General features: G+C 39.7%; 115 protein-coding genes and 5 pseudogenes (2 of these 120 cut by a window edge). 51 read left to right on the forward strand and 69 right to left on the reverse strand.

What is annotated here, in order from left to right:
• Window positions 1-256, forward strand: partial view of a CoA transferase subunit B gene (locus ACP69Y_RS07075; protein ID WP_425917380.1) — the end only. It extends 374 nt beyond the left edge of the window; 256 of the gene's 630 nt are visible here — the last part of the coding sequence; its start codon lies off the left edge, out of view; its stop codon occupies window positions 254-256.
• A gap of 201 nt (window positions 257-457) precedes the next feature.
• Here the strand turns inward: ACP69Y_RS07075 and ACP69Y_RS07080 are convergent, their stop codons facing one another.
• From ACP69Y_RS07080 to ACP69Y_RS07090, 3 genes are read right to left on the reverse strand one after another with little or no spacing between them, the layout of a single operon-like run.
• Window positions 458-1,936, reverse strand: coding sequence for a sulfite reductase subunit alpha (locus tag ACP69Y_RS07080; protein ID WP_425917382.1), 1,479 nt, complete (start codon window positions 1,934-1,936; stop codon window positions 458-460).
• Between the two features lie 13 nt (window positions 1,937-1,949).
• Window positions 1,950-2,540 (reverse strand): PepSY-associated TM helix domain-containing protein, encoded by a 591-nt coding sequence (locus ACP69Y_RS07085; RefSeq protein ID WP_425917384.1) that lies wholly within the window; start codon window positions 2,538-2,540, stop codon window positions 1,950-1,952.
• 10 nt (window positions 2,541-2,550) lie between these two features.
• The gene (locus ACP69Y_RS07090) at window positions 2,551-4,110 is read right to left on the reverse strand and encodes a DUF2271 domain-containing protein (RefSeq protein ID WP_425917386.1); all 1,560 of its coding nucleotides are present in this window, start codon (window positions 4,108-4,110) and stop codon (window positions 2,551-2,553) included.
• Between the two features lie 105 nt (window positions 4,111-4,215).
• On the opposite strand from ACP69Y_RS07090, the gene ACP69Y_RS07095 reads away from it, so the two are divergent.
• Window positions 4,216-5,106 (forward strand): DUF4198 domain-containing protein, encoded by an 891-nt coding sequence (locus ACP69Y_RS07095; RefSeq protein WP_425917388.1) that lies wholly within the window; start codon window positions 4,216-4,218, stop codon window positions 5,104-5,106.
• 90 nt (window positions 5,107-5,196) lie between these two features.
• Here the strand turns inward: ACP69Y_RS07095 and ACP69Y_RS07100 are convergent, their stop codons facing one another.
• The 3 genes from ACP69Y_RS07100 to ACP69Y_RS07110 all read right to left on the reverse strand — a co-directional run bounded on the left by ACP69Y_RS07100 (window position 5,197) and on the right by ACP69Y_RS07110 (window position 9,286).
• Window positions 5,197-6,570, reverse strand: coding sequence for a DcaP family trimeric outer membrane transporter (locus tag ACP69Y_RS07100; protein WP_425917390.1), 1,374 nt, complete (start codon window positions 6,568-6,570; stop codon window positions 5,197-5,199).
• A 106-nt stretch (window positions 6,571-6,676) separates the two neighbouring features.
• Complete coding sequence (locus tag ACP69Y_RS07105) at window positions 6,677-8,050, reverse strand: MFS transporter (RefSeq protein WP_425917391.1); 1,374 nt, start codon at window positions 8,048-8,050, stop codon at window positions 6,677-6,679.
• A gap of 321 nt (window positions 8,051-8,371) precedes the next feature.
• Window positions 8,372-9,286 carry a LysR substrate-binding domain-containing protein gene (locus ACP69Y_RS07110; RefSeq protein ID WP_425917393.1) on the reverse strand — a complete coding sequence of 305 codons (915 nt, stop codon included), beginning with the start codon at window positions 9,284-9,286 and terminating at the stop codon, window positions 8,372-8,374.
• A gap of 115 nt (window positions 9,287-9,401) precedes the next feature.
• Between ACP69Y_RS07110 and ACP69Y_RS07115 the strand changes: the two genes are divergently transcribed.
• The 14 genes from ACP69Y_RS07115 to ACP69Y_RS07180 all read left to right on the forward strand — a co-directional run bounded on the left by ACP69Y_RS07115 (window position 9,402) and on the right by ACP69Y_RS07180 (window position 22,310).
• Complete coding sequence (locus tag ACP69Y_RS07115) at window positions 9,402-10,511, forward strand: muconate/chloromuconate family cycloisomerase (protein ID WP_425917395.1); 1,110 nt, start codon at window positions 9,402-9,404, stop codon at window positions 10,509-10,511.
• A gap of 15 nt (window positions 10,512-10,526) precedes the next feature.
• Window positions 10,527-10,817, forward strand: coding sequence for a muconolactone Delta-isomerase (gene catC / locus ACP69Y_RS07120; protein ID WP_425917397.1), 291 nt, complete (start codon window positions 10,527-10,529; stop codon window positions 10,815-10,817).
• A 154-nt stretch (window positions 10,818-10,971) separates the two neighbouring features.
• Window positions 10,972-11,892: a catechol 1,2-dioxygenase gene (gene catA / locus ACP69Y_RS07125; protein ID WP_425917399.1), complete on the forward strand. Its 921-nt coding sequence runs from the start codon at window positions 10,972-10,974 to the stop codon at window positions 11,890-11,892.
• Window positions 11,893-11,973: 81 nt separating this feature from the next.
• Complete coding sequence (gene benA, locus ACP69Y_RS07130) at window positions 11,974-13,359, forward strand: benzoate 1,2-dioxygenase large subunit (RefSeq protein ID WP_425917401.1); 1,386 nt, start codon at window positions 11,974-11,976, stop codon at window positions 13,357-13,359.
• Window positions 13,356-13,847, forward strand: a complete 492-nt coding sequence (gene benB, locus ACP69Y_RS07135) for a benzoate 1,2-dioxygenase small subunit (RefSeq protein ID WP_425917403.1) — start codon at window positions 13,356-13,358, stop codon at window positions 13,845-13,847. The genes benA and benB overlap by 4 nt, the downstream gene beginning before the upstream one ends.
• A gap of 90 nt (window positions 13,848-13,937) precedes the next feature.
• On the forward strand, window positions 13,938-14,954 hold the full coding sequence (gene benC, locus ACP69Y_RS07140; protein ID WP_425917405.1) for a benzoate 1,2-dioxygenase electron transfer component BenC: 1,017 nt from the start codon (window positions 13,938-13,940) through the stop codon (window positions 14,952-14,954).
• A gap of 16 nt (window positions 14,955-14,970) precedes the next feature.
• Entirely contained in the window at window positions 14,971-15,756 is a 786-nt protein-coding gene (locus ACP69Y_RS07145) for a 1,6-dihydroxycyclohexa-2,4-diene-1-carboxylate dehydrogenase (RefSeq protein WP_425917407.1), read from the forward strand.
• A gap of 60 nt (window positions 15,757-15,816) precedes the next feature.
• Window positions 15,817-17,058 (forward strand): benzoate/H(+) symporter BenE, encoded by a 1,242-nt coding sequence (gene benE / locus ACP69Y_RS07150; protein ID WP_425917409.1) that lies wholly within the window; start codon window positions 15,817-15,819, stop codon window positions 17,056-17,058.
• Window positions 17,055-17,741 (forward strand): 3-oxoacid CoA-transferase subunit A, encoded by a 687-nt coding sequence (locus ACP69Y_RS07155; protein ID WP_425917411.1) that lies wholly within the window; start codon window positions 17,055-17,057, stop codon window positions 17,739-17,741. The genes benE and ACP69Y_RS07155 overlap by 4 nt, the downstream gene beginning before the upstream one ends.
• Before the next feature lie 18 nt (window positions 17,742-17,759).
• On the forward strand, window positions 17,760-18,413 hold the full coding sequence (locus ACP69Y_RS07160) for a 3-oxoacid CoA-transferase subunit B (protein WP_425917413.1): 654 nt from the start codon (window positions 17,760-17,762) through the stop codon (window positions 18,411-18,413).
• A gap of 159 nt (window positions 18,414-18,572) precedes the next feature.
• On the forward strand, window positions 18,573-19,778 hold the full coding sequence (gene pcaF, locus ACP69Y_RS07165; RefSeq protein WP_425917415.1) for a 3-oxoadipyl-CoA thiolase: 1,206 nt from the start codon (window positions 18,573-18,575) through the stop codon (window positions 19,776-19,778).
• A 65-nt stretch (window positions 19,779-19,843) separates the two neighbouring features.
• Window positions 19,844-20,620, forward strand: coding sequence for a 3-oxoadipate enol-lactonase (pcaD, locus tag ACP69Y_RS07170; protein WP_425917417.1), 777 nt, complete (start codon window positions 19,844-19,846; stop codon window positions 20,618-20,620).
• Between the two features lie 151 nt (window positions 20,621-20,771).
• The gene (locus ACP69Y_RS07175) at window positions 20,772-21,488 is read left to right on the forward strand and encodes an SIR2 family NAD-dependent protein deacylase (protein ID WP_425917419.1); all 717 of its coding nucleotides are present in this window, start codon (window positions 20,772-20,774) and stop codon (window positions 21,486-21,488) included.
• An 84-nt stretch (window positions 21,489-21,572) separates the two neighbouring features.
• A complete protein-coding gene (locus tag ACP69Y_RS07180) occupies window positions 21,573-22,310 on the forward strand; it encodes an HAD family hydrolase (RefSeq protein WP_425917642.1) in 738 nt (245 codons plus the stop codon).
• A gap of 65 nt (window positions 22,311-22,375) precedes the next feature.
• Here ACP69Y_RS07180 and ACP69Y_RS07185 read toward each other — a convergent pair.
• The 3 genes and pseudogenes from ACP69Y_RS07185 to ACP69Y_RS07195 all read right to left on the reverse strand — a co-directional run.
• A pseudogene (locus ACP69Y_RS07185) lies at window positions 22,376-22,519 on the reverse strand (hypothetical protein); the annotation flags it as partial.
• A 122-nt stretch (window positions 22,520-22,641) separates the two neighbouring features.
• Window positions 22,642-23,811: a thiolase family protein gene (locus ACP69Y_RS07190; RefSeq protein ID WP_425917421.1), complete on the reverse strand. Its 1,170-nt coding sequence runs from the start codon at window positions 23,809-23,811 to the stop codon at window positions 22,642-22,644.
• A 105-nt stretch (window positions 23,812-23,916) separates the two neighbouring features.
• The gene (locus tag ACP69Y_RS07195) at window positions 23,917-25,698 is read right to left on the reverse strand and encodes an acyl-CoA dehydrogenase C-terminal domain-containing protein (RefSeq protein WP_425917423.1); all 1,782 of its coding nucleotides are present in this window, start codon (window positions 25,696-25,698) and stop codon (window positions 23,917-23,919) included.
• Between the two features lie 634 nt (window positions 25,699-26,332).
• Between ACP69Y_RS07195 and ACP69Y_RS07200 the strand changes: the two genes are divergently transcribed.
• A complete protein-coding gene (locus ACP69Y_RS07200; RefSeq protein ID WP_425917425.1) occupies window positions 26,333-26,944 on the forward strand; it encodes a TetR/AcrR family transcriptional regulator in 612 nt (203 codons plus the stop codon).
• Window positions 26,945-26,963: 19 nt separating this feature from the next.
• Here ACP69Y_RS07200 and ACP69Y_RS07205 read toward each other — a convergent pair whose 3' ends face one another.
• Complete coding sequence (locus tag ACP69Y_RS07205; protein WP_425917427.1) at window positions 26,964-27,905, reverse strand: LysR substrate-binding domain-containing protein; 942 nt, start codon at window positions 27,903-27,905, stop codon at window positions 26,964-26,966.
• Between the two features lie 297 nt (window positions 27,906-28,202).
• On the opposite strand from ACP69Y_RS07205, the gene ACP69Y_RS07210 reads away from it, so the two are divergent.
• Window positions 28,203-29,810 (forward strand): GMC family oxidoreductase, encoded by a 1,608-nt coding sequence (locus ACP69Y_RS07210; protein WP_425917429.1) that lies wholly within the window; start codon window positions 28,203-28,205, stop codon window positions 29,808-29,810.
• Between the two features lie 168 nt (window positions 29,811-29,978).
• Window positions 29,979-31,433, forward strand: a complete 1,455-nt coding sequence (locus ACP69Y_RS07215) for a coniferyl aldehyde dehydrogenase (RefSeq protein WP_425917431.1) — start codon at window positions 29,979-29,981, stop codon at window positions 31,431-31,433.
• 84 nt (window positions 31,434-31,517) lie between these two features.
• Here the strand turns inward: ACP69Y_RS07215 and cysK are convergent, their stop codons facing one another.
• Window positions 31,518-32,516, reverse strand: coding sequence for a cysteine synthase A (gene cysK / locus ACP69Y_RS07220; protein WP_425917433.1), 999 nt, complete (start codon window positions 32,514-32,516; stop codon window positions 31,518-31,520).
• Between the two features lie 266 nt (window positions 32,517-32,782).
• Between cysK and plsB the strand changes: the two genes are divergently transcribed.
• From plsB to ACP69Y_RS07255, 7 genes are all read left to right on the forward strand, one after another.
• Window positions 32,783-35,284 carry a glycerol-3-phosphate 1-O-acyltransferase PlsB gene (plsB, locus tag ACP69Y_RS07225; RefSeq protein ID WP_425917435.1) on the forward strand — a complete coding sequence of 834 codons (2,502 nt, stop codon included), beginning with the start codon at window positions 32,783-32,785 and terminating at the stop codon, window positions 35,282-35,284.
• 187 nt (window positions 35,285-35,471) lie between these two features.
• On the forward strand, window positions 35,472-35,789 hold the full coding sequence (locus tag ACP69Y_RS07230) for a metalloregulator ArsR/SmtB family transcription factor (RefSeq protein ID WP_425917437.1): 318 nt from the start codon (window positions 35,472-35,474) through the stop codon (window positions 35,787-35,789).
• Between the two features lie 101 nt (window positions 35,790-35,890).
• Window positions 35,891-37,624, forward strand: a complete 1,734-nt coding sequence (locus ACP69Y_RS07235; RefSeq protein ID WP_425917439.1) for a SulP family inorganic anion transporter — start codon at window positions 35,891-35,893, stop codon at window positions 37,622-37,624.
• A 313-nt stretch (window positions 37,625-37,937) separates the two neighbouring features.
• The gene (gene sstT / locus ACP69Y_RS07240; protein WP_425917441.1) at window positions 37,938-39,131 is read left to right on the forward strand and encodes a serine/threonine transporter SstT; all 1,194 of its coding nucleotides are present in this window, start codon (window positions 37,938-37,940) and stop codon (window positions 39,129-39,131) included.
• A 32-nt stretch (window positions 39,132-39,163) separates the two neighbouring features.
• A complete protein-coding gene (locus ACP69Y_RS07245) occupies window positions 39,164-39,838 on the forward strand; it encodes a YoaK family protein (protein ID WP_425917443.1) in 675 nt (224 codons plus the stop codon).
• Window positions 39,839-39,852: 14 nt separating this feature from the next.
• Window positions 39,853-40,389: a DUF2058 domain-containing protein gene (locus ACP69Y_RS07250; protein WP_425917445.1), complete on the forward strand. Its 537-nt coding sequence runs from the start codon at window positions 39,853-39,855 to the stop codon at window positions 40,387-40,389.
• 234 nt (window positions 40,390-40,623) lie between these two features.
• Window positions 40,624-41,895, forward strand: coding sequence for a mechanosensitive ion channel family protein (locus ACP69Y_RS07255; protein WP_425917447.1), 1,272 nt, complete (start codon window positions 40,624-40,626; stop codon window positions 41,893-41,895).
• Window positions 41,896-42,805: 910 nt separating this feature from the next.
• On the opposite strand, the gene ACP69Y_RS07260 is transcribed toward ACP69Y_RS07255, so the two are convergent.
• Together ACP69Y_RS07260 and ACP69Y_RS07265 are read right to left on the reverse strand one after the other, a co-directional pair.
• The gene (locus ACP69Y_RS07260; protein ID WP_425917449.1) at window positions 42,806-43,297 is read right to left on the reverse strand and encodes a hypothetical protein; all 492 of its coding nucleotides are present in this window, start codon (window positions 43,295-43,297) and stop codon (window positions 42,806-42,808) included.
• A gap of 425 nt (window positions 43,298-43,722) precedes the next feature.
• Complete coding sequence (locus ACP69Y_RS07265; protein ID WP_425917451.1) at window positions 43,723-43,857, reverse strand: hypothetical protein; 135 nt, start codon at window positions 43,855-43,857, stop codon at window positions 43,723-43,725.
• Between the two features lie 1,049 nt (window positions 43,858-44,906).
• On the opposite strand from ACP69Y_RS07265, the gene ACP69Y_RS07270 reads away from it, so the two are divergent.
• The 5 genes from ACP69Y_RS07270 to ACP69Y_RS07290 all read left to right on the forward strand — a co-directional run bounded on the left by ACP69Y_RS07270 (window position 44,907) and on the right by ACP69Y_RS07290 (window position 50,294).
• The gene (locus ACP69Y_RS07270) at window positions 44,907-46,760 is read left to right on the forward strand and encodes an ABC transporter ATP-binding protein (protein WP_425917453.1); all 1,854 of its coding nucleotides are present in this window, start codon (window positions 44,907-44,909) and stop codon (window positions 46,758-46,760) included.
• Window positions 46,760-47,209, forward strand: a complete 450-nt coding sequence (locus ACP69Y_RS07275; RefSeq protein ID WP_425917455.1) for a MaoC family dehydratase — start codon at window positions 46,760-46,762, stop codon at window positions 47,207-47,209. The genes ACP69Y_RS07270 and ACP69Y_RS07275 overlap by 1 nt, the downstream gene beginning before the upstream one ends.
• 113 nt (window positions 47,210-47,322) lie before the next feature.
• Entirely contained in the window at window positions 47,323-48,351 is a 1,029-nt protein-coding gene (locus ACP69Y_RS07280) for a helix-turn-helix domain-containing protein (RefSeq protein ID WP_425917457.1), read from the forward strand.
• Between the two features lie 71 nt (window positions 48,352-48,422).
• Window positions 48,423-48,797, forward strand: a complete 375-nt coding sequence (gene gcvH / locus ACP69Y_RS07285; RefSeq protein WP_425917459.1) for a glycine cleavage system protein GcvH — start codon at window positions 48,423-48,425, stop codon at window positions 48,795-48,797.
• A gap of 315 nt (window positions 48,798-49,112) precedes the next feature.
• A complete protein-coding gene (locus tag ACP69Y_RS07290) occupies window positions 49,113-50,294 on the forward strand; it encodes an MFS transporter (protein ID WP_425917461.1) in 1,182 nt (393 codons plus the stop codon).
• Window positions 50,295-50,395: 101 nt separating this feature from the next.
• On the opposite strand, the gene ACP69Y_RS07295 is transcribed toward ACP69Y_RS07290, so the two are convergent.
• Complete coding sequence (locus tag ACP69Y_RS07295) at window positions 50,396-51,589, reverse strand: PilT/PilU family type 4a pilus ATPase (RefSeq protein ID WP_425917463.1); 1,194 nt, start codon at window positions 51,587-51,589, stop codon at window positions 50,396-50,398.
• Window positions 51,590-51,879: 290 nt separating this feature from the next.
• The gene (locus ACP69Y_RS07300; RefSeq protein ID WP_425917465.1) at window positions 51,880-52,941 is read right to left on the reverse strand and encodes a 3-deoxy-7-phosphoheptulonate synthase; all 1,062 of its coding nucleotides are present in this window, start codon (window positions 52,939-52,941) and stop codon (window positions 51,880-51,882) included.
• Between the two features lie 1,663 nt (window positions 52,942-54,604).
• Here ACP69Y_RS07300 and hppD point away from each other — a divergent pair.
• From hppD to ACP69Y_RS07315, 3 genes are all read left to right on the forward strand, one after another.
• Window positions 54,605-55,666 (forward strand): 4-hydroxyphenylpyruvate dioxygenase, encoded by a 1,062-nt coding sequence (gene hppD / locus ACP69Y_RS07305; RefSeq protein WP_425917467.1) that lies wholly within the window; start codon window positions 54,605-54,607, stop codon window positions 55,664-55,666.
• Window positions 55,667-55,860: 194 nt separating this feature from the next.
• Window positions 55,861-57,261, forward strand: coding sequence for an amino acid permease (locus ACP69Y_RS07310; RefSeq protein WP_425917469.1), 1,401 nt, complete (start codon window positions 55,861-55,863; stop codon window positions 57,259-57,261).
• A 32-nt stretch (window positions 57,262-57,293) separates the two neighbouring features.
• On the forward strand, window positions 57,294-58,499 hold the full coding sequence (locus tag ACP69Y_RS07315) for an aromatic amino acid transaminase (protein ID WP_425917471.1): 1,206 nt from the start codon (window positions 57,294-57,296) through the stop codon (window positions 58,497-58,499).
• 54 nt (window positions 58,500-58,553) lie between these two features.
• Here ACP69Y_RS07315 and ACP69Y_RS07320 read toward each other — a convergent pair whose 3' ends face one another.
• Window positions 58,554-59,669 (reverse strand): S-(hydroxymethyl)glutathione dehydrogenase/class III alcohol dehydrogenase, encoded by a 1,116-nt coding sequence (locus ACP69Y_RS07320; protein WP_425917473.1) that lies wholly within the window; start codon window positions 59,667-59,669, stop codon window positions 58,554-58,556.
• Between the two features lie 122 nt (window positions 59,670-59,791).
• Between ACP69Y_RS07320 and ACP69Y_RS07325 the strand changes: the two genes are divergently transcribed.
• The 3 genes and pseudogenes from ACP69Y_RS07325 (at window position 59,792) to ACP69Y_RS07335 (ending at window position 62,811) form a co-directional block, all read left to right on the forward strand.
• Window positions 59,792-61,345, forward strand: coding sequence for a phospholipase D family protein (locus tag ACP69Y_RS07325; protein ID WP_425917475.1), 1,554 nt, complete (start codon window positions 59,792-59,794; stop codon window positions 61,343-61,345).
• A 261-nt stretch (window positions 61,346-61,606) separates the two neighbouring features.
• On the forward strand, window positions 61,607-62,044 hold the full coding sequence (locus tag ACP69Y_RS07330; RefSeq protein ID WP_425917477.1) for a hypothetical protein: 438 nt from the start codon (window positions 61,607-61,609) through the stop codon (window positions 62,042-62,044).
• A gap of 254 nt (window positions 62,045-62,298) precedes the next feature.
• Window positions 62,299-62,811, forward strand: a pseudogene (locus tag ACP69Y_RS07335) (pyridoxamine 5'-phosphate oxidase family protein).
• Here ACP69Y_RS07335 and ACP69Y_RS07340 read toward each other — a convergent pair.
• Together ACP69Y_RS07340 and ACP69Y_RS07345 are read right to left on the reverse strand one after the other, a co-directional pair.
• Window positions 62,806-63,399: a uracil-DNA glycosylase family protein gene (locus tag ACP69Y_RS07340; RefSeq protein ID WP_425917479.1), complete on the reverse strand. Its 594-nt coding sequence runs from the start codon at window positions 63,397-63,399 to the stop codon at window positions 62,806-62,808. The pseudogene ACP69Y_RS07335 and the gene ACP69Y_RS07340 sit on opposite strands and share 6 nt — an antisense overlap.
• Before the next feature lie 30 nt (window positions 63,400-63,429).
• Entirely contained in the window at window positions 63,430-64,140 is a 711-nt protein-coding gene (locus ACP69Y_RS07345; RefSeq protein WP_425917481.1) for an SGNH/GDSL hydrolase family protein, read from the reverse strand.
• A 731-nt stretch (window positions 64,141-64,871) separates the two neighbouring features.
• Between ACP69Y_RS07345 and ACP69Y_RS07350 the strand changes: the two genes are divergently transcribed.
• Entirely contained in the window at window positions 64,872-65,183 is a 312-nt protein-coding gene (locus ACP69Y_RS07350; protein WP_425917483.1) for a hypothetical protein, read from the forward strand.
• Between the two features lie 161 nt (window positions 65,184-65,344).
• On the opposite strand, the gene ACP69Y_RS07355 is transcribed toward ACP69Y_RS07350, so the two are convergent.
• The 4 genes from ACP69Y_RS07355 to ACP69Y_RS07370 form a co-directional block, all read right to left on the reverse strand.
• Window positions 65,345-66,088 carry an SDR family oxidoreductase gene (locus ACP69Y_RS07355; RefSeq protein WP_425917484.1) on the reverse strand — a complete coding sequence of 248 codons (744 nt, stop codon included), beginning with the start codon at window positions 66,086-66,088 and terminating at the stop codon, window positions 65,345-65,347.
• Window positions 66,089-66,116: 28 nt separating this feature from the next.
• Window positions 66,117-66,815: a histidine phosphatase family protein gene (locus ACP69Y_RS07360; RefSeq protein ID WP_425917486.1), complete on the reverse strand. Its 699-nt coding sequence runs from the start codon at window positions 66,813-66,815 to the stop codon at window positions 66,117-66,119.
• Window positions 66,812-67,939 carry a phosphotransferase family protein gene (locus tag ACP69Y_RS07365; RefSeq protein WP_425917488.1) on the reverse strand — a complete coding sequence of 376 codons (1,128 nt, stop codon included), beginning with the start codon at window positions 67,937-67,939 and terminating at the stop codon, window positions 66,812-66,814. The genes ACP69Y_RS07360 and ACP69Y_RS07365 overlap by 4 nt, the downstream gene beginning before the upstream one ends.
• 130 nt (window positions 67,940-68,069) lie before the next feature.
• The gene (locus tag ACP69Y_RS07370) at window positions 68,070-69,308 is read right to left on the reverse strand and encodes an acyl-CoA dehydrogenase family protein (protein ID WP_425917490.1); all 1,239 of its coding nucleotides are present in this window, start codon (window positions 69,306-69,308) and stop codon (window positions 68,070-68,072) included.
• Between the two features lie 94 nt (window positions 69,309-69,402).
• Here ACP69Y_RS07370 and ACP69Y_RS07375 point away from each other — a divergent pair, with 94 nt between their 5' ends.
• Window positions 69,403-70,332, forward strand: coding sequence for a LysR family transcriptional regulator (locus ACP69Y_RS07375; protein ID WP_425917492.1), 930 nt, complete (start codon window positions 69,403-69,405; stop codon window positions 70,330-70,332).
• A 135-nt stretch (window positions 70,333-70,467) separates the two neighbouring features.
• The gene (locus tag ACP69Y_RS07380; RefSeq protein ID WP_425917494.1) at window positions 70,468-71,019 is read left to right on the forward strand and encodes a thermonuclease family protein; all 552 of its coding nucleotides are present in this window, start codon (window positions 70,468-70,470) and stop codon (window positions 71,017-71,019) included.
• Between the two features lie 85 nt (window positions 71,020-71,104).
• Here the strand turns inward: ACP69Y_RS07380 and ACP69Y_RS07385 are convergent, their stop codons facing one another.
• From ACP69Y_RS07385 to ACP69Y_RS07410, 6 genes are all read right to left on the reverse strand, one after another.
• Window positions 71,105-72,565, reverse strand: coding sequence for a PLP-dependent aminotransferase family protein (locus tag ACP69Y_RS07385; protein ID WP_425917496.1), 1,461 nt, complete (start codon window positions 72,563-72,565; stop codon window positions 71,105-71,107).
• Between the two features lie 255 nt (window positions 72,566-72,820).
• Window positions 72,821-73,642, reverse strand: coding sequence for a hypothetical protein (locus tag ACP69Y_RS07390; protein ID WP_425917498.1), 822 nt, complete (start codon window positions 73,640-73,642; stop codon window positions 72,821-72,823).
• Between the two features lie 137 nt (window positions 73,643-73,779).
• Entirely contained in the window at window positions 73,780-73,890 is a 111-nt protein-coding gene (locus ACP69Y_RS07395; RefSeq protein WP_425917500.1) for a DUF2474 domain-containing protein, read from the reverse strand.
• Window positions 73,891-73,899: 9 nt separating this feature from the next.
• Window positions 73,900-74,904: a cytochrome d ubiquinol oxidase subunit II gene (cydB, locus tag ACP69Y_RS07400; RefSeq protein ID WP_425917502.1), complete on the reverse strand. Its 1,005-nt coding sequence runs from the start codon at window positions 74,902-74,904 to the stop codon at window positions 73,900-73,902.
• Entirely contained in the window at window positions 74,901-76,340 is a 1,440-nt protein-coding gene (locus ACP69Y_RS07405) for a cytochrome ubiquinol oxidase subunit I (RefSeq protein ID WP_425917504.1), read from the reverse strand. The genes cydB and ACP69Y_RS07405 overlap by 4 nt, the downstream gene beginning before the upstream one ends.
• Window positions 76,341-76,604: 264 nt before the next feature.
• Window positions 76,605-77,039, reverse strand: a complete 435-nt coding sequence (locus ACP69Y_RS07410) for a DUF2946 domain-containing protein (RefSeq protein ID WP_425917506.1) — start codon at window positions 77,037-77,039, stop codon at window positions 76,605-76,607.
• Window positions 77,040-77,292: 253 nt separating this feature from the next.
• On the opposite strand from ACP69Y_RS07410, the gene ACP69Y_RS07415 reads away from it, so the two are divergent.
• Window positions 77,293-77,733 carry a MarR family winged helix-turn-helix transcriptional regulator gene (locus ACP69Y_RS07415; RefSeq protein ID WP_425917508.1) on the forward strand — a complete coding sequence of 147 codons (441 nt, stop codon included), beginning with the start codon at window positions 77,293-77,295 and terminating at the stop codon, window positions 77,731-77,733.
• Entirely contained in the window at window positions 77,730-78,935 is a 1,206-nt protein-coding gene (locus ACP69Y_RS07420; RefSeq protein WP_425917510.1) for an MFS transporter, read from the forward strand. The genes ACP69Y_RS07415 and ACP69Y_RS07420 overlap by 4 nt, the downstream gene beginning before the upstream one ends.
• 113 nt (window positions 78,936-79,048) lie before the next feature.
• On the opposite strand, the gene ACP69Y_RS07425 is transcribed toward ACP69Y_RS07420, so the two are convergent.
• The 4 genes from ACP69Y_RS07425 to ACP69Y_RS07440 form a co-directional block, all read right to left on the reverse strand.
• A complete protein-coding gene (locus ACP69Y_RS07425; RefSeq protein WP_425917512.1) occupies window positions 79,049-79,651 on the reverse strand; it encodes a nitroreductase family protein in 603 nt (200 codons plus the stop codon).
• Window positions 79,652-79,932: 281 nt separating this feature from the next.
• Window positions 79,933-80,424, reverse strand: coding sequence for a hypothetical protein (locus tag ACP69Y_RS07430; RefSeq protein WP_425917514.1), 492 nt, complete (start codon window positions 80,422-80,424; stop codon window positions 79,933-79,935).
• 101 nt (window positions 80,425-80,525) lie between these two features.
• Window positions 80,526-81,920, reverse strand: coding sequence for a class II fumarate hydratase (gene fumC, locus ACP69Y_RS07435; RefSeq protein WP_425917516.1), 1,395 nt, complete (start codon window positions 81,918-81,920; stop codon window positions 80,526-80,528).
• 118 nt (window positions 81,921-82,038) lie between these two features.
• The gene (locus ACP69Y_RS07440) at window positions 82,039-83,046 is read right to left on the reverse strand and encodes an SDR family NAD(P)-dependent oxidoreductase (RefSeq protein WP_425917518.1); all 1,008 of its coding nucleotides are present in this window, start codon (window positions 83,044-83,046) and stop codon (window positions 82,039-82,041) included.
• Between the two features lie 71 nt (window positions 83,047-83,117).
• Between ACP69Y_RS07440 and tusD the strand changes: the two genes are divergently transcribed.
• From tusD to ACP69Y_RS07460, 4 genes are read left to right on the forward strand one after another with little or no spacing between them, the layout of a single operon-like run.
• Window positions 83,118-83,486 carry a sulfurtransferase complex subunit TusD gene (gene tusD / locus ACP69Y_RS07445; protein ID WP_425917519.1) on the forward strand — a complete coding sequence of 123 codons (369 nt, stop codon included), beginning with the start codon at window positions 83,118-83,120 and terminating at the stop codon, window positions 83,484-83,486.
• Between the two features lie 43 nt (window positions 83,487-83,529).
• Window positions 83,530-83,880, forward strand: a complete 351-nt coding sequence (locus tag ACP69Y_RS07450) for a hypothetical protein (protein WP_425917521.1) — start codon at window positions 83,530-83,532, stop codon at window positions 83,878-83,880.
• 20 nt (window positions 83,881-83,900) lie between these two features.
• Window positions 83,901-84,185, forward strand: coding sequence for a DsrH/TusB family sulfur metabolism protein (locus tag ACP69Y_RS07455; RefSeq protein WP_425917523.1), 285 nt, complete (start codon window positions 83,901-83,903; stop codon window positions 84,183-84,185).
• Window positions 84,186-84,198: 13 nt separating this feature from the next.
• A complete protein-coding gene (locus ACP69Y_RS07460) occupies window positions 84,199-84,510 on the forward strand; it encodes a TusE/DsrC/DsvC family sulfur relay protein (protein WP_425917643.1) in 312 nt (103 codons plus the stop codon).
• Between the two features lie 17 nt (window positions 84,511-84,527).
• On the opposite strand, the gene ACP69Y_RS07465 is transcribed toward ACP69Y_RS07460, so the two are convergent.
• Together ACP69Y_RS07465 and ACP69Y_RS07470 are read right to left on the reverse strand one after the other, a co-directional pair.
• Entirely contained in the window at window positions 84,528-85,010 is a 483-nt protein-coding gene (locus ACP69Y_RS07465; protein WP_425917525.1) for a winged helix-turn-helix transcriptional regulator, read from the reverse strand.
• A gap of 186 nt (window positions 85,011-85,196) precedes the next feature.
• Window positions 85,197-86,096 carry a LysR family transcriptional regulator gene (locus tag ACP69Y_RS07470; protein ID WP_425917527.1) on the reverse strand — a complete coding sequence of 300 codons (900 nt, stop codon included), beginning with the start codon at window positions 86,094-86,096 and terminating at the stop codon, window positions 85,197-85,199.
• A gap of 96 nt (window positions 86,097-86,192) precedes the next feature.
• Here ACP69Y_RS07470 and ACP69Y_RS07475 point away from each other — a divergent pair, with 96 nt between their 5' ends.
• Entirely contained in the window at window positions 86,193-86,639 is a 447-nt protein-coding gene (locus ACP69Y_RS07475; RefSeq protein ID WP_425917529.1) for a CidA/LrgA family protein, read from the forward strand.
• Window position 86,640: 1 nt separating this feature from the next.
• Complete coding sequence (locus ACP69Y_RS07480; protein WP_425917531.1) at window positions 86,641-87,333, forward strand: LrgB family protein; 693 nt, start codon at window positions 86,641-86,643, stop codon at window positions 87,331-87,333.
• 70 nt (window positions 87,334-87,403) lie between these two features.
• On the opposite strand, the gene ACP69Y_RS07485 is transcribed toward ACP69Y_RS07480, so the two are convergent.
• The 6 genes and pseudogenes from ACP69Y_RS07485 to ACP69Y_RS07510 form a co-directional block, all read right to left on the reverse strand.
• Window positions 87,404-88,159 (reverse strand): adenosylcobinamide-GDP ribazoletransferase, encoded by a 756-nt coding sequence (locus tag ACP69Y_RS07485; RefSeq protein ID WP_425917533.1) that lies wholly within the window; start codon window positions 88,157-88,159, stop codon window positions 87,404-87,406.
• Window positions 88,160-88,164: 5 nt separating this feature from the next.
• A complete protein-coding gene (locus ACP69Y_RS07490; RefSeq protein ID WP_425917535.1) occupies window positions 88,165-88,785 on the reverse strand; it encodes a histidine phosphatase family protein in 621 nt (206 codons plus the stop codon).
• 29 nt (window positions 88,786-88,814) lie between these two features.
• Window positions 88,815-89,867 carry a nicotinate-nucleotide--dimethylbenzimidazole phosphoribosyltransferase gene (cobT, locus tag ACP69Y_RS07495; RefSeq protein ID WP_425917537.1) on the reverse strand — a complete coding sequence of 351 codons (1,053 nt, stop codon included), beginning with the start codon at window positions 89,865-89,867 and terminating at the stop codon, window positions 88,815-88,817.
• Entirely contained in the window at window positions 89,867-90,385 is a 519-nt protein-coding gene (gene cobU, locus ACP69Y_RS07500) for a bifunctional adenosylcobinamide kinase/adenosylcobinamide-phosphate guanylyltransferase (protein WP_425917539.1), read from the reverse strand. Before cobU ends, cobT begins: the two co-directional genes overlap by 1 nt.
• Window positions 90,382-91,011: a 2'-5' RNA ligase family protein gene (locus ACP69Y_RS07505; RefSeq protein ID WP_425917540.1), complete on the reverse strand. Its 630-nt coding sequence runs from the start codon at window positions 91,009-91,011 to the stop codon at window positions 90,382-90,384. Before ACP69Y_RS07505 ends, cobU begins: the two co-directional genes overlap by 4 nt.
• A 685-nt stretch (window positions 91,012-91,696) precedes the next feature.
• Window positions 91,697-92,017 (reverse strand): annotated as a pseudogene (locus tag ACP69Y_RS07510) (aminoacyl-tRNA deacylase); the annotation flags it as partial.
• A gap of 177 nt (window positions 92,018-92,194) precedes the next feature.
• On the opposite strand from ACP69Y_RS07510, the gene ACP69Y_RS07515 reads away from it, so the two are divergent.
• Complete coding sequence (locus ACP69Y_RS07515) at window positions 92,195-93,415, forward strand: tyrosine-type recombinase/integrase (protein ID WP_425917542.1); 1,221 nt, start codon at window positions 92,195-92,197, stop codon at window positions 93,413-93,415.
• Between the two features lie 281 nt (window positions 93,416-93,696).
• On the forward strand, window positions 93,697-94,458 hold the full coding sequence (locus ACP69Y_RS07520; RefSeq protein WP_425917544.1) for an outer membrane protein: 762 nt from the start codon (window positions 93,697-93,699) through the stop codon (window positions 94,456-94,458).
• A 74-nt stretch (window positions 94,459-94,532) separates the two neighbouring features.
• Here ACP69Y_RS07520 and ACP69Y_RS07525 read toward each other — a convergent pair whose 3' ends face one another.
• From ACP69Y_RS07525 to ACP69Y_RS07585, 13 genes are all read right to left on the reverse strand, one after another.
• Complete coding sequence (locus tag ACP69Y_RS07525) at window positions 94,533-95,075, reverse strand: lysozyme (protein WP_425917645.1); 543 nt, start codon at window positions 95,073-95,075, stop codon at window positions 94,533-94,535.
• A gap of 245 nt (window positions 95,076-95,320) precedes the next feature.
• On the reverse strand, window positions 95,321-95,602 hold the full coding sequence (locus ACP69Y_RS07530) for a holin (protein WP_425917546.1): 282 nt from the start codon (window positions 95,600-95,602) through the stop codon (window positions 95,321-95,323).
• 62 nt (window positions 95,603-95,664) lie between these two features.
• Complete coding sequence (locus ACP69Y_RS07535; protein ID WP_425917547.1) at window positions 95,665-96,156, reverse strand: hypothetical protein; 492 nt, start codon at window positions 96,154-96,156, stop codon at window positions 95,665-95,667.
• A 1-nt stretch (window position 96,157) separates the two neighbouring features.
• Window positions 96,158-97,273, reverse strand: a complete 1,116-nt coding sequence (locus ACP69Y_RS07540; RefSeq protein WP_425917549.1) for a gp53-like domain-containing protein — start codon at window positions 97,271-97,273, stop codon at window positions 96,158-96,160.
• 2 nt (window positions 97,274-97,275) lie between these two features.
• Window positions 97,276-97,866, reverse strand: a complete 591-nt coding sequence (locus ACP69Y_RS07545) for a DUF2612 domain-containing protein (RefSeq protein ID WP_425917551.1) — start codon at window positions 97,864-97,866, stop codon at window positions 97,276-97,278.
• The gene (locus ACP69Y_RS07550; protein ID WP_425917553.1) at window positions 97,859-99,040 is read right to left on the reverse strand and encodes a baseplate J/gp47 family protein; all 1,182 of its coding nucleotides are present in this window, start codon (window positions 99,038-99,040) and stop codon (window positions 97,859-97,861) included. The genes ACP69Y_RS07545 and ACP69Y_RS07550 overlap by 8 nt, the downstream gene beginning before the upstream one ends.
• Entirely contained in the window at window positions 99,037-99,399 is a 363-nt protein-coding gene (locus ACP69Y_RS07555) for a hypothetical protein (protein ID WP_425917555.1), read from the reverse strand. Before ACP69Y_RS07555 ends, ACP69Y_RS07550 begins: the two co-directional genes overlap by 4 nt.
• 44 nt (window positions 99,400-99,443) lie before the next feature.
• A complete protein-coding gene (locus tag ACP69Y_RS07560; protein ID WP_425917557.1) occupies window positions 99,444-100,118 on the reverse strand; it encodes a Gp138 family membrane-puncturing spike protein in 675 nt (224 codons plus the stop codon).
• Window positions 100,119-100,182: 64 nt separating this feature from the next.
• Window positions 100,183-101,088: a baseplate hub protein gene (locus ACP69Y_RS07565; protein ID WP_425917558.1), complete on the reverse strand. Its 906-nt coding sequence runs from the start codon at window positions 101,086-101,088 to the stop codon at window positions 100,183-100,185.
• 1 nt (window position 101,089) lies between these two features.
• Window positions 101,090-101,383: a phage baseplate plug family protein gene (locus tag ACP69Y_RS07570; RefSeq protein WP_425917560.1), complete on the reverse strand. Its 294-nt coding sequence runs from the start codon at window positions 101,381-101,383 to the stop codon at window positions 101,090-101,092.
• 5 nt (window positions 101,384-101,388) lie between these two features.
• Window positions 101,389-101,940 carry a phage baseplate protein gene (locus ACP69Y_RS07575; protein WP_425917562.1) on the reverse strand — a complete coding sequence of 184 codons (552 nt, stop codon included), beginning with the start codon at window positions 101,938-101,940 and terminating at the stop codon, window positions 101,389-101,391.
• 156 nt (window positions 101,941-102,096) lie between these two features.
• Complete coding sequence (locus ACP69Y_RS07580) at window positions 102,097-102,474, reverse strand: HEPN domain-containing protein (protein WP_425917564.1); 378 nt, start codon at window positions 102,472-102,474, stop codon at window positions 102,097-102,099.
• A 9-nt stretch (window positions 102,475-102,483) separates the two neighbouring features.
• Window positions 102,484-103,260: a tetratricopeptide repeat protein gene (locus ACP69Y_RS07585; protein WP_425917566.1), complete on the reverse strand. Its 777-nt coding sequence runs from the start codon at window positions 103,258-103,260 to the stop codon at window positions 102,484-102,486.
• 116 nt (window positions 103,261-103,376) lie between these two features.
• On the opposite strand from ACP69Y_RS07585, the gene ACP69Y_RS07590 reads away from it, so the two are divergent.
• Complete coding sequence (locus ACP69Y_RS07590; protein ID WP_425917568.1) at window positions 103,377-103,739, forward strand: hypothetical protein; 363 nt, start codon at window positions 103,377-103,379, stop codon at window positions 103,737-103,739.
• Here ACP69Y_RS07590 and ACP69Y_RS07595 read toward each other — a convergent pair.
• From ACP69Y_RS07595 to ybaK, 16 genes and pseudogenes are all read right to left on the reverse strand, one after another.
• A pseudogene (locus tag ACP69Y_RS07595) lies at window positions 103,736-103,939 on the reverse strand (hypothetical protein); the annotation flags it as partial. The gene ACP69Y_RS07590 and the pseudogene ACP69Y_RS07595 sit on opposite strands and share 4 nt — an antisense overlap.
• A gap of 87 nt (window positions 103,940-104,026) precedes the next feature.
• The gene (locus ACP69Y_RS07600; RefSeq protein ID WP_425917570.1) at window positions 104,027-104,413 is read right to left on the reverse strand and encodes a DUF4054 domain-containing protein; all 387 of its coding nucleotides are present in this window, start codon (window positions 104,411-104,413) and stop codon (window positions 104,027-104,029) included.
• Window positions 104,413-104,793 carry an STY1053 family phage-associated protein gene (locus ACP69Y_RS07605; RefSeq protein WP_425917572.1) on the reverse strand — a complete coding sequence of 127 codons (381 nt, stop codon included), beginning with the start codon at window positions 104,791-104,793 and terminating at the stop codon, window positions 104,413-104,415. The genes ACP69Y_RS07600 and ACP69Y_RS07605 overlap by 1 nt, the downstream gene beginning before the upstream one ends.
• A gap of 12 nt (window positions 104,794-104,805) precedes the next feature.
• Window positions 104,806-105,816: a DUF2184 domain-containing protein gene (locus tag ACP69Y_RS07610; RefSeq protein WP_425917573.1), complete on the reverse strand. Its 1,011-nt coding sequence runs from the start codon at window positions 105,814-105,816 to the stop codon at window positions 104,806-104,808.
• Window positions 105,817-105,879: 63 nt separating this feature from the next.
• On the reverse strand, window positions 105,880-106,359 hold the full coding sequence (locus tag ACP69Y_RS07615) for a structural cement protein Gp24 (protein WP_425917575.1): 480 nt from the start codon (window positions 106,357-106,359) through the stop codon (window positions 105,880-105,882).
• Between the two features lie 2 nt (window positions 106,360-106,361).
• Window positions 106,362-107,696, reverse strand: a complete 1,335-nt coding sequence (locus ACP69Y_RS07620; protein ID WP_425917577.1) for a DUF2213 domain-containing protein — start codon at window positions 107,694-107,696, stop codon at window positions 106,362-106,364.
• A gap of 2 nt (window positions 107,697-107,698) precedes the next feature.
• Complete coding sequence (locus ACP69Y_RS07625; protein WP_425917647.1) at window positions 107,699-108,295, reverse strand: phage minor head protein; 597 nt, start codon at window positions 108,293-108,295, stop codon at window positions 107,699-107,701.
• 58 nt (window positions 108,296-108,353) lie between these two features.
• Window positions 108,354-109,775 carry a DUF1073 domain-containing protein gene (locus tag ACP69Y_RS07630; protein WP_425917579.1) on the reverse strand — a complete coding sequence of 474 codons (1,422 nt, stop codon included), beginning with the start codon at window positions 109,773-109,775 and terminating at the stop codon, window positions 108,354-108,356.
• 12 nt (window positions 109,776-109,787) lie between these two features.
• A complete protein-coding gene (locus tag ACP69Y_RS07635) occupies window positions 109,788-111,443 on the reverse strand; it encodes a terminase (protein ID WP_425917581.1) in 1,656 nt (551 codons plus the stop codon).
• Window positions 111,440-111,931 carry a DUF2280 domain-containing protein gene (locus tag ACP69Y_RS07640; protein WP_425917583.1) on the reverse strand — a complete coding sequence of 164 codons (492 nt, stop codon included), beginning with the start codon at window positions 111,929-111,931 and terminating at the stop codon, window positions 111,440-111,442. Before ACP69Y_RS07640 ends, ACP69Y_RS07635 begins: the two co-directional genes overlap by 4 nt.
• A 58-nt stretch (window positions 111,932-111,989) precedes the next feature.
• Complete coding sequence (locus tag ACP69Y_RS07645) at window positions 111,990-112,631, reverse strand: putative metallopeptidase (RefSeq protein ID WP_425917584.1); 642 nt, start codon at window positions 112,629-112,631, stop codon at window positions 111,990-111,992.
• Window positions 112,600-113,067 (reverse strand): hypothetical protein, encoded by a 468-nt coding sequence (locus ACP69Y_RS07650; protein WP_425917586.1) that lies wholly within the window; start codon window positions 113,065-113,067, stop codon window positions 112,600-112,602. Before ACP69Y_RS07650 ends, ACP69Y_RS07645 begins: the two co-directional genes overlap by 32 nt.
• Before the next feature lie 314 nt (window positions 113,068-113,381).
• Window positions 113,382-113,555, reverse strand: coding sequence for a hypothetical protein (locus tag ACP69Y_RS07655; protein ID WP_425917588.1), 174 nt, complete (start codon window positions 113,553-113,555; stop codon window positions 113,382-113,384).
• 857 nt (window positions 113,556-114,412) lie between these two features.
• Entirely contained in the window at window positions 114,413-114,652 is a 240-nt protein-coding gene (locus ACP69Y_RS07660; RefSeq protein WP_425917589.1) for a hypothetical protein, read from the reverse strand.
• A gap of 159 nt (window positions 114,653-114,811) precedes the next feature.
• Window positions 114,812-115,024, reverse strand: a pseudogene (locus ACP69Y_RS07665) (hypothetical protein); the annotation flags it as partial.
• A 173-nt stretch (window positions 115,025-115,197) separates the two neighbouring features.
• Window positions 115,198-115,343: the 3' end of a Cys-tRNA(Pro) deacylase gene (gene ybaK / locus ACP69Y_RS07670; protein ID WP_425917591.1), read on the reverse strand. 322 nt of this gene lie beyond the right edge of the window; the window shows 146 of its 468 coding nt (coding positions 323-468); the start codon falls outside the window, past its right edge — the gene reads right to left on this strand; its stop codon occupies window positions 115,198-115,200.

Consider the following 115,343-nt stretch of genomic DNA (forward strand, 5'->3'; position numbering starts at 1 on the left):
CATGGGCGGTGCCATGGACCTGGTCGCGGGTGTACAAAAAGTAGTGGTCTTGATGGAACATTGCGCCAAAGATGGCACGCCAAAAATTGTAGAGCAATGTGCCCTGCCACTGACCGGTAAAGGCGTAGTCCACCGGATTATTAGTGATTTGGGTGTGCTCGATATTACCGCTGAAGGCGTCAAACTGGTGGAACTGGCGAAAGACGTCAGCTTTGAAGATATTCAAAAAGTCACTGGTGTAAAACTGCTTCAATAATGCTGTCTTGATGTGATCGTCTATTCTCCTTCTCCCCTTAAAGCTGACTAAAGTTTTAAGGGGGAATCGCTTTTGGCAGGAATACTAAGGTCGAACCCTCACCTATATACCCCCTACTTTTTAAACATAAAATATTGAATTAAGGGCATGTAAACATGCCCTTTTTTATGCTGAATTTAGCTCAATAAATAAATATCACTTTTAATAGACATCCCGCTGATAACGCCCTTCAATTCTCAGCTGCTCTAATTGTTCGGTACCTAAGATATTGAACAAGGTTTTCTCAACTTCTTGTGCCATGCCTTTTAAGCTGCCACAGACATAAATGGCGGCACCTGCTTCAATCCAATTCAAAAGTTGTTCAGATTTTTGCTGCAAGATATGCTGGACATAGATTTTTTCAGCCTGATCACGGGAAAATGCATAATCCACTTCAGGCAGAAAACCTTGCGCTTGCCACTGTTGAATCTGGTCTTTATAAAGATGGTCAAACTGCTGTTGGCGTTCACCAAAAATTAGCCAGTTTTGCGGCTCACTCCATTGCTGTCTTTGTGCCAGATGAGCGACCAAGCCTGCGATGCCTGTGCCATTGCCAATTAAAATCAACGATTTCTGGGTTGGTTTTAAATGAAAGGCAGGATTAGAGCGAATTCTTGCCACCATGTTTTGTCCCAACGTCGCATATTCAGTTAGCCAACCCGAGCCTAAACCTAAACCAGTCGCCGTTTTTTCCTGCCTAACCACCAATTCAACACGTCCTTGTTCAGTAATACTGGCGATCGAATATTCACGAATGGCTAACACATCAAAGCGTTGAACCCAATCCTCAAACGACTCATTCGGCAACTGTTCAGGAAATTGTCTTAAATTCTTAAACTGCAATGCAGCTAATAAATCTTCATTAACTGTTAGTTGCTGAGCTTGTAAAAAGGTCTGTATATCTTCAAGCCGATTGCCACATTGAACTTCTAGAATATCGCCTGATGACCAGTTAAGCCCTTTAGCAGAAGACAGCTGAATTTGATAAATCGGATTGCCTTGGCTGCCGCTATTTAAACACACCCGATTTTTCAAGTTAAACGAATGCCAGTTTTGATCTTGTTGAGCAGAAGTGAATTGTTGCTGCGTGAGCTGTTCTAAACGTTGTGTCCAGCGATTTAAATCTGCTGGCTTCAAATGATCGACACAGACCATTTTAAATAAAGCTTTCGCCTGATGCTGCTGTAAATGTTGATTTAAGACGTGTCCAAAACGACAAAAATGCGTATAGCGTTTATCCCCCAAAGCTAAAATGGCATACGACTGATGGGAAAGGTCTAAAGATGAATCGCTAAAAATATTTTTTATCGTCAGCCGTGCCGTATCAGGCGCATCGCCTTCCCCATAGGTACTCACGAACCATAAGACTTTATGGGCTGCTAGTAATTGTTCAACAGTCAAATATTGGATATCAACGATGCTCACCCTTTGCCCGATGCGTTCTAACTGCTGCGCCGTCTGCTTGGCATAATGTTCTGCCTGACCCGACTGAGTTGCAAAAACAATCAGATCATCATTTTGGCTCAATGCAGCCTTTGGTTTTTGCTTACGATTGATCAGAATCAGATAAGCGATGCATACCGCATAAAGCAACAGTAAAATGGCAAATACAATTAAAACTATAGCAACAGAATGTGTCATTAGATCAGATTACCTATACCGCAGACCAGATCAGTAAAATAATCATCGCCAGACTGACTGCTGTGAGCACCAGGTGGGTGACAAGTCTTGTTTTAATGCTTAAAAACAAAATATAGCCCGCTAATGACAACATAATATAAATAATCGCACTGATATCAATCAACCAACTCCAACCCAGACCTGAGTTTTTGCCACGGTGTAAATCATTCAGCATCGATACGGTCGAAGCCGGCTTTTGGGTAATTTCAGTTTCACCTGTATCGGTCGTCACAAAAATATCGGTTGCTCCGGCTGGGCTTTCCAGGCGAATCATCACTTCATTATCCATCACTTCACTACTTTGATAACGTCCCACCAGATTGTGCTGTTGACGGACATAATTCAAGATCGTATCGCTTGGGTTCTTGGTTTGCTTAAGCGACTTTAAAACAGAGACAGGTAAAGTCAATTTAGTCGTTTCTTCTGTTTTAGCCGGTTCAAACCATTCAGGATGATTCAGCAACAAGCCCGTCACAGAAAAAAACAGTAAAGTGATAAATGCAAAAGCTGAAAGCCAGCCATGTATGTAGCGTGCATGGCGGTAAAAATCACGACGTTGATACACGTATTTAGCCTTAGTTCACTTTTTGGAAATTAAGTTTAACTGCGCCAATTTCTTTTTGTGCAGCTAAGGTCTGGTTTGAAGCTTTGGCTTTTACATCCAGATCAAAGGTTTGATAAGAATGTTCACCATGCTCACGCGAGGTTTCAATATGAATCAGGTACTGACCTGCTGCTACCGCTTTACCGGTTTCATCTTTACCATCCCAAGCCAATTTATATTGTCCAGGTTGGCGTGAAGGTTTTGCGACTGCATCAAGGTTTGGCATTTGACGTCCATAACGGCGATACCAGACATAGTTCGAGTTAATCCACTTCTCATCTTTACCCCAAACTGCTAAGGTACGGACAATTTTTTTATTGGCATCTGTCACCCAAACAGACACATAAGGGGCACGGTAGTTTTCAACGGCAATTTTAGGAATCATCAGGTCAATAATGGCTTGATAACCCGCTGGCCATTTTGCAGAGGATTGACCCGCTGCGACAGTTTGCATTTCGACATTTTGTGGTGTTTGAACCAAGCTGTTCCAACCCGAACTTTGATAAACCTGACCATCCGTCAAAGTAACTTTAGCTTCATATCCCATCAGTGCTTCAATTAGTTCCAAACCTTCTGCTGGTGTCATTGCAGCTAAAGCTGTCGCTAAAGCATCAGCATCTGCTGTACAGGTTCCGACCACAACACATTGTTCAACTTGCTGTAAAGGCATGCCAGTTTTTGGGTCAAGTAAATGGGTTTGTCCTGCAAGACTGCGGTAACCCTGCCCACTAAAGGCTATGGCTTGATCTTTTAAGTTCAAGACTTGTTGAGGTGCGCTGTTATCCGTATGGTCAAAGGCATCTTGCACCCCAATTTTCCAGCCCTCTTTTTGTGGTGCCTCTCCCCAAACACGAATGTCACCGCCAATATCTACCAACAGACCTTCAATGCTTGGCACAGCTTGACGCGCTGCCACCAATGCGCGGTCAATAATGTAACCCTTGGCATAGGCATCAGGGGCAAATTTCACAGCTGAATCCGTCACAATGCTTTGTTGTTCTGCATCTAATTTTACGCTGTCAGTTTTTAACTGATTTAAAACTTGGGCACGGGTGGCTTCATCCAGTTTGACTACACCATGCGATTGTTCCCATAAAGTAATCAGTTGACCCAAGCGCGCATCGAAAGCCCCACAGGTTTTATCACGCCAGTTTTCACAGGCAGCAATTACTTCAAAAAGCTCAGCTGAAACCTTGCCCTGTTTATTGTTATTTAAAGCAGAGATTTCACTATCATCACGCCAAGTCGATAACACCTGATCTAACTGGCTAATTTCTTTTTGAATGGCATCTACAGCTCGTTTAGCCTCTTGTTTTGAGGCCCCTTGCACCACCACATCTAATGACGTGCCTAAAATATGGTCACGATGGAAACGATGAGTTTGTGTGGCGATTTGTTCTGATTGTTCAATTTTTTCACTTTGCTGAGCAGCATTTGCATGAAAAGGAGAAATCAGTGCCAGCGCCATAACCAGGGGTGAGAGACGGAATGCCTTATGAATCGGATAAAAATTTCTAACAGCAGTTGACATGCTGATTCTCCAGATTATTTTTAATGAATATTATTGATAATGATAGTGGTTATCAAGTAGATTACGAGCATTATATTAAATAAATATTTTCTGGAGTTCCTAACAATGAATAACTGGCTAAAAATTGCTTTACTGACGTCGCTACCTATCATTTCTCATGCACATACCATGAGCCCTTTCCTGCTTCCTGAAGTATTTGATACTAAAGCCGCACAAAGCTTGAGTTTTCAAAGTGCAATTACGGTCGAGAAGTTTTTTGTTGCGGGAAATAACTTTAAAACCAGCTATGTTATTATCGAACCTGATGGTCAACAAAAACCGATCAATGCGGCAGCAGCATTAAAACGCTTTAACATTGCAGAATTTGATTTACCGAAAGAAGGTACTTACCGTATCCGTACTCAAGATGCAGTGGGTAATGCCGGAAAATATGCCTTAGTTGATGGTCGCTGGTTACGTGTTCGTCCAGTGCGCGCCGGCATGCAAAACCCTGCACCTGCCAAACCTGCTGAAACAGCAACGACTCAAAAAGTGCCCGCGCCGACTCAGCCACCGCGTATGATTGCAGCAGACCACGTGCCTGCAAATGCAAAAACACTTGAAGTGACCAATCACCTGATTGCTGAAAGTTATGTAACTAAAGGCAAACCTTCTGCACTTCCAGCACCAAGCAAGAAAGGTTTTGAGTTCAAATTACTGACTCATCCCAACGAATTATATGCAGGTGAATCACTCAAAGCTCAGGTATTGATGAATGGGAAAGCTGTTCCAAATCTTGAAATTGATGTTTTTAAAGGCGCAGGCAGTTATGAGCCAAATGCAAAACGTGAACAGCCACATGTAAAAACCAATGCAAAAGGCGAAGTAGAAATTAAATTTGATCAGGCCGGTATTTATTTAGTTACTGCGTCTTATCCAGAAGCCAATACGGATGCGACTAAAAAACCAGCCACTGAAAACTTTACTTATGGCTTAACGGTTGAAGTCACAGAATAATGTTTATCGTTAGATAAAATCTAAAAATGATTCATATAAAAAAGCCCCTATTTTTAAATAGAGGCTTTTTTAATTAGTGGTTATAGAAGATTAAAAGTTATAGATCGCTACTGCACTAACTCGGTTGTCTTCACCGGTTCGACCAGTAATCGGAGTATTAGCACTATTCAAAACAGGGCCATACGCTTCACGCTCACCATAGACATATTCAAGACCGAAACTTAAAGGCTTGGTTGGACTATAGAAAACATTTGCCCAAGCTTGCCAAAGTTCTTTATTGGCCGCACTTTTATTGCTTAAAGCATTAATATAGTTTTGATCGTCATCAAAACTCATATAGCCATAACCCACAGTACCCCGTAATTTTTCATTAAATTGTTGGGTCAAACCTACAGTAATCGAATCAAATTCACTTTGAGCAGCAATACGGCTGTTTGCTGTAATTGCCCCATTATTAAGGTTAGTAACCGCTACACCGCTATTGCTATATGAAACAAAACTGCTATCGCCTTTGACATGATAATAATCAGCTTTTAGAGTCGTGCCCGGTACCACTTCATATTTAGCACCTAAACCTACGCCCCATGCCATTTCTTCATTGCCATTTACTCGTTTTTCATGCCCCATTGCACGTGCGCTGACATTAAAATTATCGGCAAATTTATGATTTAAACGCGCAGTTAAAGCCGGTAAGCGTTGCTGAATAGTCCCATCTTTGGGATCTTCAGCTGCCATCACGATATTGGTTTGAGGACTCAATTTTGTTGTATAACGAAGCTGAGGGGTACGTTTGACTGAACCACCAGCATATGCCAGAGCATCTATTGTTTCAGGCATATAATCCGGAACTGCAAAGTTTGACCAGGTTTGACCAATTAACCAGTTGGCATAGCTCATATAAGCATGACGGATACGCAAATTATCAAAGCCTGCCCCCCCTAAGAAGTCGACTTCAATTTTGCCTTCAAGCGCTTGATTACCTGCTGGTGCTTTAAAATCTAAACCTAAACGTGTCGCAGAAAGTGTCGATTTAAATTCATCACTACGCTCTCCGGTTCCTTCAAGGGGTACGGCATTAATCTGGTTATAAAGTCGGGATGCTGCTCCACCATTGGCCTGATAGGATGCATCTAAACGGACATTACCATACAGATTAAACTCGGCACCTTTGGCTGTTTTCAGTACAGGATTTGCTGTAGCCAAAGGCGCTGGACGTTGAACCGCTGCAATAGCAGTAGCAGTCTGCGCAGTCTGTACTTTTTGCTGTTCAACCATGTTACGCAAAGCTTGAACTTCCTGTCTGAGCTGTTCAATTTCTTTTTGCTGTTGAGTTTGGGCTTGGGCCGCTACGCTGACTCCTCCCATACTGAGGGCAATCATGCTCAGCATAAGCGTGCGCTTCATTGCTGGTTGAACTTTTTTAGACTGAAATTCAGTTGCTTGGGTTAATAGTGTCGTGTTCATCCTAAACTCGCTTGTTATTTTCCGATTAAATTCTAGCAATAGATCGCCATCGCGACGATGGCGATCTATATCATTGATGACATTATGTTTATTGAAAATTGTAGAGTTATTGAGTCGCTTTTTTAGCCAAAGGTGTATCGCTAATGCCAGACTGTGCAAGGGCTTTTGCATCGACAGACACTTTTAAATTCACCAGATAGATAGCAATCGCTGCAATAATTCCTGGAATCGCGATGGCCAAGAAGTTCATTTGATGCGGTAATTCAAAGGTGAGTAAAGTACCAGTCAAGACTGGTCCAACAATGGCACCAATTCGTCCAATTCCTGATGCCCAGCCCATCCCTGTTGAGCGAACTGCAGTTGGATAAAACTGTGCAACGAAGGTATAAAGCAGAATTTGTGAGCCAATGGTCGCTGCACCTGCAATGGCAATCAGAACATACAGCACCGCTTGTGGGCTGTTAAAACCAAGCAGAATTAAAGCAATTGCACCCACGGTAAACATAGTGGTCAGTACCGGTTTTAAATGGAATTTGTCTGCTAGAACTCCGCCACCAATTGCACCAATCATGCCGCCGATATTTAAGGCAAACAGGAACATGAGACTTGCACCCAATGAGTAGCCAGCCTGAATCATCAATTTCGGTAACCAGCTGCCTAATGCATAAACCATGAGTAAGCACATAAAGAAGGCTGCCCAAAACATTAAGGTACTGAACATACGGCCTTGCTGAAATAACGCACGTAATGGAGCTTCATCGCCAACAGTTGGTTCATTCAGAACAAACGTCGTTTCTGAACCAATTTCTTGTTCAGGTGCAATTTTTTTCACAATTGCACGGGTTTTTTCTGTTTCACCCTTTTTGGTCAAAAACATCAATGATTCTGGAAGATATTTCCAAATTAATGGCAAAGTAAATAACGGAATACTGGCGATATAGAACATGATTTTCCAGCCATAATCCGCCACTAGCCATGCACCTAACAAGGCAGACGCCATACCACCAATGGCATAACCACTAAACATAATGGCAACCAAGGTGCTGCGAATACGTTTAGGGGCATATTCCGTCATTAGTGCAACCACGTTTGGCATTACGCCACCAATTCCCAGTCCTGCCAAGAATCTTAAAATTCCAAATTCGGTCGGTGTGGTTGCAAATGCGCCCAAAAATGTAAAGCCACTAAAAATAGTAATACAGATCATGATGGTCTTTTTACGACCCAGCTTGTCTGAGAGCGTTCCGAAACTCATGGCACCAAACATCATGCCAAAGAGAGCGGTACTGGCAAGCAAACCGGCCTGTACGGTGGTAAGTGCCCACTCTTGCATTAAAATAGGTAAAACGACGCCATAAATGACTAAATCATAACCATCAAAAATAATAATCATTAAACACCAAATTAGGACTCCCCAATGAAAAGGAGTAAATTTGGCTTCATCCACTAAAGTGTTTATGTTCAGTTTATTGGTATTCACTTTGCGCTCCTGCATATGAATCTTTAGATTTGTAGCCACAATGCAGCAAAGTGATTTTTTTGTCCAAAACCGATTACATATATATTCATACCTTAAAAGTAAGACAAACGGTATTAAAAACTAAAACAATACCTTATAGATATCTAAAAACTAAATGAGGTTGATTGTGACATTTCATTTTCTATTTCGAGCTTTATTTTTCTGAAAAAAATATGCCTGCTGACCCAATATAAGATACTGATCAGCAGGCATATTTGAAAATAACTGAGTAATTTGGAGATAATAATACTAATAATTATAGGAAAATTAGTCCTGGATCTGTTAAATCACGGCACGGTCATAACCAATCGCTTCTAGATCATATACCTGATAAATACAGTCAAATAATGAACGAATATCCTCACTTTCATCCATACTGCGAATTGCCAGAAATATCGGGCTAACAGCAGCATCATCCAGTATCGGAATATAGTGCAAATGCGGCAACTGTATGGTCCTAGCACTTTCCGGAACCACGCAAATCCCTTCACCAGCTGCAACCAGTCCTAAAGCCAGCTGAATTTCGCGAACCTCTTTTAAGCTTTTAGGATCAAGACTGTACTCCGAAAAAAGTGATCTCACTTGGGTGGAAAAATTAGGTTTTGGGTGACTTGGGTATAGAAACAGATTCTCATCCACAATATCGGTCAGAAAGACCCCCTTCTTCTGCATGGCAAGTGGATGGCTAGAATGTACCGCCACCATTAAAGGCTCTTCGCGCAACAGGATCCGTCTCACGGCAGGGTCAGAAATTCGTAGTCGACCAAAGCCTACATCAATCCGCCCTTCTTTAAGTGCTTGAATTTGGTTTTTGGTACTCATTTCAATCAGTTCAATTTTTAAATGAGGTTGTTGCTGACGGAATAAATAGACAATTTTCGGTAATAAACCATAAAGCAGCGACCCGACAAAACCCATGGTTACTGTTTTTTCGACCATTCCCACCCGCTGGGTCATCGCCTTAATCTCTTCGGCATTAGACAAAAGTTTAACAGCATGCTGATAAAAGAATTGTCCTGCTTCAGTCGTCATTAAAGGTCGACTTCCGCGCTCGAAAAGCTGAATGCCAAGCTCTGCTTCCAGGTTTTGTATCTGACGGCTTAAAGGAGGCTGAGCAATAAACAGTTTTTCAGCCGCTTTCGTAAAGCTTTGTTCCTCAACCACGGCAACAAAGTATCGTAAATGTCTTAATTCCATAATCGCTCATACCTTTAAAGCATATTAAAATGCAAATTTGATCTTAGACAGCATATATTTATTCTTTTAAGGTATACCACATGAGATAGACAAAGCAAGATTGGGAAGCTTAAAGATGTACAAATCCATAGAAACGTTGCTTGTTGAAATTCCAACCATCCGTCCGCACAAGATGGCTGTGGCAACCATGCAAACCCAAACATTAGTTTTGGTTAAAGTCACGACTGAAGATGGTTTTACCGGTTGGGGCGAAGCGACCACAATTGGTGGATTAGGATATGGGGATGAAAGTCCGGAAAGCATCAAAACCAATATTGAAACATATTTTGCGCCATTACTAAAATCACTTTCAGGTCTGAATGTCGCTCAAACGGTTAAAACCCTTAAACGTAATATTAACGGTAACCGTTTTGCTAAATGTGCCATTCAAACTGCACTGCTGGATATTCAGGCACAACGTTTAGGTTTGCCGCTCAGTGAAATTTTAGGCGGTCGTCTACGCAATAGCGTGCCGGTACTTTGGGTGCTTGCTTCAGGTGATACTGAGAAAGACATTGCCGAAGCGAAAAAAATGATTGAGCTGAAACGTCATAACGTATTCAAACTCAAAATCGGTTCGCGCCCTGTTGAAGCAGATGTCGAGCATGTGCTGGCAATTAAAAAAGCCCTAGGTTCAGACATCTCGATTCGTGTCGATGTCAATCGTGCCTGGTCAGAACTTGAAGCGGTTAAAGGCATTCAGTTGTTACAAGATGGCGGTGTCGACCTGATTGAACAACCTTGTGCGATTGAAAATCTGGATGCCATGCAGCGTTTAACCCGTCGTTTTGATATTGCCATTATGGCGGATGAATCATTATACGGTCCGCAGAGTGCTTATCAGATTGCCCGTAATAACGGTGCATCAGTATTTGCAGTAAAAATTGCCCAGTCAGGTGGTCTGATTGAAGGTTGTGAAGTTGGGAAAATTGCCAAACTTGCAGGCATCGATCTTTACGGTGGCACCATGCTTGAAGGACCAGTCGGTACGATTGCTTCAGCGCATGTGTTTTCAACTTTCGAAAGCTTGGCCTATGGCACAGAGTTATTTGGTCCACTGCTGCTGACTGAAGAAATTTTAAAAACACCGCTTCAATATCAAAACTATGAGTTGGTTTTACCGACTGCAGCTGGTTTAGGTATCGAACTGGATTTAGACAAAATTGACAACTTACGTCGTCAGTAATTGAAGGAATTAGACATGCTTTTCCAAGTACGTATGGATGTAAATATTCCGCTAGATATGCCAAGTGATAAAGCCAACGAAATTAAAGCGGTTGAAAAAGCTTATTCGCAGGACTTACAGCGTCAGGGTAAATGGCGTCATATCTGGCGCATTACCGGTCAGTACTCGAACATCAGCATTTTTGATGTCGAGAGCAATGAAGAGTTACACAATATTTTACAAGGTCTTCCGCTATATCCGTATATGAATATTGAAGTGATGCCATTAAATCGTCATCCTTCTTCTATTCATGAAGACGATCGCTAATTTTAATAATATGCAACATGGTGCGTTTATTCACCCGTTGCAAAAAAGCACCGCCTTAATAAAGGGCAATTAACAAGGATTGTGGCAGCCAGTGATCTCAAAGCAAACACTGAGAAACTAGCCACCCAAAAGCATACTTCCAAGGAGTAACGAAATGGATCGTCAAACGATTGAAAATGTAGTTAAAGCTTGTAACGTGGACACTTCTGAAGGTCCAGTAAATGCACGCGTACAACAAGTACTGGTACGTTTAGTTACAGATTTATTCCAAGCGATTGAAGACTTAGATTTAAGCCAATCAGAAGTTTGGAAAGGTATTGAAACTATTATCGACATTGCAAAAGCAGATGAGTTTGCATTGATGGGTTCTGCAGTAGGTCTTGAACATTTCCTTGACTTACGTGCTGATGAAGCAGACGTAAAAGCAGGTTTATCCGGTGGTACACCACGTACGATCGAAGGTCCACTTTATGTCGCAGGTGCACCTGAATCAACTGGTTTTGCACGTATGGACGATGGTTCTGAAGAAGGCAAAATCCCGACGCTTATCATCGACGGTACAGTAACTGATACTGATGGCAACATCATTCCGGGTGCTAAAGTTGAAGTGTGGCATGCCAACAGCCACGGTAACTATTCATTCTTTGATAAGTCACAAAGCCACTTCAACCTGCGTCGCTCAATCTTTGCAGACGAAAAAGGTCAATACACTGCGCTTACCACGATGCCTGTAGGTTATGGCTTAAACCCTGAAGGTCCACTTCAAGGCGTATTAAACCAGATCTCTCGTCATGGTCAACGCCCTGCTCACGTGCACTATTTCATTTCTGCACCGGGCTTCCGTAAATTAACTACGCAGTTCAACATCGAAGGCGACAAATACCTTTGGGATGACTTCGCATTCGGTACACGTGAAGGCTTGGTAGCGACTGCTGTTGATGTTACTGATGAAGCTGAAATCGCGCGTCGTGGCTTGAAAGGTCCTTTCAAACACATTCAATTCAACGTGGTTCTTCAACAAGAGAAAGAAGGTGTACCTTCTACTGAAGTTGAACGTCGCCGCGCAAGCGCTTAATGACCTTATGATAAGGAACCGAGATGTCAATTTAATGACATTTCGGGGACTTGCCCAAATTTGGAAAGTCGGAGAACGGACATGCCTCGTATCCCTGTAATTAACACCAGCCATCTCGATCGCATTGATGAATTACTTGTTGAAAACTATGAAACAGGTGAATTTAAGCTTCATCGTTCAGTATTCACAGATCAGGCCTTATTTGATTTAGAGATGAAATATATCTTTGAAGGCAATTGGGTTTACTTGGCACATGAAAGCCAAATTCCGAATAATAACGATTTCTATACCACTTATATTGGCCGTCAACCAATCATCATTGCACGTAACCGTGCAGGTGAATTGAATGCCATGATTAATGCCTGTTCACACCGTGGCGCACAATTGTGTCGCAATAAGAAAGGCAATAAAGCGACCTATACTTGCCCATTCCACGGTTGGACATTTAACAACTCGGGTAAATTGTTAAAAGTTAAAGACCCTTCTGATGCAGGCTATTCAGATTGCTTTAACAAAGACGGTTCTCACGATCTTAAGAAAGTGGCCCGTTTTGAAAACTATAAAGGTTTCTTGTTTGGCAGCTTAAACCCAGATGTTCCACCGTTAGAAGAATATCTGGGTGAAGCAACCAAAATTATGGATATGATTGTTGATCAGTCTGACCAAGGTCTTGAAGTTTTACGTGGTGCATCTACTTATACTTATGAAGGTAACTGGAAGCTCACTGCCGAAAATGGTGCCGATGGTTACCACGTTTCTGCCGTTCACTGGAACTATGCAGCGACAACTCAACAGCGTAAAGAAAAAGAAGCTGGTGATAATGTCCGCGCAATGAGTGCAGGGTCTTGGGGCAAACAAGGTGGTGGCTCTTACGGTTTCGACAATGGTCACATGTTACTTTGGACCCAATGGGCGAACCCTGAAGACCGTCCAAACTTCCCTAAAGCAGAGGAATATACCGAGAAATTCGGTGCTGCAATGGCGAAGTGGATGATCGAGCGTTCTCGTAACCTGTGTATTTATCCAAACGTCTATTTCATGGATCAGTTCGGTTCACAAATTCGTGTACTTCGTCCTTTATCTCCCTCTAAGACTGAAGTCACCATTTACTGTATCGCACCTGTGGGTGAAGACAAGGAAGCGCGTTCACGCCGTATTCGTCAGTATGAAGACTTCTTTAATGCTTCAGGCATGGCAACTCCAGATGACCTGGAAGAATTCCGTGCATGTCAAGCTGGTTATGCCGGTATTGCGCTTGAATGGAATGATATGAGCCGTGGTTCTAAGCATTGGATTCAAGGTCCGGATGATGCAGCCAATGAAATTGGTTTAAAACCAAAACTTTCAGGCATTAAAACTGAAGATGAAGGTTTGTACCTTGCTCAGCATGAACACTGGTTACATCTGATGAAAGAAGCGATTACTTCTGAAAAAGAACTTGCTGCAACTGAAGGAGAAAACGCATGAGCGCGATTACTTTAGAAAATATTGCTCAATTCCTCTATAAAGAAGCTCGTTTTCTGGATGATGAACAATGGGATGACTGGTTACAGTGTTATGCCCCATCAGCAGAATTCTGGATGCCGGCTTGGGATGATGATGACAAACTGACCACAGACCCAGAGTCAGAAATCTCTTTGATTTATTATCCTGACCGTCAAGGTTTAGAAGATCGTGTATTCCGTATCAAGACTGAACGTTCTTCTGCAACCATGCCAGACACTCGTACCAGCCACAATATTTGCAATATTGAGATTGTTGAACAAAACGGTCCTCAAGTGACGGTTCGTTTTAACTGGAACACCTTAAGTTTCCGTTACAAAACCAATTACAGCTACTTTGGCATGTCACGTTATGTGATTGACTGTTCAAACGAGCAGTTTAAAATTTTAAATAAATACGTGGTGCTGAAAAACGATTACATCAACCAAGTAATCGACGTTTATCACCTCTAAGACTGTTAATACAGCCAGATAAAACCTTTCAGTCAGATGGAAAATTGGCTGAAAGGTCCAGTTACAAAGATTTATATAGGATATTCAGCCATGTCAAGCCACAATATTGCACTTCAATTTGAAGATGGCGTTACACGTTTTATTTCTGTTTCAGACGGTGAAACACTGTCAGATGCGGCTTACCGTCAAAAGATCAATATTCCTTTGGACTGTCGAGATGGTGCTTGTGGTACGTGTCGTGCATTTTGTGAATCAGGTTCGTATGACATGCCTGAAGAAACTTATATTGAAGATGCATTAACTCCTGAAGAAGCAGCTGAAGGCTACATTTTGGCTTGTCAGTGTAAACCGACTTCAGATGCAGTATTCCAGATTCAAGCATCATCAGAAGTATGTAAAACTGAAATTCACGCTTTCCAAGGTACGCTTGAGCGTGTTGAAAAATTGTCCGATTCAACCATCACTTTTGATATTCAGCTCGATGAAGGTCAACCAGACATTCACTTCCTCGCAGGTCAATATGTAAATGTGACGATTCCGGGTACCACAGAAACCCGTTCGTATTCTTTCAGCTCTAAACCGGGTAACCGTTTAACCAGTTTCGTGGTCCGTAACGTACCGAATGGCCAAATGAGCGCATTCTTGAGTAGCAACGCCAAAGTGGGCGACAAAATGACTTTTGCCGGTCCTTTTGGTAGCTTTTACCTGCGTCCTGTGACCCGCCCGGTGTTAATGTTGGCAGGTGGTACAGGTATTGCACCATTTATGTCAATGCTGCAAGTTTTAGAAGAAAAAGGTTCAGAACATCCTGTACGTTTAGTGTTTGGTGTGACCAATGACTTTGACTTGGTAGCGATTGAAAAACTGAATGAACTTCAAGAAAAATTCCCTTGGTTTGAATATCGTACTGTCATCGCCAACCCAGAATCTGCGCATGAACGTAAAGGTTATGTGACCGGTCATATTGAAAATGAATGGTTAAATGCAGGTGATGTTGATATCTATCTGTGTGGTCCTGTATTGATGGTGGAAGCTGTACGTGGCTGGTTAGATGCTGAAGGCGTTAAACCTGCAAGCTTCCTGTTTGAAAAATTCTCTGCAAACTAATTCGGGAATCAATCAAATGTCTGATCGTCAAAGATTTGAAAACAAAGTCGTGATTGTCACCGGTGCCGCACAAGGCATTGGTCGCGGTGTGGCTTTACAAGTGGCAAGCGAAGGTGCACAGGTGGTCATGGCCGACCTTTCTCCTTACGTGCAAGAAGTGTTAGCGGAAATTGAAAAGCTGGGTGGCGATGCTGTCACCATCAATGCCGACCTGGAAACTTTTGCAGGCGCACAGTCCGTTGTTGAAAAAGCAATAGCGACTTATGGTCGTGTTGATGTCCTAATCAACAACGTAGGTGGCGCAATCTGGATGAAACCTTTCCAGGAATTTTCTGAACAGGAAATTCTCAAGGAAGTAAATCGTTCATTGTTCCCAACGCTATGGTGTTGCCGCGCAGTTTTACCTGAAATGATTAAAAATCAGAAAGGGACGATTGTAAACGTATCATCTATTGCCACTCGTGGGATTAACCGCGTGCCTTACTCTGCTTCTAAAGGTGGCGTAAATGGTTTAACCGCTGCCCTCGCCTTTGAACATGCCAAAGATGGTATTCGTGTCAATGCAGTGGCCACAGGTGGAACCGAAGCTCCGCCACGTAAAGTGCCACGCAATGCCAATCCATTAACCGAATCTGAACAAGCCTGGATGCAGGAAGTGGTTGATCAAACTATTGATCGTACTTTCTTGGGTCGCTACGGCACCATTCAGGAGCAAGTCAATGCAATCGTATTTTTGGCTTCAGATGAATCTTCATATATGACAGGAACTGTGGTTCCTGTAGGTGGTGGCGATCAGGGTTAAACCTGATCTCATCAAAATTCAACAGGATCATTGAAATCTACGCATGGAGGCAATAGCCCAATGGCATCCCTGTTTAAAACTTTAAAAGATGATTGGTCACTTTCAGCAACAGTCGCAGGATTTTTGGCTGTGCTGATTTCCTATTCGGGTCCACTCATCATCTTCTTTCAGGCTGCACAAAAAGCCAATGTCTCCTCCGAGATAATGATCTCGTGGATCTGGGGTATTTCCATCGGTGCTGCAGTTGCCGGTATTTTTTTATCGATTAAATACAAAGTGCCCGTAATTACCGCCTGGTCTGCGCCCGGCACCGCCTTGCTGGTGACCCTCTTTCCCGGTTTAAGTTTAAATGAAGCGATAGCAGCCTATATTACGGCTGCTTTAGTGATTTTGTTCATTGGCTTAAGTGGCTACTTCGACAAATTATTACACTGGATTCCGCAATCTATTGCTGCCGCAATGATGGCAGGCATTTTGTTTCAGTTTGGCCTGGGACTCTTTACAGCAACAGACAGTATGCCTTGGATTGTATTTAGCATGCTGCTGGTGTTTTTAGTGTCTAAACGGATTTCACCGCGTTATAGCATGCTTTGGGTCTTGATCACCGGTGTAATTTTAAGTCTGGTACTGGGCAAAATGAACCCGGTTGAAATGAGCTTTAGCTTAGCCATTCCCCAATTTATTGCACCTGTGTGGACCTTGAATGGCATGCTGAATTTTGCCATTCCTTTAATTTTGGTCAGCCTGTCTGGACAGTTTTTACCGGGTATGGCCATCATGAAACTAAGCGGTTATGACACCCCGGCTAAGCCGATTATCACAGCAACCAGCATTGCGTCCTTAGCAGTGGCCTGCGTTGGAGGAATCACCATTGTATTGGCTTCCATTACCGCAGCCTTGTGTATGGGCAAAGATGCGCATGAACTGAAAGAAAAACGTTATATCGCCGGGATTGCCAACGGCATTTTTTACATTCTAGGCGGTTTATTTGCCGGCAGTATTGTCATGTTGTTCAGCTTACTGCCTAAAGAACTGGTCGCCGCCTTGGCAGGCTTGGCTTTGCTGGGTGCAATTGGTATAAATATTACAACGGCAATGAAAGATGAACATCAGCGAGATGCCGCACTGATTACATTTTTAGCCACTGCCTCTGGCATGCACTTCTTAGGCCTCAGTTCCGTATTTTGGGGAATTTGTATTGGCTTAATTGCCCATGTCATACTGAGTAAAAAAGCAGACACCCCGCCTCCTCATTCAATGTCTAATCAAGAAACGCCATTATTGCGTCAGGAAAAACTATGATTGATAAAAGTACAGCGTCTCTCACCGAAGCGCTCTCCCACATTAAAGATGGTGCCACCATCATGATTGGTGGCTTTGGTACAGCTGGACAACCGGCTGAACTGATTGATGGTTTAATCGAACTGGGCGTAAAAGACCTGGTCATTGTCAACAACAATGCCGGCAATGGCGATTATGGTTTGGCCAAGTTGCTTAAAACCGGTGCAGTGCGCAAGATTATCTGTTCTTTCCCGCGCCAGTCCGACTCCTACGTGTTTGATGAAATCTACCGTGCCGGCAAAATTGAACTGGAACTGGTGCCACAAGGCAATCTGGCTTGCCGGATTCAGGCTGCAGGTATGGGACTTGGTCCCATCTATACCCCTACCGGTTTTGGGACTTTGCTGGCTGAAGGCAAACCGACCCTGAACTATGAAGGCAAAGACTTTGTGCTGGAAAACCCGATTAAGGCCGATTTTGCCTTGATTAAAGCCCATCAGGGCGACCGCTGGGGCAACCTGGTCTACAACAAGTCGGCACGTAACTTTGGCCCGATTATGGCGATGGCTGCCGATGTCACCATTGCGCAAGTTGCAGAAGTGGTGGAACTGGGTGCGCTTGACCCTGAACACATTATTACCCCGGGCATTTTTGTACAGCACGTGGTTGCTGTTGGCACGAAACCCCTTGAGCAATCTGCTTAATTACGTGAGGATTAAAAAATGAGCTATAGCAAACTATCCCGCGATCAAATTGCAGAGCGTGTGGCACAAGACATTCCCGATGGTGCTTATGTCAACCTGGGCATTGGTTTGCCGACCAAGATTTCCAATTACTTACCAAAAGACAAAGATGTGTTTCTACACTCTGAAAATGGCTTGCTGGCGTTTGGTCCACCACCGGCGAAAGGTGAAGAAGATCCTGAGTTAATTAACGCAGGTAAAGAGTTTGTGACTTTATTACAAGGTGGCGCATATTTCCATCATGGCGACTCGTTCGCGATGATGCGTGGCGGTCACCTGGATATCGCGGTACTGGGTGCCTTCCAGATTGCTGAAAATGGGGATCTGGCCAACTGGCATACCGGTGCACCGAATGCCATTCCTGCTGTCGGCGGTGCCATGGACCTGGCGGTGGGGGCGAAAAAAGTCTTTATCACCACCGATCATGTGACCAAAAAAGGCGAACCGAAAATTGTCGCGGAACTCAGCTACCCGGCCACCGGCCTGAAATGCGTAGACCGCATCTATACCGACCTGTGCGTGATTGACGTGACTGATGAAGGTATGAAAGTGATTGAGAAAGTCGAAGGTCTGTCATTTGAAGAATTGCAGGCTTTGACCGGTGCAAAGCTGATTGATGCGACTCAGGGTTAATACCCTTTAAAGAAATTTTAAATCCCCCTTAATTCCCCTGAGTAAGGCTTAAAGCCGAAGTGCAAGCAGGGAGACTTTATGCCAAAGCTCCAATCATGTTGAAGCCAGCTAAGTCTCTCTCCTTTCAGGAGGGATTAAGGGAGGTAAAAGGATTACACAATGAAAAACGCCTATATTATCGATGCCATTCGTACCCCATTCGGCCGTTATGCCGGGGGTCTGGCACCCGTTCGTGCCGATGACCTCGGTGCACTTCCAATCAAAGCCCTGATGCAGCGTAATCCATCGGTTGACTTTGAAAAAGTAGATGATGTGATTTATGGCTGTGCCAACCAGGCCGGTGAAGACAACCGCAATGTCGGCCGTATGTCGGCACTGCTTGCCGGTGTGCCGTATCAGGTTCCTGCAACGACTGTGAACCGTTTATGTGGCTCATCACTGGATGCGCTAGCGATGGCCGCACGTGCCATTAAAGCCGGTGAAGCAGAGCTGATTATTGCCGGGGGTGTAGAATCCATGTCACGCGCACCATTGGTGATGGGTAAATCCGAAGGCGCTTATGGCCGCAGCCAGAAACTTGAAGACACCACCATGGGTTGGCGTTTTATCAATCCCAAACTGAAAGAGATGTATGGCGTAGAAACCATGCCGCAAACCGCGGAAAACGTGGCGGAACAGTTCAACATCAACCGTGCCGATCAAGACCAGTTTGCGCTGGAAAGCCAGAAGCGTACCGCAGCAGCACAGGCGCGTGGTTTCTTCGACCAGGAAATTATTCCGGTCAGCATTCCACAGCGTAAAGGCGAGCCAGTCGTGGTCGCGACCGATGAACATCCGCGTGCCTCGACCACCCTGGAAGCGCTCACCAAGCTAAAACCGGTGGTGAAAACCGACGGTACGGTGACTGCGGGTAATGCCTCAGGCATTAACGATGGTGCAGCAGCCCTGCTGATCGCTTCGGATGATGCGGTAGAAAAATATGGCTTAAAACCACGAGCCAAGATTATTGGCGCAACCGTGGTCGGTGTCGAACCTCGCATTATGGGCTTTGGCCCTGCGCCTGCAATTAAAAAGCTGCTCAAGCAAACCGGTTTAACGCTTGAGCAGATGGACGTGATTGAACTGAACGAAGCCTTTGCCGCACAAGCCTTGGCGGTGACGCGTGACTTAGGTCTTACCGATGGCTCAGAGAAAGTCAATCCGAATGGTGGCGCGATTGCATTGGGTCATCCGCTTGGCGCATCGGGTGCGCGTTTAGTAACGACTGCCCTGAACCAGCTGGAACAAACCGGCGGTCATTACGCGCTATGTTCGATGTGTATTGGGGTCGGTCAAGGCATCGCTTTAATTATCGAACGTGTTTAATTATTAAATGCTCTTTCCTCCCTCCTTTTGTAAAGGAGGGATCGAGAGAGGATTAGGAAATAAAAATGCCAACTTTTAGCTCTAATGGTGCTCAAATCAATTACCAAACCTTTGGTAATGTCAATAAACCGGCGGTCATCTTTTCAAATTCGCTCGGAACGAATTATGGAATGTGGCAACCTCAGATTAATCATTTTCAAAATGATTTCTTTGTGATCTGTTATGACACACGTGGTCATGGCGCATCCTCGGCTCCACAAGGTCCCTATACGCTTGAGCAATTAGGTCAAGACGTGGTGAACCTGCTTGACCATCTAAACATTGAAAAAGCTGTTTTTTGTGGTATTTCGATGGGTGGCTTAACCGGTCAATGGCTTGCCGTTCACAAGGCCAAGCGTTTTAACCAAGTCATTGTATGCAATACTGCAGCGAAAATTGGTCAGGAACAAGCGTGGAATGAGCGCGCAGCACTGGTACGTGAACAAGGTTTACAGCCTATCGCAGCCACTGCAGCCGGGCGCTGGTTTACTGAATCATTTATTAAAAGCAATGCAGCAGAAGTTGAAAAGTTGCAAAATAGCTTGGCAGCTGGCAGCGCTGAAGGTTATGCAAGTTGTTGTGAAGCTTTAGCAAAAGCAGATTTAAGCGAACAACTCAAAGACATTGCTGTGCCAGTATTGGTTGTAGCAGGTCAGCAAGATCCAGTGACCACAGTTTCTGATGCTCAGTTTATGATTGAACAGATTCCAAACAGTCAAATGTTTGAAATTAATGCCTCGCATATTTCAAATATTGAATGTCCAAATGAGTTCAATCAGGCGGTTCAACAGTTTATTGCTTAATAGAAAAATAACTCAACTAGCCCTCACAACTTTGTGGGGGCTTTTGTTTTATAGCTGCTTAAAAGTAAAATTAAGGTGTTATGTAAAACCTATAAAAACCTGAATAATTTATGATAAGTTTATCTAAATTAAAAACAGCGAAGCGATAGAAATGCCAAAAATCGTGATCTTTTCCGGTGCAGGAATGAGTGCAGAAAGTGGGATTAATACATTTCGTGATCATGATGGACTTTGGGAAAATCACAGGATTGAAGATGTAGCGACACCGGAGGCATGGCAAAGAAATCCAGAGTTGGTGCAACGCTTTTATAATGCACGGCGCAAAAGTGTTTTAGAAGCACAGCCGAATTTAGCCCATCAACTCATTGCCAAAATCCAGGACTTTGCAGAATGTGATGTCATTACCCAAAATATAGATGATTTACATGAACGCGCTGGAAACCGGCATGTACTCCATTTACATGGCAATATTCGCTTGGCCAAAAGCTCTGCGCCGGGTGCCGAGTATTCTGAGACTTTCTATCCCATTCAAGGCTGGGAGTTGAATCTGGAACGCGACGAATGCCCGCAAGGCTATCCGCTGCGTCCACATGTGGTCTGGTTTGGCGAAGCCGTCCCTGCTTATGAACAGGCCATGCAGCTGGTTCAAGATGCCGATATTTTTATCGTCATTGGATCCAGTTTGGTGGTTTACCCAGTTGCCGGACTGATTCATGAAATACCTGAAACATGTGAAGCCTATTATATTGACCCTCAAGCTGATCACCTTCGTGTACCCAAGCAATATCATTTAATTCCTCAAACCGCGACTCAAGGCATGCAACTGCTATTTGACCAGCTTAAAGAACGATTTTCAAATCACCGTTAAAACTGGAAATTTTTTCTACCTAAACCGATATGTATATTCAAACAAGATACAATTCAGCTCATTCAAACAAAATGTCAGATGAAAATGTTTCATGGGAAAAAGTTAATTTGTTTTGATTTAGATGGCACCCTGATTGATTCCGTGGGAATCTGGAATCAAGTCGATGCAACCCTGATTCAGCAATTATCGAAGATTGAGGTAGATTTTCATACCATTCAGCAGCAGCGGGATATCCAGCTGAAAAACTTCAGACAATCTCCTGATCCATATTTGGAATATTGTGGCTATCTCAACGAATTTTATGGTTTTGAATTAACTAAAGCAGAGGTCAAATCACGACGTTATGCCATTTCACGTTATTTTCTTGATCATGTTGTTGAACTCAAACCTCAAGCAAACCAATTGATTCATACACTCAAACAACTAGAAATTAAATTAGCGATTACCACAACCACCAGTTTGTACAATATTCAGCGTTATCAAGACAATAATACTCTCATCAATAGCCAAATTGATTTCGAGAACGATTTTTCACTGATCTTAACCCGAGAAAATGTCGAAAACATTAAACCACATCCAGAAGTCTATTTAACAGCAATTCAGCATTTTGGGTTTAATGCTGACGAATGTTTAATTATTGAAGATTCACTCATTGGTGTGGAAGCAGCAAAACAAGCCGGTATAGAGGTGATTGCCATTTATGACCAATATTCGGCACATGAGTTAGAGGAAATTAAAGCTCAGGCAAATTATTTTGTGCAGGATTATGCCGAGTTATTAAATTCTATCAACGGGATAAAAAATATGCCGCGACTGAACTAAAGCATGGCATCGGCTACCCTCATTCAATTGTTTTACTTTTTATAAATTGAGTTTGAACCCACCAGATTATTGGAAATTTCCTGCGGACGTAGCACAATCTTGTCTTTGCATTGTTCAAAGTTGCTCATGACACGCTTGGCACAAGAGTCAAACAAAGTCATTGAACAACCCGAAGCAAAAGTTATTTTTCTTGAATCAATCAACTCAAAGGCGAGGTTCTAAACCGTTTTTTATTTAAAAAATAGCAACATAAACACAACTTTACCATCATCCTAGCGCACTAGAATCATGGCGTTTACTCTGCTTCTTCATATGTTTATGTTGTATCAGTTTAAATTAACTCAACCGCAATAGCAGTCGCTTCACCACCACCAATACATAATGCTGCAATGCCTTTTTTGCCGCCAGTACGTTGAAGTGCATGAATCAAGGTCACAATAATACGTGAACCTGATGAACCGAGTGGATGTCCAAGTGCACACGCACCACCGTTCACATTGACTTTGGCTTCATCTAAATTAAAAGCATCCATAGCCGCCATGGTCACCATCGCAAAGGCTTCATTAATTTCCCAAAGATCAACTTCAGCAGCAGTCCAGCCGGTTTGCTTTAAGACTTTCTCAATTGCGCCTACCGGAGCAATACTAAATTCAGAAGGATGCTGTGAATGACTGGCATAGGCGAGAACTTTAGCAACAGGTTTAAGGCCACGTTCAGCTGCAATTTCTTCCGAAGTGATCACCAGTGCAGATGCGCCATCACTGATTGAACTGGCATTTGCCGCTGTAATGGTTCCGTCTTTTTTAAACGCGGGACGTAAGGTCGGAATTTTGTCGGCTTTGGCATTCAGAGGTTGCTCATCTTGCTCAACAATTACATCGCCTTTACGGCTAGATACGGTTACAGGCGCAATTTCAGCCTTGAAGTAAGCATGATTAATTGCCGTCACTGCTTTATTTAAAGAGCTGATCGCAAAAGCATCTTGTTGCTCGCGGGTATAACCTTTTTTATCTGCCATTTCTTGTGCAAGTATGCCCATGGAAAGACCTGTTTCAGCATCTTCCAGACCTTCCTGGAACATGTGATCTGTGGTTTTTCCATGTCCCATACGGTAACCACTACGTGCTTTTTCAAGTAGATATGGCGCATTACTCATCGACTCCATCCCCCCGGCAACCACAATTTGTGCAGAACCTGCTTTAACCGCATCGGCCGCTTGCATCACCGCTTTCATACCGGAACCACAAATTTTATTGATGGTGGTCGCACCGGTCGAATCTGGCAAACCGGCTTGACGCATGGCCTGACGCGCTGGACCTTGCTTTAAGCCCGCAGGTAACACACAACCAAAAATCACTTCATCGATATCTGCAGGCTGTAAACCTGAACGTGCAACCACTTCTTTAATGGCCACTGCACCTAAATCGGGTGCTGCACAGGCAGAAAGCGAGCCTTGAAAACCACCCATTGCTGTACGTACACCATTCACAATAACAATCATTTTTTCCATCCTAGTTTATAAATTTTGTTGTTTGAGATGAGCAGAAGATGCTGCCCATCAAATTTCCATCTGTGTTAAATCCAGGTTAAAACCCAAGTGCCGAGCTTAAGATTGAGCAGTGAAGTAATCTTCCGGTAACTGCATCATCAAGTTTGAACCGGCTTTAATTTGGGCAATACGTGCAGTTAAGCCGGGTAACACTTTCTCTGCAAAGTACTGCGCCAAAATAAGTTTGTTTTGATAGAACGCTTCTGTTTTCGCTTGAGCTGCTTGCGAGATTTTCGCAAACATATAGCTAAAGCTCAGTAAGCCCACTGCATGCAAGTAATCCACTGCAACACCATTGGCAAAATCAGGTTCGCCTTTCGCCTGTTGCAAAATAAACTGGGTAATCGTTTCCACTTCATTACACGCCTTTAAAGTCGCGGCTTTAATCGGAAGTGAATCATCTAATATAGCGACAAATTCACGAATTTCAGTGATATATTCCGCCATATTCGCACCATTATTGCGAATGGTTTTACGGCCGATTAAATCCTGCGCTTGTACACCGTTAGTGCCTTCATAAATTTGTGAGATCCGTAGGTCACGAACGCACTGTTCCATGCCCCATTCACGGATATAACCATGACCACCAAACACCATTTGTGACTCAAGCACCGCATTCAATGCGGTATCCGTTAAGTAGGCTTTGGCGATTGGCGTTAACAATGCCACACGGTCATTGGCTTTTTTCACGGCTTCTGCATCGGTAGAGAACTTGGTGATATCCAGTTGCTGACCTACGTATACCGCAAATGCGCGCGATGCTTCATTGTTAGCACGACCGTTAAGCAACATACGACGTACATCACCATGGACCAAAATCGAATCGGCGGGTTTCTCTGGCGATTTCACCCCTGTTGCACTGCGGCCTTGTAGACGGTCTGTCGCATATTGCGCTGCATTTTGATAGGCAAATTCAGATGCGCCTAAACCTTGAATGCCCATCGATAAACGTTCGTAGTTCATCATCACAAACATGGCCGCCAGACCTTCGTTTTCTTTACCGACAAGGAAACCTTTGGCACCATCAAAATTCAATACACAGGTTGCCGAACCTTTAATCCCCATCTTGTGTTCAATAGAACCCGCACCCATGCTATTGCGCTCACCCAATGAACCATCTTCATTCACCAGGAATTTAGGCACGATGAACAATGAAATACCGCGTGAACCTGCAGGTGCATCTGGCGTTTTCGCCAGGACCAGGTGAATAATGTTTGCTGATAGGTCATGCTCACCACTGGTAATAAAGATTTTGGTTCCGGTAATGTCATAAGAACCATCTTTATTGCGTTCAGCTTTGGTTTTAATAATGCCTAAATCGGTTCCTGCATGCGGTTCAGTTAGACACATGGTACCTGACCATTCACCGGTGTAAATTTTAGGTAAATAGGTTTGTTTTTGCTCTTGAGAGGCATAGTTGTTCAATGCCATGCCTGCACCCACAGAAAGTAACGGGTAAAGCATAAACGATGGATTGGTTGCCCAGATCATTTCATCAGCAAGCACAGTCAGCATTTTTGGCATGCCCTGACCACCCCACTCTTCTTCCGCACCCAAGCCAATCCATCCGCCTTCTGCATATTGCTTAAATGCTTCTTTAAAACCTTTTGGCGTCGTTACCACGCCATTATTAAATTGAGCACCACCTTCTTCATCACTTGAACGGTTTAAATCCAGAATGACATTTTTAGAAAATTTTGCCATTTCTTCTAAAATGGCATTGGCCGTTGCCATGTCAATATGGGCTAAGTCTTCATTACCTTGCCAAAAATCTTCAGCCTTAAATACATCATTTAAAATAAAATCCATATCTTTAAGAGGTGCGTTATAAATAGGCATATTGCTTTCCTTGGGTGAAGACTTCGGATTGAAAATTGAAGTGTTTTTTAAGTTGTAAGAACCTAAACTAAAATAACGAGCTTCATTTCAATGTACATCTATTTGAATAAATTTGGGCGTTCAAACCAGTTTTCAATAACCATCAGGAGAAATGGCATTAAGGCAAAAACCGAGTTTGAAGAATCGCCTCATAAGAGTTTTAAGAATTAAAATGCGTTCCACCTGATGTTCACTTGAATGCTTGCTAAACAAAACATCTTTTCTGTAATTGACTTTGAATTAAGCAATTCATCCTAAAATCTCATCTTTAAATGTACGGTTGAAATACGGTTTGATCAGAACATTATTTATTTGCGTTTAATCCGTGATTTTACGTTTCCGCGCAAAAAGACAATAAAATAATTATTGTCCAATTGGAATTTTAATGGCGATTATTGACCTCGAAGGTTCTCATTTATTGACTTTTAATTTTTGCTATGCCATTAAAAGCGATGCAATTGAAAATAGGGGGTTAAAAAAATATCGATTTTAAATATTAAGTTTGGTCCAGACCCGACAATAGTGGAATGGTCATCATAATTTTATTAGTATATGTTGAATGCGCTTTTTTTAATGTCTGCTTAGGACGATTGCAATGAATACAGTACGCCAACAAAATTTTCTATTACGTAAAGAGAAAATTTTAGCCATGGCAGAAACGCTGTTGCTGGACAACAATCAAGATATTACGCTTGGAGAATTAGCCTCTGAACTGGATATTGCCAAAGGTACAATTTATAAGCATTTTAAAAGCAAGAATCAGCTGTATTTAGAATTGATTATCTTGAATGAAAAAAGATTATTAGAAATTTCAAAAAAATATAAAAATAATATTAAAACCTATGTTTCACAGTACATGCTTTACAACATGTTAAATTCCAACCGGACTATTTTATTACATGTCATTGAAGACCGATTAACCAACAACGAAAGAAAATTAAACGAATTATTTGAAGAATTATATCAGGTGCGTGAAGAACGGATTATTGAAATCAAAGACATGACCGATGAATATTTAAAGTCCCTGGATAGCGCCATGTCAATTCGCGATTATTTATCTTATATCTGGACTGTCACCTATGGGGCATCATTATTACTCAATTCAACCCACTATCAAAAATCGATTGGTTCAAGGGAACGTTTAATCAAGTTATATATTAATCAGGCGCTCATGACCCCGGATAAAATCCCTTTAGTAGATGAATAAATCTAATTGATTTAAATCATTATTTTTGTTGCTGAATCATTCCATGCGTTGAACCATCCAGTTCATTCATTTGGCTGAATAATTCATAACACATCTGACGCAGCCATTGATGACTGGTTTTATGATGACAAGACATATGCCAATATTGTTTAACTGCATAGCTTGGAAAAGTAATCGGTGCCTCTAAAATTTGCAAATTACCGCGTGACAATAACACTTTACTTAAATAATAAGGTACCGTCGCAATCGCATCAGTTTCCTGCACCACTAGCCCCACACCTAAATAACTTGGTAAACGCATTAGAATATTACGTTTTAATTCTAAATTATGTAGCTCATTTTCAATATGGTAATGCCCCATTCCCGCATCAATATCGATATGCGACTCACTAATATATTGTTCAGTGCTTAAACTGTCTCCACTCAGCCTTGGATGATCCTTAGAAGCAATCACCACATAATATTGTTCAAATAATTTTTGTTGATAAAAACCATTTTCCAAATTGGGTAAAAAGCCAATGGCTAAATCAATTTCACCATTGGCCATCTGATAACTGGTTTCCGAGGTAATCGCTCGGACATTTAAGCGAATATGCGAGGCATGTTGTTTTAAATATTGTGAAATTTTAGGTAATAACACCAAATGTGAAACATCGGTCATGGCAATGGTAAATTTCTGCTGCGAAGTCGATTGGTCAAAATTAATAGTGAAATTATTAATGATCTCGACCTTGCTCAGCGCCTCACTCACCAAAGGAAAAAGCTGTTTAGACAATTCAGTGGGAACCATCTCATTGCCGATTCTTAAAAAAAGCGGATCGTTATAATGCTGTCTAATTTTATTCAGGATATTACTGACCGTCGGTTGGCTCATCGACAGATATTCTGCTGCAACCGAAACACTTTTATATTTATAAATATAAAGAAAAACACTGAGTAATTTACAGTCAAGCTCAAACACTAATTAAAATCCTACTTGTTTTAATCCATAACAGAGATACATCATCTGCTTTTTTAGTCTTATTTCCAATGCTCATTTATACCGAATATGGTATGAAACTGTAATTAGAGAGGCGGTTAATTATATAAGCATAGATAAAAATAAACCATTTTTTATTTTTGTGAATCAAGCGCTAAACTGTATATCTTTTCGCCTCAGGCTTCAGTAAGATCGATTTAAATGGGTGATGAAAACAATAGAAATATCCCTTAAAACAAAAATGACATTCAAAAATAAATAACAGGAACAAGATCCTCTATGGAAAACCAGATGTTTGACTATATTGTCATTGGTGGCGGCAGTGCCGGCTGCGTTTTGGCCGGACGGTTATCAGAAAATCCAGGAATTTCAGTCTGTTTATTAGAAGCCGGCAGTCATGGCAATACCTGGACGGTAAATACTCCCGCCGCAGCCGTGATCAGCATACCCACCAAAATCAACAATTGGGCCTTTGAAACCGTGCCTCAAAAAGGTCTAAATGGCCGTAAAGGATACCAACCACGCGGTAAATGTTTAGGTGGATCATCTGCCATTAATGCCATGATTTATGTGCGCGGCCATCAAAAAGATTATGACCAGTGGGCGGAACTCGGTAATCAAGGTTGGAGTTATCAGGAGGTTCTACCCTACTTCATTCGTTCGGAAAACAATCACGATATTCGAAATGAATATCATGGCAATACCGGGCCTTTATCAGTATCGAATTTGCGCACCGACAGTCCATGGCATGAACGTTATATCACTGCCGCGAAAGAACAAGGTTATAAAATTCTAAATGACTTTAATGGAGCCGAACAAGAAGGCTTAGGCGTGTATCAGGTCACGCATATTAATGGCGAGCGCTGTAGTGCGGCGCGTGCCTATTTATTTCCGCATTTGGAACGCCCTAATCTGACCATTTATACCCATGCCTCTACACAGCGCATTTTAATTGAAAATCAGGTTGCAGTTGGGGTCGAGGTTAAACATGGAGGGCAACTTAAACAGCTGCGTGCCCATAAAGAAGTGCTGTTAAGCGCAGGTGCGATGCATTCGCCGCAAATTTTAATGCTCTCCGGCATTGGCGATGAACAGAAACTGGTCGAGCATGATATTGCCGTGACCAAACACCTGCCCGGTGTCGGTAAAAATTTCCACGATCATCCTGATTTTATTTTTAGTTATACCGTTAGTGATATTGCGGGTACTTTTGGCGTTTCACTGGCCGGTACAATTGACTTGATGAAGCAAATTTCACGCTATCGTAAAGAACGCCGTGGCATGCTCAGTACCAATTTTGCCGAGTGTGGCGGCTTTTTAAAAAGTTCAGCAGATAAAGAGATTCCCAATTTGCAGCTGCATTTTGTTGTGGCCTTGGTCGATAACCATGCGCGCACTTTCCATGCCAGTCACGGTATTTCCTGTCATGTCTGCCTGCTGAATCCAAAAAGTCGCGGTAGCATTCAAATCAGTGGCCCCAGCATTGAAGATCCCCTACTGATTGACCCGAATTTCTTTGATCATGAAGAGGATATTGAAGATATGGTCAATGCCTATAAATTAACGCAACAACTGATGCATTCGCCGGCATTGAAAATGCTGCATAAAAAAGATCTGTTTTGTGCTTCGGTCAAAACCGATGACGAAATCCGGCATATTTTGCGTGAACGTGCGGATACGGTGTATCACCCTGTCGGCAGTTGTAAAATGGGCGTTGATGAAATGGCCGTGGTTGATCCGCAGCTTTGTGTCTATGGCATTGAAAATTTACGTGTGGTGGATGCCTCAATCATGCCGAATGTGGTGAATGGCAATACCAATGCGCCGACTATCATGATTGCTGAAAAAGCGGTGGATATGATACGCGCCAAACAGTTACATGCTTAATTTCAAAGATAAGCGCATCATTCTCAGTTCACTCATAGTGACTTGAGGATAGATTTGAACCTGTTATGTAATATTTTAAAAAGATTTAAAAATATAACAAAGTGAGAATAACGGAATGATATTGAAAAATTCAAGTTACTCTCTTACTACTGGCAAAGGATATGTAAGATGTTGAATCATAAAATGGATCAAAGTACAGATCAAAGTACAGATCAAAGTACAGATCAAAGTATCTTGATCGAATTACAACTATTATTCGAGAAGCAAAAACAGGCATTTACTGAAAACAGTTACCCGAGTTTGGAGCAGCGTAGACAGCAGCTTAAAACTTTGCAGCAATTGATTCTGCAAAATAAAACCCAGATCAATGAGGCAATTAGTCAGGACTTTTCTAACCGAAGTCATTCTGAAACCGAAATGTTCGAGGTCATGACCAGTGTGCTCGGCATTAAATATGCCTTAAAAAATTTGAAAAAATGGATGCGTCCAAGCAAACGTCATATTGGTATTCTTTTCCAACCTGCGACAGGTTATGTCTTGTATCAACCGGTTGGTGTAGTGGGTATCGTGGTCCCGTGGAATTACCCGCTGTTTTTAGCCATCGGCCCACTCTGCCAAGCCCTTGCGGCGGGTAATCGGGTGATGTTGAAAATGAGTGAATATACTCCTGGATTTTCTGCCCTGTTTAAGCAAATGATTGCTCAAGCCTTTCCTGAAGATTTGGTATGTGTGGTCAATGGTGATGCAGAAGTTGCGCAGCAATTTACCCAATTGCCTTTTAATCACATCTTATTTACCGGTGCCAGTGAAGTCGGTAAACATGTGATGCGTGCAGCTGCCAACAACCTTACGCCAGTGACCTTGGAACTTGGAGGAAAGTCTCCAGCGTTGGTCTTGGCCGATGCCAATATTCGTGAAAGTGCACGGCGAATTGCTTTTGGCAAAGCCATGAATGCCGGACAAACCTGTGTGGCGCCCGATTATGTGCTGATTCCTGCACACTTAGAGGCCCAGTTTATTGAAGATTACTCGACAGCCATTCAGGAATTTTTCCCGACACTAGACAATAATCCGGATTACACCGCCATTATTAATGAGCGGCAGCTCAACCGCCTAAATCGCTATATTGAGGATGCAACTGCAAAAAATGCGACTGTTAATGTCATTACTGACACATCTTCAGGACGACGTTTAGCACATTATGTTCTAAGCAATGTCACAGATGATATGCAGGTGATGCAAAATGAAATTTTCGGTCCCTTATTGCCGATCGTGACTTATCAACAGCTCGATGAAGCGATTGACTACATTAATCAAAGACCGCGTCCTTTGGCTTTATATTATTTTGGTTATAACAAACAAGATCAGCAAAAAGTACTCATGCAAACTCACAGTGGCGGTGTTTGCCTCAATGAAACCTTGGTTCATGTCGGACAGGAAGATCTGCCTTTCGGCGGTGTGGGTCCATCGGGAATGGGTCATTATCATGGCTATGAAGGTTTTGTCACCTTTAGTCATGCGAAAGCCGTGTTTAACCGACCGAAATTTAGTTTGATGTATTTGTTCTATCCGCCTTATGGCACATTTATTCAGAAACTGATTTTAAAACTGTTTATCCGTTAAGATTTTGTGATTCATACAGACTGAATAAAAAAGGCTGAAGATCAACCTTCAGCCTTTTTTTATTCTCAGAAAATTCGTGCCACATTAATCGGCAGAAATATCTTCAAATAAAACAGACGATAAATAACGTTCACCGGCATCCGGTAAAATCACCACAATGGTTTTTCCGGCATTTTCAGGACGTGCTGCCAGTTGAGCTGCTGCTGCCATTGCAGCACCACTTGAAATACCCACTAAAATACCTTCATGAGTCGCTGTTTTACGCGCCCATTCAATGGCTGCTGAGCTGTCAATCGCAATAACTTCATCAACTAAATCTAAATCCAGATTTTTTGGAATAAAGTTTGCACCAATACCCTGGATTTTATGCGGCCCCGGAGTCAGCGCTTCACCACGTTTGGTTTGTCCAATAATGGGCGATTCAGCCGGTTCAACAGCAACCGAATAAAGCGCTTGATTTTTCACTTGCTCAAAATAACGTGAAATACCGGAAATGGTACCGCCTGTTCCTACGCCAGAAACTAAAATATCAACCTTACCGCCAGTTGCTTCCCAAATTTCAGGACCTGTGGTCTGTTCATGAATTTTAGGGTTGGCCGGGTTTTCAAATTGTTGCGGCAAATAATACAGTTCCGGTTGTTCAGTGGCTAAACGAACGGCTTCATCCACTGCACCTTTCATGCCTTTTGCAGGTTCAGTCAGTACCAGATTTGCACCAAATGCTTTTAACACTTTACGACGTTCAACACTCATACTTGCAGGCATGGTTAACGTGATGTCATAACCTTTTGCCGCAGCTACGAATGCCAATGCAATCCCGGTATTACCACTGGTCGGCTCTACAATATGCATGCCGGGTTTAAGCAAACCTTTTTCTTCAGCATCTGCAATTAAAGCGGCACCAATACGACATTTCACTGAAAATGCAGGATTACGGCTTTCAATTTTAGCCAGTACCGTGGCAGGTGAAGAAATTAAACGGTTAATGCGAATTAAGGGGGTGTTGCCAATAGATTCAGCATTATTACTATAAACCGCTATGCCTAAATTATTTGGTGTTGGAAATGCAGAATCTGTACTCATTTTAACTCCTTGAGCGATTTTTTGATTTTAAAACCATGCATTCATCATAAGCCATTTAGACCGGGAAGATAAGTTTTTCTATTCCATTTTTTTCGTCTTAACTGCCTGTTTGAGCCTAGAAAATAAAGATTTTTTCACAGCATCTCAGCTTGGTTTTTCTTAAGTCGTTACAACTTAAATGACTTATTTGTCATCAATAAGATTTGTATTTATCGTTGTTATTGCACACAATATCCAGCAAATGAAAACTGATTTTAGGGAAGCAAATGTCTAATAAGGGTTATAGCCGATTTTATCGACAATTTACGCAGAAAATCCTTGATAAAATCGTGACTCCTCAGGTCTTAGGCAATACTGAAGAATTAGAAAAAAATATAAAAGATAAACTCGATAAAAAATTAATTTGTTATGTATTACAAGATGCCTCACTCAGTAATACAGTATTAATCGACACTGAAGCAAAAGCGCGCAAACTGCCATCAGTTTTTGCGCCATTAATGATTCAGAAATTTAAAGAAGATGACTCGATACTGGCTCTAAATGTACCCAGTTCAAAAAATGAGGCTTATCATTATTCTGCCAAACTGATTCGCCTGATTGAAGTTTTAGAAAAATATCCTGAATACGATATTGAACTGGTTCCGGTGACGGTATTATGGGGTCGTTCACCTGAATATGAAGATTCCTGGTTTAAGGCTTTATTTTCCGATGCATGGTCTACCCCATCCAAATTAAAACAGGCCCTGAATATTTCATTATATAGTCGTGATAACTATATTGAATTTCATAAGCCAATTTCACTTAAATCCGCCATTCAAAAAGCCAAAATTGAGCATCCTAACTTTTCTCCAGCCCATTCCATTGTTAAAGAACTCAATACCAGTTTTAATAAACATAAAGAAGCGATTTTAGGTCCCGATTTATCCGACCGTCGCAACCTCATTAATAAATTAATGAAGACTGAAGCGGTGCAAGATGCCATTCGCAAAGAAAGTATTGATCATAAAATTAGTATGTTTGAAGCGGAAAATCGTGCCAAAGGCTATTTAACCGAAGTGGTTTCTGATTTTTCATATTCAACCTTACGTTTTGCTGAACTGGCCCTGACCAAATTATGGACACAACTCTACGATGGTATTGAAGTACATAATTTCGATACGGTACGTGAGTTAGCCAAGGATTATGAGATCGTCTATACGCCCTGCCATCGCAGTCACATCGATTATTTACTGCTTTCTTATGTGATTTTTAACCGTGGCCTCATGGTTCCACATATTGCTGCAGGGATTAATTTAAACCTGCCTATTGTGGGTCAAATCATGCGTGGCGGCGGTGCCTATTTTATTCGCCGTACCTTTAGTGGTAATGAACTTTACACTTCAGTATTTAAAGAATATTTACACAGCCTTTTATCGCGTAACACGCCTTTGGAATACTTTATTGAAGGTGGCCGTTCACGAACGGGATTATTGTTGCCACCTAAAAAAGGCATGCTGTCAATGACAGTACAAAGTCATTTACGCGGCGCGACCAAACCGATTGCTTTTATTCCGACCTATTTTGGTTATGAAAAGCTTATGGAAGGTACTTCTTACTTAAATGAACTGAATGGCAAACCGAAGGAAGCCGAATCGATCTGGGGTATTTTAAGTTCAGCACGTAAAATTGAAAAAGTTTTTGGACAGGTTCATGTTAATTTTGGCGAACCCATTTTTCTGGATAAAATTTTAACCGCTAATCAAGCCGATCAAATTAAATTAAATATTGATGATGAATTACCTCAACCTGTGGTTCAAACTGTCAATCAGGTCGCAAATTCTATTTTAGAAAATATTAATAAAGCAGTGGTGGTTAATCCTATTTCATTGATCTCACTGATTTTACTTAATGTTAAAAATCATGCTTTAAGTGAACATGATTTAATCTCACAAATTGATCAATATCGTCAGTTATTAAATGACACCAAGTACGATCAAAGAATGATGATGACAGAATTATCCAGCACTGAAATTATTCAATATGCTCAAAAATTAAAACAAGTTGAAATTTTTAGTCAAAATAATGAAAACTGGATTCGTGTGGCGGAAAGTCAAAAAATCCTGTTAAGTTATTTTAGTAATAATATTCTGCATTGTTTTATTTTTCCTGCATTAATCGCAATGCTGATTCAATCTTATAAAAAAATCTCACGTCATTATTTAATCGATAACGTCAAAAATATGTATCCCTATTTTAAAGAAGAGTTTTTCTTAAAATGGAATATCGATGAACTAGAAAATGAAATTGGATTAATTATAAATAGTTTAGAACAGTTGGGCTGGATTTTTCAGCAAGACAATACGGTATCCATTGCATTAGATGAACAGATGCAAAATAAGCTGTTATCACTTGCTCATCTATCAAGTTCTAGCCTGAATAACATGATCATGATTTCAGGTTTACTTAAGCAATATGCTCCGACTCAAACGCTTACCATGAAAGAGTTGGAGAAAATGGGCAAAGCAGTATTGCAAAAACTTTTCCAGGCTCAAAAAATTCAATCGGGTTATTATTTTGACAGTGCAACCTTAAAAAACTTTATTTCAATACTGAACCAGAACAGTTTATTAAACACTCAAGATAGTCATTTTGTTATCAGTGATGATTTTGAAGAAAAAATGTCGGCTATTTTCAATTGGTATGACCCTGATACGCGTCAGGCCATAATTGAAAATCTTCATTTTAATGAAAAAGAATTAAAAGGATTTAAACAAGCGAATAAAAAATAAATTATTCATATCCTGCATCAAAATAAGGCATTTAACTTAATTTAAATGCCTTATTTTATTGATATAAGAATATCTGATATTTAAGTTCATTAAAAACCATTGAAAATAGTGCTTTTTTCTCATGTATTCAATTATGCAGGCATTATACTGCGTATATTACTGATGAGTAGTATGGAAATGCTGTTATATGAACACCGAGCTTGAAATTGCTTCTATGCATGATTCTATTGATATTGTTGTCACGATATTAAAATCACTCGCCAATACAGATCGCCTACTTATTTTATGCCATCTTGCCAAACAGGAACTCAATGTTTCGCAAATTGCAGAAATGACCCAAATTAATCAGCCCACCTTATCTCAACAGCTGATGATGTTACGCAAAAGTGATGTGGTTTCGACCCGTCGTGATGGCAAACAGATTTTTTATTCTATTAAAGATGAAAAACTCATTCAGGTATTAAATACTTTATATCAACTTTACTGCCCTAAGAATCTAATTTAATCCTAAAAATATCAGTAGATTAAATAGATAAACTGATCAGATTAAGACTTCTTAGCATTTTTTATGCATAATATATCTAAAATAGTGATTTAGCTTTAGATATGTCAGATTTAAATTCTCGCTTAACGACATTATTGCCCGCTTGGCAATGGCTGCGCAAATATAACCAAGCCAAATTTAAATCAGATCTTCTTTCTGCGCTGATTGTGATTGCAATGCTGGTTCCGCAAGGGATGGCCTATGCCATGCTTGCAGGTTTACCGCCTATAATGGGCTTGTATGCCAGCATTCTGCCGATGATCATTTATGCGATGATTGGTGGTAGTCCTACCCTATCAATTGGTCCGGTCGCGATTATTTCTATGATGACCTTTGCCACTTTAAATCCGTTATTTGAAGTCGGCTCTCCAGTTTATATACAAGCCGCCTGTTTACTTGCAGTGATGGTCGGGATCATCTCATTACTGCTCGGGATTTTTAGGTTTGGTTTTCTGATTCAACTGATTAGTCATCCCGTAATTCAAAGTTTTATTATCGCTTCCGCTTTACTGATTGCTTTAGGTCAATTTAAATTTCTGGTTGATGTGCCTTTAAAAGCCAATAATATTCCTGAATTTTTGCTCAGCTTTTGGCAATACATTGGTTATAGCAATATTCAAACCTTTATTTTTGGCATCTTTGCCTTACTCTTTCTGATTTATCTACCTAAAGTTTTAAATTCTAATGCCATTAAAAGTCGTATTGGGTCGACAGCGTTTATCTCTAAAGCATTACCGTTGGTACTCGTCGTTGCTTCAATTACTGCAGTTTATTTTCTGAATTTGCAAGAAATCGGTATTAAAACTGTTGGAGAAATTCCATCAGGTTTTCCGCCTCTCAGTATGCCGTATTGGAATATGGACTTGGTCATCACTCTATTGCCGGGTGCTGCGATGATCGCCATGATTAGCTTTGTCGAATCCTTATCCATTGCACAAGCGACAGCATTACAGCAGCGCAGTCATTTAAACAGCAATCAGGAACTAGTCGCCTTAGGTTTAGCCAATTTAAGTGCTGGTCTTAGTTCTGCCTTTCCGGTCACAGGCAGTTTATCTAGAACTGTCGTGAATGCAGATTCGGGTGCCAAAACACCACTGGCAGGTGTGTTTTCATCGCTGCTGATTGTAATGGTCAGCCTATATTTCACCGGTTTTTTCCGTGATTTGCCTTTGGTTATTTTGGCAGCCACCATTATTGTTTCTATCTGGAAGCTGGTCGATTTCAAACCTTTTATTGAAACCTGGCGTTATTCAAAAGCAGATGGTATTGCGATGTGGATCACCTTTTTTGGCGTGATCTGCATAGATATCTCTACCGGTTTAATCATTGGTATTGTCTCCACCTTTATGCTTTTATTGTGGCGAATTAGTCGTCCCCATATTGCGGTGATTGGTTTGGTTGAAGGCACGCAACATTTTAGAAATGTACAACGCCGTCAGGTGCTGACCTCTTCTAAAGTGCTTTCTATGCGTATTGATGAAAACCTGACTTTTCTAAATGCCAATACTTTAAAAGGTTTTTTGATTAATGCGGTAAGTCAGCATAGGGATTTAGAACATGTGGTGATCAACTGTTCAAGTATTAGTGCGATTGACCTGAGTGCTTTAGAAATGCTGGAAGATGTAAATGCAGAATTTAAAAAAATTAATATCAAATTACATTTTTCAGAAATCAAGGGGCCAGTAATGGATAAATTACAACATTCAAAATTGTTAAAGCATTTAAGTGGTCAGATTTATCTGTCTCATTTCCAGGCCATGCAAGAACTTTCCCCTGAAGTTTTTTTAAATTCTTAAGATGTATATACCCTGCTATAAATCTGTCCAGCCGGTTCACAACAATCGACTGGATTAAATCTAAACAAGGCTTGGCAATCAAGAGAAAATTTTGAGGGAATTTCGATCTAATAAGGGAATCTTAAAGTATATCTATAACCAGAATATTTAATTTTTTTGAGTTTAAAATTATTTAAAAACAAGAATATCAACTTTAAAAATAAGTAGTTAGTTTTTATATAAAAATTAATTTTTAGCAGCAACTATTTTAGGTATAAAATGGCGAGCATATTTGTAAATTTTTTAGTCCTCGTATTTGTAACAAGGCACCTTTATGTTCACTGCTTTAATGCGTTTAAGTTTAGTCTCCCGAATTATTATCGCCATTATTTTAGGTATTGGTGTTGCTGTTTTGTTCCCTAATGTGGCTCCTTATTTAAGCCTGTTGGGTGACTTGTTTATTAAAGCGCTTAAATCTGTTGCCCCTATATTGGTTTTTGTGCTGGTTTTATCATCTATTGCTAATTTTAAAGTCGGACATAGCGCTAAAATCAAACCCATTATGGTGATGTATGGTGTTGGAATGTTCTTGGCTGCGTTAAGTGCAGTGATTGCCAGCGTTATTTTCCCAAGTACCTTGTTTCTGGATATCCCCGCAAACGCCGACTTGCAACCACCCGGTAGTCTCATTGAAATCTTAAAGAACCTTCTTTTAAGTTTTGTGGCCAACCCTGTTGTTGCAATTAGTGAAGCAAACTTTATTGGCATTTTGGCGTGGGCTGTTGCTTTGGGTGTTGCATTCCGTCATGCCAATGAAACAACGAAAGTGTTGCTCACCGATGCTGCAAATGCTGTAAATACAGTGATCCGTTTGGTGATTAATTTTGCCCCAGTCGGCATTTTTGGTCTGGTGGCCGTCACAGTTGCAGAAGCGGGATTAAGCACCTTCGAAAGCTATGCGCAATTATTAGCAGTACTGATCGGCACAATGTTCTTTGTGGCATTGGTGATTAACCCAATCATGGTGGCATTTGTGACCCGTGCGAACCCCTATCCGCTGGTTTTTAAATGTCTACGTGAAAGTGGTATTACCGCATTCTTCACTCGTAGTTCGGCTGCAAATATTCCAGTTAACCTGGATTTAGCCAAACGTTTAGGTGTGAGCGAATCTACCGCCAGTGTTGCTATTCCGCTCGGGGCTGCCATTAATATGGCGGGTGCTTCAGTGACTATTACCGTCCTTACCTTAGCCACTGTAAATACTTTAGGTATTCCGGTTGATTTCACCACCATGTTGATTTTATCTGTGCTTGCGACCATTTCAGCATGTGGCGCGTCTGGTGTTGCCGGTGGTTCTTTACTGCTTATTCCAGTGGCTTGTGGCTTATTTGGTATTAGTTCGGATATCGCCATGCAAGTGGTTGCTATTGGTATGGTCATCAGTGTGTTGCAAGATTCGACTGAAACTGCATTAAATTCTTCTACAGATGTGCTATTTACTGCTGCTGTAGATCGCGGTTTAGATTAAGATAGTCATTATTAAGAATTTTTTATGACGTTATGCCTCTTCAAACTTTACCGCTTTGGGTTCAATTAGGTGCTTTTTTTCTTGCAATGAATGCAGGAATGATTAACGTCCTCGGACTGGTGACCGTTTTGCATCAGTCCGTTTCACATATGACCGGTAATGTCAGCATGTTGGCCCTGGCTGTACTGAATTGGCAACCTGAACAGATCGTCTACTTAGGTCTGGTTGTCCTGTGTTATGTAATCGGTTCATGTTATAGCGGATTGATACTGGGAAATAGCCACTTTAGCTTAGGGCGCCGTTATGGTTTGCCTTTAAGCCTGGTGGCTTTTTTTATTTTAGTGTGCTGGTTTCTGTTGCCCTATTTCCCACGCTATGGTTTGCTTTGGGCATGTGTGGCAATGGGTGTACAAAATGCCATGTTCAGTCATTATAAAGGCACGATTATTCGAACCACCCATTTATCTGGTGTTTTGACCGATTTAGGTTTAGCGTTAGGTTATCGCTTACGTGGTTTAGATATAGATCGCAGACGGATTATTCTCCATTTAGCCATTTTATTCGGATTTTTCGTCGGTGGCCTAATTGCCAGCCTGATTTATCCTTATTTAAAATTAGATTCATTCCTTATCCCTGCGCTGTTAAGTTGGACGCTTAGCGCCGTATATTGGGTTATTTATTTTCGTTATCGACGTATTCAAGAGTAGTTTCGGAATTTATTATGGTCAAAAATGCATTACAGGCTCAATTGCTAAAAGCGGGTTTAGTCGATAATAAAAAGGCTAAAAAATTGTCTAAACAGGCAGTTCATGAACAACGTACTGGACAAAGCAACGAAGCTGAATTGAAAGCGAAAATTGCGCAAGATAAGCAGGAAAAACTCGCGAAAGATCAAGCGCTGGATTTAGAGAAAAAACGCCTGTTGCAAGGTAAAGAATTAAAAGCAGCCATTATCCAGATGATCAATCAGCACAAAATTCGCGACATCGATGGCGAAGTGTCCTATCAATTTATTGACGAGAGTAAAATCAAAAAGATTTATCTGAATCAACAAATTTATAATGCGCTGGTTTCAGGTTCATTAGTGATTGCCAAAGAAAGCGAAGCGTATGCAGTTTTGCCTAAAGCCTTGGCAGATCGCATTAATGACAAAATGAAAGGCTTTATTATTGTCAATAATTCTGAAAAGAATGAGCAAATCACGGATGAAGAAGATCCATATGCAGCTTATGTGATCCCTGATGATTTGATGTGGTAAGTTTAGCTTATCTGTAGTTTAAAAAGCGATGCCAATATCCGTGTTGGCATCCACTTCAAATCAAAAATAAGATTAAATAAAATTTCAAAAATACTCACAGCCTCATCTTAGGATTACCCTTGGGCGTTAATTCAGTTTGACTTCATGTAGGAAAAACGTTACCTACAACGATAATAAAAACATAACCCTATAAACTATAAAGAATTTTTAAATTTATATATTGAGGGTACATTTTTGGAGCATTTTGCTTTTATCTGGAACATTCAAGATTGGTCAGATCAATATCCGGGGTTAGAGATGCTAACCTCTCTAAGTATCCTAATTTTACTGGCAGTTCTCGCAAATTTTATTGCCAAGCAAGGGGTGGTTCGAGGTATTCGCAAACTCGTTTCAAAGATGAAATGGGCCAATTCGAGTGTTTTTGCTGAACATAGTGTCATCAGCCGTATTTCAAATATCGTGCCTGCGATTGTAATTATGAACGGCATAGGGACTGTTCCGCATATTTCAGAAAAAATAGTCACCTTGGTTCAAATGGGTGCACAAGCCTTTATATTCCTGACTCTGGCGCTGGCCATCAGTGAATTTTTAAGTATCTTCAACCTGATTTACCAGCGTAACCCAAAATCAAGAAATAAGCCGATTAAAGGCTATTTACAGTTGGTTAAGCTGATTATCTTTATTGTCTGTGGCTTGATGATTTTAGGGACATTTCTGAAAAAAGATGTCTTTACCTTGCTCGCAGGCTTTGGTGCCATGGCTGCAGTCCTGATGCTGGTTTTCCAAAATACCATTCTATCTTTAGTCGCTTCAGTGCAGATTTCATCTTATGACATGGTACGTATTGGTGACTGGATTGAAATGCCGACCTTAAATGCGGATGGTGATGTCATTGATATGTCATTACATACTATTACCGTGCAAAACTTTGATAAGACTTTTACCACCATTCCGACCAACAAACTGGTGACTGATACCTTTAAAAACTGGCGTGGCATGGCCTCTGCCGGTGTGCGCCGCATCAAACGATCAATTTATATTGATCAAAGTAGCGTGCATTTTATGAATCAGGGTGAACAACAAAAGCTCAAAGAATTTTTATTACTCGATCAATACTTAAATACCAAACATAATGAACTGGAAAGCTTTAATCAACAACTGTCCAATCAGGCTTCCTATAATCAGCGTCGTTTGACCAATTTAGGGACATTCCGTGCCTATATCGATTTTTATTTAAAACAGCATCCGGGCATTGCGCAAAATCAATCTTTAATTATTCGCCAATTACAACCGACCAGTGAAGGTTTACCACTGGAGATTTATGCTTTCACAAATACCACGGTATGGAAAGATTATGAGGCGATACAATCGGATATCTTTGATCATCTGATTGCGATTATTCCAGAGTTTGGTTTGAAAGTTTATCAAGCTCCTTCTGGTGCTGATTTTAAGCAATTCGCGGCTGTTTCGGTGGCGGTGGCAGAAACAAATCATCCATCAGTTTAAGCTTTAAAATAATATGAATTATATTTTTATAAGCGTTAATAAAGTGTAATTACTTTAAATGACGAACTTATTATGATTTTAAAAAACCCTCAATTGAGGGTTTTTTATATGGTTTCTACTTTTCTAGTTTATTATTTTAAATGGATAAGGTTTTAAATACCTGAATACAAGATTCTAAGAATTTTTTTTATATCTATTACCTGAATCGATTTTCAGGTTTTTACTGAGGTTGCTTCAGTAGATTTGAGTATTGAAGATGTTGGTTGGGTTGATCAAGCTGTGGATTGGGCGGAGTGTATACTTTCTCTTCGTTAGGCCGTTGAGGAAACTCAATATGTAGGTTCGGTTGATCTGGTTGCGGATCTTGTGGTTGGTTATTCATGTTTAATTCCCTCTTTTAGATTGTGAATTTATATTGCCTTAATTATATATCGCCTAAATTAAGACACTATCAATTTACTCTTTCTTTTGCTTTTTCTTATTCTAAATCTGTGTCAATTTCCTTCATTGTAAACCATCATAACTGTATATGATTGATTCCCAATTGAACATCTAAAATCAAGCTCACAATTTTTACCTAAACTCACCTGTCTTTAATATTGAGCACACTATTAAAAATCACTTTACCTATATTTATTTCAGTATTATTTAATAATGAGACTCTAAATTTAATATTTTTTAAGATGAGAACGAGTAAATAACTACTGTACAAATGAGGAATACGGATTTTTAAAAACTCATTCATTAATATGATCACGCAGAGCTTGTAGAAAATAGCCATCACTTGGAGCTATAAAAATATGAGGAAAAAATATAATTCCACTTATCTAATGAATACTGGATCAAAAAAACCAACCCTTTTAAAATTAAAAAGATTGGTTTAAATGTTCTTGAGATTATGGAGTAGCTGTTAGGGACGTAAACGATTCCATGCATCACGTGAGGCATGTTTAGCCTCATCCCAAGACAGGCGGGATTCTGCTTTTGATTGTTCCCATTTAGAACGAAGATCTGGTTCTACATCTTCAAACCTTTTGGACGAATCATACGTAGATGAATCCTCATAACCTACCCGATAGGCATGCCGATAATCGCGATCATAGTCCAAATCCGGATAAGTATTTTGTGTGGACTGATAATAGGGTTGATGCGCACTGTTTTCACGCCAATAGGTATCTTCAACAGTGGGATCTATCGCTTCACCTGCTGCACTGCCGGCTACACCCCCCACTATCGCACCAACTGCCCCACCGACTATAGCTCCGATTGGGCCACCCGCACTACCGATTGCGGCACCTGCTGCTGCTGCACCTGCAGCACCTACACCTGTTCCCACTGGGTGTGGATCTCGCTCATCATTATTTGGATTGTTTTTAATACGATCCTCATCAGAATTTGCCATCTTTTTTCTCCTTATAACAATATTGTGTTTAGAGAAATTGGCTGGTTCTAGCCAGTTTCACTTATAAAGGTTCATCTTCATAAAACGTCTAATTTGAATATCTTGCTCTCGATTATCTTTAGCATGACCGTACGGCTCTATGCGCTTGAGCTTATCTTGTGCATAGGACTAAGCAGTGTATTACTTTGCTCATTCTTTAAATTTCCCATGTTTTCATCTTTATTTCTTTCATATAGGGAATAAAGAATAACCGCGATGATTACGGCGACTATGACAGCGACTATGATTTTTACATCTTTTGAGTTCATATTATTTTTCCCTTTTGATGATGAATAGAAATAATGAAACTATAAATCTGGTAAAACTTTGAACACAGAGAAAACCATGAATAACAATTAATATTCAGGGGGCAAAAAATCAAAGTTTTATTTCTGTTGTTTATGTGGATGTTCTTGTTGGTGGTCATTTTGTTGATTAGGTTGCTTTTGCGGATTTTGTTGTTGCTGCTGTTGGTTTGGTTGTTTTTTTGGATTTTGTTTAGCTGGTTCTCGAGTAGTCATTTTTATTTATCTCCTACAGTAGTTTGGTATATACCGCCCTAATTATGACTTTATTCACTCTACTCTTTATATTTCATTCACCAAGTGTCCATCTGTTTCAATTTCCTTCAATGTAAGTTTGATAAATCTATATACTTGATTCACAATCAAAACTTAAAGCTTTTATTAACATTTATTACTAAAAGCATCACAATATTTAAGCAATACCGCACAGAATAAAGCAATATTACACAATGAGTTGATTCGCTTAATGCGAAGAAATTTAAATTTTAAATTATTGGTTTTTATATTATTGATAACTTTATATTTAAAAATACAGCCTAAAGATAAAAACTACCGTTCATTCTCTAATTAAAAACTAGAATTTTTATACAGCTTTATTTATGGCGCTAAGTATCCAGATGAGTGATGCATTTTTGAAAAAGCGACCGGGCTGCAAAAGTGCGTACTTGATGGTAGCAGATTGAATAATTTCAACAGCTAATTTTAGTTCAATATACTTTTACAGTACCCTATGACCTGATGAATCCCTATAATTTAATTTCATGATAGACTTCTGATAAATAGCAGTTTTTTTGACTAAATTAAGTGAATTGATTTTGGATTCAGGTTATATATGACCTCCATTATTAGGGCAGAGATCCATTACTTGATAAAGTTCATATTTTTTTCATGTAGATCACCATAGTGAATACTTAGTTTATTTCGATTTCACGTTTTTTAAACCAATTTTCTGTTTTGTGTCATATGCTAAATATTTTGACTCTTTTTATAATCTATTAGTCTTTAGAATATGTTGAATTCAAGTACAGTATCTTAAAATACTGTCTATAGGCTTCCGGGCTTTTACTATACCCATGAACTTTCTGCCTTAACCGTTTTACCGAGTATGGCGTAATCCAAGGCCTAAACATAATTAAGTCCTAATATATAGATACTTGTTTGCAGCTATTTAAAAGAGCCTTAAGCGTTAATATAGAATATTGTTTATACTGTAACAATTGCATAATACTGATATTGAATCGTTTGAATAAAATGGAGCGTAACCCATGTTGCAGTGGTTTGAAAAACTGGTCGATCCTTACCCATCCAAAGGTTTAAACGAACCACTTCCAACACGCTTCTTTCCTTTTGTATGGCAAGCTGCAACGGGTGTTCGCCGATATTTGCTGTTACTTGTGTTATGTACTGCAGGCGCGGCAAGTTTTGAAGCGGTACTGTATGCAAAAATTGGCGATTTGGTCAATTGGTTAAGCAAGAGCCAACCTGAAACATTTTTAGCAGAACATACGCAAAATTTGACCATTTTGACCTGTATTTTGCTGGCCAATATTTTATTCGCCAGCATGCAATCCATTATCAAGCATCAAATTTTATACAGCACCTTCCCGATGCGCCTGCGTTGGCGCTTTCACAACCTACTTTTATTGCAAAGTCTGGATTTTTTCCACAATGATTTTGCCGGCCGTTTATCTGCCAAAGTTATGCAAACTTCGCTTGCAGTACGTGAGTTCTGGGTAATTTTGGGTGACATGCTGGCATACGTGCTGATTTATTTTATCACCATCAGTTTTGTTCTGGGCGCTATTTCCCCTCTGCTGATTTTGCCACTCATGCTGTGGCTGGTACTATTTATTACGGCTGCCTGCTATTTTATTCCCCGTTTAAGCCAAATTTCCAATAAACAGGCCGATGCACGTGCCGTAATGACCGGTCGTGTGACGGATGCCTATACCAATATTCAAACCGTGAAACTGTTTGCCCATGCGGGACGTGAAAGTCAGTATGCCAAAGAATCCATGCAAGGTTTCATGATCACGGTGTATAAGCAAATGCGCTTAGGGGTGCAGTATGAAATCAGCATTAATTTACTCAGTGTGGTTTTATATGTAGGCGTGTTAGGAACCGCAATTTGGCTCTGGATCAATGGGCAAGCTGAACTGGGCATTATTGCTGCAACCACTGCCATGATATTAAAACTCAACAGCATTGCTGAATTTATGATGTGGCAATCTTCCGCTTTATTTGAAAATGTCGGCACGATTCAGGATGGCATGAAAACCATGGGGCGTCCGATTAGCATTCAAGACAAGAAAGATGCCAAGCCCTTACAAGTACAACAGGGTGAAATCAAATTTGAAGATGTCAGCTTTGCCTATAACAATAAAAATGTGATCGATCATTTAAATTTAACCATCAAACCCGGTGAAAAAATCGGCATCGTGGGTCGTTCAGGTGCAGGTAAATCCACCCTGATTCAATTGTTATTGCATTTTTATCATCTTAACCAAGGTCGCATTTCGATTGACGGTCAAAACATTGAAGATGTGACTCAGGATAGTTTGCGTAAAAGTATTGCTTTGGTGACTCAAGACACTTCCTTATTGCACCGCACTGTGGCTGAAAATATTAAATATGGTCGCCCCCATGCAAGTGATGAAGAAATGTTTGAAGCCGTCCGTAAAGCCAAAGCCGAAGATTTCATTCCTCAACTTACCGACTTAAGGGGTAAATCTGGCTACGAAGCCTATGTCGGTGAACGTGGTGTCAAACTCTCTGGTGGACAACGTCAACGCGTTGCGATTGCACGGGTATTTTTAAAAGATGCACCAATCTTGATTTTAGACGAAGCGACCAGTGCTTTAGACTCCGAAGTTGAAGCCGCAATCCAATCCAGTCTGGATGATTTAATGGAGGGTAAAACCGTTATCGCCATTGCCCATCGCCTATCGACCATTGCACAAATGGACCGTTTGATTGTACTGGATGAAGGCAAAATAGCTGAACAGGGTACGCATGATGAACTGGTCGCGCTGAATGGCATTTATGCGCATTTGTGGCAAAGACAAACCGGTAGTTTTTTGATAAAGCAACAAGCATTGAAGAAAAAGGAATCGCATTAATGCTGTATTTAGAAGATATAAAAATCGGGGATCGTTTCATTAGTCGTGAATATGAAATGACTTTGGAAGAAATTAAACAGTTTGCGCATGCGTATGATCCGCAAGTTTTTCATACCGATGAAGATCAAGCTAACGAGCATCCTATTTTTCAGGGTATTGCAGCCAGTGGTTGGCATACCTGTGCCGTGACCATGCGTTTATGGACAGAATGTTTTCCGGTCGCTTATGGTCTGATTGGTTCGGAATCCAACCTGCGTTGGCCACGACCGACCCGTCCTGGCGATAAAGTTCATGTTGAGGTTGAAATTGTTGCGATTACGCCATCAAAAACCAAAACTGACCGCGCTATAGTGAGCTATGTGACGCAAGCATTGAATCAGAATCATGAGGTGCTGCTTATCTCTACAACAAAAATTGTGGTCTTTAAAAAGGAATTTAAACTTTTTTAAATTAATGATGTTGAATAAGTTGTCGAACAATTTTAATAGGTTGCTGTTTCTTTTCATGCCAATATGAAAAACCAACAAATAGAAAAAAATGACTTAAGTGCAATGGATAGCGCATGAAAACGATTTCTCCAAGACAAGATCAGGGAATACCCGGGGTTTACGGTCTGCTCCTGTTAGATGTGGTGTCACGTTGGGGCTACAATGCAGAAGCATTGTTTACCCCTTTTCATTTAAGCAGTGAACAACTGGCAGAGCCAAATTTTCGCATTCCGACCCCTGTCGCAAATGAACTGGTGAAACACGCGTTAGGTCTAACCGGTGAACCGACGCTGGGTTTTCATTTGGGTACCCAGATGCGAATCTCTATTCATGGTTTTATTGGCTATGCCATTATGACGGCACATGATATCAGCGATGCCTTGGTCTTGGCCAACCGCTTTATTCAGCTCCGTTTACCATTTTTACAGCTTTACTTCTCAACCTTTGGCGAGAAGGCAACGCTGCAATTGCAATGTGATTTTGACCTTGAGCCTTTAAGAACTGAAATTACGATTGCATTGACCTTTGGCATTATCACCATGGCAAAAGCCTTAACGGGCTGTAATGATTTATCGGGCGAGATTGATTTTGATTTCCCGAAACCAGCCGGTTTTGAGCGTTATATGGCAAAATTTCCATCGCATAATTTCCGTTTTGAACAACCCCATTTACTCTCAAGTTTTGATAAAAAATACCTGAATTTTAAAATGGTTAATGCCGACCCGATTGCCAGTCAGATTGCGATTAACCAATGTGAAGCTGAACTCTCGGCATTAGGTGAACGCCGTCGTTTGGCCATGCGGGTGCGTGATATTTTGACCAATTCAGAACAGCATTATTTAAGCATCGAACATGTCGCAGATCGACTGCATATGTCTGATCGGACTTTAAAACGCCAATTGGCTGCCGAAGGTACGTCATTTTCAACTATCGTGGATGAAGTGCGTTATCGTCATGCAACATCGCTGCTTTCCCGAACAGATTACACCCTAGAGCTGATTGCAGATGAACTTGGCTATAGTGATGTGGCCAATTTTAGCCGGGCATTTAAACGCTGGAGTGGCCGTAGTCCAAGCAATTGGCGTAAAGATCCTTACTTATAAACTTTTGTTTTTATCAAAAAACATGTATAAAACATGGCAAAAATGATTTGAATATTTTAAAGGAGTCATCAATGAATCACCCTTCAGAACTAAAGTACGCCAGTACTCACGAATGGGTCAAAATTGAAGGTGATCTGGTTATTACCGGTATTTCCGACCATGCACAGGATGCTTTAGGGGATTTAGTCTATGTGGAAGCACCAGAAGTAGGCCAGCAAATTACTGCCGGTGAACAAGCAGGTGTGGTGGAGTCGGTTAAAACAGCTTCTGATATTCATGCCCCTGTTTCAGGCGAAGTGATTGAAGTAAATCCTGACCTTGAAGATGATCCGGACTTTGTGAATGATGATCCATATGGCAAGGGCTGGATTTATAAAATTAAGCCAAACAATATGGCGGATGTCGAAAAGTTACTTTCAAGTCGTGAATATGAAGCAGGATTATAATCCTGTTTACATCACTAAAAAAATCAGTCTTTAAGGCTGATTTTTTTATTTCAGGTCATTTTAAATTATTGGGAAAAACAACATCTAAAATCACAATATGAGATTAATGCTAGATAAAACCACATGATTAAATTAATTTATGCACTTTATTATTAACAACACTATACTTTTTAACACTGATCCTCTAAAATGAATATAATCTAACGATGATCTGACTTATCCTTAATCATTATAAAAACCGTTCTCCTAGTTCACAAAAATAATTACCTCGATAAGCCTGATGAATCGTCTATCTCTTATGGATCTAGGTAAATTATGTCTCCTGTCAATACACAACAGTTATGGAATAAGTCCTTTATTCTATGTCTTGCCAATAATCTGTTTTTGTTTGTGTTTTATTTTGCCCAAACCACAATTTTACCTATTTATATTTTAAATGAGTTACATGGCACCTTAGCGCAAGCGGGTTTAGCCATGACGCTATTTATGGCATCCTCAATTGCGGTTCGTCCCTTTAGTGGTTTAATTATTGAAAAATTTGGTCGTAAAAAAACCTTATATGTTTCTGAAGCCTTATTTTGCTTGTTTTCTTTTGCTTATTTATTTGCTGACAATTTGAGCTTTCTTTTAGTTATTCGATTTTTGCATGGAATTTGGTTCAGCATTTTAACCACGGTGACGGTACCGATTGCCAATGATTTTATTCCCGCCCAGCGTAAAGGCGAAGGCATGGGGTATTTTGTCATGTCTATTAATTTGGGTATTGTACTTGGCCCTTTGCTCGGCTTGACCTTAATTCAGCCCCTGTCTTACACCATGGTCGCAGGAATTCTAGCTGCCATTATCTGTATAGGTTTTATTTTTTGTTTTATGATTCCTATTCAGACAGAAGCCAAACCAGTAATAACGAAAGGTAAACAGCGTTTATCTACGCAAGATTTTGTAGAGAAGAAAGCTTTGCCCGTGTCAATTATGGCCATGATTATTTCTTTTTCTTATGCCAGTATCATGTCGTTCATTTCGACTTTTGCAGAATCAAAAAATTTGCTTCCCTATGCCAGTTTATTCTTTGTAGTCTTTGCCATTTCAATGATGAGCTTGCGACCAATCACTGGGAAAATTTATGATCGTAAAGGCCCCAATTATGTGATTTATCCTGCTATTGCCTTATTTTCCATTGGGCTGATTGTTTTAAGCCAAATCAATACAGTGACTGGATTGATGCTTGCTGCAGTATTTGTGGGTATGGGCTTTGGTTCGGCTCAACCCTGCTTGCAAACCATTTCCATTCAGCGCTCACCCAAAGATCGAATTGGGCATGCAACCTCAACCTTCTTTACCTGTTATGACATCGGAATTGCGATTGGTTCGATCTTGCTCGGTGTGGTGATTGCGCATCAAGGTTACAGTTTTGCTTATCTCCTCTGTGCATTGATCACTGCATTAAGCTTGATTTTTTATAAACTATTTGTAGATCGTAAACATACCGCAGTCTAAAAACGTCTATCTAGATTGGTCCAAAAGAAATAAGCATCCTCCTAAAATGGGATAATGCTTATTTTTATCGTATCGCTGGACATTACTTGCCCATTACTCAACTAGGCTTGGTTCTCTTCCTTGCTTTCACTTTCTTCTGCATTACTTTCTTGCACCATGCTAAATGATGTTGCTGTACTAGGCACAGACTGATCATCTCTAGGACTTTTTAATTTGATTTGTAAACGTAATTCATTCATGGAATCGGCATTACGTAAGGATTCCTCATAACTAATTGCACCTTGATTATACAAATCAAATAAAGCCTGATCGAAAGTTTGCATGCCGAGTTCACGGGATTTCTTCATGATTTCTTTGAGTTCATGCAATTGACCTTTAAGAATATTATCCGCAATTAAAGGAGTATTCAGTAAAATTTCAATAGCCGCACGACGTCCACGTCCATCTTGAGTACGAACTAAACGCTGTGAAATAATCGCTTTCATGTTGGAAGACAAATCCATCAGTAATTGATTTTTTCGTTCTTCAGGGAAAAAGTTAATAATCCGGTCAAGGGCCTGATTGGCATTATTCGCGTGTAGCGTTCCTAAACATAAATGCCCGGTTTCCGCAAAAGCAATCGCGTGTTCCATGGTTTCAGTATCACGGATTTCACCAATTAAAATAACATCCGGTGCCTGACGTAAAGTATTTTTCAAAGCATTGTGCCATGAGTGACTATCTACCCCAACTTCACGGTGAGTAATCATCGATTTTTTATGTTTATGTACAAATTCTACCGGGTCTTCAACCGTAATAATATGCCCCGCTGAATTTTCATTGCGATGATCAATCATGGCTGCTAAAGAGGTCGACTTCCCCGAACCGGTTGCTCCAACCACTAAAATCAAGCCACGTTTTGCCATCATCACATCTTTGAGCGATTCAGGTAATTTTAACTGGGCAAAATTTGGAATTTCCGCAGTAATGGTACGAATCACCATACCGACTTGTAACTGTTGTTGAAATACATTAATACGAAAACGCGAAACATCGGGAACGCTAATAGCAAAGTTACATTCGAGTTCTTTTTCAAATTCCTGTCGCTGCTTTTCATTCATTAAACTATAGGCAAACAATTTAGTTTTATCCGCCGTTAGCGCTTGTTGTCCAATCGGTTTCATCATACCTTGATGTTTAATACTCGGCGGAAAATCTGCTGAAATAAACAAGTCTGAGCCACCATATTCCACGACTTTGGTGAGCATATGAAATATTATTTTACGCGCTTCTTCCAATAATTCCGCACTATACATATTTGTTCCCATTTAAAATTATTTCAAGTACCAAGCAACACATAGAGTGAATTGTATTTATTAACCAAATTAGTTATTACTTAGTATCAATTTTTATTATTCTGCCTAAAGAAATCTTACGACTCAAATCTGTTAATTCTAATCAGTTAAAGGAATTGATAAAAAATGTATAAAGCATCAACAAAGTATTGTTCTAAATTTAAACAGATAACACCAAGGTGCTTATGAGTAACAATGCAGCCCCGATTAACGGGGCTGCATCAGAAAATAAGCCTGTTGGTTCAGAAATATTAAGCACTACGTTTTAATTGAGAAATACGGAGTGAATCTGCAACTTCTAATAAAAGTTGCTGGGTTTTATCCCACCCTAAACAACCATCAGTGACAGATTGACCATAGGTCATATCACATGAAATCTTTTGCTGACCGTCCGCCAAATGACTTTCTAACATCACGCCACGAACATGGGTATGAACACGTTCATCTACAATGGTACGTAAAACTTCAGATTGCAATAAGGGATTTTTGTGGCTGTTACCATGACTGCAATCAATCACCAAAGCAGGCAATTCCCCTTTGGTTTTTTCTTTAATTTTTTCAATTTCAGCCAATGCGTAGTTAGGACCCGAATTTGCACCACGTAAAATCAAATGGGCTTTTCGATTACCTTTAGACTCTAAAATACACGGTAAGCCAGATTGACTCATGCCTAAAAATTGATGGGGATGCGATGCAGATTGAATGGCATCAAGTGCAATTTGAATAGAGCCATCTGTACCATTTTTGAAACCAATGCTGTACGGCATATGACTTGAAATTTCACGGTGAATTTGTGATTCGCTGGTACGTGCACCAATTGCACCCCAAGCCAGTAAATCATCGAAATATGCAGTCGCCATCGGGCTTAAAATTTCAGAAGCAATGGGTAAGCCCATTTCTATAATTTGTAAGTATAACTCACGTGATTTTTCTAGGCCCAATTGCATATTCGATGAACCATCTAAATTTGGGTCATACAGGAAACCTTTCCAGCCAATGGTGGTGCGTGGTTTTTCAATGTATGCACGCATAACCAGGAAAATTTGATCAGCGACTTGGCTTTGTAATTGTTGTAGTTTTTCAGCATATTCCAGTGCAGAAATGGGATCATGAATTGAACATGGGCCTGTTACCACCATTAAACGATGATCTTTGCCATCTAAAATATTTTGAATGGTTTGACGCTGCTCGGCAATTTGCTGAGCCAATTTGGCAGATAAAGGCAATTGTGCCTTCAATTGATGAGGCAAACTTAAAATAGTTTCTTTTGCAGTTGTTTGATTTTGTTGTAAAGCAGTATTTAAAGCATTCATTGGTCTTTCCTGGGGACTTTTTTCAGTCCAATCTTTTATTTGAGCGTTATGGGTCTAATGGATTGCGAGGCAAGCGTCATCATTTGACTAAAGTAAAACCAATAAGAATTGCTAAAATATGAATAATTTAATGTTTTCATGAGGTAACTCCAAAAAGTATAAGAAAAATAAAGCATAAAAAAACCTGATCAGGGTTGCCGATCAGGTATTAACTTGGTGGGCAACCATTTCTTGCCCGAACGCGTTCAGGCAATTATCTAAATTGCCAAAAATAATAACGTGCGTTTGAGAGGAGTGGTTGCTTTAACATCTTTATTTCTTCAAAAAAGTATGTGTCTTAAAATTAAAATACGCTGTATTCATCAATTTGACAATAGTTTTATACAAAATAAAAATACATAAATCAGTCAACTTTTATTTATATATTGCTTAAAAACACTCCAGGAGAATGAAATTTAATTTATTTAAAAATACCTTGAAATGTATTCCAACTTAATTTTCCTACCGCGTGCTATGCCACTGAAGTAAGTCTATATTTCCATCAAATTTTCTTTATTTTTTTAATGTGCAAAAAGTCTGAATACCTTTGCTTACGCGTGTTTAAGGTTTTTTCTGTTTTATGCATAATGTTGAGGGTTTTATGATTCAACAGGCATGTGTAATACCTCAACGCTGCTTAAAGCTCCTTACCAAAATAATTTTCCAAGAGAGCGATTTCCCCCTCTTTTTGCCTCAAGTGTTGAGCAAAATTTTAGTTTTATAAGTTTTAATTTGAATGCTGTAAATAATCTTAAAAAACCAATCCTAGATTGAGTAAAGTCGAATGAATAAATTTATATCGGCAATTACATATTCGATGAAAAAAACTCTAAATTCCGATCACTTGGTTAATTAATAGTGAATAATTGAAAGCCTCTTTATTGGTAATCAATCCATCTGTACCTAAGCTTGATTTTGTAACGGCTAGATGAGTTAGAAAGTTATATAGATATGAGTATAGAGAACTATTTAGCACAAACTTTTTTCTAGATATTGGGCGGCGATAAGGGCTGTACATGACCGACGCTCTATCGAAAATGTAAAATCACCAATCCATTTTCGGCTTTATAGATATAACTCAACAACTTTTTAAGGATCTGATGGCTTAATTATTAATCTTTGAGGGTTTATCTGGGACAAAACATGCGTTTTTAATTACCACTGTACTTCACACTTCTCTTTCTACCACTCCTAAATATTTAGTTAATCCACTGATAAATAAAAAATAATTTTTATTGTTTTTAATTTTAAAGTTTAAGGGAATGTTTAGAGTTACAAAAAAAAACAATTAATGGATCAGATTATATTGCTATACACTCAAAACAATATTTTATAAATATCATTACTTTATGTTATATATAAACTTTACAATCTTTGAAATTACGAAATACGTAATTTAATTATGTATTGAATAATAAAAAAGCCTCAGTATGATGTGAAAATAAATCTATTTTATCGTATAAGGTCTTGTTCTCCAGCTGCAAACACCACGATAAATAAAGTATGAGACAAACGGATTTGTCATAAAAATTGAACTGATTGATATGATTTTTTTCGTTTGTTTAGAAAGTAAATACGTTAAAAAACAGGCAATAGGATTGCTTTTAAAAAATGAGGATGTTGTATGAATAAGCTAGCAAACCCTTTAGAACTTTGTGGATTTGAATTTATTGAATTCGTATCTAAAGATGGAGATCTAGATGAAATTTTTCAAACGATCGGTTTTAGCAAAGTTGCAAAGCATAAATCTAAAAATGTGTATTTATGGCGTCAAGGCAACATCAATATCATTCTCAATTATCAACCAGAATCTTATGCAGCATTTTTTTTCAAAGAGCATGGACCTTCTGCATGTGCAATGGGCTTTAGAACCAAAGACGCAGCCAAAGCCTTTAATAAAGCCCTTGAATTAGGCGCAGAACCGATTTATTCAAAAATTGGCCCAATGGAACTGAATATCCCTGCTATTAAAGGGATTGGTGGCTCGCCTATTTTCCTGGTCGATCGTGATATTTATCAAAGTGATTTTATTTTCTTTAATGATGTCAATTCACATCCGGTGGGAACCGGGTTAAAAGAAATCGACCATTTAACCCATAATGTATACAAAGGCCGGATGCAATACTGGTCAGATTTTTATGGAAAAATCTTTAATTTTCAGGAAATTCGGTATTTTGATATTAAAGGTGAATATACCGGTTTAACCTCTAAAGCCCTCACCGCGCCTGATGGAAAAATCCGTATTCCACTGAATGAAGATTCCGACAAGGGTAATGGTCAAATTGCCGAATTTTTAAGTGATTTTAATGGCGAAGGAATTCAGCATATTGCCTTTATTACCGATGATCTGATTGGCACTTGGGATAAATTAAAGGCCTTGGGCGCCAAATTTATGACACCGCCACCAAACACTTATTACGAAATGCTGCAAGATCGTTTGCCCAATCATGGTGAACCGACCGATGAACTGCAAAAGCGTGGCATTCTGCTAGATGGCAATACACAAAATGAAGACAAGCGTTTGTTATTGCAAATCTTCTCGGAAAATATGCTGGGTCCCGTGTTCTTTGAGTTTATTCAACGTAAAGATGATGACGGTTTTGGTGAAGGTAACTTCAAGGCCTTGTTTGAATCGATTGAACGTGACCAGATTAAACGTGGTGTATTGGATATCTCAAAAGCCTAATCTCAATTTAAACATTTAAGTTGTCATTATTTTCTGTGCATATATTTTTGTATATGCATGGAAAAGGTGTGTTTTGTTTAAATGATTTTAATAATATTTCTGATACTGCTCTGATGATTGCATAAAATAAGAATTAGAAATGATCGCAATCATCTCGATATAGAGCACTATCTCAGCACGGATGAAGATAGAAAATGCAGCAAATTGAACAAGGAAACCTAAAAAAAGGTTTAAGTAATCGTCACATCCAGCTAATTGCACTGGGTGGCTCGATCGGTACCGGACTCTTTCTCGGTATTGCACAAACCATTAAGCTTGCGGGTCCATCGGTAATTTTAGGTTATGCCATAGCCGGACTGATTGCTTTTTTAATGATGCGCCAATTGGGTGAAATGATTGTAGAAGAACCCGTCAGCGGTTCGTTTAGTCATTTTGCTTATAAATACTGGGGTAAATTTGCCGGCTTTATGTCGGGATGGAATTACTGGGTATTGAATATTTTGGTCTGCATGGCAGAACTCAGTGCGATTGGTCTTTATATTCATTATTGGTGGCCGGAAATTCCGACTTGGGTTTCCGCACTGGGATTCTTTATTTTCATTAATCTGATTAATCTTTTACATGTCAAATTGTTTGGTGAAATGGAATTTTGGTTAGCCATTATTAAAGTTCTGGCCATTATTGCAATGATTGCTTTTGGTAGCTATTTACTGGCAAGTGGCAGTGGTGGCACACAATCGAGTCTGCAAAATTTATGGGAATTAGGCGGCTTCTTCCCAAATGGTGTCATGGGATTGGTCATGGCAATGGCGATGATCATGTTTGCATTTGGTGGTATTGAATTGGTCGGTATTGCGGCTGCAGAAACGGATAATCCGCAAAAGACCTTACCGAAAGCCATCAACCAGATTGTCTATCGTGTCCTGTTATTTTATATCTTAAGTCTGGTGATTATTTTATCACTGTATCCTTGGAATCAAATGGCACAAGGCGGAAGTCCTTTTGTGCTGATCTTTGACTCGCTGGGCAGTCAAACGGTTGCGACGATTTTAAATTTTGTAGTGCTGACTGCGGCTGTTTCTGTATATAACAGTACCAATTATTGTACCAGCCGTATGTTGTTAGGCTTGGCTCAACAAGGAAATGCGCCTAAAATTTTAAGTAAAATTAACTCTCGTGGCATTCCAGTCAATGCGGTGATGGTTTCGGCATTTTTTACTTTAATGTGTGTACTGGTCAATTACTTATTTCCTGAAAAAGCGTTTAGCCTGCTGATGATGCTGGTGGTTGCAGCGATTGTAATTAACTGGGTGGTCATTTCATATACACATTTGAAATTCAAAAAACATATGATCGCCATGAATGCACCAACGCAATTTCCAAGCATTGCATACCCTTTTACAAATTATGTCTGCATTATCTTTATGTGCGGTATTTTACTGATTATGAGCCAAACCCCAGATATGCGCATTGCGGTCCTGATGATTCCCGTTTGGATTGCGGTACTGTCGATTGCCTATTTCTTTAAAAATAAGAAAATAACGGACCCTCAATTGGCATTAAAAGATAAAATGCGTTCTGTTCCGAAGGCTTGATTTGTTTACTCTATATAACGAAGGATGTATTCATGTTTCAACATGTTGATACTTATGCAGGTGATCCGATTCTTTCTCTGATGGAAGAGTTTGGAAAAGACCAACGCTCTCATAAAGTTAATCTAAGTATTGGCTTGTACTACAATGAAGACAATATTGTTCCTCAACTCAATGCCGTTAAAGCGGCTTATAAAAATATTGAAGCGACCAATGATCAGGTCAAGCTCTATTTACCTATGGATGGTTTGAAGTCTTATAATCAGGCTACTCAAGCGCTCGTTTTAGGTCAAGAGAGCCAAGCACGTCGTGACGGTCGTGCTGTGACCATTCAGACTTTGGGTGGTTCTGGTGCACTGAAAGTCGGTGCAGATTTCTTAAAAAAATATTTTCCTGAATCTGATGTTTGGGTCAGCCAACCGACTTGGGAAAATCATATTGCCATCTTTAATGGTGCTGGTCTGCACACACATTTTTATCCATATTTTGATGCAACAACCAATGGTGTCGATGTGCCAGCGATGCTGGAAAAACTGAACCAACTTCCTGCTAAAAGTATTGTGCTGTTACATCCTTGTTGTCACAACCCGACAGGTGCAGATTTAACGCCTGCTGAATGGGATCAAGTGATTGAAGTATTACAGAAACAGGATCTGATTCCATTTTTGGATATTGCCTATCAAGGTTTTGGTCAAGGCCTGGAACAAGATGCTTATGCCATTCGTGCTTTAGATCAAGCCGGGATGAATTTCATTGTCAGCAATTCATTCTCTAAAATTTTCTCGCTTTATGGCGAACGTATCGGTGGTTTAACTTTTGTCTGTGATGATCAAGCCACTGCACAAAAAGTAGTGGGGCAATTAAAGGCAACTGTACGTCGCATTTACTCAAGCCCTCCAACCACAGGTGCCATGTTGGTGGATAATGTTCTAAATGATGCTGATCTGAATGCACAATGGGAAGCTGAACTGAACGAAATGCGCGAACGTATTATTAAAATGCGTCAAATTCTGAATGAAAAATTAAGCCAAGCTTTGCCTGAACGTGACTTTAGTTATCTGGTCAAACAACAAGGCATGTTTAGCTACACAGGCTTGACGGCTGAACAGGTTGATATCCTAAAAGATCAATATGCTATCTATCTGGTGCGTAGTGGTCGTATGTGTGCTGCCGGTTTGAACTTGAATAATATTGATTATGTGGCAGATTCAATTGCAGAAGTGATTAAGGCAACTGCTTAAACAAGCTGATATAAAAAACGGGCGATATGCCCGTTTTTTTTATTTTGTAGAAGATTAATCTTTAAAATGTACCACTGTACGAATTGATTTACCTTCATGCATCAAATCAAAGGCTTCATTGATTTTGTCTAGTCCCATGGTATGCGTTACGAAAGGTTCAAGTTGAATCTCGCCTTTCATTGCATCTTCTACCATGCCCGGAAGTTGTGAACGACCTTTCACGCCACCAAATGCAGTGCCTTTCCAGGTACGACCGGTGACTAACTGGAATGGACGAGTCGAGATTTCCTGACCCGCACCGGCTACACCAATAATCACGGATTGTCCCCAACCTCGGTGTGCACATTCAAGCGCAGAACGCATGACATTGACGTTGCCGATACATTCAAACGAATGATCTACGCCCCAACCGGTCATTTCAACAATCACTTCTTGAATGGGTTTGTCATAATCTTTAGGATTTAAGAAATCTGTCGCACCGAATTCTTTCGCGAGTTCGAATTTTTCCGGATTGGTATCGACCACAATAATCCGACCTGCTTTGGCTTGGCGGGCACCTTGCACAACCGCAAGACCAATACCGCCTAAACCAAACACGGCAACCGAGTCGCCTGCTTGAACTTTTGCAGTGTTATGTACCGCACCAATTCCTGTGGTTACACCGCAACCCAGTAAGCACACATGTTCAGGATTGGCTTCCGGATTAATTTTCGCCAAAGACACTTCTGCAACCACGGTATATTCACTAAAGGTTGAACAGCCCATGTAGTGATAAATCGGCTGACCGTTATAAGAAAACCGTGTTGTTCCATCCGGCATTAGACCTTTACCTTGGGTTGCACGGACAGCGACACACAGGTTGGTTTTTCCAGATTTACAGAACAAACACTCGCCACATTCAGCGGTATAAAGTGGAATCACATGGTCACCCGGTTTCACACTGGTCACGCCTTCGCCTACTTCTACCACAATGCCTGCACCTTCATGCCCTAATACCGCAGGGAAAACACCTTCCGGATCATCACCAGATAAAGTAAAGGCGTCGGTATGACATACGCCGGTATGGGTGATTCTCACCAAAACTTCACCTGCTTTGGGTGGAGCAACGTCAATCTCAACAATTTCGAGGGGTTGACCCGGCCCAAATGCAACAGCAGCACGTGATTTCATGAATTGATCATCCTTTATTAGGTTCTTTAACAGATGAGCTACAGTAACCGCTTTTTATTGTCCGATTCAACCTTTAACATGATGATAATATGTACTTATAACTTTATGACTTCATAATAATTATGCAGATTAGACAATCTATTCATGCTGTCTTGTTTTCTTTTACAGTCATCATACTGACAGGATGCAGTTTGCCGATGAATGAATCAAAAAAGCAATCTCCTATTCATGTTCATGCTGAACACTGGTTAAATGGTTCTAACGTTGATACACAAATGGCACAAGGTCTCACTGCTTATCTGACTTTGGACGATGCCTTTATCAGTATTGCTTCACGACTTCATCTCATTAATAAAGCGCAACATAATCTCGATTTGCAGTATTACATTTGGGAAGATGATTCGATTGGACATCTGATGCTGGCGGAGCTTTTAAAAGCCGCAGATCGTGGGGTGAAAGTTCGCTTATTGATTGATGACCAGAACGGAACCAACCTGGATTTCACCTTAAAACAACTGGAGAAACATCCAAATTTTGAAATCAAAATTTTTAATCCTTACAAATTCAGAAAGTTGCGCGTGATTGATTATGTATTTCGTCTAAAGAACATTAACCACCGTATGCATAACAAGCTGATTATTGCAGATGGGGCTATAGCTGTAACAGGTGGGCGTAATATCAGCCGTGAATACTTTGATGCAAGTGAAAATTTCCAGTTTACCGATATGGATATTTTGTTCTATGGAAATGCAGTCAAAAATGCCAATCAAGTTTTTCAGGATTTCTGGAATGATGATTTAAGCTATTCAGTCCAACAACTGCTGGGTGATGCTACTCAAGAGCAACTTTCCAAATTACGCAAATATTACCAACTGACGGCTTTACAAAAAAATCAGCTCAAAAAACGGATTGAATTGGCCGAAAAACAAATCAATCAGCACTTAAAAGACCGTCCTATCAACTGGGCAAAAGCACATTTTGTCGCAGACTCACCAGATAAAATTCGTGGAGAAGCATTCGATGATCAACTGATTTATCGTCAGATGTTGAATATCATGGGTGAACCGAAACAGCATCTTGAGCTGGTTTCCGCCTATTTTGTACCGACCCGCAAAGGCACAGAGTATTTAACCAAGCTGGCGAAGAACAATGTTGAGGTTCGAGTACTGACCAATTCATTCATGGCCAATGATGTTCCCTTGGTACATGCTTTTTATAAACAATATCGTCATGATCTGCTGCAAGGCGGGATCAAACTTTATGAGTTCAAACCTTATATTGAACGGCATAAACGTACCTGGTATGAAGTAGTCACAGGTAATGTCATTCCAGCCAAAAATAAAAATGCCTCTAGCTTGCATGCAAAATTTTTTGATATCGACGGCATGGTGTTTATTGGTTCATTTAACTTTGACCCACGTTCAGCCAATTTAAACACTGAAGTTGGATTGGTGGTTGAATCAGATGCACTTCAAGATCAGATTTCAACCTCACTGGATCAATATTTACCGCAAATTGCTTATGAGTTAAAACTCAACCCGCAAGGTGAAGTGACTTGGCTCGATCATCAAAAAGATGGCTCGACAGTTGAATATAGCCAAGACCCTGACAGTACGAAATTCCAACGTTTTGCCATGAAAGCAGTGTCTTATTTACCTATTGAATGGATGATGTAATGACAAGTTAATGACATTCAAATACAGAAAGACTTTCACTTCCAGTGGCCTCTTGATATGTACAAATATTGTGGATTCTTTAAATCAAGAGGACTGGGAACTTATTTAATTAACATTATTGTGATGACTTATACAAGATCGCATGCCATTTATACATATTTTAGATCAATCAGCACAATGGTTTTACTCATTTCCTGATTTGATTTAACATTGCCTTTTTCGAGTTTTTAACTCACATTCTCCCTATCGTGATCATCTGTAATGCAATTTTTTGATTTAAGTCGTCAATTTAATTTGATTGATATTTTAACGCCCTACAAAACCCTGAATGAACTTGGACAACAAGAATGGTTTTTAGCTAAAGTTCGTGTGGAGTATGACTGCTTATCTGATTCTGAAATTGTTGAAGGTCAGGCTGTTTTGAAATCCAGTGAAAATATTCAACTGGAATTGGAATGGCTAATTCAGGATACCGGTGCGGAATTGCAGGTTTTATTTAAAGGTATTGAAACTGAAGCCAATGAAGGAACCTTGCTCTTGGTTAAAGGCGCTCTAATTATAGATGCTGAACAAAAGAAAGTTTCTGCACAGGCTTTAAGTCTATGGATTGATGGCACATTACTACCCATGCTACCAAATATCCGCCGTGGAATTAAAGCCCGTTTAAATTTATGGGACTATGTTGAATATGATGGATAAAGCTTGTGTTTTATTCAGGATCTTTAAAAATCATAATTTTTATGATTTTCAATAGCTTTCGATAATATATCAAAAACTTTTTTATCAATCCATGTGTCGTTTTATTGACATTGTGGAGTATGTTGTTTGGATATCGTTCATTTAATTTTTCAAACTAAATATTGGTACGAATGACCAGTCAGATCGCTAAAACTGTATTCAAATTTACTTCATATTATTGAATACTATTAAAAATAATAAAAAGGAAAATCAAAATGAATAATCAGGAATGGCAGTATATTCGCAAAGTGGTGAATGACGCTCAAAAAGCTGCAATGCACTGCTCTATTGCCACAGTAGATGCACAGGTGCAGCCGACCATCACGCCTATTGGCACTTTATTTCTTAGAGAAAACCAAACCGGTGGTTTCTTTACCAGTGCTGTCTTTGACAGTTATGTTGAATCTTTTAAAGAAAATTTGTCTTAGAATAATAAAGCCTGTATTCAAGCCATTAATAGCGGTCGATTATTTTGGTTAAAATCTCTATTGAAAGCTGAGTTTAGTGATTATCCGGGTGTGCGGCTATATGTCGAAATTGGGGAACTTCGCCCTGCCAATCATGAAGAATTAACTCAAATTGCACAGCGTATTCAAAGTCTGAAATGGAGCAAAGGTAGTCAATTCATTTGGTCTGATTTTACCCATGTCAGGAATTTTAGCGTGCAGTCTTTTAGATGGGTAAAATATCCTAAAATGATGCCTTTTAATCAACAAACTTACTTATAGTAAGCCTGTTTCTTTAAATAACTGACTATAGGCTTCGGCTTTCTTTTCTACTGCTAAAGGATAAGCTCTTGAAGATGAAGGCATGCGATATAAAGTTAATTCACGATTTGCGAAATTAGCTTGAGAAGACTGTCCAATTTGCGGTTTTTCAGTATGCTCTGGCATAGAAAGCATTAAAGTATCTGTCGCTTTATCGCCTGTGGTCATAATGCTGTGACACTCCGGAATCTGCTGTAGCAGTTTGGCTAAATCAGTCGGTTTGGCTATTTTCAGGAATTTATCCGAGGCATTGCCTTTTAAGCGCACAATTTGATACGCCGTATCAAAAATTGCAATGCCTTTTTCAGTTAGAAAATCTCGGATTTGTTGTTCCTTAAAATTTTTATTCTCGAGATCTAAAAAGTGTTCTTTATTCTGAAAGAAAACCAAACCAAAAATTTTCCACATATCATTTTGATAGTTTGGATAATAAAACTCCATTTTCCAGCGGCTTTTAGGCGGTGGAAAGCTGCCCATCATGAGCAACTTGGCATTTTTTGGTAGAAATGGCTTAAGTGGATGAGTTTCAATTTGCAGTTCAGTGCTCATAACAGCCCATTTATCAATCTTTAGCTTAATTTAAAACATTTGACGAATTTTATCTGACATTTGTTGTCCCCAAAGTGTATAGATTTCCTTACCAGGATGAAAACCATCCTCTGCCATTTCTAAATTAAGCATTTTAAATCGTTCCAAATCATACTCGATCAATTGCATATTGACTTGCTGCTGCACAAATTTCCCAAGAGTTTTATTCATGCCTTTGGCATATTGCCCAAATAACCATGCCAAGGGATTGGGTAAAGCTGGGAATCTATTCATTGGCGGTACGCTAGAGGCAATAATCAATTCAGGCGTAAATTTCTGATTAATTTCTGCATAAAGTTGTTGCTGTTTTTTACTCCAGTTTTTAGGTGGCGTCAGTTTGGTAATGTCATTTACTCCTACAGAGGTAATGACGACATCAAAATGTTGAGTCGACATACTTTTGGCAGTTTTCATCACTTGTCCGGTGGTATGCCCTGTTTTTGCTTCGAGCCTATAACTGATTTCGTATTGATCTTTTAATTGATTCAACACGGCACCCAGTAAAGCATCCTCCTGAATTTCCACCCCCACACCTGCTGCCGCAGAATCACCTAAAATTAAAATAGACAATGGTTTTCCTGTTCCGATAATCCCCTGACGATTTCCGTCCGGTTCTGGTAAGCGTAAGGTATTTCTTTTGACTGCATTCCCTTGAATAATCAGTGATGGAATGAGGGCGATAGTCGAAATTTTTAAAAACATAACGGATACAAGTCGCGGCAATATTCTGAGCAATATACGATTTTAGCTTTTTAAAATCATTGACTCAATGTATGTAGGGATAGAAATTCAAACAATATCATGGTTTTAAAACATGAAATATCATCTTATTTTACGGCATTGCTATATTACATCACAGCAATTTTATTTGATGGTCAATTTTATTTGATGATCAGTAATATGCTCAATTGCTCAATACCTCTAAAGCTTTAGATATTTAAGTTAAACAAGGAAAATTCTCAGCCCTTCTGACTATTTTCGTTTTCCTCATCCTGAATTCTAAAAATTCTTTAATGAAGAATTTATCTTCTAGATAGAGGCTGATGTTTTGAATCAGCGTGATGCTTAAAAACAGTATTACTTGTTTCCAGTTTGCGTGGAGCATATTTGGTATTACAAAACGCTAAACGTATCAGAGCATGATCACTTTAATGATTGGACTTTAATAAGTCGTTACTGTTACATCTGAGGCGAGACTTCTATTCGGTAAATATCTTCTTTCAATTCTTTGTAAAATTCAGCTTTATCTATTTAGAATAAAAAAATTAGCTTTTCAGTAAGTTAATAAAAATTAATTCATAAAAAAGCTAAATGACTACATTTTTTGGAATAAATTGTCTACGTTTCACACGGGATTCATATTAAAGTGATTCCAATAATTTAAATACGAAACTCTTATAATTTTATTATTGACTTAGTCAAGAGTAATCAATATGGACTATTGGAATAGTGTCTTTTTAATTGCAATAATTGCAATAGTTGGTCTTACGGTTATCACATTAATAGTAGGCTGTAAAATTTGGAAAAACCTTATAGTTACGCTCATAATTGCTACCCTGATCAGCTTTCTCGTTTTATGTGCGATTAGTTTTTTGTGGAAACAAGGTATTTATATACCCTGGAGCAACAACAATCTCTGGAATGAGGTATTGACTGCTGAAATGGGACTCATGAGTTTTGTTGTAGGTGGGGTGAGTACCTTTATTATGATGTTAGGAATTCTGATTTCTAAAAATAATAGATAATTGTGTCGCTTGGTGCGATCTTATAACTGCTCTTTTAGATGGTTTCCGTATCTGCTAAATATAAATCAGTGTCTTATAAATATATTATTTTTATCGACATAAGCCCTTAACGTTTATTAAAAAATAAAAGGCGCATTCAGCGCCTTCAATTCATTAGATCCTTAACCCAACTTATTTATCCACTTTAAAGGCAATACTTTCATCGCCAAACCCAGTGGCAACCAAGGCCATTGTGGAACATAAGCTTTGACTGGTGCTTTTTCAATGGCTTTCACCAGTAAATGCGAGCCTGTTTTTTCATCCACTTCAAAAGGTAATTTCTTCGCGCCTTCATTCAGTTCGGTACGAATATAACCCGGGAATATGGTGGTGACTTTAATGGGGGTATCCATCAGCTCTGCACGGATACCTTCAGCCAAATGTGCAACCCCTGCCTTGCTTGCACCGTACGCCGTTAAATGTTTAGGCATACCACGCATCGCACTCATAGAGGAAATCATCACCAGATGACCTGAATTTTGCGCACGGAAAATTTCGACGGCTGCCTCACATTGCGCTAAAGCGGAAATAAAATTGGTTTCTACCGTGGCACGGTTAACTTCAAAATTCCCCTTACCAATACGACGACCTTCCCCTACACCTGCGTTTACGATCACGCGGTCAATTGTGCCAAAATCCGCTTTGAAAGCTTTGAACACTTCAAAGACTTGATCGTAATTGGTAACATCCAAAGTTTTTGCAATCACTTGGATGCCATATTGGTTTTCAAGTTCTTGTTTTAGAGTTTCAAGACGTTCCAAACGACGTGTGCAAATGGCAAGGTTATAGCCCTTTTGTGCAAATTCACGTGCCATACCTGCACCAATTCCCGAACTTGCTCCGGTAATTAAAATTGTTTTTGCCATGATCTATTCCTTTCCTATTTTTTTAATATTAAATCCATGTCAGTAATTGAGAATCTGCTGCTTTAATAAAATGATGCTCATTTAAACTCAGTAATTGCGGCTCGTTTCCAACCAAACGTAATGTAGTCATACTGGTGTTGGCAATCGCCCAATTCAGTGCAAAAGTACGATTTGCATTAAGTTCGAGTAATTTGCCAGCAGCCACTGAAATTACCCCACCCGAGGTAAACACCACGGCATAACGGGGTTTGGTTTTTGCCAGTTCATCACTTAAGTTTTGTAGTGCAGTTTCTACACGGTTTTTAAAATTTGGCCAAGATTCGTCATATTCATGGTGATAGTCACCCCCAGTCCAGCGTTCAATGGCACCTTCAAAAATTTTGGCTAAATAGGTACGTGGATTGGCTTCATTTTCGACATCCTGTTTTAACAAATGCGGTTCATTAAAACGCGGTTCATACTGGGCAAAAACCTGTTGATGGTTGAACTCATTCCAGGCATTGTTAGTGATGATAGGGGTATCAGGAAAACATTCAGCCAAGGCAAGATTGGCGGTTTGTTGATGGCGCTGCATCGAACCGGCAATGACATAAGGTTCTTCTTTCAGAATCTGATTAAAATACTGACCCAATAATTTTGCCTGTAATTCGCCATTCGGTGAAAGTTTGTCATAGCTTTCCGCACCAAAGGACGCCTGGCCGTGACGAATCAGATAAATTGTGGTCATTTTACTTTTCCTAAAATTTCCTGAAGTTTTGCTTTATACTTTTGCGCAATATTATTGGCTTCGAACTTTTGCTTACCAATCAATTTTAATGCACGAATATGTAAGGCATGAATCACGATCCAAAAATCCTTAAATGCGGGATTATTAGTTTGTTGATGATAATAACGATAATAAATTTGTTGCGCTATAACAGCTAAACGGAAGATGCCAAAAACTTCATAAAAGATCCAGTTTTCAGTTTGCATATCCATTTTTTTTAAATAGTAATCGACTACTTGTTTACGGGTAAACATGCCTTTTAAATGAGTAGGCTGACGACGTGTCGATTTAAAAATCATATTGTCAGTCTCTTCGACCCAGTAAGCCAAAGCTGACCCCAAATCCATCAATGGATCGCCCAAAGTCGCCATTTCCCAGTCCAACACGCCAATCACTTCAGTGGGATTGTTCGGATCTAAAATCACATTATCAAAACGCCAGTCATTATGAATAATGCAGGTATTGGTATCGTCAGGAATATTTTCCAATAACCATTTACGCACAAACTTGAATGAAGGGACGTTGAGGGTATGTGCTTTCTCAAACCGCGCATCCCAGCCTTCAACCTGACGACGACAATAACCGTCGCCCTTACCTAGTTTTTCAAGTTCAGTGCCTTGATATGGTACTTGATGCAATTCAATTAATTTATCAATCACATTGACACAAAGTTTATTTATTTCAGCTTCACCAAACTCTAATTCAGGTGGTAATTTTGCCCGTGGGATAATGCCTTTAATACGTTTCATCACATAAAAGTCACAACCAATCACCGATTCATCCTGACACAACGCAACCATTTCCGGCAGTACAGAATAGAAAGGTGAAAGATGATGCTGCACATGATATTCACGTGCCATGTCATGGGCCGATTTGGCTTTGGTGCCTTTAGGTGGACGACGCAAAATCAAATCGGCATTGTCATATTTCAAACGGTAAGTCCAGTTTGATGCACCCCCTGAATATTGGGTGACAGCTGCCTGACCATGTAGATCAATACCTTGTTGTTTAAGCCAATTTCCTACAGCGACCACGTCCAGTTCTTCACCTTCACGGACATTTCCACCGACATCAATCACTGACATGATTATTTCCCTAAATCATCAATTTCAGAAGACTTCTTACTCTCCTTATTTACACCTTTTTCATTTTCCATTGATAGGAAAATTTGCATGAAGTTGTAAGAAGTCTCATCTACAGGCTATTTTTTAAATCTTATTTACGACCTGAACCATAACCATGTTTTGCCAGTTCAAGTTTGGCAATCATGCCTTTATGCACTTCATCTGGACCATCGGCCAAACGTAGGCTACGTGCTTGGGCAAAGAAACCTGTCAGTGGCGTATCACGTGAAACCCCTGCACCGCCGTGAATTTGAATTGCCATATCCACCACTTTTTCCAGCACACTTGGCGCAACCACTTTAATCGCAGAAATTTCAGTCAAAGCAGCCATATTGCCTAAAGTATCCATTTTATAAGCGGCATACAATGTTAAAAGTCGGGCTTGATCAATGGCAACTCGGGCATCAGCAACGCGTTCCAAGTTACCGCCTAATTTTAAAATTTCTTTACCAAAAGCAGTTCGACTCATGCCACGATCAATCATTAACTCTAATGATTTTTCCGCAGCCCCAATACAACGCATGCAATGATGAATTCGACCTGGGCCTAAACGACCTTGAGCAATTTCAAAACCTTGCCCAGCACCCCCAATAAAGTTGGCAATTGGGACACGAACATTATTGAAACTGATCTCGCCGTGACCATGGGGTGCATCATAATCACCAAACACCGGCAACATGCGTTCAATTTTCACACCTGGATTATCAATAGGCACTAAAACCATAGAGTGTTGATGATGTCGGTCTTTGTTTTCATTTGGTGTATGTGCCATAAAAATGATGATTTTTGCATTGGGATCGCCTAAACCTGACGACCACCATTTACGACCATTCAAAATAACTTCATCATTCTCAATGACCGCCGTGGCCTGCATATTGGTTGCATCACTAGAAGCTACATTTGGTTCAGTCATACAAAATACAGAACGTATTTTCCCTTCAAGTAATGGCATTAACCATTGCTGTTTTTGCTGCTCATTACCATAACGCCATAACATTTCCATGTTGCCACTATCAGGTGCATTACAGTTAAATACGGTGGGTGCAATTAAACTGCGTCCTGTCAGTTCAGCAATATGAGCATATTCCTGTACAGATAAACCTTGTCCTAATACAGGATCAGGCAGAAACATGTTCCAAAGCCCCGCTGCTTTGGCTTTACTTTTTAGGACTTCGATTTGCGCGGGCCATTGCCATGTTGTCCAGTCACTGCCCTGATTTAATTCATGAACATCATTCCAAAACTCTGTTTCAACAGGTTCAATTTCATTTTTGATAAAAGCTTTGGTGCGTTCTATAAAATCTTGTGCACGTGCTGATAATTCAAACATGGTAACTTCCCTCTAAATATTGTCATCACTGCTCTTTACAACACCTTAGCTTGAAAACTATTATGAATAAAATGATTTAATTCAATAGAAGACTATGAACAGTATTCATAATAAAAGTGCGATTGGTAGTACTGTTGATATGGCAATTTTCCACCGTATTGATATTAATTTATATCCACTTTTTATTGCGATTTATGAGCAAAAAAGTATTTCTAAAGCTGCACAAATTTTATGTATCAGCCAATCTGCGGCCAGTCATGCCTTACAACGGCTAAGGCAGCATTTGCAGGACGATTTATTTGTACGTGCAGGCAGTAAAATGTTACCTACACCGTTTGCTGAACAAATTTATCCTGTGATTAAAAATGCCTTGATTGCAATTCAAGTTATTTCAATACAAAAACAAAATTTTGATTCGAGCATGGTTCAAACTTTGAAAATTGCAGTGCATGATGAAATTGAGCCTATTATTTTTCCTAAATTGGTCGAGCATTTTCATCAACTTAATTTAGCCATTCAGTTTTCCAGTATTAAGCTAGACCGTAAAAATGTGGTTACCGATCTTGCTACTCAGCAAATAGATTTTGTGATTGATTTAGAACAAAACTTTGGGGGAAAAATTCAATTTGAAAAACTGCTGCAAGACCAATTTATGGTGTGTACTCAACAGCAAAGCATGACCGAAGAAATTTATCTGGACTCACCGCATATTGGTGTTTCATCACGACGAACTGGGGTTTTGGTTGAAGATATTTATTTGAATCGAAAACAACTTTCCCGTCATATTTTTTTACGTTGTCAACATTATTCAACTGCCCTACAGATTTTAAGTCAACAATCTCAAGCTATTCTTACCATTCCTAAACATATATTGGTTCATTTACAATTGGCAGAGGGTTTGAATGTTTTTGATGTTCCAGTTGAATTGCCTAATCTTGTTATGGGGATGTATTGGCATAAGGATCGTGAATTAAATTCGCGACATAAATTTTTACGAAGTGAAATTTCTAAAATTTTCGCTTAGGCTATTTTTTATAGTACAAAATGAAACACTGACTGTTTAGCTTTTAAGCCGTACAGACTCTGGCTTTCACCTACAATGATCCATCTCCTAGCTGTGTCTATATATAGCTAATTTTTAAGGATTTGGATTATAACTTTGTTGCATCTCTCCCCTACCTGGCAAATTGTGCTGGGACTATTAGCCTTATGTTTTTCCTATTATTTGCTGCATAAAATCACCATTTATTTAAAGGATTTATTTCAGCCGTTTAAGAAAGGCAAAAAATACTGGTGTCGTGTCAATGCAGTGAGCGACGGCGATACCCTTACCTGCTACCGTTTCAATATAAGACGTTCTGAAACCAAATTACGCTTTGCTTATGTGGATGCACCTGAATCTAGTCAAAGCTATGGCAAGGAATCCCAGCGCTTGGTCCAAAGCATGGTAAAAAATAAAATGGTTCGGGTAAAAATTACCGATATCGACCGTTATGGACGCTGTGTCGGTGTGGTATATCGCTATCGCAAGAATATTAATGAAGAGATTGTTAAACGCGGTGCTGCATGGGTATATGAAGAATATATCAAGGATAAAACTCATTTACGCTATATGTTGGATTTGCAAAATAAAGCAAAAAAACAAAAAAAGGGTTTATGGAAAAGTTCCCGTCCTGTACGCCCGAGTGTTTATCGTAAACAGGGCAAATAATATTTTTATAAATTCGAATATTAAGATAGGTGCATTTAAAGCTAATTTTTAAAATTTAAATGCATCTCAATATTAAAATAAATACTTATGCTAGACGCGCCAATTCATTTTGTATGAGCTGGCGTAATTGTTTCATACATAATTTAATTTCAGTGTCGTTAAGTGAACTAAACCCCAGTACAAAACCATATTCATTATCATATTCATAAAATTGGCTTAGACGGGTAATGGCAATATTATGTAGCTCTGCACCATTTACCAAAGCTTGTTCAAGTGTATGCGGAATCTCGGACTTAAAATAACATGCGACTTGCATAACAGGGTGCTGCTCTTTTACAAAGCAAAATTCAGATAAATAGCATTCAAAACTCGTCATAAAAGTTTGATAACGTTTTAGATAGAGTTGCTGCATTTGTCTTAAATATTCAGCGTAATAGCCGCGTTGCATAAAATTTCCAAGCAAAACCTGAAAATATTGGGACGGCGCACTGCCATCAATATAATTGCGATAACGCTTAAAAGGCTCAATTAAGGCTTTTGGCAAAATCAAATAAGAGAGTCGTAAACTGGGTAAAATATATTTACTGAAAGAGCCAAGATAAATCGTCCGTTGATAAGGATCTAAACCTAAAATGGCAGTATTTCCCGTTTTATTTAATAACAGTGCATCATAATCATCTTCAAGAATATAACTATTATTTTTTTCTGCGTATTCAATAATTTGCTTTTTTCGTGTTGCACTCATTTGAATGCCACTTGGATATTGGTTCGCTGGCGTGACGTAAATTGCTTTTGCATCATGAATATCCAGACAGTCCTGTATTTTTAAACCTTCATGATCTAGGCCAATACATTTTAAATCCAAATTCATATGCTTAAAAAGTTGATAGGCATTGGAATAATATGGATTCTCCATAATAATTTTATCATTCGGATTAAATAATACTCGTCCACATAGATATAAGGCTTGCTGGGTACTATTCACAATAAGCACTTGTTCTGCAGATATTTGGGCATTACGATTCAAATTAATGTGTTGGGCAATTTGCTGACATAATAAATCATCACCAGCAGCATTATCTTTTAAGAAGATATTTAAACCATACTGGCTTAACGCATTTTTTTCTATTTCGTACCATTTTTTAAATGGGAAATTGCGTATTTCGGGCATACCGTCAGCAAAAAAATTCAGGTTTTGATCAAAGAATAAATTCTCTAATTGTTCGGTATTTTCTGGAAGTCGATATTCAACCGTTTCAGATGGTAGCTGTTCTACTTTTACTTGCGCTTTAATAAAAGTGCCTTTCCCTTTGATTCGCTCAAATATCCCTTCTTGTTCTAATTGGGCATAAACTTTTTCAATGGTGTCACGTGATACACCTAAGTGTTCGGATAAAAATCGTGTGGATGGGCATTTAAAATTAGACTGCAGATGTAATTGTGGCAAGGTTTCTTTAATGGCTAAATATATTTTGGTTCTTAACTTATTTTCATTATTCTGGGCAAGATTTTGATTTAATAACTGGATAAATTCATTTTGTTTCATTTCACAACCTGCACGCATCCAAATTATTTAGACAACAATTAAAAATACCTTATCGAAACAAGGCATTATCTTCAAAAAAATTTAATATCAAGAGTGAATTATCTTTTGAGCTTGTCCCTTTGCTGCTTCAGCCAGCTTCTTCTGATGTGAAGGCATATACTCTGGCTCATTGGTCACTGCCAGGGAAAAAAAATCCAAGGAACATGCAGCCTAACAGCAAACTAATTCCCACCACTGAATATGGGAAAAGTTTTTTTAGCTTCGTTCATGAGCATACCTCAATTTTGATTCAAGATTGTTTTTAAAGATGGTTTCGGTAAATTCACCAAAAACAGATAATTTTTCAAAAAGATGTTCGCTGTACATCAAATCGTCAATCAAATGCGCTGCATCGTTTAATTTCATGTGAAACTGACGACTGACCAAAGGTGCATTTTCATTTGCGATGTCTTGACAAACTCGTGCTAATTCGGGAGTCTTTCTTTTCCAGAATAGTTTTTTAAAATCAATTTCTGTCAAATTAAACTGTTTTTGCTCCGGTAATATCTCATCAATCTGAACCTGGAATAGACTTGCTAACTTTTGTTTGGCAGCAGAATCCAGTCCACTCTGCCCGACTATAGTCATCTGCTGACAAGCAGGATCAAGTAAGGCTTTGGCTAAAGCATACATTCTAAATTCAGCCGCATTAAATTCTGTTGGCACCAAATCCAGACATAGATTCATTTCAGTAATAGATTGCTGATTTTTCAGTTCTAACGCATCAAGACGAAAATAATGGGCATAGACCTGTTCAACAATATTCTGTCTGGGTGCGATATAAATCGTATTTTGATTCAGGACGGCGTAAATAAAAGGTGTAAATAAATAGCTTAGGCTATTTTTCAAAGTCGAGCTTTGAATGATGTAATTATGGGATGATTGATTGCTGCGTGATCGGACAGCTAGGCTTTGCTGAAGAATCACATCAAATTCGTCAATGGATTGGATTTCCAGTCTTTGCAAAATTTTTTCTGAACCAATTTGATTCACTTCGAAAAAATCTAAAATAAATTGGAAGTTTAGGCTTCGCAGCATGATCGCCTCGGACAATACGCGCTATAAAATGAATAAACATAATATAGAACTTAAATCAGGATAAAGTGGTCTGCTATACAGGCAAAAAGTGGTCTGTTTTTAGCAAACCACTTTTTAAAATAACTTTAAGTTGTTGATTAGATATAGGCCAATTGAATCAAGAGCCTGAATGCACCAGCTACCAGAGCCAAAGTGAAAAATCCACCAAGCCACAAAACAATAAACCACTGGGTTTGTGAGAGTTTCATATTTACTCCTTAATGATAGCCTTTATCACCAATCCGGACTTTATCGCGGAATACCCAATAGGATAATGCTGTATACATCAGAATAATTGGAATCAGCAGTAGCGCACCAATTAAGGTAAATAACTGACTACTTTCTGGAGCGGCTGCCTCCCAGATGGTAACGGATGGCGGGATGATATAAGGCCACAAACTAATAAGAAAGCCGGTATAAGCCAAAATTACCAAAGCTAGAGTATAGATAAACGGACTAAGTTCTTTGCGCTGTTTACAGGCGCGTAAAGCCAGAAAGGTAAACACTAAAACCAGAATCGGGACAGGACTAAAATAGGTTAGTTGCGGTTGACTGAACCAGCGTTCAGCAATTTCAGGATGAGCTAAAGGCGTATAAATACTAACGCAACCAAAAATAATGAATAAGGCAATAATCATCTTCGGCATGATTTGGTATATTCGACTTTGCAAGTCGGCTTCTGTTTTAAAGATGAGCCAGCCACAGCCCAAGGTGGCATAAAGCACCACTACACCTATACCTGTGAAGATTGAAAATGGCGTTAACCAGTCCAAACCACCACCGGTATATATTCCATTGGTGGTTTTAATCCCTTGAATATACGCACCCAGAATAATGCCCTGTAAAAATCCGGTTAAAATGGAGCCGCCAATAAAGGCCATATCCCAAAGATGTCGGTTACGTCTGGATTTAAAACGGAATTCGAAAGCTACTCCGCGGAAAATAAGCGCCACCACCATCAGAATAATAGGCAAATACAGTGCAGAAAGTACCGTTGAATAAACCAGGGGAAATGCAGCAAATAACCCTGCCCCTCCCAATACCATCCAGGTTTCATTGCCATCCCATACTGGAGCAACAGTATTCATCATCACATCACGTTCTTGTTGCCCTTTAAAGAAAGGAAATAAGATACCAATGCCTAAGTCAAAACCATCCAGGACCACATAAATCAGTACGCCAACAGCAATAATTACAATCCAGATAAAAGATAAATCAATCATTTGTCATTCTCCTGGTGATTGTCGAGAGACGGACCATCCAGCTCTTCATCGGTACTGCCCAATGGACGATGCGAGGCTTGAATAACTTTTTCTTCGCTATGTGGTATTGAATGGACAAATTCTGGACCTTTATGCATGATTCGTAACATGTAATAAATGCCAATACCAAAGACCACGCAATACACCACTACAAAAATAATCAGGGTTAATCCGACTTGTTCTGCAGATACCGGGGATAAGGCATCTTTAGTCCGCATGACACCATAAACGACCCAAGGTTGACGTCCCACCTCTGTAGTAAACCAGCCAGCCAACATTGCGATAAAGCCGGAGGGTCCCATAATCAGTGCAAAACGGTGAAACCATGGACTTTCATAGAACCGGCCAGTTTTCCTGAGCCATAAACCGATTAACGCTAATAACAGCATCAACACGCCCAGACCAACCATGATCCGGAAGCTCCAAAACACAATGGTAGAATTTGGCCGATCTTCAGGTGCAAATTCTTTCAAGCCCTGAACTTTACCCTCCATGGAGTGGGTTAAAATCAGGCTTCCCACATTTGGAATACCTATTGCATATTTGGTTTGTTCTGCCTGCATATCTGGAATACCAAATAAATACAAAGGCATGCCTTCATTATGATTGGTTTCCCAGTGCCCTTCTATCGCAGCGATTTTTGCGGGCTGGTACTTTAAGGTATTAATGCCATGCAGATCTCCAATCAGAACCTGTAAGGGTGTAAGCGCCAAAATCATCCATAAGGCCATGGAAAATGACGTTTTTACCAACGCATCACGGCGACCTTTGATTAAATGCCATGCTGCTGTGCTGGCAACCAGCAAGGCTGACACCAAGAATGCAGCCATTGCCATATGCGCCAGACGGTATGGAAAAGAGGGATTAAAAACTATCGCCAGCCAGTCTTGTGGAACGATAATGCCATTTTCAATGCTAAAACCTTGTGGGGTCTGCATCCAGCTATTTGACGATAAAATCCAGAACATGGAAATACAGGTTCCCACTGCCACCATGACGGTGGCAAAGAAATGTGCCCGAGGACCCACACGCCCCCAGCCAAACAGCATAATGCCCAGAAATCCGGCTTCCAGGAAAAAGGCACTCAGTACCTCATAGGCTAAAAGCGGTCCTGTAACACTGCCTGAGACACGTGAAAATTCACTCCAGTTGGTTCCGAACTGGTAACTCATGACCACGCCTGAAACCACACCCATACCAAAGGCGATGGCAAAGATTTTGACCCAAAACTTAAACAGGTCTTGATATACCGGATTTTGGGTTCTGAGCCAGCGCCATTCTAAAACAGCAAGGAAGCTTGCAAGACCAATAGAAATTGCAGGAAAAATAATATGAAACGATACGGTGAACGCAAATTGAATTCGTGCCAGTTCAAGTGCGGTTAATCCTAGATTCATAACATCACCTTTTTTAATTCGTTGATATGGTGAGTGAACACGCAGATACACAATCGCGTTATTTTGTTGTTTTGACCTGTTTCAGCATACGCTCGAAACTTCAGCAAAGTATGTTGATTTATTATTTCAGCATTATTTAAAGGACTTAAAATTTGGGCACAGGCTGTCTTTTTCCTCATATACGAAGGAAAGAAATAAATATTCATGGGAATCTCTATAAAAATGGTTTATTAGTTTCATGTCTAAAACATGGCATCCAATTTTTTATAGAGATAAAGGTGGAGCTCGACCCTGCAGTATTAAAAACAGCCGTTGTAGCTCAAAATAAACGTGTTTAAAGCGCTGTACAAATACCAAAAAACGTACCTGTATCCGGTCTATCACTGTTTTAATAGCAGAATCAGGGTACAAAACCAGGTCGGAATATACTTTGCAATATTGACATTGATGATTATGTGCATGATGTATAGGTTCATGCTGATAAGAAAAATAATGACGTAAAAATTCTAAATGATGTTTTGTTTCACGAACTGGTTTAGAAGTATCGACCTGATCAGATGAAGGTGCAATTAAATGATGGGTCATTAACTGACAGACCGGATTAATATGATATTTTTCCGGTAGCAATGGCTGTAAATATACAGCAATCTGTAAAAGCACAATTGCAAAAGCAAGCAGCAACCCACTACGTAGAAGCAAAATTCAATCTCAAACTATGTTCGCTTGGCGATTCATTAGAAGCATTTAAAGGTAGGATTTAAATTCCATACACTTCACTTCAACTTCTATCTCCCTTTCTAGTTTATAAAAAAGTATTTTCAAAGTGGTCTGAATCTATTTAAGTCATTGGTCTTTTTTTGTCTAGAAAACCTACTTTCAACCTGCCTAATACTTGAACAATCTTATAAAGAGGCGTAAAGTTGAATTAATTTAGTTACCCTGGCTAACTATAATGTCACCTCAACTTAAATTTCGAGCTTCATTATTACGCTGCGCGCGTCTCATGAGTGATGAAATCAATACCATTTTATTGCCCCATCAATTGAATTATTCCTTGTGGCAAGTGCTGTATGTGATTCAGTTAAAACAAGGCTGCACCTCTATCGACATTGCGGAGTATCTAAATGTCTCCAAGCCGTCCATTGCAAAACGTATTCATGCACTGATGCAACTAGAAGTGCTTGAACAAGTCGATACTGAAGATAAACGGCAAAAGAAACTGATCCTGAGTCAAAAAGGTAGACAACTTTTTCAAATTTGCTCTGAAAAAATGGATGTGTTTGAACAGCAACTGCTATTGCCACTAGATCAAGATATGCAAAAAATTACCCTGACTACCCTTCATACACTTATGGACCATCTGCAAGATCTTAAATCAGGTATACGGCCATGAATGAAAATGCCCCCTTATGGTCAAGAAATTTTATTCTTGTCAGCGCTATTAACTTTCAACTGGTATTGACCTTTTATCTGCTTGTGGTGGTGATTGTCGGTTATGCCGTAGCTGAACTCGGTGCAACCACGGCACAAGCAGGTCTAGTCTCGGGTTTATTTATTGTCGGTACGCTAATTGGCCGTTTGTTTGTAGGCAAATTTCTGGAACGCTTTGGAGGTAAAACTACACTGATTGTCGGTTTAACCGGCTTCCTGATCTTTTCCGGCTTCTATTTTATGAAGTTTGATGTCGGCATGCTCTTGCTTGTTCGATTTATGCATGGTTTTATGATGGGTATGGTCTCCACTGTTTTAGGCACCATTATTGCGCAAATATTGCCGCCAACTCGTCGCGGTGAAGGCATTGGTTACTATAGCATGAGCAGTACTTTGGGAACGGCGATTGGTCCTTTCCTCGCCATCTGGATGATGCTGCACATTGGTTATGATTCCATTTTTATTGTTTCAAGCATTGTCGCAGTGAGTTGTCTTGTAGTGGCTCTGCTGATTCAAGTACCTAATCTTGCGCAACAGAACAACCTGCTTGATATTTCTGTGCCCGCTGAAAAACCCAGCTGGATTTCCCAATTTATTGAATACAAAGCACTGCCAATTTCTTTTGTTATGCTATTGGCATCTGTTTGCTATTCAGGTGTGTTGTCCTTTATCAACTTTTATGCCAAAGAAATTGATCTGGTTGAAACCGCCTCCTTTTTCTTCTTGATGTATGCCATTGCAATCTTGATATCGCGTCCGTTTACCGGTCCATTGCTGGATCGTAAGGGTGAAAATATCATTATGTATCCTGCTTTTATTATTATGGCAATTGCCATGATTTTATTAAGTCAGGTACAAAGTTCGTTTATGCTTCTGGTTTGTGCAGGCTTACTGGGTTTTGGTTATGGCAATATTCAATCTGTTTGCCAAACTGTTGCGGTAAAAAGTGCCAGTATTGAGCGAATGGGTTTTGCGACCTCAACCTTCTTTATTTTTCTCGATGCAGGATTAGGTTTTGGTCCTTATTTCATTGGTCACGCACTGGATTATATTGATTATTCACAACTGTATTTCTACAGCGCAATGTGTGTTTTAGTCTGTATTGTAGTTTACTATCTATTGCATGGTCGCAAGGCAAGCAAACGCCGATGCATCTCAGCTTAAAAACAAACATCTAAAAATAGCGCTGATAGAAAGTCTCCTTTATAAAGGCAGATTCAAAAAAAGAGAGGTCATATTGACCTCCCTTTTTATTTTCTTTCTTGTAAAATCAACAATTATTTAAAAACTTTAAAACGCACTGCATCATCCATATAAGCTTTGTCTTTGGCTTCACCTTCTACTGAACCAAACACGAGCTGTGCACGAAGTTTCCAGCTTGCAGAAATATTCCATTCAGCATGTACTTGCTCATCTACAATTGGGTTGTAATGCTGAAGAGATGCACCTAAACCATCCGTATGTAAGGCAGTCCAAGTCGCGAATTGTGCAATGGCTGTAGAATGCTCTGCCCAAACCGGGAAGTTATCGGCATAAGATGGGAACTGCTCTTGCAAGCCTTGAATCACGTCCATATCTTCAAAAAATAGAACGGTACCTACACCGGCAGCAAAGCTATCCATTTTAGCTCCGGTTTTTGCAGCAGCGTCTTCATCTTTCGCATAAGACTTGAGTTTTTCTTTCACAAATCCCCAAAACTTTTCATGCTCATCATTAAATAAAATTACGGCACGTGAAGATTGCGAGTTAAAAGATGATGGACTTTGCTTAATTGCATGTTGAATCAATTCAGTTAAGTATTCTGGACTTTGTTCTACATTTTTACCCACTGCATAAATGGTACGGCGTTTATTAATTAAATCTAAAAACTGATTCGACATTTACTGAAATCCTTTGATATTTCCTCGGGAAGATTTGAAACAATCCGCTTAAACTGTTAAGAAAATGTGAAATATTAAATTTCATAACAATGAAGACGCAAATTTGTTACTGCCCTACCATATGCAATAATAATTCCAATATCTAGTACATTTTATTGATAATTAAATCTTTAATTTTTTATATAGAATCTTGCCTAGAATTCAGCCAGACCTTTTATAAACGACGCGGCCATAAAAAATCCCCCAATATTTGGAGGATTTTTACACTATTTCATTCTATTTTAGAATTTAGCATGCAATACACTTTGCGATACTTTATGCTTCCAGATATCACGTAAAGTTGGCAAATAAAATTTCTCACCAATTTCAACCAGTTCAGCATCAATCAATGCATGAATTTCGTGCATAAATAAATAATCCAGTTCAACTGTTTTCAGCATCTTATTGGCCTTGGCAAATTCTCTACGTTTTTGTTGCGCGGCTTTTATCAATTGATCTGCATAGTTCTTATTTTTATATTGAGTAATCGCATTTAGACGTAATTCAATCACGCCCCAGCCACTTAACAATAATTTGAACAACTCAAAATCTTTTGTGGTCGATTCCCAGGTCATTTTATCCAAATTTTCGTCGTTAGGAAGCACAGGAAGAAGCAGTTCCATCACACTCGGAAAAATCTTTTTAAAATTCAAAATAAATTTAACAGGATGCTCACCAGGATAATCCTTAAATTGCACCTTTTTCTGAACATCTGTTAAATAAACATCAAGCATAATCAATCATCAGCAGTTAATTTCTAGCTATATTGTACGCATATATGCAGCAGATAAAAACCACTGATGATCAATAGATCAGTGTTCAAGCCTTTAGTTACTTATTTCACGTTAGCCGAAACCATATTTTCAGGGATCACCACGGCATCAAACTGTTCTGCTGTCACCAGGTTCAATTCAACCGCAACCTGTTTTAAGGTCTTGCCTTCTTTATAAGCTGTTTTTGCCACTTTGGCAGCATTTTCATAACCAATCACAGGGTTTAAAGCCGTAACTAACATGAGTGAATTATGGAGGAAATAATCAATTTTTTCACGGTTTGGTTCAATTCCGACGGCACAATGATCATTGAAACTATTACATGCATCACCCAGTAATTGAATCGATTGCAACAGGTTAAATGCAATCACGGGCATAAAGACATTTAACTCAAAGTTACCCGAAGCCCCTGCAACATTAATGGTCGTATCATTACCCAGTACTTGTGCAACTACCATGGTCATGGCTTCACTCTGGGTTGGATTAACCTTGCCTGGCATAATGCTTGAACCAGGTTCATTTTCTGGAATACGAATTTCACCAAAACCGCAGCGTGGTCCACTGGCTAACCAGCGAATATCATTGGCAATTTTATTTAGACTTGCGGCTAAAGTTTTTAAAGCACCCGACGCAAATACCGCAGCATCACGCCCGGCTAGAGCTTCAAACTTATTTGGTGCAGTGACAAATGGCAAATCGGTTAATGTCGCCAATTGTGCCGCGGCTTTTACTGCATAATCAGGATGTGCATTTAAGCCAGTCCCGACAGCAGTTCCTCCTAAAGGTAGCTCATACAACCCTTCAAGTGCCTGATCTAAACGTTTCAATCCGTGGTCGAGCTGTGATACATAGCCACTAAATTCTTGCCCCAAAGTTAACGGGGTTGCATCCTGTAAATGTGTGCGTCCAATTTTAACAATATCTGAAAATTCCTTCGATTTTTCGTCTAATGTATCGCGTAAACGTTGTACTGCTGGAATGAGCAATTCGTTCATTTGCAGGCTCGCTGCAACATGAATGGCAGTCGGGAAAGAATCATTGGTCGATTGCGCACGGTTCACATGATCATTCGGATGTACTGGCTTTTGCGAACCTAAAGGATTGCCCAGTTTCTGATTGGCAATATTAGCAATCACTTCATTACAGTTCATGTTACTTTGCGTACCCGAACCTGTTTGCCACACCACCAATGGAAACTGTGCATCCCATTTTCCAGCAATCACTTCTTCCGCTGCATTCACAATATAATGCGACAACTCATGAGGAATTTGATCTAGCTCGGCATTGGTCATCGCTGCTGCTTTTTTTACCAAACCCATCGCACGAATCATTGGTCGTGGTAAGCGTTCTTGCCCAATTTTAAAGTTTTGCAAACTCCGCTGTGTTTGCGCACCCCACATTGCTTCACTCGGAACTTCAACATCGCCCATAGTGTCGTGTTCAATACGTGTTTGCATCCTCAACCTCATTTCAATCTAGTTATATAACTTTAGCCAATTCATCTGTTTTGACACATTTAATGATCTTAATCAAATGCTTTATAATTGTAAATGATTATTATTTACATACAATTTTTTAATGTCCTTTTAGTGTTTGCTGATAAAACCGCCATGAATCTTCTATGATTTGGGTAATTGTGCGTTTAGGCTGCCATTTCAAAATTTCATGCGCTTTGCCTGTGGTTGCCCCAATCTGGTCTAATTCAGCATAAGTATAAAATGGTGCATCTATCGTTTTAATTTCGCTCTGGGTGACTTTGGCGACTTCGTTCAGTAAAGCACGAATGGACATATTCTGCCCTGCAATATTAAAAGCATCACAGGTATAGGGTTGAATTCTGAGCCATTGCAAAGTCGCTATAATGGCATCACAGCAATCCAACACATGTAGAAAGCTGCGTTCGACGGTACGGTCTAAGGTGTGAGCTTGCTGACGTAACTCAATATAGTCTCGTTGTTTGGCGGCAGCTTGCAATGCCAAGGGAATAATATTTTTAGGCAAAGGTGCAACAAACTCTCCTAACACAGCATGTTCAAAGGCGCCTGCAATATTACTCAATCTCAAGATTGCAATTTTCCATTCCCTGTCGGTCAGTGCGGTATCGCGTATGATTTCTTCCACCATTTGTTGCGACTTTACATAAGGGTTCGGATAAGCATAGTTAAAAGGCATATCTTCAGACAGGGTTGAACTCGACTGCCCATATACGGCCAAACTGGATAAATGGATTAAGGTTCGGACTCCTGTGCGCTGCATGGCACGCAGCAAACTCATAATGCAGCTAACATTATCGTTATAGTATTCCAGCGGTTTAAGTGCCGATTCCTCAATTGATTTAAAGCCTGCGGCATGAATGACCGCTTCTACAGAATATTGTTCAAAAACTTTATTTAAAGCCGGTGTATTACGAATATCAATTTTGATAAATGGCACATACATGCCGGAAATAAATTCGAGACGTTCTAAGGTTTGTAAACTTGCATTGGATAAATTATCAACAATAATGACTTCTTGCCCATGCGCCATGAGGCTTAAAGCAATATGTGAACCTATAAAGCCTAAACCACCAGTCACTAAAATCATTGTATACTACCTTTTTCTTATGAAGTTTGGATGCATCAACATTGGATTGGGCATTCCTCAAGTGAATTTCGATGAGTACCTTATTACTAATTACCTCTGCTCCAACCTCGATCTATGCCTGGCATGCGCTAGGTCTGACACAGGCCTTACATGCTAAGAATCAAGCATTTCGCGTGTTTTTTTATCAGGACGGTGTTTCTGTTGCGAATGCTTTGCAGTGGGCTCCTGATGATCAACGCCATTTGACTGAAGAATGGCAAAAGTTAGCCATTCGCTTACCCGTTTGTGTGAGTGCTGCCTTGGCACGTGGTATTACCGATCTGGAAAATGCGAAACGACATCAAATTAGTCAACATAATCTTGCACAAGGCTTTGAATTGGTTGGACTTGGTGAACTTGCCGATGCCGTCCAATCAGCACAACGTCTGATTCAATTCTAAGGCGTTATTTTCAGGAATTTGTTGCTTTTAAAAGGTAAATTGTGTGAAATCTGTACTCATTATTTTAACTCAAGCCAATCTTGCCAATTTACAAGTGCATGAAAGCTTGTCTGCCACGATGGTATTGGCGACTTTTGGCTGTGAAGTCAAAGTCTTGCTACAAGATGCAGGCTTAAGTTTACTCAATTCAGAACTGCAATTTGAACAGCTTAAACATGCCTTTAAAATTGCATCCAATATGGTCGATAGCTTTGAGTTTTACGATCTCACTCCTGTCTTGGTCGAAAAGAAAAGTCAGAATTCTCACTTTGTTGTTCAAACTCAGCAGGATATTGAATTTGTTGAACTGAATAGTGAGTTTATTCAAAGTTTTGATTTTGTGCTGTACTGGTAAAGATGAAGAGTGAAATGATCATGTCGAATAAAAGCTTATATTTAGTGCAAAGTAATTTTTCAGCTACGCCATCCGTACTGGCAAAACTAGAACAACTGTACAGCCCTGAAGATACCGTTATTTTAATGGGTGAATCTGTATTGCAGTTTCAACAGCCTTTCTTGCAACAAGTGAATTGTGTTTATGTATTAGAGAACGATGCGGAAATTTTAGCGGGACAAAAAACAGAGAATATGCAGATTATTTCGTATGCCGAATTTGCAGACATCTGCTTGAATCATACTCGCTGTATTCGTTTGAACTAATTTGAGATTAATGATGAATTTAGAACTCGATCAAGATGGTCACTTAGTCGATTACACCATTTGGAATGAAACAGTTGCGCAAGAATTGGCAAACACTTTAAGTTTAGAACTTACAGCATGGCATTTTGAAGTCTTGCATGCAGTACGTCAGTTCTATCAACAGTTTGGTCATTCACCTGCGACGCGCCCACTAATTAAATTTCTGATGAAAACAGTCAGTTCCGACATTAATAATGCAGTGTTACAAGACAAATTTAATACCGGTTTGGTGGCACGTCATTTAAGCCGTTTGGCAGGCATTCCGAAACCACCGAATTGTCTATAAAGATGATTGATTCAGATTTAAGACTGTATTTTATGCTGTTCTAAATAATTAAAATAATCTTGGGTCAATTCGGGTTTAACTTGTTTGGCATGAAGGGTTCCATTGCATTCGGAACACACCAGTCGTGGTGTGATTTTATGACCACAGCTTTTATGGGTATATTGCATTGGCTTTCCGAAGCCCTTATTCATCCATTCATCTGCCCAATTGGCCATCGACATTAAAATTGGATAAAGCGCCAAACCCTTTTCAGTCAAATGATATTCATAACGCTCTTGTCGTTGCACGTAAGGGGTTTTGACTAAAATATCATTTTCAACCAAACGTTTTAGACGGTCGGACAGCACATGACGGGTTACCCCTAAATTTTGTTGAAAGGATTCAAAACGGCGTGTACCCAAAAAGGCATTCCTTAAAATCAGTAATGTCCAACGATCACCAATAACCGATAAGGTTCTGGCAATTGAACACGGTTGATCTCCAATATCATCCCATTTCATAAAGAAAAATCATCAACAAAAAGTTTAACCCAGAAAAGTTACTGCATTCATCTCGATATTGAAAGGCTTGTAATCGGAATCCACAAAATTCCAAAACAAAAAATTTATTATATTCAGCTTTTTAAAATGATCAGTTTAAATTCATCATTCCACATAGAACCCCTTATTTTATGGGTGATTGAATGATTAAAAATGAATTTCATCCTGATTTTCTTCAATAATTTTTAGCCACGCTCGGGTCGCAGGATTCATTGCAACCGTATTATTCCAGGCCATACTCAAGGTCCAGTTGATATTAGGATTTTCCAATATACTGACGTTATATTTTTCTTGATCCAGTTGTTCACAATAGGTTTTTGGTAGCAATGCGATTCCAACATCCGATTCCACCATTTTGGCAATAAAGTCCCATTGACTACTTTTGCACACCACCTTGGGTTCAAATCCGACATAGTGGGCTGCTTGTATAATCATATTATTTAAACTAAAGGTATCGGCATACAGTAGAAATGACTCTTCTTTCAGTTCAATTAAAGAAACTTTTGCTCTATTTTTCCATTGCGTATCTTTACGTGAAAGTAAACATAAAGGCGAATCAATAATCGGAATGCCACTTAAAATCGGTTTTAAATGCCCCAGTAAAATCCCGACATCTACTTTTTTTGCCAGAATGGCATCTTCAATACCCGTCGCACCAACTTCTAAAAAACTTAATTCAATATTGGGATATTGCTTGTGAAATTTGGCAATTAGGCTGCTAAGTAATGCCGATCCTACGGGTGGAAGTCCGATGGTTAATTTACCCTGTTTCAAATGTCGTACTTTAGCCACTGTTTCAAAAATACGCTGTTGCTCTTGCAATATCACTAAAGCATGCTGGTAAATTTGCTCCCCCATATAAGTCAAAACGACATCGCGTTTTCGACCTTCTTCTCCCTTATAAAATAAAGGCACGCCAATTTCTTGTTCTAAAGCATGAATTGCCTTACTGATTGTGGGCTGTGTGACACACATTTCTTCCGCTGTACGTGTGAAACTTTGCAGTTGCACAATTTTAACGAACATAGTCAAGCTCTTAATATCCACAAAACATTCCATCTAGGCATAATCTTTTTTTTATTATTCATAATATAGATAGTCGGTCAAATCTAAACTACACCTAAGCTTTTATCTCTTGTTATTATGTCTACCTCTTTACTCTCTCCCAAGCTGCTGCATATTGCTCAAATCATTCTGCAATTGAGTTTTCTGGTCATCATTTGGTGGGTCGCTTCAGTTATACAGCACACACTCAATTTACCTGTATCTGCCGGTGTAATTGGTTTGTTGTTGGTTTTATTGGCTTTGCTTAGCGGTCTATTTAAGTTGCAATGGATCAAAACAGGTTCGGATTTTATTCTGGGAGAACTGGTCTTATTATTTATTCCCTGTGTCGTCGGCATCATTAAATATAAAGATCTGTTTTTGACCCAAGGTTGGCAAATCATTCTTGCGGTATTTATCGGCACAATTTGTGTGATGCTTGCAACTGCATATAGCGTCTATTTTGGTTTTAAACTAGAAGCGCGTTTAAAGCAAAAACATAAGCATAAGCATCATTCTGATCCACTGCTAAAACAGGGAGAGTAAGATGAACCTGGTTGCTATTCTCTGCTTTATCATTACGTTAATGGGTTATGTGCTGAGTAAAAAATTGCATCAAAAATATCCCTATATGCTTTTAGCTCCGGGAATTTTTGTGCCATTTGTCATCATTGTGCTGATGGTCATTTTTAATGTCTCTTATGACACCTACATGATTGAAAATAAATGGCTGATCTGGATGCTTGGCCCTGCGACCATTGCTTTTGCCATACCTATTTATGAATATCGAAAAGTCATTCAAGAACATGTGCTAGCGATTAGTTTGGGTATTGTTGTAGGTATGATTGCTGGTGTGATGAGCTCGTTTTATTTAGCAAAGTTATTCAACTTTAATCAAGAAACCACTTATAGTTTAATGGCGCGTTCTATTTCCACACCATTTGCCATGGAACTGACTTCACATATTGGCGGTTCGGTGGAACTGGTGATTTTATTTACCATGATTACCGGTATTGCCGGCGTTGCCATGGCCGATATGATCTTGCTTGCATTAAAGTTAAATTCACGCTTTGCGCAAGGGGCAGCTTTAGGCAATTCAGCACACGGTCTTGGCACCAGTAAAGCCTTTATGCGTCATCGTGAAGAAGGTGTGGTTGCCTGTTTAACGATGGTACTTTCGGGGGTGTTTATGGTGTTGTTAGGACCTGCGATTATTCGATTTGTAGTGACTTACCTTTAATCATATACAGTTGAAGCCAATAGAAGCGTGATTCTATAGAACTGAATCACGCTTCATGAAATATGAATATTTAAATCCAAACCACAGGCAAATAAAAACTAAATACCACCAGACTTAAAAGACTAACCGCCTCACAAATTTCAATACTTGCTCCGACGGTATCGCCAGTAATTCCACCAATTCGCTGGATAAATTTGTGTCTTAAATAAATTAAGGTTCCTAGAAATATCATTGCAGTTAAAATACCCACCCAGGCAAAATATACAGATGCAACTAAACACAATATGAATAGAATCACTGCGTTTATTTTAGGAATAAATTCTGCAATTGAAGATCCTAAACCTTTTTCACGCACATATTGGGTAGTCAAAAATAAAAATAGTGGTGCTAAACGCCCCAAAATCGGAACTAAAAACAGGGCTGAATAGAGTTTTTTTTCTAATAATACATACAGTGCCGACCATTTAATCAGACACAAAACAATTAAACTTAAAACCCCAATCGGCCCGCAACTCGGGTCTTTCATAATCTTTAAAGTGCGTTCTTTATCGCCAAAACCACCGACCCAGGCATCAGCGGTATCAGCCAAACCATCCAGGTGCAAACCACCCGTCAGCCAGATCCAGAGCACTAAAATTAAACTGCTTAGCAAGATCACCGGCAATGCATGCAGCACCGTGGCGATAGCAAATAAAATTGCACCAATTATCAAACCAATCAATGGATAAAACAGTAAAGATTGACCATTTTGCTGTTTGCTCGGCATTTCTTTTAACTGAATAGGAAATGTGGTTAAAAACTGCAAAGCAATAAAAAATGGTGTCATTGCTGTTATTCCTTGAGCACATGAATTGAAGCATCTTTATGTATTGTAAAGGAATTGAGTTGACCTAACTCTGCTGACATTTTTAAAATATCATCCAGCGAATGATTTAAGGCGATACATTTTAAAAGTTTAATCACACCGCCATGCGTCACCACTAAAGCATGCTGCCAACCATTTTCCAACATCTGTCGTTGCATTTGTTCGAGACTAGTGAAGATGCGTTGATAAAAGTCCTGCATATTTTCAGCATTCGGTGGAGTAAATTGAGTCGGTTGTTGCCAAAAATTCGCCAGTAATTCCGGTTCATTTTCATAAATAACCTGGGTAGATATGCCTTCCCAATCGCCAAAATGCATTTCTTGCAAACCTGCATCATAAAAGAGAGGTCGTTGTTTTTGATCTGCAACAGTTTCAGCAAATAAACGACAGCGTTTTAAGGGTGAACTAAAGATCACATCCCATTGCATATTGTGATGCATGGAATCTTGCTTGGAAACATGCAAAAACTGATCGATGGTTTGCTGCATCTGCGCCCAACCCAAATCGGTTAAATCATCATCTGTAGAACCGCGCAAAGTATGACTTAAAGTCGTTTCACCATGACGAAGCAGATCAATCTTTAACATGTTCAATATCCTGTTGAATCCATTTAAGGTTAAACCTTTTCACCAATCACAGCAGCTTCTGCAAAAGTTGCCATGTTGTTATGCAGACTACATGCCAGTTTAATCACCCCTAAAGCAGCTCCCGCACCACTGCCTTCACCTAGACGTAAGTTCAGTTTGAGTAATGGATTGGCATTCAGTTCCTGTAATAAACGTCGATGTCCATATTCTGCCGATTGATGTCCAAATAGCATCCATTCACGAACTGCAGGATTTAAACGTACCGCCACAAGCGCTGAAACTGTGGTAATAAAACCATCGACCACCATAGCTAAACCCAATTGTGCACAACGAATATAGGCACCCGTCATTGCAGCAATTTCCAAACCTCCCACCGCGCAAAGTGCTTTAAAGGCATCTTGACCGACATAATCTTGGTGTAAAGCGATGGCCTGGTTAATGACATTTTTTTTATGAATTAGTTGTTCTTCACGAATTCCTGTACCCACACCTGTGAGCTGTTCAGCAGGTTCATTCAGTAAATAACAGGCAACTGCTGATGCTGAACAGGTATTGCCAATGCCCATTTCCCCTGCGACATAAATAGACGCACCATAAGCAATAGCATCTTCTACGCTTTGACGTCCCAGATTCATTGCTTCAATACACTCAGCTTCAGTCATGGCAACCTGTTTGGCAAAATTCGCTGTACCTGGAATAATACAATGACGTTCTACGCCTGCATATTCATAGGCATTACCCACAGACCCACAGTCAATAACTTGTAATTTGGCATTGTATTCTTTAGCAATCACACTGATACAAGCGCCACCCGTGGTGAAGTTTTGCAGCATTTGACGAGTTACAGCTTGTGGGTAGGCAGAAATATTTTCTTCCATCACGCCATGATCACCGGCAAAAATCGTGATCCAAGGCTGATCTATATTGGGACGTGGATTGTCTTGCAAACTTGCCAGTTGCACAGCGGTATTTTCAAGTTCAGATAATGAGCCTGTTGGTTTGGTCAGTTGTAATTGACGTTCTTCCGCCTTTTTTTTTGCTTCCGTACTTGGCGTTTTACATGCATCCAACCACCAGTTCATTATTTCTCTCCTTTTAAAATCATGGGAAAACCTGCCACACAAAAAACCACTTTATCGGCAATTTGCCCCAACTGCTGATGCAAACGTCCGGACTCATCCACAAACTTGCGGCTAAGTTCACCCATTGGGATCACGCCTAAGCCGGTTTCATTACTGACTAAAATAACGTCTGATTCTAATATCGGTAAAATATCCAGCAGTTTTTGGCATTGGTGCATCTGCAATTCAGGATTTTCATGCATCAATAAATTGCTCATCCACAAGGTTAGGCAATCGACTAGAATCACTTGATTGGGTTGATCTAGCTCAATTAGACAATTGGCCAGATATAAAGGCTCTTCAATCACAGTCCAGTGCTTTGGACGTTGCGCTTGATGATGATGAATACGTTCTTGCATTTCGGCATCAAACGCTTGTGCGGTTGCAATATAAGTTACCGCCACACCTGAATCTTTTGCAGTTTGTTCTGCAAGGTGACTTTTACCAGAACGGGCACCACCTAAAATAAGTTGCATCATACGTCACCCAATTGAAATTGATGAAATGGATAGAGCTGACCTTGCAATATTTTCGCGTTATATGTGCCAAAAGTCAGTTGGTCGACTGAAAATTCAAAGCTTTTTTGTTCGATGCTGTTGATACGATTAAAAATTAAATCACTATTAAAATCTTGACGATACAAACCTAAAGTCAGATGTGGACAATAGTCGAGCGGTGCAATTTCATCGCAACTTTGACCGAGTAAATGACGCAATTTTAAAAGTGCATCATTTTCATCAATAATTTCGACAAATAAGGCACTTTCAAAACTGTTGATGCGACCGGTTTTTAATTGAATTTTGTTCTGGGAATCATCGGTTAAATGTCGAATATGTTGATGCATTTTTTCAATGCCAAAATCATCATTCCACACCGGGTTTTGTTCGGTGAGGAAGCCACAAATAAATAAAGTGATGTGAAATTGGCGGGTATTGGGCGTGTATAAAAAATCTGAAAAAGTCGAACGCAGCTGATTTAAATACTCTAATAATTCTGGATGCTCAATTTCGATATACCATAACGAGAAATGCTTACGTCCACGATGCCATTCAGGATAATCCCCAGAAAGTGTAGGAACAACGGACGTAGAAGGCTTTAAGAACACATCAAATCACTTTAAACTCAATAGTGTTATTAAAACATGAATGTCACTAATTTTCTCGAGGTATTGATTTAGCAATATTCAATCAACAATGAATTATATTCAGCTTTCACCTATTTAAAGCATGAACCTCGATGTTTTATGAAAAAGCTCTAAAATCTATCCTAAAACAATGCCCTACGAATTAAAACTAAACTGGCACCGATGACTGTTACATAGTTTTTGATAATAGATGAAATAAATAGCCAAAAACATAAACATTAAAATTAACAGATAAAATGGATACTCACTGTGCCACTGATACAAACCGGTACTGACCAGTGGACCAAATACAAAACTTAAAGCCTGTATTGTGTTGATTCATTATTTAATTTAACTCAATTTTATTTTTATAGACTTAAAATAGCAGCTTAAGAGATGTTATCCATTTTATATTCAACCCATCTTTTTCGGTTTTTCTAACTATGTGATATTTTCGGCAATCGGCAATCGGCAATCGGCAATCGGCAATCGGCAAATGTGACTATCTTTCTCTTATAGAGACATACAGGATATTTGAGAACACTAACTATAAAGATGAATTATAACCTACTTATAACTTAGTTTTTTGAGCGAAAAACCTGTGGGAAATAATAAGTAGATGACATACAAAATTATTAGGACTTGTTCTGAATACAACGCTTAAGTTTTAATCTTGATCTAAAACACCTGCAAACTGTGCGCCCAAGACTTTGACTAAATCTTGTGGTTTTACCCCAATATCTAGGCCTCGTTTACCACCACTGACATATATTTTAGTCAACAACTCTGCAGAAGCATCTACCACCGTTTTTAAACGCTTTTTTTGCCCGATTGGACTGATACCACCTACCAAATAACCAGTTAAGCGTTCGGCATCTTTAGGATCTGCCATATGTAATTTTTTAGCCCCTACCGCTGCAGCTATTTTCTTCAAACTTAATTGATGTGCAACCGGCAAAACAGCGACATAATAATTTTTATCATCGGAAAAAAATACTATAAAAATCTAAGCAAACCTAGAGAAATCAAAATTCTTTATTTTCCTTTTTAAATAGCCATTTAACAAACCTAAGCAATTTAAAGCAATCTATGCAAAATTGGATATTGTGAGTAATATCGTGAGTACCACTGCCAATACTCACTTTAAATTTAGAGTTACTCACACATGATCACAGATACTAAAATTAAGAGCCTGAAAGCCCAAGAGAAGACCTATAGAGTAGCTGACCATAATGGCTTGTGTATAGAGATTCGACCAAATGGATCTAAGTTGTGGCGATATAGATACCGTTTTAATGGTAAAGCATCCATGTTGAGTTTGGGTGAGTATCCTATTGTGGGTTTAGCAGATGCCCGTAAAGCACGTGATGATGCGAAACAGCTTTTAATTAATGGAACCAATCCATCTGAAGAGCGCCAGAGACTAAAAAAAGAAACCATAGAAATTAATACCAATAATTTTAAGAACGTATCAGAAGAATATATATGCGAAATGCTGATCCAAAGAACCGAGGGATATAGATCAAAGGTAAGGCGATCACTTGAGATTGATATATGGCCTGTAATCGGTGACAAGAATGTAAGGGAAATTTCATCTGCTGATGTTTTGCAAATACTTAAAGCGACGATTACTCGTGTAAGAAAAACAGGCATTAGGGGTACTGGTGAAGTTACAGCAATGAATAATCAGAAAATTATAGGTGCGATTATGCGCTATTCGATTGCTACCCTTCGTGCTGAGAATGATCCCACTTATGCTGTACGTGGTTCTGTGGCAAGGCCTGACATTGAACATGCGAGACCACTAACAAAGCAAGAGCAGACGTTATTTAGAACTGGTGTTGAATCATATAAAGGTTCAAATACTGTAAAAAATGCCTTACTCACACTTGCATACACAATGCTTAGATCTATAGAGATACGACGGATGAAGTGGGAATATGTTGATTTCGATTTAAAGATTATAAATTTCCCTATAGCCTCAAAGACAAATAACCAGGAAAGAACAACCAAAAAGAATCGCATTCATATTGTGCCAATGTCGACTCAGCTTTTTAATATTTTAAAGAGTCAGCATAATGAGTCAGGTAATAAAGAATATGTGTTCCCCGCGGTTTATCAATTCAAAAATGAAGGCATGGGTATATCAACAATTAATGTGGCACTTAAAAGAATTGGACTCAAGACCATTACAGCTCATGACTTCAGGGCTACAGCTTCTACAATTTTGAATGAAAAAGATTTTGATGAGAATTGGATAGAGAAACAACTGGCTCATGCAGATCAAAATAAGACTCGAGCATCTTATAATCATGCAAAATATCTGGAACAACGCAGAGATATGTTACAGCAGTGGGCTGATATTGTGGATGGATGGAAGGAGTAATATGAGAAATGGCCCCACTTTCACCATGGGAATACATTTAATTACTAGCTTTAGGAGTTCAATTTGTTTGGGAGAGATTGGCTTATAAATAAGAAGGGAAATTGAGGAGAAGTGACTTGAGAGTTAATTATACATTTTACGGTTAAATAAGCCGCACTTTTCTTTCATCAAATGCATAAGTAGATGACTAAAGTATAATAAATAATGATATTGTATTTGTTTTGTAAAATACTATATGCTTGACTATTAATGTGATTTATTTCAACTTAACAGGATTTAACATGAAACAAGTACTATTAACATCTATATTTGCTATCTCATTTTCAAGTTTAGCGTATGCTGATAATGGGTTTTATGCATCACTTAAGGCAGGTATCAGTGATACCAGATTTGATAATAGTAAAGACCAGTTAACTCTTGCTGATAATGAATTTAATTTTAAGCAAACCTTTCATAATACAGATGCAGATGAGAGCATCTATCCGAATATATCTACTGCTATCGGTTTTGATTTCAGCAAAGTAAGTAACGTAAATGCTCGCGCTGAATTGGAATATACATACAAGGATAAAGCTAAATTTAATTCTAATTTAAACAGAATTACGTTTGAAGAGGGTGAAGAATCTGAATCAATAGATGTGCCTAACGGAACTCCAAGTTTCTTTATCAATGAGCTTAGAACCCAATCTTTAATGTTTAATGCTTATTATGACTTTAAAAATACATCTAAATTTACGCCATATTTAAGTGCTGGTGCAGGTGTAACTCGCATCAAAAACAAGCAAACATTAAATACAGAATTTGCTCCAGAAGAAAACTTAAATCTATCTGATACAAGTAACAGTTTTACTTGGGCAGCAGGTGTTGGTGTAGCATATAAAGTAACTGAAAATGTTGCTCTTGATTTAGGTTATCGCTATCTAGATGCGGGTGAAGTTGAATTTAAGAATGATGTTAATGATTTTGGAGAATCCGGTCGTTTACAGACAACTGCTGATTTAGTGTCACATGATTATTCATTAGGTATTCGTTACAACTTCTAAGAAGCTGAAAGAAATATAGTATTCTTAATTAATATTTCTATTGTAAAAGCCCTCACTTGAGGGCTTTTAAATCACTACTTCAAAAACAACTCACGCTCTTTAGCTCTGCGATTCACCAATCCCTGCAAAACTTTACCACCACCCTTATTCCAAACGGTAAACTGATCTGCGGCACCTTGATAATCGCCAGCGTTCAACTTTTTAAGCAGGGTGGATTTCTCAAACGCACCTGTGCCAATGTTGTATGTGAGCGATACGAGTGCATCAAACTGGTTTTGTGTAAGTGGTACTTTAACCAAATCATTAACTGTTTTTTCAAAGCGTTTTAGATCATGCGCTTTAAATTGTTTAGCTTGTTCCAGTGTGCAAGAATCACCTTTTTTAACCTTCAGGCCACTTGGGTAAACTGTGGTGCCAAAACCAATGGTCCATACTTTGGCCGGGCATAAATATGCTGCAAGTTCACACCCTTCAAAACTTGAAAGTAGATTGATTCCGTTTGGGCTTATTGATTTTTCACCTTTAAAACCTGCAAGCAAATCATTAATTTTACTTACTTGTGTTTGAGTAAGAGAACCACCTACAATTTTTCTAAAATTACTAAACAGGTTTTTCAAATTATCGTCAGCACTTGGGACTGCAGCAAAGCTTTGAATCTGATGCAATGATGGCTGGTATAGCTTTTTGCCGATATATGATAATACAACCATTAAACCGCCAGTGACATACGCATGATATTCAACTGGAATAACCTTAAAATCTACCGCCCACTGTAATGCCGGAATTAATACAAGCATTAAAAAAGCCCCCAAGATCGGGAGCTTTACGGACAAATATTGCCATGCATTTTCATTTGTAAATTTCATTTAATACTCCACTTTGATGATTGTGATTTAAGCCAGTTTTCAATAAATGTACTTCCTAAAATCCCGAGGCTTGATGCAATTGCAATCAAAGCCAGTGGATTGATGTCTGGGATTTGCAGCACGATAGCGCCTGCAATCGTCGAAGTTGCTGCGCCAAGGATTGTTCGGCCTATCGTTAAGCGCCAAGTAAGCTTTTCATCTGAGACAAGCAGTTTGGCAAAACCAATGCATGCCCCGATTGTGATAAGCAAAAGTAAATTTTTCTCATGCTCCTGCATGAATCCCCCTTAATTTTTGGCAAAAAAAATACCGCATATGCGGCCTATTTGATTTCTATGTTTTACAACATTAATGCTTGCTCCCACATAGTGTCGATTTGCTCATCAGTCCACCCAAGCAAGTCTGACATATAAGCAACGGCAGGGCTTAAACGCTCAAAGTCATCGGATGATGAATATTCGATCTGCATACGTCGTCGTTGCGTTGAATCCTCAATTGCATCGATAGCGTTTTCAACATCATCCAAAAAACCGTGATCAAGCATATAAAGCTGAAATTTTCGCTTTGTGAGTTTCGGTAATGATCTTCGTTTCAGAAATTGTTTTTCTTCTTCTGTCCGGTCATCCACCCATTCCGCATTATTCCAGTAGTGGAATTCGCTTGGCCGTCTCTCTGAAAATGTTAAATCTATAAAAACATGATGTCCGCTATTTATTTTGTCTAGCGCGAATATATGCTCCTCATCACTAATGCTTATTGCATCATCCGGAATGTTCTGATAGTTCAAAACATCATCAAAAAATATTTGTGTTTTTTCGCTAAATTTAATCATATCAATACCCTATAGCAAACCAAAAAGCAATTGTGCTTGTTGCTGCTGATGAGTTATAGCGCAGGTTAAAGCCTGCCTTTGTAACACCAGTAGCTGCTACGTGCGCCGCATTACTTGATGATGTTGATAATTCATTTTCTGTTAATTGCACATTTAAACAAGTATTCGGAAATGTAACAGGGAAAGTTGTCGGCACGGTTTGCTCATCCGATATTCTTGCTGATGTCCCCCATTGAAAAATCAGGCCATCGCCTAAATATTTATAACCATTGGTTGACTTTAAGCTTTCAAAATTTTGTAATACGGCTGCAATTGCAATATTGCCCGAACCGTCAAAATTCGCAGAACCCGTAACGGCACCTGTTAAACCGATCATGCGCGCATTCGCTAGTTTTGTAGCTGTAGCCGCATTACTAGCAAGCTGTTTGCTTTCAGAAGTATAAAATTCAAATTTTTTGGCATCCTCTAAACTATTTGAAGGAACAGAAATCCCATATACACGGCCATCTATTACCGATGCACCTATAGCAAAAGTACCGCCCCCCTCAAGTGAGGAAACCATCCCCGCCCCATAAGCCCCAAACAATTGAGCGGCACCATTTTCAAAAAACGGAACTGATAATCCATAATAAGTATTTAAAAATTGCTCTAGCGTTGCACTAGTCCCAGCTCTTGAACTACCCGCTTTCATTAACTGGTTTTTTTCCAGTCCTACAGGAATATTCTGTTCAGAAACACCTGTCAGTAGCCCCTTTTGATTTACGGTAATTACTGGAATTTTAAGATTTGTTCCATAAGTATTAGCAACAACACCTGAGTTTGCTAGGGTCAAAATAGCAGAACTATTTGATGAGCCGTCATAATTAAATGAACCTGTTCCAGCACCAGAAAAACTGACAGTACGGGCTGTTGCTAGTTTTGTTGCACTAACCGCGTTCGCATCTTTATCGAGTTTATTATCAACAACTTCATTAATTTTCAACATTAATACGTTGAACAACCAGTTAAACCACTGACGAGCAGGTTTTTTACCAACTGGAAATCCATCTAGTAAAGTCAGATCGTCAGTATTTTTTTGTCCATCTTTTGCAAACTCAGGTAGTTTTTCGATAGGCATTTTCAATCCTCAATAATTAGTTCAACGCCGGCAGGCAATGGAAAAAACATTTGCACTAATATCTTTTGCGTCGTTGTAAATTGCGTAGCAAGATTTTTAAAAGTCACAGTCATATTGTTGTTATCAATAACTTTGAATTGATAATGATTGAGAACAAAACCAAGTATTTCTTTAGTTTCGTTAATATTTCCTGTGCTCTTATTTTTAAGAATTTTGGCTTTAATTAGTCGCCTTAAAAAATCGCCAGTTGGGATTAAACCACCCGTACCACTTTGGCCAGATTCACGAAAATACCCACCCACATCAGGATCATCTGTCTCGCCAAATGTGAGTGAATTTTCTTGATCAATGAAGCCAAAATATTCAAGCTGTGCAGCACCAGAAATAATGAGTGGTGTACCTGTCCAGTGCGCCAGATTTTCTAAACACTTTCCCTGTGCCGTTTCCAAATCATGAAATTTACTTAAATTTAAAAGCATGTTTTGGCAATCAACGATCGGGCTAAGGGTTGCTTTTATTGACTCTATAAATTTTGGTTTTTGACGGTGCTGACTTATTACCAAGTTGACATACTCATTAATGTTTTTATCCACTTGTCACCTCAATCACAATTTCATTTGAGTCGCAGAAAGCCACATTTCCGAATGCAAGAGTGTAGTCACCGGCATGCTCAACACCATTTGCAATAGTCTTAATACTTACTACTTCATATGTTTGAGATTGTTCAGCACCGTACAGATTTGCCACGCCAGTAATTTTATTTTGAGTAATTTTATCACCAATATTTAAAGCATTGGTGTATTCAGCTAGAAGATTTTTAATGGTGTCCTCAGTATCTGCGCTATATGATTCCTTAGTCGCAATAGAGAGCTTGTAACTAATATTCGTCACATCTGCACGATAAATAGAAATGACTTCTGGCTCGTTATAAATATTTAGAATAGTCACGTCAGTATTGCCATAGTAGCCACACCCCATAGATTTCTTAATGTGCATGAGCTTTGCAATTTGCTGTGAATCACCGCCATGAACAACAACGCATGCTGATTTTGGAGGAATGTTATTTGCATCAACCGCACTGGTTTTATTGTCAAAAGTCACACAGCGCGTCACACCGTTTAGCGCAAGTATTGCACCTCGCAACCCTTCAAGCTGAGACATTGAAGCATTCGCTGTAGATAGTGATTGGCGCTGTCTAAGTTTCGTGTCTGATTCAGCATCTTGACCGACACTTGAAGAATTTGGATTATTCATGCTGTGCCAGCCGCGAGTCGGTTTTCCAATCTTTGTGACAGTATTTGGCATTGCAATTACTGCACCTGCCTTCTCTGCGGTAGCTGTCACAACAATTGATCCACTCGGGGGAATGGTGATATTTACAGGTAAAACCCATACATTGTTGCTTGTGTCAGATGCGGTTGCATTAGTGATACTTGTTCCTGCTAGGCCGGTAATAAGCACATCGACAGTTGAATATGTTGCAAGCGATGGCTTAATACCATTCAAAGCAACATTACGCGCCAATGCTTCCTTCGTTGCAGTTTTTGGTGACATTGTTGAATATGACTTAATTGCAGCAGAGTTACAGTCAGAAATAGCTTTTGCAATAACACCGATCCATTGACCATCCTGCGAATCATTTTCTAAGTAAGCATCCTCACCATAGATTTTTCGATTTTCAGCTTTTAGAAATTCAACAATTTCATAGTATGTCGGGGCGACTGGCCCTGCTTCAGCCATGACGACCGCTACCGAGGAAATGGTCATGCTCTTAGCTCCTCTTCTAATAATTGTGCGTTTCCATAAATTGTATTAAGCGCAATGGAGATTGTAAGTTTTCGAGTTTGCGTATCTAGATCACCTGAGAAATCTTCAATGCTTTGAACACCAGGTGTCTCCAAAACTCTTTGCCGTAAAGTCAGTTCGTATAAGTTGCCAGACTGCTTTCCAAGAATTGACTGATTCCATCCTGTGCCATCGGAAGTATCTGCAAACCACTCACCCACCCATAAATTGAGCCGAGTCAAAACAGCTTGTGCCACTGCTTCAGGTGAGTTGGTGTGAAAGCTATTTGCACCGGCACCAAAGACGTAATCGCCATTTTCATCTAGTTTTCTATAGCGCATAAAAAAAGCCGCCTTTCAGCGATCCCTCAATTTGATTTAGATAATTATTTAGGTGTATTGGTATCACTACCGCCTGATTGAATGCCGCCATGCTTGTGGCTAAATAAGCTAATGGTTTTAGCTAATACATCAGAAAGTGATTTAATAATTCCATCAACTGTAAGCGTACTTTTCATTTCAACAGGGTGATGGAAAACAGATTTGGTTCCAATAAAATTAATCACTCCATCTGGCGTAATCTGAATTTTGCATGTGTTTTCATCATTGCGAATCTCTAAATTAGTCGTTGAAATATCGCTAATTTTATTCGCTTGAGATTGTGGTCGAAAGAATGCAAAACCGTCAGACAGGTCGTGTTTTCGTGTATCAAAAGGATTTTGAACACCGCCTGATTGCCACCAGACATCTATATTGCGTGATGCAAAAGATACAAAGCACTCATCACCAATGTTAATTGGGTGAGTAATAGTGAATCCTCCTGCACATGGGAACATGACGGGGACATCCATTAATAATGGAAGCTGTACCAATTCAACAGACCCATTTATTTTTTTAACTGGCACCTTGATTGTGGGTTGCACAACAACTGTGACTGCATCAGCATCATAGCTATCAACAATGCATGGCAGTGAAGTCCAAAGATTCGCCAACTCACCTCGTGTAGCATCTTTTATGATTTGAAGCATATCCGGAGAGCGTTCATTTAATGATATTGTCATTGATCTGGCCTCGCTGTATAGGATATTCCAGACTTTGGAACTGTCGCACCGACACCAATACAAACTAGGCTTGTATACCAGTCACTGCCACGATTATCACCGCTATGCGTAGCAGAGCAGAGCAGATAATAAACATGCCATCTGCACCACTCGCTAGTCTTGGATTTTTGAACGGCTGATCTAGACCTGCCGAACCCCAAGCAACGTCGTATGACTCGGTTTGCATATTGGTCATATCGACCTGCACCCGCCCACCCCATTTAAGTTTGGGATTCAGCAAGCAAGTGATATTTAAGCCCTCACTGGTTAGCTGTGGCATGCCAATAACGCCCGTTTTTGAACTTAATATCTGCACAGGTTCAATCGTGTATTTATCAACGATACGCATGTGAATTTCTTCATCTGACAACGTGTAAGCAAGGTCATTATCTTTACTGAATTGCTGCATATTTGCATCAAGTGAACCGAACAATACACGCCCACGTATGAGTTTTTGATCGGATAATTGCGGTGATTCCCCAAGTTGTAAACCTGCACCCTCATATTCTTTTAAGAGTATATTCTTGGTTCCATTAACACTTGTTCCAGCAGGAACAGTAATACCAATAACGCTATTATTTTTAGCAACTTTGCCAGATACTGCCAAAATACAAAGCCATGTATCTGTCTGGTTGTCACGGCCTCTACGATACTGAAAGACCTCTCCTTTAAATAAGGTTGTAAATCCTGAATCTTCATAACCAACTTCAAGAATTACTTGGCAGCTAACCTTTTGGTCATCCGCATCACACAGTTTATCCATTGTGCTTTTAGACACATTGTAGATGTAAATTTCAGCAGCTTTTGGTGCTTCAGTTGTTGGCTGAGAAACATTGAAATAAATATGAAAATCGGATAGATCTAATGCTTCAGGCGCATCTTTGTTAATTTGAATCGTAAGTCTGCATAATCTTCCCCATTGCAGCGACATATCAATCCCTCCAAAACAATTGAATTTTTACACCCAAATCATTAAATGATTGGCTTTCATCTGCATTGCTATTCAGTACATATAACCCGCCTTTGATTAAATGCTGATGCTGTTCCAGTAGATTCACACCTTGCACCATCGGCAGTGCCGCCAACATTAATTGACCTGCGCTGTCAGAGATATCTAGGAACCAAGTATCCAAGCGGTAAATTAGGCGCAACTTATAGATTATTGAGCCAAGTCGAACATTGAATTGCTGATTAGTCTTGATTAGCGGTATTTCATATAAAGCCATAATGCTCACCCAAAAGGATTAAGAAGAGTGTAAGCGCCACCAATATCACCACCAAAAGCCCCTCCAATTACTGAGGTTGGTACTTCTTTGGCCTGAACAGTGCCACCATTTTGAACCGATGCTGTTCCTGCAGGCGAGGCTTGATTTTCAACAAGCACTGTTGTTTCTGATGTCATGACTCTAATCACCTTTTTGAATGTGATATCAATCATTAAAACGTGTTCTGTTGTCTTTTCAGTTGTGCATGAAAGCGACTTAATAAGCATGTTCGTATAGAGCCTTTTCCCACTCATAACGATCAAGTGGACTTTGCTTTTTTGTAGTTTTTGCAATAATTCATAAACAATAATCAGACTTATTGTTCCGCCCAGAAATGAGTTACCAACATAGCCGTTCAACTTTCCTGCGCTTTCAGACCACCCCACTTTCATTGTGAGCTCTGGTGCTTCCATATAGGCATGGTCTGAAATAGATGCACCGGCCTCTGTTGGATGCTCAGTGATATTTAGTTCATCTTTGTGCTTTTCTTCAATTGTCACATCTGCAAAAAGGCCCATGATTGTTCGGCCCTTACCTGCAAGTAGTAAAGATCCGACCGACTCGGTTAAAGATGAAGATGTGACGGAATTAATTAATGAGCCGATGGTCATGTTTGCTTTTCCTTAGGCGTAAAAAAGCCCACTCTCAGTGGGCCTAAATTGAATATCAAATCATCAAAGGCTACTAACACCTTCTAATTCACTAATAATTTTTTCACAAATTTGTATTGCTTGATTTGCAGTTTTCTCGGTAACCTCCACATCGAGTTTATAATCAGACTCCACTCTCAAAATATGGAAGTTATTGAGTCTAAAAGCGATGCTTTTTAATTTATTATTGGCCGGACGTAGTGCTACTAAGGTATCTCTCAAGGACTTATGCGTTCCGCCTTTATAAGCATTAACAGGAACCCCAAGACTGATAGCCTTTTCAGATACTTGATGAAATGCACAATAATAACTTCGACTTACAACTTGCCTGAAATCAATTTCACTCAATGGTGATAAGGAAATAATCTTCTTTGAAAAGTTCAAAAACTCAATACTATCCACAACTTTCCCTTATCTTGCTAAATTAGTTGAATAATTATCAGAGGTGAATATTATTGGATATTTCAGTAACTCCTCATAATCATACTTTTCTAGTAAATCTACCAAAGCATTATTCATCTCATCATTTAACAATCCAACAGTTTTTAAATCCAACTCTGGGTTAAATAAAATAGTTGATACATTTGAATCTGATACATCTGGATATCTTGTAATCTTACCTACACAATTTGAAAAAAATACAGTATAAGCCGCACTCAAAATATCTCTATATATTTCTAATTTTAGATTACTATTCTCTAATTTATTGATTTCATTTTTTAGATCTTCTAATTCAGTCTTAACATATTTTTTATCATCTTCATTTAAGGATTTCATATCATTTATCCTTTCATCATAAAAATCATAACTTGCGGCGGTACCAAAAAAAGCAAAAAAATAAGTTGAATCCAAAGTAAGTTTATATGCCATCCAGAAAACATCTAACGCTTCTTGATAAAGTCCTTGGTGAGAATAGCAGTTTCCAATAACTCTGTACGCCATGGCTTTATGCAGATTGCTTTGCGTAAGCAAAAGAGCTGCTTGGGCTGTGCTTCTAGCTTTCTCATTTTCATTTCTATACGTATCTAGAATCGCTAGCATGAGCTTGTGTTGAAAAAGATCAACAGCTTTTAAGCTCTCCGCCTTTCTTCTCCAAGACTGTATTTTGAATTCACTTTTAGTTTTAACAACACTTGAGAAAATTTCGCTTAATAAATCTGAGTAAACAGTTTTAGGAGCTGGATTCATTAACTAGTTTCTCATTTCAAAACATGGCATAAGTCAATTTATTATATCAACTAACTATTTTTTTGTACTATATATTTGTAGCATACGATTAAAACTACATTAAGAGCAAAAGACGAATGAAAAAACTACTACTTTTAATGTTATTAGCATGTAGCTCAGGTGCATATGCACAAGTAAATTGCTCACAATTAAGTGAGATTGCTGATGATAACTATACTGAGCTAGATGCATTAACACTGTTTAAAGTTTCTGGAAAAAGCGGTTCTCGTGCTTACTTTTATTCAGCACCATCAAAAGCATGTAAAAATAATCAGGTATTTGTAATACCAAACGACACTGTCGTTGCTTACTACTCGTTCAATAATGAGGGGCAGCAATGGCTTTATGCTGTATACACTAGCAAAAACAATGTGAAGACCAGTGGATGGTTGCGAAAAAATGCATTAACTTTTGCTGGCACAACCGCCTTGGGTGATTAGCCAGCAAGCGGATTTGTCGCACCTCTAGCCATAAATGCCAATTGATTCTCTTGCTGACGTTTTACCGCATTAGCAGATTCAATTGGCTCTCTAGCACCGTTAATCGTCATATCAGTCTTGAAGCTCTGGTGAATAGTGACATTCGAAGCACTCATATTAGATGAATTGCTTACTTGTGACTTATGGGGGTTGCCCGATGGGATTTCGGCATTTTGCGCAAAGCTGAGATGTTAGCTTTTCAATGGCTTCGAAAATACCAGCCAAACCATCACCGGTCATAGTCACACTCATAACTGAATACCACCCGCGCCAATCATCTGCATGAGTTGATAAAACTGAATGCCAAAGGTTGTTTGATTCCAATGCCCTGCTTCGGTATTTAAGATCGCCGATACATCCATTGACTTAGACACGCTATCAACTGATTTAGATGTCTCGTTGCCGATCACCTTGCCGCCAATGCCACCGATATCCACAAAAGCCATATCACGCGCATATAGCACTAAATAGTGAGCAATGAAGAAGGTTAAGCCGTCATCCAATAAATCATCCCAACGGCTTTCAGGTAACAGCTTTACTCCAAGTTTTAAGTAAAAATTGAATTGTGCCGATGGATAATCATCAACACTGGCGAAGGCTGGCATCGTCTGCCGAAAGGTAGATTCATCTAGCATTATTTAGCCTTTGGATCTGGTTTTGTTTCAGGCGGTGTTTGAGCCTTAGCCAACTGAACTTTTAATGCTTCGATTTCTTTATCTTTACCCTGACTCGATTTTTCTAGTTCAGCAATTTTCACATCAGCTGCAGCAGACTGAACTTTTAATGCTTCATGCTCTGCAACCAGTGCATCATGAGCATCTTGAAGTTCTTTGTTGGCTGCGGCAGAGGCGGTGATTTCTTGCGAATGTGCTTTGACGAACCAGTGTTCAGCAATTCCAGTTTCCACCTCCTGCACACCGGCAGGAAGGGTTACTGTTTTTTGCTGACCATTTTCATCTTTACCAAGATTCACAACGAGTTCTTTCGTCAAAAGGATCTGTACAAGTTTAGTCATGGTCAGTGCTCCTTATAGACCGTCAGCGTAATAAGCAGTTTCAGGGTATACCCATTCAACCGCACCAATACGACCAAAGTAAGTCGTCAATTGGCGTAAATCACGATACTCAAGTGGAGTACGTTGTAATGGCACCAATGGCATACGAACGCGGTTTTCTGATTGTGTATAAACCATCATGCGGCCTGTAGTACCAACACCTCGACCAGTCAACCATTTTGAAGGTTGAATATCCAAAGGCTTACCATTCACCGAGTTCGCCAAAGAGTTCACTTTTAGGAATTCAATAATGGAGATATTGCCCGCCTCACTCACGATGCGACTTACCAGCTGTCCATATTGAACAGGCGGTAAAAGCAATTTATCAGGACAAACAGCAAAGCCGGATGCGATCCAAGCGTTATTCAACACAAGATTTACATCATCTAAGATTTGTTGAGGTGTAGCAGTCGCCCAAGTCGATGTGACGTTAGTTGCCCCAACTTTGCTTGAGTTCACAAGACCCTCTAAGCCTAATTGCGCATCACCGATATAGACTTGCTCATCCACATCCATGTTGTATTTAAGCGTTAAGCCTGCATGTTTTTGCGCATCAACTGGACGACCAACTTTTAAAGCTGATTCAAGTTCAGGCAGTGTATAGCCGATCTGCATAGCCCATAAAGTCAATGGAGATGCAGTTTTGCCAATATCCAAAGCGATACCTTGAATAGCATCAGTATTTTTACCGACCCATGCTTTACCACTACCCGATGGACCACCTGCAGCAGCAAAAGTAGAGTTGGTGAAAGATGATGTTTCATCGGCAATCGATACATCGGAACGCAAATCAATATCACGCGACCATGTGACGCTTGCCAATGGTTCGTGCATGGTTTGGTCTAGGCGTTCAAGCTCTCCAACCAAGAATGCACCAGAGCTATCTACTGTACGTTGGTCAAACGTCAGCATCTGGTCACGCGTTTGTGCGCGAATAGCTGACATTGCAGTACCAACTGCAGCACCTAAAATCAATTTCTTCATGTTTTATTTTCCTACAGACATAAAAAAAGACGCTCTAAGCGCCCCAGTTCATGTTGTTTATATTTAGATGTTGTAAGAGATTTCCACGTTTCCGTTTGCATCAGCCGCATGCATGAACGTTGCATTCACTTCAATCGTATTGGCCGCATCTGCAACAGCTTCAATACCACCCAATGGTTTTGCTTCCGTACCTGTGGCGATACGTACAAATACTTTGCCACCTGCTTTAGCAGTACCTGCATTACATTTCACAGTCATATAGCCACGGCGCAATACATCATTAAAGCCTGCCGACGGTACAGCAGCACCCAAGGCATTTTGTGCAGTCTGTGTTGGATATGAACGAACGATAAGGCCATAAACATTTGCAGCGGTATCACCTGCAGTAAGTGGGGCAAATTTACCGTTAGCATCCATTTTCCCAAATAGACCAAATGCAGCAAAACCTGCAATAGTGATTTGAGCTTCAATGGTTGAATGCGATTTACGTGACACATCACCAGGAATGCCCGAAGGCATGCGGTATAAAAATGAGTTACCCATGATTACTGTCCTTTATTCCAGAAAGCTTTGTTTTTAGCGTTAATGTCCGCAATCGTTGGCGCTTGGCGACCAAAATCGCGTGTCGTCACACCAGTGCGTACGCCTTTCAAATTGTTTTGTTGTTTGATGAGTTCGGATGCACCAATGAATGCAGCATCAATCGTATGCACAGGCAATGCATCAATATTTGCATTAGCACCACCCACGAATGGACCAATTGTTTTAAGACCATCAGCGGTTGCATAAGCTAATTTCAAAGCATTACGTTTTGCTGTATCTGCAACTTTTCCAACGTCTTTCGCAGTTGAATCCATTGTTGGAAGTTTTAAGCCTGGTGCAAGAATTTCAGCACGTGAACGAATGTCTTGAAGTGAGTCACCGGTGTAGGTTGTGCCTACGTCAGCTTTGCCAGCTTTTTCTGCTTCCAAAATATCGTCTACAGTTTTTTTAGCCTCATCATCAGAATCGTCACCATCTTCGGTTTTCTTTTCAGGGTCATCCGAATCTTTGGTTTTTTTCTTTTCCAAAGCACCAAGTCGAGAATCCATGGTTTTAAGCATTTTAAGAATTTGACGATTTACAGCGGCATCAGCAGTTTTGCCTTTATCATCGTCTTCTGGATCATCTTCACCGTCTTTGGTTTCAATATCCAGCTCTTCATCTTCAACAGCTTTAGCTAATTTCTCAGCTTCTTCCGCATCCTTAGTTTTCACCAGGTTACGGATTCGATCAGCAAAGCTAACCTTCTTTTTGACTACCTTAGCCATTTGTGTATCTCCAATTGAACAACGCGAACCGCATCGCCCTTTGTCTACTAATGCAACGTGATTACCAATAATGTTGCTCTGAACCCCTTTGCCCTTACTGATTTCCTGATAATCAGCATCGTAGCCTAGAGAAATTTCCACCTTGCCTTCTTGAACGGCATTAATGGCTTCTTGATCTTGGATAAGTAAATCTGCAATCAATAAATGATCTTCAACACCTTCACCACGACGAACGTTCTGCGCCACACCTTTCGCTAGATTCTTCCAGTTCTCGGGAGCAACCCAAGTATCTGGATGGTCGTTTGTGACTGGCTTACCCTCAAAACTTGAAATTGTTTGAGGACTGAATAAATCATCATCGCCACGAGTAATAACAATAAGACCGGCATCCGCAGTTACAGGTACTTCACCCTCGCCATAAAGCAAGCTGCCAGTGCAGGCAATCGCTACATCACGACATAGCAAATAGCCTTCCGGTGTGACTTCGCGTGTCTTACCAAGTTTGCCAACGGTGTAAAAATTGGATCGATCTTTAGTTTGTCGATCCTTTGTATGTTTTTTCTTGAACATATTTAATCTTCCGGAATAACTGGTTCTGGATAACAGCGACAATTCCAAATACAACCGGCATGGGCGCGCGTACCAGTGCGCTTGTCTGCAATCGGTGGCTTATCCCATGGCACGAACTGACCATTCAATTCATTATGATCATGCCGTACATCGCTATCTTCAGAACTTCGCCAGATATAACCATCACTACCCAATGCTTCAGCACGTGCCTGTGTGAACAGTGTTGTAGCTCGTGATACTTCAGTACGTGCAATGGTATTTGCTCGTGCCTTAGTGACACCACCAATAGCCATGATCAAACCTGAGATTTCATCAGATCGACCGCCTTCAATGACTGCACGTGTGGCCAAGTCTTGAATGCGTTGTGCAGCATTAAGGGGTAATGACTTGATTAGATTTACCTGGTCATTTAGCAGTTTTTGATATGCCGCGCCTATATCGGTATTCCTGATCTGATCCTTAATACCTCTCGACATATCCTGTGCATAGATCAGCCAAGTACGCTCATCACGTAAGGCCACATCCATCAAGATTTTTCCAGATGCATGACGAGCCCATACATCTAAGGTTTCAGCATACTTGCGCAAAGCTGTGACCATTGAGGGGTAGACCGTTTCATCCTGAACATCAAAACCTTTAACAATTGAATCGATATAACTAGATATCTGCCTCAACTGTCTCCCGTACTTGATTTCCACTTTCCTTGCCCGGTTCGGTGTGTGTCGAATTGGTTGTTTCATCTGGATCACTCACTGGTGCCGGTGGATCGTCGTTTGCAGCTTCAATATCATCATCGGTAATGTTGGAGAAAATACCGGTGATTTCACTCGACTGGCGAAGTTCCTTCAATGCTGTTTTTTGCGTAATCAAACCTTGGTCTTCGGCCTTACAAACAGCATCTGTAATTTTGGTAGCTACATCAGCTTTTTGCACATCATCCATTTGCCATAGGGAAGCAAAATCAAAGTTGAATGAATCAGGTAATTTTTTACCAAGTGCAGACAGAGAGACAATCTTCAAAAGTTTGCCAAGCCCTGTACGCATTCGACGTTCTTGCTGTTGATTGATATTGTCGTAGTAGTTGCTTAGGTCTGATTCACCAGTGGCATTCATACCTGCAGGAGATTGACCAAATAGGCGAACTAATGGAATTTGTGATGCGCCTGAAAGTTGTTGGCCAAACTGAAGTAGAACGGCATCAAGTCCTGAGAAGCTATAAGAATGGGCTTCAAATTCATCCTCGGAATCCATGAGAGTCATCCCCTCATTGGATTGCCATAGACGAATATGCTCCATCTGTTTTACTAGGCCCTCTAAAGCCTTGCCACCTGCCGCAATAATGGAACGCAGCCCTTTAACCTTGTAGGTGCGTAAATGCGCCTTATAGACAAGTTGGGCAATACCAGTAGTCGTGCTGTCAAATGCAACCAAACGGTCTAGTAGGCGCTCAATGACTGACTGCCCCCAAAGGTTTTCAGCTATACGTTGCCAGTAAGGTAGATCCACACCATCGAATCGGATAATACGAGAATAGTGAATACGCTGATTGGATAACCCCAACGAGTCCGCAATCACATCGTAATATTTAGGCATACCAAAATCAGGACCATATTCAGTCACCAGGTCTTGTAAAGTGGGCTGAACAAGCCACCGATCCAGCACCATCAATCCTTTAAATTGGTCTTTAGATACCGTATCAATATTTAATGGTGTGCTTACGTTCTGGCCATCCACCAGCATTACGGCAATGGCACCACCATAAAGCCGCCCCCACTTGATCACATTGGTAATCTCATTCCAGATTTCCAGATCATCCAATTTTGCCTGAATCAGCTCTGCATCCTTAGGGTCTTCCAATCCACGAAGATTGATCCCTTCCCGGGTCATATCCTCAGCTACAACATCAACCACTTGACCTACGATCCAACTTGATCGATACATAGCCTCAAGTTTTAATCGGTCACGACTGAGAAAATCAAAGCCATAACCTGATTGGTCTTGTTGACTTCCTGCGCCCAAGCCGAGTCGCGCAGCAAAGTTTTGAAAACCATCTGCGGTAAAAATATTTGTGAATTTCATTTTATGTCTCGGTTAGAGCTTATCCCATATAGCCATATCGGAAATTGCAGGGTTAAAGCAGATCATCACACTATCAGCCCGGTTGGGAGAGACGGCGCCATCAGGCTGCTTATTGACTAAGATTTTTCCGACACCGTTTTTCATGTAGGTCGGTTGTGATAATTCCATGATCAGTTGATCAAACTCATTTTTATCAATCTCACTAGATAGTGAAATTAGATTGTCTGGTTCGTACTCCATGCCTTTTAAAGCACGATAAGTATTTTGGAATCTCATGCGTAATGACCACCAAGACTGAGCCTTGAGATTTGCAAAGAAGTCTTTATTTTTACGCTTCTCCACCATTTCACCTTCAGGATCATGAACGGATGCAGAACCTCGGAATGATTCAACGGTAATCTCTACACCACCTATTTCACGCTGTTTCTCATTGATCACACGAGCATCACCACGAACGCCAGCGCCTAAGCCGTCGGCATCGTAATAAAGCAGACCGTAGTTATCATCAATACAGGTATCCATGGTTTTTTGTGTAGTACCAAAGATGTCATCGCCTTTACCAGACCATGACTCCAAGTATTCCAAAACAATGCCATGACGACCTGCAAAAGAGTTCTTATCTCGCCCCTCGTCTGCAACGTCTAACGCCCCAATACGATCACCAGTAGGTTCAATATTAAGTTTCTTGTGAGCATCAATGGCAGCCTGCACCCATACGGAAGGAATCAATACACCTTCAACCGATGCGGCATAGTTAATATCAACCTCTTGGGCTAATACCACTTCATCCAATGTGGCCAGTTGTTTTTCATACCATGGGTAAATCAGTTTGCCACGTAGATCGACCTGCCAGTTCTTATCCGGGTTATCACGCCAAGGCATAGTAAAGACAGAATAGCGACCGCTAAAACGATCACGATGGAATCTATCTCCGATACCGTTTGGAGTAGATCCCTTAATATGAACGTTTGTATTTTGAGAGATTGCAGCATCTACAGCTTCCTGGCGTTCGACGAATGCCCATTCATCAAGAAAGTACATTGATGTACGACCACCACGGCCAATATTGTCACCGGCTTCACCGGTAATGGTTGCACCGTTGTCAGGGTTCACAATACGCATGTAGTTATCATGATCACGTACTGAAAAGTTTTCAGGCTTCATCCAGTCCGGCATCTTGCTAAACATATCCCGAAACTTATGCAGTAGTGTTTTTGGGTCACCACGTTTATCTACAAGTTCCTCTTTACGACTCCCTACACCACCGGCAAAGCCTTCGATAAATAACCATCGATGTAAAAAGAATCCGAGCACAACGTAACTCATCCCCTCATCACGAGATTTTTCAATTAAGCCGTGAGTCTGACTACCCTCTCGTTCAAGCAACCAGTGCACCAATTCAACCTGCTTAGGCCGCAATACAAAAGGGATATTCGCAGGTAAGCCAAAGGCCATGCCTCGGGGATCGTATGTCCAGATCCAGTTATTAAACCAATGTACCGGGTCTTTACTGCACTTATAGATCTCTGCCTGTTTGCTTAGTTCACTCTGCTCAGTTACTGCTTTGTAGTAATAACGCCTTGTCATCTCAGCAATGACTTCAGGTAGACGCGTGTTGATCGTCCACTCTTTAATTAGTGGCGCTATTTCTTCAAGTGCATAAGTCATAACTTGCCATTAATTGCCAAACGTGAAAGCTCTTGCGCGGTCATGCCTGCAAGTTGCTCTGGTGTGTATTGGGGTGAGTTCTTGGTTTCTTGTTGAATAGGACCACCATCTTTACCGGTGATTTCCTGTTTGGTCACACGACCATCTGTCTCTTGAAAGGCTTGTTTCAGCAGGTTTTGTTTTGCTCGTTTATTTTTTCCAGAATCGTCATACATTTTCTGAAGCTCACGCAAACGAAATGCTTTATTAGCTATCGCAATATCTTCAACATTCTTACGAAAGTCTTTACGTGTACGTTCAAATAAATCCTTTAATTTTTTACTGAGATTCTTTCCAGTGGGCTTGGTTGGGTCATAGGCTGCAACCTGCTGACGCTCAATTTCAATACCAAATTCTTGTTTTACAGCATCAGCTACCTGTTGAGGTGTATCAAAGCAAGCAAGAGACTGAACTATAAAGATTTTTATAGGCTCCCTTAATGTTGCCATAACTACCCCTTTGTAAAACCACGTAAAACAAGATAGGCCAAAAAAAGAGCCCTTAGGCTCAATTAATCACACAGTTCCCACAACACGCAGCAATATTAGTTTCTGATACGAATGGCGCATTCTTGGCAATTTCCAAAAGTCGTTTTACAGACTCATCCGCACCCCATCGTTTTGTCTCGCCAAAGAACACTTCAACATCGTGGCCAGCCAGGTAATGCTTGGGTAGTCCAGTCATATCGCTATAAATGATTTCACCATCTGCATCACGTTCAACACCGATGTGATATAGCTCATGTTCAATCAAACGACAAAATTCACGATCAGAAGTTTGCTCACAAAATGCAGCATCAACAGTAATCAAGTATTGAGGGACAAAGCCGAACCAGTCACGCATCTGTTGTTCCTGGCGTGCCTTCTTCCAGCCACCCTGATTAAACATCACTTTTTCACACTGGCCTAGTACCATACGCTTTTTAGCCACACATGCAGATGATGCCCAGGCGAATGCAAGAAACTCTTCATTGTCATGCAGCAGCTCAGCAACATGATCGTGATCCGGGTTATGTAATTCACCACCAATGGTCAGCCAGTTTTTTACTACCCATTCTTTTAGATCTGCGGCTGGTGCAAGCAGAATTGCTTCTTGTTCTTCAGCCCGATCAATTAAATCAGTCGGTGGGAATGGTCTGATCTGTTCCATTGAAAATACGCCCTTTCAAATTCTTAAGCCACTGTGACGCTAAGTGAGACTTTATTTGCAATGGTCCCGACTCAATATCTTTAAATGATGGGGCAGATTCTAATCTAACGACTGTAAAACCCATCTCGGCAGCATCATCGTAACGATCCAGACTCCAAGCCTTGTTTTTAAGCTTTCCACCACGCCCACCCGACCAAGGACCACCAGAAATCTCGACTAAAATTCTGTGCTCTATTAAATGAAAATCAAAACGCCAATGTTTGGTAGATTTAAACTGAAATTTCTTTTCATATTTGATTCCAAATACATTCAATGCATGTTCAAAATCTTCTTCTGCTTCTAAGTATTTTTCTTTTGCCTTAGGTAATGGTTTGGTTCGTGGTTTTGTTTTATGTGGGCGTTTCTTGGTTGTCCAGAAATAGTCATCTATATCCATAAATTGCGCCCATTAAAAAACCTCCCGAAGGAGGCCTATTCTGATTTACAACACTTACGCTAATTCTTTTGCCTTAAGATTAGAAACGAAAACTGAGAAATCCTCGAGCGATTCAAATGAAAAACTACAGGTATGATTTTCTGTAAAATAAAAAATAACCTTAAGCGTCTTATCATTTAACTTTATATGAGTAACATTATCCAGATTTACAATCTTGTCTTTATGTTTAATTAACATATTAATTTACCTTAATATTAGTTGTTATTAATTATTGAATAACAACTGTAATTAATTCATGTCAATTTAGCAATTAATCATACGTGTAAAACTGTACGTAAATTTTTAATCTGTTCTTTTAATCGGATCATGATTCCATCAATGGTCATCATTTCACCACGCGATAAACCTGAACGACTCAAGTTCTGATATTTACTCAGTTCATCACAACAGAACTGCAAATCTTTTTTAGCTTGTACACGATCTGTCATGGGTACCACCAATAAGAAAAGAAAAACCCCGCCAAATTATTATTGAGCGGGGTTTATGTGTCGTAATACGTTCGACAAGGAAGGAAAATATAAATATATTTCAATAAAAAATCTGTTTAATTCTCCCAAATTAAACAGGCCTAATTCGCGCTAAAAATTTAGATTTTTTTTGCATTTATGCTTTGTTTTAACTAAATATATAATCAAATTATTTCAATATCATGAAAACCAAAAAGCATGATTATTAATTTAATTAATCGTATATTTTTTGATTGATTATTACTTAATTTCTTTCAAACAATCCCGACAAACATTGGTTTCTTTATCTTTAATCGGGTATTCAACTTCGGATACGCCATGTAAACCAAATAAACACATTAAGAATCGGAGCATAATTTTCTCCTTAATTTTAGGCAAAAAAATACCTCCCGAGGGTGGGAGGCTAAAACTAAAAACCAGAAACTACAGCGATAGATTCTATGGCGCGTATTTTATATAAAATTAATTTTCAATCACTGGCAAAATATTACTTTCAAATTCAATTTAAAAAACCAATAAAAAGCCCGCTTAACTAAGGGAGCTAAGCGGAGTAATTTAATTAACCTGTTTTGTTCTTTTTACTAGATCATCTTCTATTTCTTTGGAGTGATTAAAAGGTAGCACCTCAAAGCAAATAACAAAGTATAAAGAATTAAATAAAAAAAGCCTGCGACTTGGGGAAGGCGCAGACTGAAACTAAGAATTAGCTTTACTGGAGAATACATACTATTTTACTAGGTTTTTTTTCAAAGTAATTAGCAATACATTCCAATAAAAAAAGCCCGATCAAATGACCGAGCTTTCCTTGATATTTAAATCTATTCCTTTGAACACTTCACTTCAAACTGGTATTCGTCTTGGGTAACCTTAATTTTAATATTTTTATATTTTCGTTTGTTTGGATCCATTGCCGACCCTGCTACTTCCTCAAAAAAGCCGCGATCATTGATTAGCTCGCCATATGCTTTATAACCCAACAAAATCTTTTCAGGTTTTTTGCCGTTAACTGCTAACTCACTAAGAGTATCATCTAATTTCTTGACAGTTAGAATTGCCATTTCAAGTAAAGCTCAAAAACAAAAAAGTTATTATCACTAAATTTTATGAACAAACAATGTCAAAAAAGCCCACCTTTCGATGAGCTTCTTAATTAATCTAGTGCTTTTACGTACACTTCGATCACTATAGCAGAAATATGCCATACCCCGTATTTACAGTCAAGCACATTCATCAACCAATATTTTTTTAGTGAATTTATCAAAAGTAAAATGAGGATACCGAGATTTTATAAATGCCAAGCCGCATTTAATGTCTTGCTGAATCTGCGAAATATACGTGTCACTGCTTGCGGCAATATCACGAATCGAATTATTCATCACATAATGCGACCAGATTGCGCCAATCCATTCCTCTACAATCTCATCATCAATGGGAGGAAAAGCTTTTGGCTTCACTCTTATGTTCAATCAGTGATTCTTGATGTAGAATCAAATCATAAAGCCGCTTAATGCGGCTTTTGTTTTTTTATGGGAATTGCATAAGTGAGTAATAATGTGAGTAACACTTAAAAATACACTCAAATTAATAGCCAAAAATAATGTGATTATTCATCAATAATATCAGCAAATTTAGCACCCAAAACCTGCGCCAGATCACTAGGCTTAACCCCTATATCCAGCCCTCTTCTTCCACCACTTATGTATATACATTCAAGCTCTGTAGCACTATTACAAATCACTGTTTTTAAGC

The sequence above is a fragment of the Acinetobacter sp. TSRC1-2 genome, from assembly GCF_049895885.1.
In the GTDB taxonomy this organism is placed as follows: Bacteria; Pseudomonadota; Gammaproteobacteria; order Pseudomonadales; family Moraxellaceae; genus Acinetobacter.

What these genes read in the sequence shown, in the direction of transcription:
- ACP69Y_RS07080 (WP_425917382.1), bottom strand. Translation starts at nt 1,936, where the DNA reads ATGACACATTCTGTTGCTATAGTTTTAATTGTATTTGCCATTTTACTG.
- ACP69Y_RS07090 (WP_425917386.1), bottom strand. Translation starts at nt 4,110, where the DNA reads ATGTCAACTGCTGTTAGAAATTTTTATCCGATTCATAAGGCATTCCGT.
- ACP69Y_RS07095 (WP_425917388.1), top strand. Translation starts at nt 4,216, where the DNA reads ATGAATAACTGGCTAAAAATTGCTTTACTGACGTCGCTACCTATCATT.
- ACP69Y_RS07100 (WP_425917390.1), bottom strand. Translation starts at nt 6,570, where the DNA reads ATGAACACGACACTATTAACCCAAGCAACTGAATTTCAGTCTAAAAAA.
- ACP69Y_RS07110 (WP_425917393.1), bottom strand. Translation starts at nt 9,286, where the DNA reads ATGGAATTAAGACATTTACGATACTTTGTTGCCGTGGTTGAGGAACAA.
- ACP69Y_RS07115 (WP_425917395.1), top strand. Translation starts at nt 9,402, where the DNA reads ATGTACAAATCCATAGAAACGTTGCTTGTTGAAATTCCAACCATCCGT.
- catC (WP_425917397.1), top strand. Translation starts at nt 10,527, where the DNA reads ATGCTTTTCCAAGTACGTATGGATGTAAATATTCCGCTAGATATGCCA.
- catA (WP_425917399.1), top strand. Translation starts at nt 10,972, where the DNA reads ATGGATCGTCAAACGATTGAAAATGTAGTTAAAGCTTGTAACGTGGAC.
- benA (WP_425917401.1), top strand. Translation starts at nt 11,974, where the DNA reads ATGCCTCGTATCCCTGTAATTAACACCAGCCATCTCGATCGCATTGAT.
- benB (WP_425917403.1), top strand. Translation starts at nt 13,356, where the DNA reads ATGAGCGCGATTACTTTAGAAAATATTGCTCAATTCCTCTATAAAGAA.
- benC (WP_425917405.1), top strand. Translation starts at nt 13,938, where the DNA reads ATGTCAAGCCACAATATTGCACTTCAATTTGAAGATGGCGTTACACGT.
- ACP69Y_RS07145 (WP_425917407.1), top strand. Translation starts at nt 14,971, where the DNA reads ATGTCTGATCGTCAAAGATTTGAAAACAAAGTCGTGATTGTCACCGGT.
- benE (WP_425917409.1), top strand. Translation starts at nt 15,817, where the DNA reads ATGGCATCCCTGTTTAAAACTTTAAAAGATGATTGGTCACTTTCAGCA.
- ACP69Y_RS07155 (WP_425917411.1), top strand. Translation starts at nt 17,055, where the DNA reads ATGATTGATAAAAGTACAGCGTCTCTCACCGAAGCGCTCTCCCACATT.
- ACP69Y_RS07160 (WP_425917413.1), top strand. Translation starts at nt 17,760, where the DNA reads ATGAGCTATAGCAAACTATCCCGCGATCAAATTGCAGAGCGTGTGGCA.
- pcaF (WP_425917415.1), top strand. Translation starts at nt 18,573, where the DNA reads ATGAAAAACGCCTATATTATCGATGCCATTCGTACCCCATTCGGCCGT.
- pcaD (WP_425917417.1), top strand. Translation starts at nt 19,844, where the DNA reads ATGCCAACTTTTAGCTCTAATGGTGCTCAAATCAATTACCAAACCTTT.
- ACP69Y_RS07175 (WP_425917419.1), top strand. Translation starts at nt 20,772, where the DNA reads ATGCCAAAAATCGTGATCTTTTCCGGTGCAGGAATGAGTGCAGAAAGT.
- ACP69Y_RS07180 (WP_425917642.1), top strand. Translation starts at nt 21,573, where the DNA reads ATGTTTCATGGGAAAAAGTTAATTTGTTTTGATTTAGATGGCACCCTG.
- ACP69Y_RS07190 (WP_425917421.1), bottom strand. Translation starts at nt 23,811, where the DNA reads ATGATTGTTATTGTGAATGGTGTACGTACAGCAATGGGTGGTTTTCAA.
- ACP69Y_RS07195 (WP_425917423.1), bottom strand. Translation starts at nt 25,698, where the DNA reads ATGCCTATTTATAACGCACCTCTTAAAGATATGGATTTTATTTTAAAT.
- ACP69Y_RS07200 (WP_425917425.1), top strand. Translation starts at nt 26,333, where the DNA reads ATGAATACAGTACGCCAACAAAATTTTCTATTACGTAAAGAGAAAATT.
- ACP69Y_RS07210 (WP_425917429.1), top strand. Translation starts at nt 28,203, where the DNA reads ATGGAAAACCAGATGTTTGACTATATTGTCATTGGTGGCGGCAGTGCC.
- ACP69Y_RS07215 (WP_425917431.1), top strand. Translation starts at nt 29,979, where the DNA reads ATGTTGAATCATAAAATGGATCAAAGTACAGATCAAAGTACAGATCAA.
- cysK (WP_425917433.1), bottom strand. Translation starts at nt 32,516, where the DNA reads ATGAGTACAGATTCTGCATTTCCAACACCAAATAATTTAGGCATAGCG.
- plsB (WP_425917435.1), top strand. Translation starts at nt 32,783, where the DNA reads ATGTCTAATAAGGGTTATAGCCGATTTTATCGACAATTTACGCAGAAA.
- ACP69Y_RS07230 (WP_425917437.1), top strand. Translation starts at nt 35,472, where the DNA reads ATGAACACCGAGCTTGAAATTGCTTCTATGCATGATTCTATTGATATT.
- ACP69Y_RS07235 (WP_425917439.1), top strand. Translation starts at nt 35,891, where the DNA reads ATGTCAGATTTAAATTCTCGCTTAACGACATTATTGCCCGCTTGGCAA.
- sstT (WP_425917441.1), top strand. Translation starts at nt 37,938, where the DNA reads ATGTTCACTGCTTTAATGCGTTTAAGTTTAGTCTCCCGAATTATTATC.
- ACP69Y_RS07245 (WP_425917443.1), top strand. Translation starts at nt 39,164, where the DNA reads ATGCCTCTTCAAACTTTACCGCTTTGGGTTCAATTAGGTGCTTTTTTT.
- ACP69Y_RS07250 (WP_425917445.1), top strand. Translation starts at nt 39,853, where the DNA reads ATGGTCAAAAATGCATTACAGGCTCAATTGCTAAAAGCGGGTTTAGTC.
- ACP69Y_RS07260 (WP_425917449.1), bottom strand. Translation starts at nt 43,297, where the DNA reads ATGGCAAATTCTGATGAGGATCGTATTAAAAACAATCCAAATAATGAT.
- ACP69Y_RS07265 (WP_425917451.1), bottom strand. Translation starts at nt 43,857, where the DNA reads ATGACTACTCGAGAACCAGCTAAACAAAATCCAAAAAAACAACCAAAC.
- ACP69Y_RS07270 (WP_425917453.1), top strand. Translation starts at nt 44,907, where the DNA reads ATGTTGCAGTGGTTTGAAAAACTGGTCGATCCTTACCCATCCAAAGGT.
- ACP69Y_RS07275 (WP_425917455.1), top strand. Translation starts at nt 46,760, where the DNA reads ATGCTGTATTTAGAAGATATAAAAATCGGGGATCGTTTCATTAGTCGT.
- ACP69Y_RS07280 (WP_425917457.1), top strand. Translation starts at nt 47,323, where the DNA reads ATGAAAACGATTTCTCCAAGACAAGATCAGGGAATACCCGGGGTTTAC.
- gcvH (WP_425917459.1), top strand. Translation starts at nt 48,423, where the DNA reads ATGAATCACCCTTCAGAACTAAAGTACGCCAGTACTCACGAATGGGTC.
- ACP69Y_RS07290 (WP_425917461.1), top strand. Translation starts at nt 49,113, where the DNA reads ATGTCTCCTGTCAATACACAACAGTTATGGAATAAGTCCTTTATTCTA.
- ACP69Y_RS07295 (WP_425917463.1), bottom strand. Translation starts at nt 51,589, where the DNA reads ATGTATAGTGCGGAATTATTGGAAGAAGCGCGTAAAATAATATTTCAT.
- ACP69Y_RS07300 (WP_425917465.1), bottom strand. Translation starts at nt 52,941, where the DNA reads ATGAATGCTTTAAATACTGCTTTACAACAAAATCAAACAACTGCAAAA.
- hppD (WP_425917467.1), top strand. Translation starts at nt 54,605, where the DNA reads ATGAATAAGCTAGCAAACCCTTTAGAACTTTGTGGATTTGAATTTATT.
- ACP69Y_RS07310 (WP_425917469.1), top strand. Translation starts at nt 55,861, where the DNA reads ATGCAGCAAATTGAACAAGGAAACCTAAAAAAAGGTTTAAGTAATCGT.
- ACP69Y_RS07315 (WP_425917471.1), top strand. Translation starts at nt 57,294, where the DNA reads ATGTTTCAACATGTTGATACTTATGCAGGTGATCCGATTCTTTCTCTG.
- ACP69Y_RS07320 (WP_425917473.1), bottom strand. Translation starts at nt 59,669, where the DNA reads ATGAAATCACGTGCTGCTGTTGCATTTGGGCCGGGTCAACCCCTCGAA.
- ACP69Y_RS07325 (WP_425917475.1), top strand. Translation starts at nt 59,792, where the DNA reads ATGCAGATTAGACAATCTATTCATGCTGTCTTGTTTTCTTTTACAGTC.
- ACP69Y_RS07330 (WP_425917477.1), top strand. Translation starts at nt 61,607, where the DNA reads ATGCAATTTTTTGATTTAAGTCGTCAATTTAATTTGATTGATATTTTA.
- ACP69Y_RS07340 (WP_425917479.1), bottom strand. Translation starts at nt 63,399, where the DNA reads ATGAGCACTGAACTGCAAATTGAAACTCATCCACTTAAGCCATTTCTA.
- ACP69Y_RS07345 (WP_425917481.1), bottom strand. Translation starts at nt 64,140, where the DNA reads ATGTTTTTAAAAATTTCGACTATCGCCCTCATTCCATCACTGATTATT.
- ACP69Y_RS07350 (WP_425917483.1), top strand. Translation starts at nt 64,872, where the DNA reads ATGGACTATTGGAATAGTGTCTTTTTAATTGCAATAATTGCAATAGTT.
- ACP69Y_RS07355 (WP_425917484.1), bottom strand. Translation starts at nt 66,088, where the DNA reads ATGGCAAAAACAATTTTAATTACCGGAGCAAGTTCGGGAATTGGTGCA.
- ACP69Y_RS07360 (WP_425917486.1), bottom strand. Translation starts at nt 66,815, where the DNA reads ATGACCACAATTTATCTGATTCGTCACGGCCAGGCGTCCTTTGGTGCG.
- ACP69Y_RS07365 (WP_425917488.1), bottom strand. Translation starts at nt 67,939, where the DNA reads ATGTCAGTGATTGATGTCGGTGGAAATGTCCGTGAAGGTGAAGAACTG.
- ACP69Y_RS07370 (WP_425917490.1), bottom strand. Translation starts at nt 69,308, where the DNA reads ATGTTTGAATTATCAGCACGTGCACAAGATTTTATAGAACGCACCAAA.
- ACP69Y_RS07375 (WP_425917492.1), top strand. Translation starts at nt 69,403, where the DNA reads ATGAACAGTATTCATAATAAAAGTGCGATTGGTAGTACTGTTGATATG.
- ACP69Y_RS07385 (WP_425917496.1), bottom strand. Translation starts at nt 72,565, where the DNA reads ATGAAACAAAATGAATTTATCCAGTTATTAAATCAAAATCTTGCCCAG.
- ACP69Y_RS07390 (WP_425917498.1), bottom strand. Translation starts at nt 73,642, where the DNA reads ATGCTGCGAAGCCTAAACTTCCAATTTATTTTAGATTTTTTCGAAGTG.
- ACP69Y_RS07395 (WP_425917500.1), bottom strand. Translation starts at nt 73,890, where the DNA reads ATGAAACTCTCACAAACCCAGTGGTTTATTGTTTTGTGGCTTGGTGGA.
- cydB (WP_425917502.1), bottom strand. Translation starts at nt 74,904, where the DNA reads ATGATTGATTTATCTTTTATCTGGATTGTAATTATTGCTGTTGGCGTA.
- ACP69Y_RS07405 (WP_425917504.1), bottom strand. Translation starts at nt 76,340, where the DNA reads ATGAATCTAGGATTAACCGCACTTGAACTGGCACGAATTCAATTTGCG.
- ACP69Y_RS07415 (WP_425917508.1), top strand. Translation starts at nt 77,293, where the DNA reads ATGTCACCTCAACTTAAATTTCGAGCTTCATTATTACGCTGCGCGCGT.
- ACP69Y_RS07420 (WP_425917510.1), top strand. Translation starts at nt 77,730, where the DNA reads ATGAATGAAAATGCCCCCTTATGGTCAAGAAATTTTATTCTTGTCAGC.
- ACP69Y_RS07425 (WP_425917512.1), bottom strand. Translation starts at nt 79,651, where the DNA reads ATGTCGAATCAGTTTTTAGATTTAATTAATAAACGCCGTACCATTTAT.
- ACP69Y_RS07430 (WP_425917514.1), bottom strand. Translation starts at nt 80,424, where the DNA reads ATGCTTGATGTTTATTTAACAGATGTTCAGAAAAAGGTGCAATTTAAG.
- fumC (WP_425917516.1), bottom strand. Translation starts at nt 81,920, where the DNA reads ATGCAAACACGTATTGAACACGACACTATGGGCGATGTTGAAGTTCCG.
- ACP69Y_RS07440 (WP_425917518.1), bottom strand. Translation starts at nt 83,046, where the DNA reads ATGATTTTAGTGACTGGTGGTTTAGGCTTTATAGGTTCACATATTGCT.
- tusD (WP_425917519.1), top strand. Translation starts at nt 83,118, where the DNA reads ATGAGTACCTTATTACTAATTACCTCTGCTCCAACCTCGATCTATGCC.
- ACP69Y_RS07455 (WP_425917523.1), top strand. Translation starts at nt 83,901, where the DNA reads ATGTCGAATAAAAGCTTATATTTAGTGCAAAGTAATTTTTCAGCTACG.
- ACP69Y_RS07460 (WP_425917643.1), top strand. Translation starts at nt 84,199, where the DNA reads ATGAATTTAGAACTCGATCAAGATGGTCACTTAGTCGATTACACCATT.
- ACP69Y_RS07465 (WP_425917525.1), bottom strand. Translation starts at nt 85,010, where the DNA reads ATGAAATGGGATGATATTGGAGATCAACCGTGTTCAATTGCCAGAACC.
- ACP69Y_RS07475 (WP_425917529.1), top strand. Translation starts at nt 86,193, where the DNA reads ATGTCTACCTCTTTACTCTCTCCCAAGCTGCTGCATATTGCTCAAATC.
- ACP69Y_RS07480 (WP_425917531.1), top strand. Translation starts at nt 86,641, where the DNA reads ATGAACCTGGTTGCTATTCTCTGCTTTATCATTACGTTAATGGGTTAT.
- ACP69Y_RS07485 (WP_425917533.1), bottom strand. Translation starts at nt 88,159, where the DNA reads ATGACACCATTTTTTATTGCTTTGCAGTTTTTAACCACATTTCCTATT.
- ACP69Y_RS07490 (WP_425917535.1), bottom strand. Translation starts at nt 88,785, where the DNA reads ATGTTAAAGATTGATCTGCTTCGTCATGGTGAAACGACTTTAAGTCAT.
- cobT (WP_425917537.1), bottom strand. Translation starts at nt 89,867, where the DNA reads ATGAACTGGTGGTTGGATGCATGTAAAACGCCAAGTACGGAAGCAAAA.
- cobU (WP_425917539.1), bottom strand. Translation starts at nt 90,385, where the DNA reads ATGATGCAACTTATTTTAGGTGGTGCCCGTTCTGGTAAAAGTCACCTT.
- ACP69Y_RS07515 (WP_425917542.1), top strand. Translation starts at nt 92,195, where the DNA reads ATGATCACAGATACTAAAATTAAGAGCCTGAAAGCCCAAGAGAAGACC.
- ACP69Y_RS07520 (WP_425917544.1), top strand. Translation starts at nt 93,697, where the DNA reads ATGAAACAAGTACTATTAACATCTATATTTGCTATCTCATTTTCAAGT.
- ACP69Y_RS07530 (WP_425917546.1), bottom strand. Translation starts at nt 95,602, where the DNA reads ATGCAGGAGCATGAGAAAAATTTACTTTTGCTTATCACAATCGGGGCA.
- ACP69Y_RS07535 (WP_425917547.1), bottom strand. Translation starts at nt 96,156, where the DNA reads ATGATTAAATTTAGCGAAAAAACACAAATATTTTTTGATGATGTTTTG.
- ACP69Y_RS07540 (WP_425917549.1), bottom strand. Translation starts at nt 97,273, where the DNA reads ATGCCTATCGAAAAACTACCTGAGTTTGCAAAAGATGGACAAAAAAAT.
- ACP69Y_RS07550 (WP_425917553.1), bottom strand. Translation starts at nt 99,040, where the DNA reads ATGACCATTTCCTCGGTAGCGGTCGTCATGGCTGAAGCAGGGCCAGTC.
- ACP69Y_RS07555 (WP_425917555.1), bottom strand. Translation starts at nt 99,399, where the DNA reads ATGCGCTATAGAAAACTAGATGAAAATGGCGATTACGTCTTTGGTGCC.
- ACP69Y_RS07560 (WP_425917557.1), bottom strand. Translation starts at nt 100,118, where the DNA reads ATGACAATATCATTAAATGAACGCTCTCCGGATATGCTTCAAATCATA.
- ACP69Y_RS07565 (WP_425917558.1), bottom strand. Translation starts at nt 101,088, where the DNA reads ATGTCGCTGCAATGGGGAAGATTATGCAGACTTACGATTCAAATTAAC.
- ACP69Y_RS07570 (WP_425917560.1), bottom strand. Translation starts at nt 101,383, where the DNA reads ATGGCTTTATATGAAATACCGCTAATCAAGACTAATCAGCAATTCAAT.
- ACP69Y_RS07575 (WP_425917562.1), bottom strand. Translation starts at nt 101,940, where the DNA reads ATGGGCCTTTTTGCAGATGTGACAATTGAAGAAAAGCACAAAGATGAA.
- ACP69Y_RS07585 (WP_425917566.1), bottom strand. Translation starts at nt 103,260, where the DNA reads ATGAATCCAGCTCCTAAAACTGTTTACTCAGATTTATTAAGCGAAATT.
- ACP69Y_RS07590 (WP_425917568.1), top strand. Translation starts at nt 103,377, where the DNA reads ATGAAAAAACTACTACTTTTAATGTTATTAGCATGTAGCTCAGGTGCA.
- ACP69Y_RS07600 (WP_425917570.1), bottom strand. Translation starts at nt 104,413, where the DNA reads ATGCTAGATGAATCTACCTTTCGGCAGACGATGCCAGCCTTCGCCAGT.
- ACP69Y_RS07605 (WP_425917572.1), bottom strand. Translation starts at nt 104,793, where the DNA reads ATGACTAAACTTGTACAGATCCTTTTGACGAAAGAACTCGTTGTGAAT.
- ACP69Y_RS07610 (WP_425917573.1), bottom strand. Translation starts at nt 105,816, where the DNA reads ATGAAGAAATTGATTTTAGGTGCTGCAGTTGGTACTGCAATGTCAGCT.
- ACP69Y_RS07615 (WP_425917575.1), bottom strand. Translation starts at nt 106,359, where the DNA reads ATGGGTAACTCATTTTTATACCGCATGCCTTCGGGCATTCCTGGTGAT.
- ACP69Y_RS07620 (WP_425917577.1), bottom strand. Translation starts at nt 107,696, where the DNA reads ATGTTCAAGAAAAAACATACAAAGGATCGACAAACTAAAGATCGATCC.
- ACP69Y_RS07625 (WP_425917647.1), bottom strand. Translation starts at nt 108,295, where the DNA reads ATGGTCACAGCTTTGCGCAAGTATGCTGAAACCTTAGATGTATGGGCT.
- ACP69Y_RS07630 (WP_425917579.1), bottom strand. Translation starts at nt 109,775, where the DNA reads ATGAAATTCACAAATATTTTTACCGCAGATGGTTTTCAAAACTTTGCT.
- ACP69Y_RS07635 (WP_425917581.1), bottom strand. Translation starts at nt 111,443, where the DNA reads ATGACTTATGCACTTGAAGAAATAGCGCCACTAATTAAAGAGTGGACG.
- ACP69Y_RS07640 (WP_425917583.1), bottom strand. Translation starts at nt 111,931, where the DNA reads ATGGCAACATTAAGGGAGCCTATAAAAATCTTTATAGTTCAGTCTCTT.
- ACP69Y_RS07645 (WP_425917584.1), bottom strand. Translation starts at nt 112,631, where the DNA reads ATGGAACAGATCAGACCATTCCCACCGACTGATTTAATTGATCGGGCT.
- ACP69Y_RS07650 (WP_425917586.1), bottom strand. Translation starts at nt 113,067, where the DNA reads ATGGATATAGATGACTATTTCTGGACAACCAAGAAACGCCCACATAAA.
- ACP69Y_RS07655 (WP_425917588.1), bottom strand. Translation starts at nt 113,555, where the DNA reads ATGACAGATCGTGTACAAGCTAAAAAAGATTTGCAGTTCTGTTGTGAT.
- ACP69Y_RS07660 (WP_425917589.1), bottom strand. Translation starts at nt 114,652, where the DNA reads ATGGCAATTCTAACTGTCAAGAAATTAGATGATACTCTTAGTGAGTTA.